Origin of the sequence: Pseudoponticoccus marisrubri, assembly GCF_001482405.1 — a bacterium.
In the GTDB taxonomy this organism is placed as follows: Bacteria; Pseudomonadota; Alphaproteobacteria; order Rhodobacterales; family Rhodobacteraceae; genus Pseudoponticoccus; species Pseudoponticoccus marisrubri.
The window spans coordinates 1-85,350 of the sequence record NZ_LPXO01000016.1 but is presented as its reverse complement, the minus strand read 5'-3'; the positions used below and the strand labels follow the sequence as shown (position 1 = coordinate 85,350).

Here is an 85,350-nt window from a genome sequence, read left to right as displayed (position 1 = left end):
TCCTCCAGGGCACCCAACGCGACGCCCTGCCCGGACCCGAAGCCGGCCTGCGCTCCATGACCGCCGTCCACGCCGCCGTAAAATCCGCAAAACAAAACGGAACATGGACAAACGCTATACCAGACGCGCTCAAGTGACCTAGCCAGTGATCGCGGGCGCCGGGCGCAGGGTGCCGCGATCCACCACCGTGCAGGAAAAGACCCGCGCCTCGGGCGAGCGGTCGTGGTTCTCCAGCGTGGCGACCATCAGGTCGATCGAGGAGGCCACGATCCGCTCGATCGGCTGGCGCAGCGTGGTCAGGTCGATGATGTTCCAGCGCGCCATCTCCATGTCGTTCAACCCGAGGATTCCGACCTGGCCCGGGCAGTCATGGCCGCTGTCGCGCAGGGCCGACAGCGCGCCGATCGACAGCACGTCGTCGCCGCAGAAATAGGCCTCGGCCGGGTCGCCCTCGGCCAGCAGGCGGGTCATCTCCTCGCGCCCGGCATCGAAGGAATAGGCGCCGGCGAAGGAATGGGTCACGCGGGCCTCGGGATGGGTCTTGAGCTCGCTCAGGAAGCCGGCCAGCCGGTCCTGCGTGGTGGTCGCGCCCTCGGGCCCGCCGAGGAAGGCGATGCGGCGATAGCCGCGCGACAGCAGCGTATGCGCCGCCAGCCGGCCACTGGCCACGTTGTCGATCCCCACCACGTGCACCTGCGCGGAACTGGCGGCGCGGCCGAAGGCGTGCACCACCGGCATGCCGGCATCGAGGAAGGCGCGCGAGAAGGTGGGCGGCAGGGTGGAGGAGGCCACGACGACCCCGTCGACCGAGTATTGCCGCAACATGCGCAGCGAGGCCTCGGGCCCCGGCTCGTCCGAGAGGTTGACCAGCAGCGGGCGCAGGCCGCGATCCTGCAGACCGCGGGTGAACAGGTCGAAGATCTCGAGGAAATAAGGGTTGCGGAAATTGTTCGAGACCAGCCCGATCAGCTTGGTCCGCCCCGTCGTCAGGCTCGAGGCCAGCGCGTTGGGGCTGTAGCCCAGTTCCTGCGCGGCGGTCTCGACCTTGCGTCGCGTCTTCTCCGAGACCGAGGCGCCCGGCGTGAAGGTTCGCGACACCGCCGAGCGCGATACGCCGGCCCGCTCTGCGACGTCCTTCAAGGTCACCGGCACCGTCTTGTCCTTCTTGTTGTCCTGCCGGAAGTCTCTCCCCAACGGGCGGGATTTGCAACCGGTTGCGCATCCGTTGCAGTGGCGGTCGCCCGCCGGGGGCGCGCGAAATGCGCAAAAAGCGGCGGATCCGAATTGCGAAGCGGGCCCGGCCGCCATAGCTCCTCACACATGACGTTCCAGATCACCTCCGTTATCGGTCCCGTGCTGGTCCTCGACGATGTCGCGGACGGGCAGATGCATCTTGCCGCGCTCTTCATCGCTCCGGGCACCGCGCCGCCGCCGCCGGTCGAGGTGGCGGGGCAGGCCCATCCCTGCACCGTGCTGGCCCATCACGACGCGGCCACGGTCTGGCGCGCGCGGTTCGCACTGCCGGCCGATCACAGCTCGGAATACGCATGGAACGGAGACTCCTACGGTGTGGCGGGCGGCCTGACCGGCGATCTGCGCATGGCCTACGTGTCCTGCAACGGCGAGGAGGTCGGCGACATGGAGCGCGAGACCTCGGAGCGCAACGCCATGTGGGAGCGGCTGCGCGCAGAGCATCGCCAGCGCCCGATCGCGTTGCTGTTGCACGGGGGCGACCAGATCTATGCCGACGAGGTCACGCAGGGCCATCCGCTGAGCGAGGACTGGCCCGACAGGATCCCGCGCGACCCGTCGCAGGGCGACCTGGCCGACCTGCGGCGCCACCTGCGGGCGCGCTTCCTCGAACGTTACGCCGCGCTCTATGCCGCGCCGCAATTCGCCTGGCTGGCCGCGCGGGTGCCTTCGCTGATGCAATGGGACGATCACGACATCTGCGACGGCTGGGGCTCGCTGCCACGTTCACGCACCTACTCGCCGGTGGGGCAGGCGCTGTTCGACGTGGCGCGCGACGCCTTCCTCGTGTTCCAGCATGCGGCGACGGATGACGACCTGCCGGCGCGCTTTGCCGATCCCTCGGGGCTGCATCTGGGCTGGGCGGTCGACGCGCCCGAGCTGCGCATCGTGGCGCCCGACCTGCGCGGCGAGCGCACGCGGCGGCAGGTCATGGGGGCGGGCGGCTGGCAGATGATGGAGGCCGAGGCGGCGCGCCGCGCGGCCGGGCACAGTTTCCTGATGTCCAGCGTGCCGCTGCTGGGGCCGCGCCTGTCGGTGCTCGAGGCGCTGATGGTCGCCATACCCAGCATGCAGAAATACGAGGACGACCTGCGCGACCAGTGGCAGAGCCGTGCCCATCGTGACGAATGGCGCCGAATGCTGACCCTCGTGCGCGACATGGCGCAGCGCGACGGGCATGACATCACCGTGCTGTCGGGCGAAATCCACCTGGCCACCCGTGCCACGATGGAGCTGGGCGGCGGGCTGCAGCTGAACCAGCTGGTGGCCTCGGGCATCGCGCATCGCGCGCCGCCCCGCGCCTGGGCGCGGACGCTGGGCGCGCTGGCCAGTTTCGGAGAGAACCCCCTGCCGGGCCACCCGATCCGGGTGGGGCGGCTGCCGGGGCAGGCGCGGCGCTACGTGGCCGAGCGCAACTACCTGATGCTGGAGCGCGCGGCCGGCAGCTGGGCCGCGCGCTGGGACCTGGAGGCCAGCGGCATGACGGAGCCGCTGGCGCTGTGAGCCGGGCCTAGGGCTTCGCGCCGCCCTGCAGGTAATCCGCCACGGCGGTGCCGGCCGGATCGGTCCCGTGGCCGGAGGCCAGCCCGGGCAGCAGCGCGGCGCTTTCGGTGGGCATGTCGGGCAGGGTATGCGCGATGCCCTTGTGGCAGTCGATGCAGGTCGCCTCGCCCGTGGCCAGCAGCCGTTCGTGGGAATCCGCGGCACGCGGGCTTTGCGCCGAGAAGTCCATCGCCACCTCGGAATGGCAGTTGCGGCATTCCAGGCTGTCATTGGCCTCGAACCGCGCCCACTCCCGCTGCGCCATTTCCAGCCTGTGCGCCTCGAACTTCTCGCGCGTGTTGATCGTGCCGAAGAGCCAGCCATAGACCTCTTTCGAGGCGGCGATCTTGCGGGCGATCTTGTTGGTCCATTCATGCGGCACGTGGCAGTCCGAGCACTTGGCCCGCACGCCCGAGGCATTGGTGTAATGCACCGTGGTCTGCAGGTCGGCATAGACGTTGTCGCGCATCTCGTGGCAGCCGGTGCAGAATTCCTGCGTGTTGGTGACCTCGAGCGCGGTGTTGAACCCGCCCCAGAACAGCACGCCGCAGATGAAGCCGCCCAGCGTCAGGAACCCCAGCGAGAAATGCATGCTCGGGCGCCGCATCGCCGCCCAGAGCCGTTTGATGAATGTCCACATGGCTTACTCCCGCGGCATCGTCAGAAGCGTGTCGATGTCGATGAAGGTGTTGGTCACCATCGGCTCGTCCGGGCGCTGCGGCACGTGGCACTGGTTGCAGAAATACCGCCGCGGCGAGACCGAGGCCAGCACCTGCCCGTGCCGGTCGATATAGTGGGTGACCGAGACCATGGGCGCCTGGCTGCGCCCGGTGGCCGCGCGGGCATGGCAGCTGAGGCACTTGTTGTAATTGCGGCTGACCTCGTAGCCCTCGACATCATGCGGGATCAGCGGCGGCTGTTCGGGATAGTTGCGGGCCTCGCGCAGGTCGGTGTCGACGAAGGGCCGCATCCGCGGCGGCATCTCGTCCTCGGGCGGGTCGGTGGCCCGCAGCGTCGAGATGTTGTTCATGCTCTGGGCCGCGGCGAGGCCGCCCACGAGGCAGGCCAGCACGGCGAGTTTCAGTCCTGTATAGCGCATCACACCGCCTCCACCTTGCAGGCGCATTTCTTGAAATCGGTCTGCTTCGAGATCGGGTCCGTCGCATCAAGCGTCAGCTTGTTGATCAGCTGGTTGGCATCGAACCACGGCACGAAGATCAGCCCGCGCGGCACCTTGTTGCGGCCGCGCGTCTCGACCCGGGTCAGCATGTCGCCCCGGCGCGAGGTCAGCTTGACCGCGCTGCCGCGATGCAGGCCCAGCTCGGCCGCATCCTGCGGGTGCATATAGACCATGGCGTTGGGATAGGCCTTGTGCAGCTCGGGCACCCGATCGGTCATCGAGCCGGAATGCCAATGCTCCAGCACGCGCCCCGTCACCAGCCAGAAGGGGAAGTCCTCATCCGGGCTCTCGGCCGGCGGCTCGTAGGGCAGGGCGAAGATGTTGGCCCGCCCGTCGGGCTTGCCGTAGAACTCGACGCCCGCGCCCTTGGTCACGTAAGGGTCATAGCCCTCGCGGTAGCGCCATTTGGTCTCGACCCCGTCGACCACGGGCCAGCGCAGGCCGCGCACCTGGTGATAGGTGTCGAAATCGGCCAGGTCATGGCCATGGTCGCGGCCGAAGCGGGCATATTCCTCGAACAGGCCCTTCTGCACGTAAAAGCCGAATTCCGTGCTTTCGTGGTTCGGATGGGCCTCGGTCTCGGACAGCTCGAACGCGTCCACGTTGCCATTGGCAAACAGCACCTCGAACAGGGTCTTGCCCCGATACTCCGGCGCGGCGGCGAGGATCTCCTCGGGCCAGACCTCGTCGGTGGTGAAGCGCTTGGAGAATTGCATCAGCTGCCAGAGATCGGATTTCGCCTCGCCCGGGGCGGGGACCAGCTCGTGCCAGAACTGGGTGCGGCGCTCGGCATTGCCATAGGCGCCCTCCTTCTCGACCCACATGGCCGTGGGTAGCACGAGATCCGCGGCCTGCGCGGTCACCGTGGGATAGGCGTCCGAGACCACGATGAAATTGTCCGGGTTGCGGTAGCCGGGATAGGTCTCCTCCATCAGGTTGGGCGCGGCCTGCAGGTTGTTGTTCACCTGGATCCAGTAGGCGTTGATCTTGCCGTCCTTCAGGTGCCGGTTCTGCAGCACGGCATGCGCGCCGACCCAGCCGGGCACCGTGCCCTCTGGCAGTTTCCAGATCTCCTCGGCCACCTTGCGGTGCTCGGGATTGGCCACCACCAGGTCGGCGGGCAGGCGATGCGCGAAGGTGCCGACCTCGCGCGCGGTGCCGCAGGCCGAGGGCTGGCCGGTCAGCGAGAAGGGCGAGTTGCCAGGCTCGGCGATCTTGCCGGTCAGCAGGTGCACGTTGTAGATCATGTTGTTCACCCAGACCCCGCGGGTGTGCTGGTTCACCCCCATGGTCCAGAGCGACATGACCCTGGTGTCGGGATCGGCATAGATCTCGGCCAGCCGCTCGATCCGGTCGGCCGGCACGCCCGACAGCTCGGCCGCGTAGTCGAAGGTGTAGGGCTCGAGGAACTCGGCGAATTCCTCGAATGTCATGTCGGCGGCGCCGCCCGCCTTGTCGGGATTGGCCGCGGCCTGTTCCAGCGGGTGCTCGGGGCGCAGCCCGTAGCCGATATCGGGGTTGCCGCGCTTGAAGTTGACATGCGCATCCACGAAGTCGCGGTTGACCCGGTCGGTCTTGATGATGTGCCGCGCGATGGCGTTGAGAAGCGCCAGGTCGGTCTGCGGCGTGAAGGTCATCTCGAGATCGGCCAGGTCATAGCTGCGATGCCGGTAGGTCGACAGCACGGCCACCTCGACATGCGGGGCCGAGAGGCGCCGGTCGGTCAGCCGCGTCCACAGGATCGGGTGCATCTCGGCCATGTTCGAACCCCAGAGCACGAAGGCATCGGCATGTTCGAAATCGTCGTAGCAGCCCATCGGCTCGTCGATGCCGAAGGTGCGGATGAAGCCCGCCACGGCCGAGGCCATGCAATGCCGCGCGTTGGGGTCGATGTTGTTCGACCGGAACCCGGCCTTGTAGAGCTTGGAGGCGGCGTAGCCTTCCCAGACGGTCCACTGGCCCGAGCCGAACATGCCCACGCCCTCGGGGCCCTTCTCGGCTAGCGTCTTCTTGAACTTCTCGGCCATGATGTCGAAGGCCTCGTCCCAGCTGACCTCCTCGAACTCGCCATCCTTGTGGTAGACGCCGTCGCGCTTGCGCAGCAGTGGTTTTGTCAGGCGGTCGGCGCCGTACATGATCTTGGACAGGAAGTAGCCCTTGACGCAGTTCAGCCCACGATTGACCTCGGCCTCGGCATCGCCATGGGTGGCCACCACGCGGTTGTTGCGCGTGGCCACCATGACCGAACAGCCGGTGCCGCAGAAGCGGCAGGGCGCCTTGGACCATGTCAGCTCGGTCAGGTCGCGCTCGGTCACGATGTTCTGGGCGGCGGCGGGGGTGGACAGGCCGGCCGCCGCGCTGGCGGCGGCGATGGCCTGCGATTTCAGGACATCTCGTCTGGTGAGGGTCATGCGCGCGTCTCCTGGGGTTGGACCTGGGATGGGCCGACGGCGCCCGGATCGGCATCGTCGACATGGTGGTAGACCAGCGTGGCGGCCAGCACGCCGGGCAGCAGCTGGATGCGGGTCAGCGTGTCGTTCAGCACGCTTTGGCTGGGCGCTTCCAGCGTCACGACCAGCTTGCCGTGCTCGCTGCGCACATGAACCTCGCAGCCCTCGGCCTCAAGCCGGCGGGCCACGTCGTCCAGCTGCGCCGGCTTGGCATGGATCACGAGGCTGGAAAGGTGGTGTTCAGACATGGGCGATCTCCACGGCATTGGCGGGGCAGACGGGCACGCAGGCGCCGCAGCCGGTGCAGGTGTCCAGCACCTCGATGCGGGCGGTGCCGCCCAGTTGCGGGCGCAGGCGCAGCGCGTCCTCGGGGCAGGAATCCTCGCAGGCGCGGCAGGCGATGCCCTGCGTCTCGAAGCAGCCCGCGCCGATCCGTGCCTGCGCGGCCATGGCGGGCAGGCGGGTCAGGTCAAAGACCTCGTCGGCGCAGGCCTCGGCGCAGGCGCCGCAGAAGGTGCATTCGGCACTGAAATCCAGGTAGGGGTGGCCGCCGCGCCCGGTGGCCACGATGCCCTGCGGGCAGGCGCGCGCGCAGGCGCCACAGCCGGTGCAGCGGTCGAACAGCCGTTCGGGGTCGGTCCAGGGCATCACGCCATCGGTGCCGCGCCCGCCGAACAGCGCCCGCCGCGGCAGGGTGTCGGGTTTCGTCCGGCTCATGCGCTCAGCTTCCCGGCGGGCCGACGATCAGGTGCTGCATCCAGACGACAAAGCCGAAGCCCCCCACGAAGAGGATGGCGAGGATCGGGAAGAGCACGAAGGCAAGGAACAGAAACGCCAGCGTTTCGTCACGCTTGCCCGGGTGATCCGGCGCGGGATCCGACTGGGTGGATGACACGGGGATGACCTCCGAACTTGATGAGTCGGCCCCAAGTCTTTCACAGCGCTCTCCCGATTTTTTGATTTGCATCATTTTTTGGCAACCCGGTCCGGGTATATGCTCGCCTTGCGCGAACAATACGACTCGAACTGGAGTCCCTCATGATCTCTCTGAGACAGGACCCGCCGCAGCTTTGCGGTGGATGTCCGCTGCGGCGTCTGGACATGGACACCGTGACCGATCTGCAGCCCGAGAACGGCGCGATCGGCGTGATGCATGTGGACCGTGGGCAGGTGCTGCCCAATGGCGGCCCGCTCGACCGGTTCCTGATGCTGCGCGCGGGCGCCCTGAAGGTCGAATATCTCAACCCCGAGGGCCGGCCCGAGGTGGCCGCCTTCCTGCTGCCGGGAGAGCCGGTGGTCACCGCCTTCGCGGACGAACCCGTGGCGATCACCGCGCTGCAGGAAAGCTGGATCTGCGATCTCGATCCCGAACGGGTGCATTGCGCGCCCGACCGGTCGGGCGAGGTGCTGCACGCGTTGACCCACGCGATCGGGGCGCAGGCCGCGCAGGACCAGCGCCGGCTGATCCTCGCCCGCTCGGGCGAAGTGGCCGAGCGGCTCATGTGGTTCCTGCGCGACCTGTCGGCGCGGCAGCAGAGCGCGACGGTGACGCTGGTCATGACCCGCAGCGACATCGCCCACTACCTCGAGACCACGGCCGAGAGCGTCAGCCGCGCCTTCACCGACCTCGTGGCGCAGGGCGCCATCGTGCGCGAACGCCCCCGCCGGATCCGCCTCGCAAGCGCATAGGGCCAAACGAAAACGCCCGGTCCGAAGCGGACCGGGCGTCAGTGTCGTGGTAAGGGAACGCGCTCAGCGCGGCGGCAGCGGCATCCAGTCGGCCATCGCCACGTCGGCATGCTGGAACTGGGGCATCTTGGCGCCCAGATCCTCCATGTTGCGGATGTTCTCGTCGTTCAGGAAGGTCTGCGTGATCAGTGTCGGCGGCACGATGACCGAGGCGCCCGGATCCTCGCCGGCCAGCATCAGCGCCAGCGCCCGGACCGAGACCTCGCCCACCACGGCGGGGTTGGTGGCCACGGTGGCCTTCCACGCGCTGCCCGGCTCGCGCATCAGCGCGATGTCGGCGGTCGAGATGTCGGCGGAATAGATGCTCATCTGCCCGCTCAGGCCCAACTCGTCCGCGGCGATCTTCACCCCCTTGGCGAACTCGTTATAGGGCGCGAAGAAGACCGAGATGCCGGGATTGGCCTGCAGCGCCGCGCGCGCCTGGTTGGCGTTGGCATTGGCGATGGGGTTGTCCAGCGTGCCGATCCGGGCGGCCTCCTCGATGCCCGGGTTGGCCTCCTTGATCTCTTCCCAGGCCACGTGGCGGCGGTCCAGCGGCGCGATGCCGGGGACGTAGACATAGCCGGCGGTGAAGCTGTCGCCATTGTCCTCGATCGCCTGTTCCAGCGCCAGCTTGCCCAGCAGGTAGTCCGACTGCTCGATCTGCGGGATCGCGTCGTTCTCGACATTCACGTCGAAGGCCACGACCTTGATCCCGGCCTCGACGGCGCGCTGCGCCGCGTCGCGCATGGATTCCGTCAGCCCGTGCTGGATGATGATCCCGTCCACTCCCAGCGCGATGGCCTGGTCGACCATGTCGGCCTGCAGTGCCGCGTCCTGCCGGCTGTCCAGCACGCGCAGGTTGACCCCCAGCGCCTCGGCCTGGGTCTCGACGCCCGACAGGTAGGCCTGGAAGAAGTCGCCGGTGGACAGGTAGCGCACCAGCGCGATGGTCACGTCCCCGGGATTGTCGAGCGGCGCCGGGGCCTGTTGTGCCGTGGCCGCGCCCGCGCCGAGCGCGAGGCTCGCGGCGCTCGCAAGGGCCATGAAGTGACGTCTCAGCATGTCGGTGTCCTCCCTATCGCTGATGGTCAATGTCCCGCGCCGCTGCGGCGCGAGGACAGGTAGAATGTGAAGACGAGCGCGGCGACCAGCACGGCGCCCTTGACGAAATCCTGGGTGTAATAGGGCGCGTTCATCATGGTCATGCCCTGCAGCAGGATGCCCACGAACAGCGCGCCGATCGCGGTGCCGAAGGCGTTGGGCCGCGCCGCGCCGAGGACGGCAAAGCCGATCAGCGCGGCCGCCACGCTGTCCAGCAGCAGGTTGTTGCCGCTGGCGATGTCGCCGCGTCCCAGCCGCGCGGCCAGCAGGATCCCCCCGATCGAGGCGGTCACGCCCGAGATCATGTAGGCGGCGATCTTGTAGCGGTTGACCGGCGTGCCCACCAGCGCCGCGGCCCGCGCGTTCGAGCCGATGGCATACATCAGCCGCCCGTGCCGGGTGAAGCCGAGGAACAGCCAGACCAGCACCGCGATGCTGACGAAGATCACCACCGGCATGGGCAGCAGCCGGTCGATGACCAGGTCGAACCGGTGCCGGCCCAGCCAGAGGAAGGCGGCCGAAAAGGTGCCCTCGGCCACGCGCCCATCCGACAGCATCATGCCGGTGGCGATGGAATTGCCCTGCGTGGGGATCCGCTGCAGCCCGATCAGCAGGAACATCATGCCCAGCGTGGCCAAGAGGTCCGGCACCCGGAACTTGACGATCAGCAGCCCGTTGACCAGCCCCACGAAGGCGCCCATCGCGAGGCAGAGCAGCACCGCCACCAGGGTCGGGTGCTCGAGGATGACCATGGAATAGGCCGACAGCATCAGCGCCGAGGTCGCCACCGCCCCGATCGACAGGTCGAACCCGCCCACCACCAGCGTGCAGGTCACCCCCAGCGCGAGGATGCCGGTGATCGCCACCGATTGCAGCACGAAAGCCGCTGAGAGCGGGCCGAAGAAGCCCGGCGCGGCGAGGCTGAAATAGACCACCATCCCGGCCAGCAGGATCAGGAAGCCGTAGCGGATGGCGAAGTCGAGGAGTCTGTCGTTCATGTGGGTCTGTCCGTCGTGCCCGATGCCGCGGCGCTGCCCGAGATGTCGGCGACCAGCGCGGCCAGGTCGATGTTTCGGTTGATGTGTTCGCCGGCCACCGCGCCCTCGCTCATCACCACGATGCGGTCGGCGATCTCCAGCGCCTCGTCGATCTCGGCCAGGAAGACCAGCGTGGCGCGGCCCGGGGCCGTGGCGCGGATGTGGCGGCCGATATCGCGGCGCGCGCCGATATCGACGCCCTGGAAGGGCTCGTCCAGCAGCAGCACGCGGCACGGCTCCAGCAGCCAGCGCGCGATCATCACCTTCTGCTGGTTGCCACCCGACAGGGTGCCAATCCCGTCATGGGGCGATTGGCAGACGATGCCCAGCCGGTCGATCATGCTTCGCGTCTCGGCCCGCTGCCGGCCCGCGTTCAGGAAGGACCCCGTGCTCAACCCCTTGAGGAAGGGCAGGGTCATGTTGTCGGCGATATCGAAGGCCGGGATCACCGCATTGGTGCCGCGATCCTTGGGCGACATGAAGACCCCCTTCGCCACCGCGTCGCCCACCGAGCGCGGCGCATAGGCCTGCCCGTGGATCGCCATGCTGCCCGCGGCAGGGCGGGCCATGCCGAACAGGATCTCGGCCAGGCGGCTCTTGCCGCTGCCCAGAAGTCCCACGATGGCCACCACCTCGCCGTCGCGCGCCTGCAACTCGATCGGCGCGGCCTCCGGGTGTAGGCGCAGGCCTGACAGGTCCAGCACCGGCGCGGCGCCGTGCTGCACGTCCACGTCGACCTCGGTCATGCGGTGGCCCAGCATGGCCGTCACCGCGGCCTCGTAATCCAGCGGCGCGGTGTCGAACACGCCCGAGACCGCGCCGTCGCGCATCACCACGATCGTGTCGGCCAGCCGCCGGATGTCGGACATGCGGTGCGAGATGTAGAGGATCGCCACGCCCTGTGCGCGCAGCCGGTCGATCAGCGCAAAGAGTCGGTCCGCCTCCGTCGCCGAGAGCGAGGAGGTCGGCTCGTCGAGGATCAGCACCTTGGGCGCCCGCGCCATGGCCCGCGCGATGGCGATCATCTGGCGGTCGGCCACCGACAGGTCCGAGACGCGGGCCCGCAGGTTGACCTCGATGCCCATGGCGGCGGCGATCTTGGCCGCCTCGGCGCGCATGGCGCGGCCCCGCACGAACAGCCCGCGACCCCGTTCCACCAGCCGGTCCAGCATCAGGTTGTTGGCCACGTCGAGATCCGGGATCACCCCGTCATCGATCGACTGGTGCACGGTGACGACGCCACGCGCGATGGCATCGGCGGCATCCTCGGGGGCGAAGGGCCGGCCCGCCAGCACCATCTGCCCGCCATCGGCGGCGTGATGGCCGCAGATCACCTTGACCAGCGTGGACTTGCCCGCGCCGTTCGCGCCCATCAGCACGGTCACCGAGCCCGGCGCAAGGCCAAGGTCGATGCCGCGCAGCACGTGGTTGCGGCCAAAGGATTTCTGCAGCCCTGTTATCGTCAGCGCGTCGCCAGCCACCCGTCTCCTCCCGGTTGCTGGGCCGACGGTAGGCGCGGCCCAATGCTTTTGTCAAACGGTTTGACAAAAGCATAAATCGCGCGCTAGGCAAGACGGGTGACGCAGCGGAGCAGGACAGCGGGGAGGGGATGCCGATGAGCGCGGACGCGGTGTACGAGGCCTTGGATGTCGACAGCCTGCCGGCCCGGCTGGCCGGGATCGACGCGATCGCGGCGCAGGTCGGGACCGACCCGGCGGCTTGGCAGGTGCGCGAGGTCGGCGACGGCAATCTCAACCTCGTCTTCATCGTCGAGGGGCCCGCGGGCACGGTCATCGTCAAGCAGGCGCTGCCCTATGTCCGGCTGGTGGGGGACAGCTGGCCGCTGCCGCTCTACCGCGCCTTCTACGAGTATCACGCGCTGACCCGACAGGCCGCGCGCGATCCCGGGTCTGTGCCGCAGGTCTTCCATTTCGACGCGGCGCAGGCGCTGATCGTGATGGAGTACCTCTCGCCCCACGTGATCCTGCGCCGCAAGCTCATCACGGGCGAACGGGTCGCCGGGCTGGCCGGTTTCCTGGGCCGGTTCTGCGCGCGCACCGCCTTTCGCGGCTCGGAGCTGTCGATGCGCTCGGCCGACAAGAAGGCCGATGTCGGCCTCTTCTCGGGCAATGTCGAGATTCCGGCCATCACCGAGGCGCTGGTCTTCACCGATCCCTATTTCGACGCCGAGATGAACAACCACACGCCCGGGCTCGACCCGGTTGTGGCACAGCTGCGCGCCGACCAGGGGCTCAAGGTGCGGGTGCAGCAGGCGCTGCAGCGCTTCGTCTCCAACACCGAGACCATGGTGCATGGCGACCTGCATTCCGGCTCGATCATGTCGACCGACAGCGAAAGCCGGGTGATCGACCCGGAATTCGTGCAATACGGGCCCATGGGCTTCGATATCGGGATGCTCTGCGCCAATTTCCTGATGGCCTATTTCAGCCAGCCCGGCCACCGCGGTGCCGGCCTGGGCGACTACCAGGAGTGGATCCTGGGCGTCATCGAGGAAACCTGTGCCGCCTTCGAGGCCGAGTTCCGCCATCTCTGGCAGACCGAGCGCACGGGCCTTCTGTTTTCCGCCGCGCTGTTCGAGGATCAGGGCCATGAAAGCGGCCCGGCCTGCGACGCGGTGCTGGCGGAGATCTGGCGCGATGCCTGGGCGGTCTGCGGAATCGAGATGCATCGCCGCTGCCTGTCGCTGGCTCATAATGCCGATTTCGAGGAGATCGCCGATCCGGCCTTGCGCGCCCCGCTCGAGGCGCGGAACCTTGCCATGGGGGCCGCCCTGATCCATGGCGCCGAGACGCTGATGAATGCCGGCGCGGTCTGCGCCATGGCCCGGGACTTCAACGGAAAGGACGTCCTATGAAAATCGACGGCACGCATTACCGCTCGCTCTGGTGGAACGCCGAGCGCGACGTTCTCGAGATCATCGACCAACGCTGGCTGCCGCACGACTTCCGCGTGATCCCGGTGGCCACGATGCAGGACTTTGCCGATGCCATCTACGAGATGCGCGTTCGTGGCGCCCCGCTGATCGGGGCGACCGCGGCCTATGGCATGGCGCTGGCCATGCGCGAGGATCCTTCGGACGCCAACATGGACGCGGCCTGGACCTTCCTGGAAAAGACCCGCCCGACCGCGATCAACCTGCGCTGGGCGCTGGACCGCTGCCGCGCCGCGCTGCGCCCGCTGCCCCAGGGCGAGCGTGCCACCGCCGCTCATGCGCTGGCCGCCGAGATCGCCGACGAGGATGTCGAGATCAACCGCCGCATCGGCGCGCACGGGCTGGAGATCATCCGCGAGATCGCCGCGAAGAAGCCGGCGGGCGAGCCGGTGCGGCTGCTGACCCATTGCAACGCCGGTTGGCTGGCCACCGTCGACTGGGGCACCGCCACCAGTCCGATGTACCAGGCGCATGAGGCGGGCATCCCGCTGCATGTCTGGGTCGACGAGACGCGCCCGCGCAATCAGGGCGCGCTGACCGCCTGGGAGCTGGGCAGCCACGGCGTGCCGCATACCTACATCACGGACAATGCCGGCGGGCACCTGATGCAGCACGGGCTGGTCGACATGGTCATCACCGGCACCGACCGCACCACGCGGCAGGGCGATGTCTGCAACAAGATCGGCACCTATCTCAAGGCGCTGGCCGCGCGGGACAACGGCGTGCCCTTCTACGTGGCGCTGCCCTCGCCCACCATCGACTGGACCGTGGGCGACGGCGTGGCCGAGATCCCGATCGAGGAGCGCAACGCCCGCGAGGTCACCCATATCCAGGGCGTGACCGACGAGGGCGGCATCGGCCATGTGCGCGTCACCCCCGAGGGGACCGAGGGCGGCAACCCCGCCTTCGACGTGACGCCGCACCGGCTGGTGACCGGGCTGATCACCGAGCGCGGGGTCTGCGACGCCTCCGAGGAAGGGCTGTCGGGCCTCTTCCCCGAGCACGCGCAGGCCGCCGAGTAGCGCGCGGCAATGCCGAACTCTGCGCCCGGCCGGCTCCGCGGCGGCGCGCCCGAGGCGGGCCGCCTGCCGCCGCGTGATGACGGCCCCTTCGTCGAGGCGGCGTGGCTCTACTACCATGACGGTCTGAACCAGACCGAGATCGCCGAGCGGATGCAGATCAGCCGGGCCTCGGTGGTCAACTACCTCGCCGAGGCGCGCAGCCGGGGCTGGGTGCGCGTGCACCTGGACAGCGACGTGTTCCGCGGCCACCGGCTGGCCGCCGAGCTCTGCGCGGCCTACGGGCTGGCCGAGGCGCAGGTCGTGCCCGACGATCCGGTCGATCCCGCGGGTACTGGCCGCGTCACCCGCGCCGCCGCCGACTGGTTGCCGCGCCTGCTGGCGCCCGGCGACCGGCTGGGCGTGTCCTGGGGGGCGACGGTCTACCAGATGGCGCAGCAGGTGCCGCAATTCCCGGTGCCCGACCTGACGGTGATCCAGCTTCTGGGCTCGCGCCCCGCGGCGCTGGGCTTTGCCCCCGAGGCCTGCACGGCGATGCTGGCGCAGCGGCTGGGCGGGCAATGCATCAACCTGCACGTGCCGCTGATCCTCTCCGACAAGGGGCTGCGCGACGCGCTCTGCGCCGAGCCGGTGGTGCAGGCCCAGCTCGAGGCGCTGGCCACCTGCAACAAGACCGTGCTGGCCTGCGGCACCTGCGATGCCGAGGCCCATGTGGTGCGCAGCGGCATCCTCGACCCCGAGGGCATCGCCGCCTATCGCGCGCAGGGCGCCGAGGGCGTGATCTGTGCGCGCCTGATCGACGCCGAGGGCCGCCCCGTGATCACCGAGGTCGAATCCCGCATGATCGGCGTCTCGCTCGACCAGATGCGCGACAAGGACATGGCGCTGCTGGTCGCCGCCGGTCCGGGCCGGGCGCGCCCGGCGCGTGCCGCGCTGCGCGGCGGCTTCGTCACCCACCTGACCACCAGCACCTCGATCGCCAAGGAGCTTCTGGAGATGACCCCATGACACGACCGCAGCCCGCCCCGCCGCTGCCCGACACCCATGCCACGCGGCAGGCGCTGATCGAGGCCTGCCTGTGGATGAACGCGCGCCACCTGAACCAGGGCACCTCGGGCAACATCTCGGCCCGGGTGGCCGACGGCATCCTGATCACCCCCTCGGGCGTGCCCTACGAGGCGCTGACCCCCGACGCGATGGTGACGATCCCGCTGGAGGGTCTGCCCGACGGCACCGGCGGCAAGCCGTCGAGCGAATGGCCCTTCCACCAGGGCCTGCACCGCGCGCGCCCCGACATGCCGGTGGTGCTGCACGCGCATCCGCCCTATTGCAGCGTGCTGGCGGTGCAGCGCCGGGCGATCCCGGCCTGCCATTACATGATCGCGGCCTTTGGCGGCGAGGACGTGCCGCTGGCCGATTACGCACTTTTCGGCAGTCCCGAGCTTTGCGCCAACATGGCCGAGATCATGGCCGACCGGCATGGCTGCCTGATGGCCAATCACGGCTCCACCGTGCTGGGCGAGACGATCGCCAAGGCCTGCTGGCGGCTGGAAGAGCTCGAGGTGCTGGCCCGCACCTACCTGTTCAGCAGCATCGGTGGCGCGCCCCACATCCTGAGCAGCGGCGAGATCGCCGAGGTGATGGAGGCCTTCCAGAGCTACGGGCCGCGCCCCGCCGCGCAAGAAGATCAGCGGTAGGTACGCTCGTCGATCGGCGTCGTCTCGATGGCGGCCAGCAGGTCCTCCAGCAGCAGGTTCTCGGCACGGTTGCGCACGGTCTGAGGGTTCCAGACCACGTGCACATCGATCGCCGGCAGATCGTCCAGCGGCGGCACCTGCCAAAGCACGCCGTCCTGCACGTCGCGGGCGGCCACGTGCACGGGCAGGGGGCCGATGCCCAGCCCGGTGACGATCATGCGGCGGACCTCTTCGAGATGGCTGGACACGCCGGTGATGCGCTCGCCCATCTGCGCCTGCGCGCGCAGCATGGTGATCGGGGTCAGCACGTCGTGCAGCTGGTCGGTCTCGAAACTGACCGAGCTGTGCCCGGCCAAGTCCTCGATGGTCAGGCCTGCGCGCCCGAACAGCGGATGCGGCGGGCCGCAGAACAGGCCGAAATACTCGCGGTAGAGGCGGCGATATTCCAGCTTGGGCTTGCGGTCGCGCACGAGGCAGATCGCGAACGAGGCCCGCTTGGCGGCCACCTCGGTCACCGCCTCGGCGCTGGGCAGCACCGCGATCGACACGCTCGCGCGCGGATGGTCCGCATGGAAGCGCGTCAACGCCCGGTCGAAGAGCGGGCAGACCACGTGGCTGGCCACCGCGATGCGCACATGGCCCTGCACGTCATCGGTCAGCTCGCGCAGCAGGGTGGAGAGCCGCAGCACCGAGCCGTGGATCTCGACCGCCTCGCGATGCAGGAGCTGCCCCGCCTCGGTCAGCGCGAAGCGCCCCGGCGAGCGGTCGATCAGCTTGCGCCCCACCGTGTCCTCGAGCTTCTTCAGCGCCGCCGAGACCGAGGGCTGGGTCAGGCGCAGCTTTCCGGCCGCATCGGTGACAGAGTAGCTGGAGGCCAGCACCACGAAGGTGCGCAGCAGGTTCCAGTCCAGATCGCGCGAGATGCGCTCGGGGGCGAAACGCGGATCCTGCTCCACCATAGGAATGACCTATTTCCAAGATAAACGGTATCTATTTGATCTATGTATCGGGGCGCCGCAAGCTTGGGTCAAGTCCGCTGACCCGAGGAAGCTGCATGTCCGTCGAAGCCCGCGAGGCCCGCCAGCCCTGGATCCTGCTGTCCCCCGCGCTGAGCGCCGTGGCGCTTCTGCTCTTCGTGCCGCTGCTCTTCATCGTGGTCTACAGCTTCTGGCTGCGCACCTCGACCGGTGCCGACCAGGTCGGCTTCTACCTCGACAACTGGCAGGAGGCGCTGACCGACGCCTTCTACCGCGACATCCTGCTCAACACGCTCAAGATCGCAGGCATCACCACGCTGGTCTGCGCGGTGATGGGCTATCCCTCGGCCTATTTCATCGCGCGCTCGCGCGGCAACAAGGCGATGCTGCTGTTGCTGCTGATGCTGCCCTTCTGGATCAGCTACATCATCCGCACGATGAGCTGGATCAACATCCTGGGTGTCTCGGGCGCGCTGAACAGCCTGCTTCTGTCCATCGGCCTGATCGGCGAGCCGATCCAGATGCTGTATAACGAGGTGACGGTGATCCTCGGCCTGGTGCATTTCCTGCTGCCCTTCATGGTGCTGAACATCTTCGTCAGCCTCGACGGCATCGACACCACGCTGGAGGATGCGGCCACCTCGCTGGGCGCCACGCGCTGGCAGGCCTTTTTGCAGGTGACGCTGCCGCTGTCGCTGCCCGGGCTGGCGGCGGGCGGGCTGCTGTGCTTCGTGCTGGGGGCGGGCACCTACATCACGCCGCTGGTGCTTGGCGGGCCGACCGACGCGATGTTCGCCAACCTCGTCTTCGAGGCGATCATCACCCAGCTGAACTGGCCGCTGGGCTCGGCGCTGAGCCTGATGCTGCTGGCCGTGCTGGCGGTGCTGGTGGGCATCTACAACCGCTATCTGGGCATGGCGCAACTGATGAAGGGGCTGGGCTGATGACCGGACTTGGCTGGCACCTGATCCGCGGCTACGCGATCCTCGTCTACCTGTTCATGTTCCTGCCCGTGGCGGTGGTGGTGCTGCTCAGCTTCAACGCCTCGCAATTCGGCAGCTTCCCGATGACCGGCTTTTCCTTCCGCTGGTTCGTCGAGCTGGCCAACAATGACGCGATCCTGCGTGCCTTCCGCACCTCGATCATCCTCGGCCTGCTGACGGCGCTGATCTCGACCACGCTGGGCGTGCTGGCCAGCCTCGCGCTGGTGCGCTACCGGGTGCCGGGGGCGAACCTCGTCTCGACCCTGCTGATCGCGCCAATCCTGGTGCCCGAGGTGGTGCTGGCGGTGGCGCTGCTGCTGTTCCTGAACTTCCTCGGCATCAACAAGAGCTTCACCCTGCTGCTCTTCGGTCACGTGATCTTCACGCTGCCCTTCGTGATCCTCGTGGTGCAGGCGCGGCTGGTGGCGATCCGCCGCGATGTCGAGGAGGCGGCGATGAGCCTTGGCGCCTCGCCCATCCAGACCTTCTTCCAGATCACCCTGCCGCTGATGCTGCCGGCAGTGCTGGCCGGCGCGCTCTTCGCCTTCACCATCAGTTTCGACGACATCACCGGCACGTTGTTCTGGAAGCCCGGCGGGGTGGAAACCGTGCCGACCCAGATCTTCGCCATGCTGCGCAACTCGATCTCGCCCGAGATCAACGCGCTGGGCACGGTGATGATCGTGATGACCGTGGGCCTGCCCCTGCTGGGCGCGGCCATCGCGCGAACCCTATCCAAGAAGAGCGGCCTGTAGAAGCCGCTCCGCCCCCAACCGACCCGACAAGGAGTGACCAGATGACAAAGATGGACAACACGACCCGGTACGAGCGCCTGCGCGCGCGCTACATGAACGGCGATCTCGACCGGCGCAGCTTTCTGGGCCTGCTGGGCGCGGCCGGCGCGGCCTATGGCCTGGTGACGCCGTATCGCGCTCTGGCCCAGAGCGTCAGCCAGGTGCGCTTCGACGGCTGGGGCGGGGTCGTGTCCGAGGCGCTGCGCGCCAATGCCTTCGACCCGTTCACCGCCAAGACCGGGATCGAGGTGGTCGACGGCACCTTCGGCGGCGGCGACGAGTTCCTCAGCCGGGTCAAGGCCAGCCAGGAGGGCGAGTACAACATCGCGCACCTGTCGGGCGTGTTCGACTATGCCCGCTATCACGGGCTGGGCCTGACCACGACGCTGAACGAGGACAACATCCCCAACCTGCAGAACGTGATCCCCAAGCTGGTCGACGTGTTCCGCGACGTGACCGACGGCTCGCTGTCCTGCGTGCCCTATGACTATGGCACCACCGGGCTGGCCTACAACCGCAAGCACATCTCGGACGAGGAAATGGCCGAGAAGGGCGCACGCATCCTGATCGACGAGGCCCACAAGGGCAAGATCGCCGGCTGGTCGGACTGGCGCACGCGCATGTGGTATGCCGCGCTGCAGACCGACCAGGACCCCAACAACATCACCGACGTGGACGCGGCCTGGGACGCGGTGCGCGCGCATCGCGACCTCGCGCTGAAATACTGGGGCTCGGGGGCCGAGCTGATGAGCCTTCTGGCCGAGGAGGAGATCCACGTGACCGAGGGCTGGTCGGGCCGGATCTACGCGCTGCAGGAGCAGGGCCACGACATCGGCTACATGGACCCGCCCAACGGCTTCGGCTGGCAGGAATGCATGTTCGTCATCAAGGGCTCGCCGCTGGAGGCCTGCGAGGAGCTGCTGAACTTCATGCTGGCGCCCGAGACCGCCATCGCCGTGGCCGAGGGCCAGAACTATCCGCCGGCGCTCGATCCGCAGAAGGTGGACCTGGGCGACAAGATCCCGACCCTGCCGGCCTTCGATCCCAGCGGCACGCTGGACGGGCTGACCTTTGCCGACCCGGCCTACTGGAACGGCAACGAGCAGGACTGGTCCAAGACCTTCGGCCGCGTGCAGAAGGGCTACTGAGCCCCGCTGCACCGGGCGGGCCCCGCGTCGCGGGGCCCCGACATCCCGGAGCGGGCGTGCCGCGGCGCGCCCCTCCACCCCCTTTGTCCATGCCAGCCGGGACCGTCCGATGAGCTCCGTCCATCTCAAGAACATCGTCAAGCGCTTCGGCAGTTTCACCGCCGTGCATCCCACGGATCTGGAGATCCCCGAGGGCCATTTCGTCACGCTGCTGGGCCCCTCGGGCTGCGGCAAGACCACCAACCTGCGCATGATCGCCGGGCTGCTGGACCCGACAGAGGGCGAGATTCTGATCGGCGGGCGGCGCGTGAACGAGGTGCCGATCCACAAACGCAACCTCGGCATCGTGTTCCAGAACTACGCGCTGTTCCCGCACAAGACCGTGGCGCAGAACGTGGCTTTCGGGCTGCATTACCGCGACGTGCCGAAATCCGAGATTCCCGGCAAGGTCGCCGCCGCGCTGGAGCTGGTGCAGCTGCCCGACGTGGGCGAGCGCTATCCCAAGGCGCTGTCGGGCGGGCAGCAGCAGCGCATCGCGCTGGCCCGGGCCATCGTGACCGAGCCCGACGTGCTGCTTCTGGACGAACCGCTCTCGGCGCTGGACGCCAACCTGCGCGAGGACATGCGGGTCGAGCTGAAGCGCATCCAGGACAAGATCGGCGTGACCACGGTCTTCGTCACCCATGACCAGTCCGAGGCGCTGGCCATGTCCGACAAGATCGTCGTCATGAGCGCCGGCCGGGTCGAGCAGATGGGCACGCCCGAAGAGGTCTACAACACGCCCGCCAGCGAGTTCGTGGCCAATTTCCTGGGCGCCTCCAACATCCTCGACGCCACCTGCCGCGATGTCTCGGGCGGGACCGCGCAGCTCGAGGCGCCGCTCTTCGGCGCCTTCGGCGTGCCGGCGGCCAAGGCCGGCGGCGTGTCGCCGGGCCCCGCCCGGATGGTGCTGCGCGCCGAGAAGCTGCTGATCCAGCCCCCCGGCACCACGGCCGAGGGCCAGGTCCAGGCCGAGGCGCGCATCGAGACGGTGGATTACCAAGGCCAGACCGTGCGCTACTTCCTGCGCGTGGGCGACACCCAGCTGCAGGCGATCAACATGATCGACGAACGCCCCTTCGAGGAAGGCGCGGCGGTCACGGCGGGCTTCCGTCCGCAGGATTGCGCGGCCCTGCCGGTGGAGGCACCGCGATGAGCAACCTCTTCTACCAGGGCCGCGGCCGCAAACCCGTGCTGGACCAGGCGCGCGGCGTATACATGTGGGACACAGACGGCAAGCGCTATCTCGACGGCTCCTCGGGCGCGATGGTGTGCAATATCGGCCATTCCCACCCGCTGGTGCTGGACGCGATGCGGCGCCAGATGGAGAAGTCGACCTTCGGCTACCGGCTGCATTTCGAGACCGAACCGGCCGAGCGGCTGGCCACGCGGCTGGCCGGGAAGATGCCCGCTGGGCTGGACCGCGTGTTCTTCGTCTCGGGCGGCTCCGAAGCGGTGGAAAGTGGCCTCAAGCTGGCCCGGCAATACGCGCTGGCCACCGGGCAGGGCACGCGGTGGAAGGTCATCACCCGCGCGCCGTCCTATCACGGCTGCACGCTGGGCGCGCTGGCCGTCACCTCCTATGCGCCGCTGACCGAGCCCTTCTCGCCCATGATGCGCGAGATGCCCAAGGTCGCCGCGCCGCGCGCCTATCTCGACGGGCTGGACCCCGAGGACCCCGCCACCGGGCAGCACTATGCCGACCTGCTCGAGACCCAGATCCTGGCGGAGGGGCCGGGCACGGTGCTGGCCTTCCTGCTGGAGCCGGTGGGCGGTGCCTCGACCGGGGCGCTGGTGCCGCCGGCAGGCTACATGGAGGCGGTGCGCGCCATCTGCGATCGCCACGGCGTGCTGCTCATCATGGACGAGGTGATGACCGGGGCGGGGCGCACCGGCGCCTTCCTGGGCAGCGATCACTGGGCCTGCCGCCCCGACATCGTGGTCATGTCCAAGGGGCTGGGCTCGGGCTATGCGCCGCTGGGCGCCATGGTGGCCGATTCCACGCTGGTCGAGCCCGTGCTGGACGCGGGCGGTTTCGCGCATGGTTTCACCTATGCCGGCAACCCGCTGGCCTGCGCCGCGGGGCTGGGCGTGCTCGAGGTGATCGAGCGCGAGGGCCTGTGCGACAATGCCGCCCGCATGGGCGCGGCCCTGATGAACCGGCTGCGCGCGCTGATGGCGCGCTTCGAGATCATCGGCGACGTGCGCGGCAAGGGCCTGCTGACCGCCTTCGAGCTGATGGCCGACCGCGAGACCAGGGCACCGCTGCCGCCCGCGTTCAACGCCCACCAGGCGATCGTCGACCGCGCCTATGAGGTGGGGTTGATCGTCTATTCGCGGCGCACCCGCGACGGCGTGGCGGGCGATCACGTGCTGGTCTGCCCGCCGCTGGTCGCGACCGAGGCGCATCTGGACGAGATCATGACCGGGCTGGAGAGCGCGCTGGCGGGTTTCATGGCGGACATGCCCGCGCTGGAAGGGGCGTGAGAAGATGTCGCCCATTGTCATCACCTGCGCGGTCACCGGCTCGATCCACACGCCCTCCATGTCGCCCTACCTGCCGGTCACGCCCGACCAGATCGCCGAGCAGGCGCTGGCGGCCGCCGAGGCCGGCGCGGCGATCCTGCACCTGCACGCGCGCGATCCCGCCGATGGCCGCCCCTCGGCCGCGCCCGAGCACTACATGGCCTACCTGCCGCGGCTGAAACAGGCCACCGGCGCGGTGCTGAACCTGACCACCGGCGGCAGCGCGGTCATGTCGCTTGAGGAGCGTCTGGCCGCGCCCAAGCGTGCCGAGCCCGAGATGTGCAGCCTGAACATGGGCACGATGAATTTCGCGCTCTACCCGGCCGCCGCGCGGATCACCGACTGGAAACACGACTGGGAAAGGCCCTTCCTCGAAGGCTCGGACGACCTCGTCTTCAAGAACACCCCGCGCGACATCGCCCGCGTGCTGACCGAGATGGGGCAGGACCGCGGCGCGCGCTTCGAGTTCGAGTGCTACGAGGTCGGCCATCTCTACATGCTGCGCCATTTCGTGGATCGCGGGCTGGTCGAGGGGCCGCTCTTCATCCAGTTCGTCCTTGGCGTGCTGGGCGGCATCGGGGCCGACCCTGAGAACCTGATGCACATGAAGCGCATGGCCGACCGGCTGTTCGGCGAGAATTACGCCTTCTCGGTGCTGGCCGCCGGGCGTCACCAGGTGCCGCTGACCACCATGGCGGCGACGCTGGGCGGGCATGTGCGCGTCGGGCTGGAGGACAGCCTGACCATCGCGCGCGGCACGCTGGCGCGCTCCAATGCCGAGCAGGTCGCCAAGATCCGCCGCATCGTCGAGGAGCTGGGCCGCACTGTCGCCACCCCCGACGAGGCGCGCGCGATGCTGGGCCTGAAAGGGGCAGACAGGACGGCGATCTGATGGACAGCACGATCCGTATCGCGCAAGAGGCGGACGCGGCGGCGTTGCAGGAGGGGCTGCGGCGGCTGGCGGTCGATCTGGGCGATGCCTACCGGGTGGACGCCGCGACGCTGGCCCGGGCCGGCTGGGGCTCGACCCCGGCCTTCCGCGCGCAGATCGCGGGCGAGGGGGCGCTGGCGGGGCTGGCGCTTTACTCGCCGGCCTTCTCGACGCTGCGGGGCGGCGCGGGGCTCTATGTCTCCGACCTCTGGGTCGCGCCCGAGGCGCGCGGCACGGGGCTGGGCCGGCGCCTGCTGGGCGCGGCCTTCGCCGATGCCGCCAAGGCCTGGGGCGCGGTCTACCTGCGGCTGCAGGTCTATGACCGCACGCCCGCGGCGCGCCGCTTCTACGACCGGCTGGGTTTTGCCGCGGCCCGCGGCGCCACCGACATGATCTTGGACGAGGCCGGATGCGCGGCCCTGAAAGGAACGACATGAAAGCCTTCTTCGACGCCCGCCAGTGGCGCCACGACCCGCAGCACTTCATGGCCAATGGCGCGGCGCAACCCAACCCCGAGCAGCCGCGCCGCATCGAGGTGCTGCAAGGCGCGGCCGAGGCGGCGGGCTGCCGCTTCGACGCGCCGGCCGATGCCGGGATGGGCCCGATCGCGGCGGTGCACACGCCCGAATACCTGGCCTTTTTGCAGACGATCTACACCCGCTGGCGCCGGATCGACGGGGCGGGGGCCGAGGTGATCCCCAACATCCACCCGGCGAACCGCGGCGACAGCTATCCGAAATCCGCCGTCGGGCAGGCGGGCTATCACCAGGCCGACACGGCCTGTCCCATCGCCGAGGGCACGTGGGAGGCCGCCTACTGGTCGGCGCAGAGCGCCGTGGCCGGGGCAGACCTGCTCGCGGGTGGGACGCGCGCGGCCTATGTGCTGTCGCGCCCGCCGGGCCACCACGCCTTTGCCGATCTGGCCGGCGGCTTCTGCTTTCTCAACAATTCCGGCATCGCCGCCGAACGGCTGCGCGCAAAGGGCCTGCGGCCCGCGATCCTCGACGTGGACGTGCATCACGGCAATGGCACGCAGGGCATGTTCTATGACCGCGACGACGTGCTGACCGTGTCGATCCATGCCGATCCGGCACGGTTCTACCCGTTCTTCTGGGGCCATGCGCAGGAGCGCGGGCAGGACCGTGGGCTGGGCTGCAACCTCAACCTGCCCCTGCCGCGCGGCACGGGCGACGACGCCTACATGGAGACGCTGGAGGTGGCGCTGCGCCGCATCGGCGCCTTCGGCACGGATGTGCTGGTAGTGGCGCTGGGGCTCGACGCCTCGATCGACGACCCGTTCCAGGGGCTGGCCGTCACGCAGCAGGGCTTTGCCCGGATCGGCGCCGCGATCGCCGCGCTGGGCCTGCCCACGCTCTTCGTGCAGGAGGGGGGCTATATCTCGGACACGCTGGGCGCCAACCTGACCCGCGTGCTGACCGGCTTTCAGGAGGCGGCATGACCCGGGCGGATGTCATCGTCATCGGCGGCGGCATTGCCGGGATCAGCGCCGCGGCCCACCTCGCCGCGCATATGGACGTGCTGGTGCTCGAGGCCGAGGACCGGCCCGGCACGCATTCCACCGCGCGCTCGGCCGCGATCTTCATCCGCAACTATGGCAACGCCACGCTGCGCGCGCTGAACGCTGCCGCGGCGCCCGTGCTGGAGGATCCGGGCGAGGGGTTCGATGGCGGGCTGCTCTCGCCCCGGGGCGAGATGCTGCTGGCTGCCGAGGAGGAACTGCCCGCGCTCGAGGCCTATGCCGAGGGGGCGACCGGGCTGGAACGGCTCAGCCCGGCGCAGGCGGCCGAGCTGGTCCCCATCCTGCGCCCCGAGCGGCTGGCCGCCGCGATCATCGAATGGGATGCGCAGGATATCGACGTGGACCGCATGCTGGGCGGCTACATGCGCCGGCTGCGCCGCCAAGGCGGCCGGGTCGAGACCGGCGCCCGGGTCGAGGCGATGGAACGCTCGACCGGTGTCTGGCGGATCACGGCCGGCGGGCGGGACTTCGAGGCGCCGCTGGTGGTCAATGCCGCCGGGGCCTGGGCGAGCCAGGTGGGCGTGCTGGCCGGGGCGCAGCCAATCCCGCTGACGCCGATGCGCCGCTCGGCCGCGCTGCTGCCTGCGCCCGGGGATCGCGCGCTGGCGCAGTGGCCGCTCTTCGGCTCGGTCTCGGAGACGTGGTATGCCAAGCCCGATGCGGGCAAGCTGATGGTCAGCCCCGCCGACGAGGACCCGGTCGAGCCGCACGACGCTTGGGCCGATGACATGGTGCTGGCCGAGGGGCTGGACCGCTACGAACAGGCCGTCACCGTGCCCGTCACCCGGGTCGAAACCAGCTGGGCGGGGCTGCGGACCTTCGCGCCCGACCGCACTCTGGTGGCCGGCTTCGACGCGCAGGCCGAGGGGTTCTGCTGGCTGGCCGGGCAGGGCGGTTATGGCGTGCAGACGGCGCCCGCCATGGCGGCGCTGACCGAGGCGCTGGTGACCGGCGCGACCCCGGCGCTGGCGCCGCAGGTGGTCGCCGCGCTCGACCCCGCGCGCTTTGCGGCGTGATGCGCGACCCAATCCCACACGACACGCAACAGGAGAGACCATGACACAGATCACCCGCCACCAGACCGGCGCCCGCATGAGCCAGATCGTCATCCATGGCGACACCGTCTACCTTGCCGGGCAGGTCGGCAGCCCCGGGGCCAGCGTCACGCAGCAGACCGAGGATTGCCTGGCCAAGCTGGATGCCCTGCTGGCCGAGGCCGGCAGCGACCGGACGAAGCTGTTGCAGGTGACGATCTGGCTGGCCGACATGGCCGATTTCGCCGAGATGAACGCGGTCTGGGACGCCTGGGTGCCCGAGGGCCACGCCCCCACCCGCGCCTGCGGCGAGGCGAAGCTGGCCACGCCCGAGTACCGCGTCGAGGTGATTGCCGTGGCGGCGCGCGGCTGAGCCTGCCTCTTGTCTTTGCCCCGCGACAGGTAGAAAACATCAGCAGGCGCAGCGCGATCGGCGCGCCTTCAGCACCGGGTCAGCAGGGGAGGGGACATGCGGTATCACACACCAAGCTCATTCGAGGACGCGGCCAGGCTGGCGGCGCAGGCGCAGGGCCTCACCCGCTTTTTGGCTGGCGGCACCGACGTGCTGGTCCAGATGCGGGCCGGCATGGTCCAGCCCGACGACCTGATCGACCTCAAGAAGATCCCCGGCGTGGGCGACATCACCCGCACCGATGAGGGCGGCTGGCGCATCGGCGTGGCCGTGCCCGGTGCGGCTCTGAGCGCGCATGACGCGCTGCGCGCCGAGTGGCCCGGCGTGGTCGAGGGGATGGACCTTGTCGGCTCGGTCCAGATCCAGGGCCGCGCGACGCTGACGGGCAACCTGTGCAACGGCTCTCCGGCCGCCGATTCCGTGCCCGGGCTCGTTGCCGCGGGCGCCACGGTCGAGATCACCGGCCCCGAGGGCACGCGCACGGCGCCCGTGGCCGAGATCCCGGCCGGGCCGGGCAAGACCTCGCTGCAGGCAGGCGAGGTGATCTCGGCCATCCTGCTGCCGCCGCGGGGCGCACATGGCGGCGACGCCTACCTGCGCTTCATCCCGCGCACCGAAATGGACATCGCCGTGGTCGGCTGCGCGGTGAACCTGCGCCTGTCGGGCGACACGGTGGCCGAGGCGCAGGTTGCGCTGGGCGCGGTGGCGCCGGTGATCCGGCTGGTGCCCGAGGCGGCCGAGGCGATCATCGGCACCACGCTGGACGAGGCGGCGCTGCAGGCGCTGGACGCGGCCGCCCGCGCCGCCTGTTCCCCCATCGACGACAAGCGCGGCACGGTCGCGTTCCGCACCGAGGTGGCCGGCGTTCTGGCCCGGCGCGCGGCGCTGATCGCCTACGGGCGCGCGAAAGGAGACACGGCATGAGCAAGATCCACGTAACCACCACGGTGAACGGCGACCCGGTCGAATTCCTCGCCGATCCGCGCGAGACGCTGCTGGACTGCCTGCGCGACCACCTGGGCCTGACCGGCTCGAAGGAGGGCTGCGGCACCGGCGATTGCGGCGCCTGCTCGGTCACGCTGGACGACCGGCTGGTCTGTTCCTGCCTCGTGCTGGGCGTCGAGGCCGAGGGCCGGCGCGTCGACACGATCGAGGGCATGGCCGATGCCGACGGGCTGCACCCGCTGCAGCGCAAGTTCATCGAACATGCCGCGCTGCAATGTGGCTTCTGCACCCCGGGCCTGCTGGTCGCGGCCAAGGCGCTGCTGGTGCAGAACCCCGACCCGACCGAGGAAGAGGTGCGCTATGGCCTGGCGGGCAACCTGTGCCGCTGCACCGGTTATGACAAGATCGTGCGCGCGGTGATGGATGCGGCGGCCGAGATGCGGCAGGAGGCGGCGTGATGGCAAAGGACGAGTTCAAGGAATTCCGGCTGGTCGGCACGCGGCCCGACCGTCCCGACGGGCTGGACAAGGTGACCGGCCGGGCGCGCTACGGCGCCGACATCTCGGCCCCCGGCATGCTCTGGGGCGCGGTGGTGCGCAGCCCCCATGCCCATGCGCGCATCGTCTCGATCGACACGTCGCGCGCCGAGGCGCTGGAGGGTGTCAAGGCCGTGGTCACGCGGGCCGATTTCCCCACCGGCCTGACCGGCGAGGACTGGGACCTGCAGGAAAACACCATGGCCGGCGAGCGCGCGCTTTATGACGGGCATGCGGTGGCCGCCGTGGCGGCGACCTCGAAACTGCGCGCCGAAGAGGCCGCGCGGCTGATCGACGTCACCTACGAGGTGCTGCCGCATGTGATCGACGTGGATGACGCGATCAAGCCCGACGCCCCGGTGATTCGTGAGGGCGCGGCCGATGCCACCGTGCCCGAGGGCATGCCGCCCAACGTCGTGCGCTACATGGAATTCGGCCATGGCAATGTCGAGGCGGGCTTTGCCGAGGCCGACCTCGTACGCGAGGGGCATTACAAGACCGAGGCCACCCACCAGGGCTATATCGAGCCGCATGCCTGCCTGGGCCAGCTGGGCGGCGACGGCAAGGGCGAGATGTGGGTCTGCACCCAGGGCCAGTGGTTCATCCGCAAGATGTGCGCCGGGGTGCTGGGGCTGGACGCGGCGCAGCTGCGCGTGACCCCCTCCGAGATCGGCGGCGGCTTTGGCGGCAAGACCACGATCTTCATGGAGCCGCTCAGCCTGGCGCTGTCGCGTAAAGCGGGGGGCAAGCCGGTCAAGATCGTGATGACCCGCTCCGAGGTGCTGCGCGCCACCGGGCCCACCGCCTCGGCCAGCATGGATGTCCGGATCGGCATGAAGAAGGACGGCACGCTGACCGCCGCCCGGGCCGAGTTCCGCATGCAGGGCGGCGCCTTCCCCGGCTCGCCCGTGGACATGGCGCTCTACTGTGCCTTCGCGCCCTACAAGCTCGATCACGTGGCGCATGTGGGCTATGACGTGCTGGCCAACCGTCCGAAATGCGCCGCCTACCGTGCGCCTGGCTCGCCCATGGGCGCCTTCGCGGTGGAAAGCCTGATCGACGAGATGTGCCGCGAGCTGGGGCTCGACCCGATGGAGGTGCGGCTGAAGAACGCCGTGCGCGAGGGCGACCGGGCGAGCTACGGGCCGAAATTCGCCTCGATCGGGCTGGTCGAGACGCTGGAGGCCACCCGCGCCCACCCGAACCTGGCCGAGCCGCTGGGCCCCAACCAGGGCCGCGGTGTGGCCTCGGGCTACTGGTTCAACCACAATGGCGAGACCTCGGTCAGCCTGGCCATCTCCGAGGACGGCACGGCGCAGGTCTCGATCGGCACGCCCGATATCGGCGGCTCGCGCGCCTCGATCGCGCTGATGACGGCCGAGACGCTGGGCATCCCCTACGAGGACGTGCGCGTCAACGTGGTCGAGACCGGCGCGCTCGGCGTGAACGAGCCCACCCATGGCAGCCGCGCCACCTTTGCCAGCGGCAAGGCGGCGGTGCTGGCGGCCGGGCAGGCCATCACCGAGATGTGCCGCCGGGCGGCGGCGGAATGGGGCATCGAGCCCGAAGCGGTGGAATGGGTCGACGGTGCGGCGCAGCCCGCCGGGCCGAACGCCGGCAAGTTCCCCCCGATGAGCATCGCCGAGATCGCCGGCAAGATGGGCGAGACGGGCGGGCCGATTTCGGGCCATCATGAAAGCGTGCCCGAGGGCGTGGGCGCCAGCTTCGGCTGCCACGTGGTCGATGTCGAGGTCGATCCCGAGACCGGGCGCGTCACCATCCTGCGCTATCTCGTGGTGCAGGATGCCGGCCGCGCCATCCACCCGGCCTATGTCGAGGGCCAGTACCAGGGTGGCGCCGCGCAGGGCATCGGCTGGGCGCTGAACGAGGCCTATATCTACGATGACAAGGGCCGGCTGCAGAACCCCGTCTTCCTCGACTACCGGGTGCCGGTGGCCTCGGACCTGCCGATGATCGACACGGTCATCGTCGAGGTGCCGAACCCGGGCCATCCCTACGGCGTGCGCGGCGTCGGCGAGACCGGGATCACCCCGCCGCTGCCGGCCATCGCCAACGCGATCCAGGACGCCACCGGCGCGCGGCTGCGCGCGCTGCCGATGAACCCGCCGGCGGTGCTGGCGGCGCTCAAGGCCGCGCGGGGCGCCTGATGGTGGCGGTCACGCTCTGGTCCAGCCTCACGCGCTTCACCGACGGGGCGCGCGAGGTCGAGGTGCAGGCCGACACGGTGGGCGGCGTGCTGGACGGGCTGGTCGCCGACTACCCGGGGCTGAAGCCGATCCTCGACAGCGGCGTCTCGGTCGTGGTGGATGGCGAGGTCGCGCCCAACCGCCACGCCCCGGTCCCCGAGGGGGCCGAGGTCTACCTGATGCAGCGGCTCAAGGGCGGCTGATCGGGTCCTGGGCGCCCGGGGGCGCGCCGCCCCGGGCCGTCTCAGTCCGATGCGATGGCGGCGGCGGCGCGGGCGATCACCAGTTCCTCGTTGGTGGGCAGCACCATGACCGGCACGGGCGCGCCTTCGGCGCTGATCACGGGCTCGCCCGCCTCATTGCGCAGCGGGTCCAGCGTGACACCCAGCCAGCCCAGCCCGGCGCAGACCTGTGCGCGCACGGGGGCTGCGTTCTCGCCGATGCCGCCGGTGAAGACCAGCGCGTCCAGCCCTTCCAGCGCGGCGGCCATGCCGCCCGTCTCGCGCCGGATGCGGGTGCAGAAATAGGCCACCGCCTCGCGCGCGGCCGGCGCGTCCGAGGCCAGCAGCGTGCGCATGTCGCTGCTGATCCCCGACAGGCCCAATAGCCCCGACTTGCGGTAGAGCAGGTCCGAGATGGCCGCCGCGTCCAGGCCTTCCTCTTCCATCAGGTAGAGCACCACGCCGGGGTCCAGCTGGCCCGAGCGTGTGCCCATGCACAGACCGTCCAGCGCCGAGAACCCCATGGTCGAGGCGACCGAGCGGCCCGCCTTCATCCCGCAGAGCGAGGCGCCGTTGCCCAGATGCGCCACCACCACGCGGCCGGCCTGCAGCTCCGGTGCGATGCGGGCCAGCTCGCCCGAGATGTAGTCATAGCTCAGTCCGTGGAATCCGTAGCGCCGCACGCCCTTGTCGTAATAGCTGCGCGGCAGGCCGAACGTGTCCTGCACGAACTCATGGCCGCGATGGAAAGCGGTGTCGAAACAGGCCACCTGCCGGGCCGAAGGAAAGGCGGTGAAGGCCGCGCGGATGCCGGCCAGGTTGTGCGGCTGGTGCAGTGGCGCGAAGGGGGCGAGCCGCTCCAGCCGGTCCAGCACCTGCGGGGCGATCTCGCACGGGGCGCCGAATTCCCAGCCGCCATGCACCACGCGGTGGCCCACGGCGCGGATCTCGACCCCGGCCCAGTGGCGTTCGAGCTGCTGCAGGATGAGCCCCACCGCGCCGTCATGATCGGCGGCCGCGCCCTCGGGCAGGGTGGTCTTCTCAAGCCGGTTGCCCTCCGCGTCATGCAGGTGCAGCACGGCCGGCCCACCGATCCGTTCGACCTGACCGCTGCCCTCGGGGCGCAGCGTGCCGGCGTCGAAGAGCCCGAACTTGATCGAGGACGAGCCCGCGTTCAGCACCAGCACATGCGCCATCAGACCGCCCCCGTGATGCGCGCGTGGTGCAGCGCGGCCACCGCGCAGGAGGCCAGCCGCGCCATGTCGTCATCGGCCCGGCTGTTGAGGATGATTGGCACGCGCGCGCCCAGCACCAGCCCCGCGCCCTCGGCGTGGCTGATATAGGTCAGCTGCTTGGCCAGCATGTTGCCGGCATCGAGATTGGGCACCACCAGCACCTCGGCCTGTCCCGCCACCGGCGACGTGATCCCCTTGACCCGGGCCGCGGCGATGTCGACCGCATTGTCCATCGCCAGCGGCCCGTCCACAAGCCCGCCGGTGATCTGGTGCCGTTCGGCCATCTTGGACAGCAGCGCTGCATCGACCGAGGAGGGGATGTCGGGATTGACCGTCTCGACCGCCGAGAGCACGCCGACCTTGGGCTCGTCGATGCCGATGCTGATCGCGAGGTCGATGGCGTTCTGCACGATATCCACCTTGGTCTTGAGATCCGGCGCGATGTTGATCGCGGCATCGGTGACCAGCAGCGGGTGCGACAGACCCGGCACGTCCATCACGAAGACATGGGTGAAGCGCCGCCCGGCGCGCAGCCCGGTGGCCTTGTCCAGCGCCGCACGCAGCAACTGGTCGGTGTGCAGGTGGCCCTTCATCAGCGCCCCGGCGCGCCCCTGTGACACCAGCGCGACGGCGTGGCGGGCGGCCTTGTCATGGTCGGGCTCGGCATGGATCTCGACGCTTGAGAGATCGGCGCCCATCTCCTCGGCCGTGCGGGCGATCCGGTCGGGGTCGCCCACGAGGATCGGGGTGATCAGCGTGTGCTCGGCCGCCAGCAGCGCGCCCCCCAGCGCATTGGGCTCTTCGGGGGCGACCACGGCGGTGACCAGTGGCGGCAGCGGGGCGGCCCGGGCCAGCAGCTTTTCGAAATGCCGATGGCGCTGCACCACGAGGCCGGGCAGGTCGTGGCTGGAATAGCTCAGCTTGACGCGCGGCGCCTCGACCTCGGCCACGCCCGACAGGATCAGCGCGCCATCGGCGGGCCGTGTCACCTCGGTCGCCAGCGTGATCGTGCGGCTTTGTTCGTTCTTGTCGGTCACGGTCACGCGGCTTTCCAGCTCTTCCCCGGCATGGGCGCGGTTGTGGAAGACGAAGCTCTGCGAGCGGTAGAGCGAGCCCGCCCCCGGCAGCACGTTGCCCAGCACGGCAGTGACAAGGGCGCCGACGAACATGCCCGGCGCGATCGCCTCGGGGATGCCGTCGCCATCGCCATCGGCATCATGCATGTGCATCGGGTTGTGATTGCCCGACACGTTGGCAAAGACGATCAGGTCGTCCTGGGTGCACAGCCGCCGCAGGCTGGCCGTGTCCCCCGGCTGCAATTCGTCAAACACCTTGTTCTCGATCTTCATGCCCGGCCTTTCCGGCGCTCCGCGCCTGTTTCCCTTCGACGGATCCCGTCCCGTTTCCTTGAGACAGGGTTTGCTTGACATATCCGTGACATGGTCTGCGGCGCGTTGTCTCAATCACCGGGGGCCGGGCGGGCGGGCCGTCGCCGCATTGCTGCCGGGGCGGGCAGGGCGCCCCGGAAAACGCCGCGCCGTTGACCGCCGGGCCCGCTGTCGCGGCGCGCTCTGGTCGGGCGTGGGATTTCATGGCCCGCGATGTGGGAATTCATGGCCCGCCCGTGGGCAGAGCATGGGACGGGCCCTGCGATTCCCCGCGAATCCTTGCCGACGGAATCGATTTTGACGATTTCGGGGTGATTCCCTGTGGATAAACCACTAGATCAGGCGGCAGATCCCGGGAAACCATGGGCCCGGCCCGGGGTAGGCGTAGTTTTCCGGGATTTCATGGGAAAAAAATTCGCTCTCATGCGTTCGCTAGATATTGTGTGAGATTTTAGAAGACTTGGCTCATCTTCCCGATTTTCGACGTTTCGGGTCGTTGCGAGCTCCTGAAACCCGGCTCTGGCCCATGCCGTCCCGGGAAAGCTGGGTAGAAAACAGTTGATCCCCATGAATTCCCATGGCATCCCTAGTTCACACGATGAGGGACGGGCAAGGGGAAGACAAAAACAAACCCCCGCACCGAACATCACAAAAACAAAAGAGCAGGTCTCATACAGGCATCCCGCTCTCTCATCGTGACAACAGAATCCGGCGCGCGGGCGAGCAGACATCCCCCCAGGTGGCGCGCGCAGTCGGAGACACCCGCACGGCGGGTCAGGCGGCGGGTTGATCAATGGCAGCTGATCAACCCGCCGCATTTCGTTTCAAAGGGGGGCAGAGGGGCCGAGGGCAGTGAGCCGCAGGCTGAGGTTCAGAGGCGAGCATCGACTGAAGGTCGATACCAAGGGGCGGATGTCCATTCCAGCCTCCTTTCGCCGTGTCCTCGAAGCCGGTGACCCCGATTGGGACCCCGCCTCCAAGGAAAAGGAATACGCCAACCCGGGGCTGGTCATGGTCTATGGCAACCCGCGGCTGGATCATTTCGAATGCTACACCATCGAGGAGATGGAGCGCATCGAGGACCGCATCGACCGCATGAAGTCGGGCCCCCGCAAGACCGCGCTGACCAAGATCTTCTCGGCCGGCTCCACCAACACCTCGATCGACGAGACCGGGCGCATCGTGATCCCGGCCAAGCTGCGCGAGCGCTTCGGGATCGAGGGCGAGGCCTGGGCCGTGGCCAGCCTCAACAAGTTCCAGATCTGGAGCGCCGAGCGCTACAAGCCCACCGACGTGGTCGAGATGGAGGACCTGCCCGAGGAGCTTCCGGATGACCCGATGGAGTGGCTGGACGAGGCCGAGGATCTGTAGATGGCGGGCGGTCAGGACCAAACCGGCGCTGCCCCCCATGTCCCGGTCCTGCTGCGCCCCCTGCTCGACGCCGTGGCGCCGGTGCGCGGGCTCTGGATCGACGGGACCTTCGGGGCGGGCGGCTATGCGCGCGGGCTGATCGAGGCCGGCGCCGAGCGCGTGATCGGCATCGACCGGGATCCGCAGGCCCACGAGATGGCGGCGCAATGGATCGGCGGCTGGCCGGGCCTGTCGCTGGTGCGCGCCAATTTCGCCGAGATGGACCAGGTGGCCGAGGCCGCCGATGGCGTGGTGCTGGATCTCGGCGTGTCCTCGATGCAGCTGGACGAGGCCGAACGCGGCTTTTCCTTCCTGCGCGACGGCCCGCTGGACATGCGGATGGGGCAGGAGGGGGCAAGCGCGGCGGATCTGGTCAACACCGCCTCCGAGGCGGAGCTGGCCGACATCCTCTATCTCTACGGCGAGGAGCGCGCCTCTCGCCGGATCGCGCGCAAGATCGTGGCCGAGCGCAAGACCGCGCCGTTCGAGCGCACCGTGCCGCTGGCCGAGCTGATCGCGACCTGCCTGCCGCGCCCCAAGCCCGGGCAGGCGCATCCCGCCACGCGCAGCTTCCAGGCGCTGCGCATCGCGGTGAATGACGAGTACGGCGCGCTGTGGCAGGGGCTGATGGCGGCGGAACGGGTGTTGCGACCGGGCGGGCTGCTGGCGGTGGTTACCTTCCATTCGATCGAGGACCGCATGGTCAAGCGCTTCTTCCAGCTGCATGGCGACCGCAAGACCCATGTAAACCGCTACGCCCGCGAGGCCGAGGCCGCACCGGCCACCACGCCTTTCGAGATCCTGACCCGCAAGGCAGTGGGGCCGGATGCGCGCGAGCTGGCCGAGAACCCGCGGTCGCGCTCGGCCAAGCTGCGCGTGGCGCGGCGGACGGACGTGCCCGCACAGGACATTTCCGGCAGCGAGATCGCCATGCCGGACCCGGAGAGGAGACGATAAGATGCGCACCTTGCTCTTCATTCTCAGCGCGCTCGCGGTGATCGGCTCGGGTTACTGGGCCTACCGCGAGAACTATCGCACGCAGGCCGAGCTGGACCGGGTCGAGGACCTCAACCGAGAGATCGGCGCGGCGCGCGAACGGCTGGCCGTGCTGCGCGCCGAATGGGCCTATCTGAACCGTCCCGACCGGCTGCGTGACCTGGCCGACCTCAATTTCGACCGGCTGGGCCTCTTGCCGCTGCGCCCCGAGCAGTTCGGCCGCATCGACCAGGTGTCCTATCCCGTCCCGCCCGAGCTGGACATCAGCCAGCCGGTGGACGTGACCAGCGAAGGAGCCGAGTGACATGATCCGCACGCCGCTGCGCCCGCTTGCCCGTGTGCTCGACGCCCGCCAGAAGGGCGAGAACCCCGACGCCATCGAACGCGAGAACCTGCGCATCCGTCACGAGCAGATGCGCGACCGGATGCGCCTGCGCGCCGAGGGGCGGCTCTTGGTGCTGGCCATCATGTTCTTCGGCGCCTTCTCGGTGATCGGGGCGCGCATGGGCATGCTTTCGGCCTCGGAGCCGACCGAGCCGCGCGCCGCCGCCACCGGTGCCTCGATCATCGCCTCGCGCGCCGACATCACCGACCGGCAGGGGCGGGTGCTGGCCACCAACATGTCGACCCACTCGCTCTATGCCCACCCGCAGCAGATCTACCGCAAGGAGCAGGCGGTGGCCGCGCTGACCGAGATCTTCCCCGATCTCGACGGCGAGGCGCTGCTGAAGCGGTTCAAGGATCCCAAGCGCAAGTTCATGTGGATCCGCAAGAAACTCAGCCCCGAGCAGATGCAGGCGGTGCATGACATCGGTGAGCCCGGGCTTCTGTTCGGCCCGCGCGAGATGCGGCTCTATCCCAACGGCGCGCTGGCCGCGCATGTGCTGGGCGGGGCCAGCTTCGGGCGCGAGGGCGTGCATTCGGCCGAGGTGATCGGCACCGCCGGGATCGAGAAATATTTCGACGAGGAACTGCGCGACCCCGCGCGCGAGGGCGCGCCGTTGCAGCTGTCGATCGATCTCAGCGTACAGGCCGCCTCGGAGCGGGTGCTCGATGCCGGCATGAAGCTGATGAATGCCAAGGGCGCCGCCTCGGTCCTGATGGACGTGCACACGGGCGAGGTGATCTCGATCGCCTCGCTGCCCGATTTCGACCCCAATGACCGGCCGCGCCCGCCGACGCAGGGCTCGCCCTCGGACAGCCCGCTGTTCAACCGGGCCGTGCAGGGCGTCTACGAGCTGGGCTCGACCTTCAAGATCTTCGCCGCCGCGCAGGCGATGGAGCTGGGCCTTGTCGGGCCGCAGACGGTGATCGACACCGCGCCGCCCTTCAAGGTCGGCGGGCACCGCATCGGCGAGTTCAACAATCACAATTACGGGCCGATCAGCGTCGAGAAGATCATCGTCAAAAGCTCGAACCGCGGCACCGGCAAGATGGCCCTGGCCATCGGCACGCAGCGGCAGCAGGACTTCCTGAAATCGCTGGGCTTTTTCGAGGCCACCCCGCTCGAGATCGTCGAGGCGCAGGGCGGTGCGCCGCTTCTGCCCAAGCGCTGGACCGATCTCAGCTCGGTCACGATCTCCTACGGGCACGGGCTCAGCACCTCGCCGCTGCACCTGGCCGCGGGCTATGCCGCGATCGCCAATGGCGGGCGCGTCGTGCGGCCCACGCTGCTGAAGCAGGACGGCCCGCAGCACGGGCCGCGCGTGCTCAGCGAAGCCTCGGCCGCGGCCTCGCGCACCATGCTGCGCAAGGTTGTGACCGAGGGCACCGCCAGTTTCGGCGAGGTCCCGGGCTATCACGTGGGCGGCAAGACCGGCACGGCCGACAAGCCGAAAGAGCGTGGCGGCGGCTATTACAGCGACAAGACCATCACCACCTTCGCCGCGATCTTTCCCGCGCATGATCCCAAATACGTGCTGATCGTCACGCTGGACGAGCCGGTCGAGACCTCGGGGACCAAGCCGCGCCGCACCGCCGGCTGGACGGCCGTGCCCGTGGCGGCCGAGATGATCGGCAGGATCGCGCCGCTTCTGGGCTTGCGTCCGCAGCATGATCGGGGGCAATTGGAGAGGATCATCGAAACCTCGCAGTAAGACGCCGTCCGGGTGCGGCGGGGCCGAGATGCCGAATTGCCAGCAGGATATCCGGGGGCGGATCTATGGAGCGGGACAGCAAGAGCCTGTCGGAGCTGGGCCTGACGGCCCGGTCGGGGCGCGAGGCGCAGATCACGGGACTGGCGGTGGACAGCCGCGATGTCGAGCGCGGCTTTCTATTCGCCGCGCTGCCGGGCACGCGCGTGCATGGCGGCGAGTTCATCCAGTACGCGCTGCGCATGGGCGCGGCGGCGATCCTGACCGATGCGACGGGTGCGCGGATCGCGGCAGATGAGCTGGCGGGATCGGACGCCGCGCTGATCGTGGCCGAGGACCCGCGCCAGGCGCTGGCCTTCACCTCGGCGCTGTGGTTCGGCGCGCAGCCCGAGACGGTGGTCGCGGTGACCGGCACCAACGGCAAGACCTCGGTCGCGACCTTCGCGCGCCAGATCTGGCAGGAGCTGGGCCTGCGCGCGATCAACCTGGGCACCACGGGGGTCGAGGGCGACTGGCAGGCACCGCTGCGCCACACAACGCCGGAACCCATCACCCTGCACCGGGCGCTGGCTGGCGCCGCGCAGGCCGGGGTGGGTCATGTGGCGATGGAGGCCTCGAGCCACGGCCTCGCCCAGCGACGGCTGGACGGGGTCACGCTGCGGGCCGCGGGCTTCACCAATTTCAGCCAGGATCACCTGGATTACCACGCGGATTTCGAAGAATATTTCGCCGCCAAGGCCGGGCTGTTCGCGCGTGTCCTGCCCGAGGACGGCACCGCGGTCATCAATATCGACGATGCGCGCGGCGTGGACATGCTGGCCATCGCGCGGGCCCGCGGGCAGGAGGTGCTGACCGTGGGGCGCACCGCCGCCGATCTCTGCCTCGAGGCGCAGCGCTTCGACGCGACGGGGCAGGAGATCCGGCTGCGTTTCGGCTCCATGGTCCGGCAGGAGCGGCTGGCCCTGATCGGCGGTTTCCAGGCCGAGAACGTGCTGGTCGCGGCGGGGCTGGTCATCGCCTGCGGGGCGGATCCCTCGGACGTGTTCGACATGCTGCCCATGCTGACCACCGTGCGCGGCCGGATGCAGCTGGCCGCTGCGCGTGACAACGGCGCCGCGGTCTTCGTCGACTATGCCCACACGCCCGACGCGGTGGCCACCGCGCTGCAGGCGCTGCGCCCCCATGTCATGGGCCGGCTGGTGGCCATCGTGGGCGCCGGTGGCGACCGGGACGCGGGCAAGCGGCCGCTGATGGGCCGCGCCGCGGCCGAGCATGCCGACAGCGTGATCGTCACCGATGACAACCCGCGCGGCGAGGACCCGGCCGTGATCCGTGCCGCGGTGATGTCCGGCGCGCCCGAGGCGATCGAGGTGCCCGACCGGGCCGAGGCGATCCTGCGCGGCGTCGACAGCCTGGGCCCCGGCGACGCGCTGCTGGTCTGCGGCAAGGGGCACGAGACGGGCCAGATCGTGGGCGACACGGTCTACCCGTTCGACGATGCCGAGCAGGCCAGCGTGGCCGTGTCGGCGCTGGACGGACGGGGGTTGTGAGCATGCTCTGGACCGCGCAGGAGGCCGCAGCGGCCACCGGGGGACGCATCGCTGGCGACTGGCAAGCCGATGGCGTCTCGATCGACACCCGCACGCTGGCGCCGGGCGACCTGTTCGTGGCGCTCAAGGCGGCGCGGGACGGGCATGATTTCGTGGCCCAGGCGCTGGAGAAGGGCGCCGCCGCCGCGCTGGTCAGCCACGTGCCCGAGGGCGTGCCCGAGGACCGGCTGCTGATCGTCGACGACGTTCAGGCGGGGCTGGAGGCGCTGGGCCGGGCAGGGCGGGCGCGCACGCAGGCCCGGGTCGTGGCGGTGACCGGCTCGGTCGGCAAGACCTCGACCAAGGAGATGCTGCGCACCGTGCTGGGCGCGCAGGGCCGGGTGCATGCCGCCGAGAAGAGCTACAACAACCATTGGGGCGTGCCGCTGACGCTGGCGCGGATGCCGCGCGAGGCCGAGTTCGCCGTGATCGAGATCGGCATGAACCATCCCGGCGAGATCGCGCCGCTGGCCCGCATGGCGCGGCCCGACGTGGCGCTGGTCACCATCGTGGCGCCGGCGCACCTCGCCGCCTTCGAGAATATCGAGGGCATCGCACATGAGAAGGCCTCGATCTTCGAGGGGCTGGGGCCGCAGGGCGTGGCGATCTACAATGCCGATCTCGAGGTCAGCCCGATCCTGCGCGACGTGGCCGAGGCAGGGGCGGACAGGCTCATCGCCTTCGGCACCGCGCCGCAGGCCGATCACCGCGTCACCGAGGTGCAGGTGCATGACGCCTGCACCGTGGTGCGCGGGCAGGCCGGCGGGCAGGCGTTGCTCTACAAGGTGATGGCGCCGGGGCGGCATTTCGCGCTCAACGCCATGGGCGTGCTGGCCGTGGTCTCGGCGCTGGGGCTGGACATGGCGCTAGGGGTCACCGCGCTGGGCCAGTGGAGCGCGGGCGAGGGGCGCGGGCAGCGCGAGGTCATCCCGCTCGACCCGGTGGATGCACGCCAGAGCGTGCAGCTGATCGACGACGCCTACAATTCCAACCCCGCCTCGCTGGGCGCCGCGCTGGAGGTGCTGGCCGCCGCCGAGGTGCAGCACGAGCTGGGCCGCGTGCGCAAGGGTCGGCGCATCGCCTACCTGGGCGACATGAAGGAGCTGGGCCCACAGGAGGTGGCGATGCATCGCGAGATCGCCGCGCTGCCCGCCATGGCGCAGATCGACATGGTGCATTGCGTGGGCCCGCTTATGCGGCAGCTCTGGGAGGCGCTGCCCGAGGAAAAGCGCGGCCGCTGCTGCGAGACCAGCGCCGAGATGGCCGAACGCGTGGCCCGCGACCTCGATGCCGGGGACGTGGTGCTGGCCAAGGGCTCGCTCTCCATGGGGCTGGCCCGCGTGGTTGACGCGATCCGCAAAATGCGCCAAGCCCCCGCGCACGCCGACGGGGAGCTGGAAGGGTAGTGGCATGCTGTACTGGTTGACCGAGCTGAGCGACGGTGGCGATTTCTACAACCTCTTCCGCTACATCACCTTCCGCGCAGGCGGCGCCTTCCTGACCGCGCTGGTCTTCGGCTTCCTCTTCGGGCGCCCGCTGATCAACGTGCTGCGCAAGCGGCAGGGCAAGGGCCAGCCGATCCGCAGCGACGGTCCCGAGGGGCATTACGTCAAGGCCGGCACCCCCACCATGGGCGGCTTGCTGATCATCGGCGCGCTGGTCACCGCGACGTTGTTCTGGGCGCGGCTGGACAATGCCTTTGTCTGGATCGTGCTCTTCGTCACGATCTGCTATGCCGCGATCGGCTTTGCCGACGATTATGCCAAGGTTTCCAAGCAGAACACTGCCGGGCTGTCGAGCCGCGCGCGCCTGCTTCTGGGTTTCGTGATCGCGCTGGTGGCCGCCGTCTGGGCGGCGCAGTACCACCCGGCCGAGCTGAGCTATCAGCTGGCCTTCCCGATCTTCAAGGACACGCTGCTGAATCTGGGCTGGTTCTTCGTGCCCTTCGCCATGATCGTGATCGTGGGCGCGGCAAACGCGGTGAACCTGACCGACGGGCTGGACGGGCTGGCGATCATGCCGGTGATCATCGCCACCACGACGCTGGGCGTGATCGCCTACGCGGTGGGGCGGGTCGACTTCACCGAGTATCTCGACGTGCATTACGTGCCCGGCACCGGCGAGATCCTGATCTTTGCCGCGGGCGTTGCCGGCGGTGGGCTGGGATTTTTATGGTACAACGCGCCGCCCGCCGCGGTCTTCATGGGCGATACCGGTTCGCTGGCGCTGGGTGGCGCGCTGGGGGCGATTGCCGTGGCCACCAAGCACGAGATCGTGCTGGCCGTGGTTGGCGGGCTTTTCGTGCTCGAGGCGCTCTCGGTCATCATCCAGGTTCTGTATTTCAAGCGCACCGGCAAGCGGGTCTTCCTCATGGCGCCGATCCACCACCATTACGAGAAGAAGGGCTGGGCCGAGCCCACCATCGTGATCCGCTTCTGGATCATCTCGCTGATCCTCGCCATCATCGGGCTTGCGACACTCAAGGTGCGCTGAGCGGGCCGTTCTCACGCGGAGCGCGCGGACGCGCGCGCAGACATCTCGGCCCCGGCCTGCGGCCGGACCCTCGGGCCGCCGGTGGCACCGTGAGGGCCCTGTCGGCGGCCGCGGCGCTTGCGGCGCGCGGGGCGCTGTGCCATCGCTGAACCGGTCGAGACAGGTGGGAAGGGACGGGCATGATTCCGGTACAAGGGGTTCGGGGCGAGACGCTGGCCGTGCTCGGGTTGGGCCGCTCGGGCCTGTCGGCCGCGCGGGCGCTGGCCGCCGGGGGTGCGCGGGTGCTGGTCTGGGATGACACGCCCGCCGCGCTGGAACGCGCCGCGGAAGAGGGGTTCGAGCCGCGCAACCTCGTGCAGGACAGGGCGCTGGATGACGTCGCCCGGTTGATCGTGTCGCCCGGCATCCCGCATCTCTACCCGCGTCCCAACCCTGCCGTGGCTGCTGCCCTGCGCGCCGGCGTGCCGGTGGACAACGATATCGGCCTGTTTTTCCAGAGCCTTGGTGGCGAAACCTGGGACGCCTATGACCGGCCGCCCCGGGTGATCGCCGTAACCGGATCGAACGGCAAATCGACCACCGCCGCGCTGATCCATCACCTGCTGACCGCCTCGGGCCGCGAGAGCCAGCTGGCCGGCAATATTGGCCGCGGCGTGCTGGACATCGACCGGCCCGGAGATGGCGGCGTCGTCGTGCTGGAGCTGTCCTCCTACCAGACCGAGCTTGCCCGCGCCTTGACCCCGGACATCGCCGTCTTCACGAACCTGTCGCCGGATCACCTGGACCGGCACGGGGGCTTGGGCGGCTATTTCGCGGCCAAGCGCCGGCTGTTCGCCGAGGGCGGGCCGGATCGCGCCGTGATCGGCGTGGATGAGACCGAGGGCGCCTTTCTCGCCGGGCAACTGGCCGAGGGACGCAGCGATGACCGCGTGATCCGCATCTCTGCCGCGCGGAAGCTGCAGGGCCCGGGCTGGCATGTCTTTGCCCGCAAGGGGTTCCTGTCGGAATGGCGCAAGGGCCGGCAGATCGCCTCGGTGGACCTGCGCGAGATCGCAGGCCTGCCGGGGGCGCATAACCACCAGAACGCCTGTGCGGCCTTTGCCGCGGTGCGCGCCCTTGGCATGGGCCCGCGCGAGATCGAGGCGGGCCTGCGCTCGTTCAAGGGGTTGCCGCATCGCAGCCAGCAGATCGCCGAGGTGAACAATGTCCGCTATGTCAATGATTCCAAGGCGACAAATGTCGACTCGGCGCTCAAGGCGCTGGAGGCCTTTCCGCGCATCCGCTGGGTCTGTGGCGGGTTGATGAAGGAGGGCGGTCTGGAGGCGCTGGCCCCGGCGCTCGATCGTGTCGCCAAGGCCTACGTGATCGGGCGCGAGGCCGAGAGCTTTGCCTTGCAACTGCCCGGCGTGACTGCGGAAACCTGTGGCGACATGGCCCTCGCGGTGGCGCTGGCCGTGGCCGAGGCCCAGCCCGGAGAGGTGGTCCTGCTGGCCCCCGCCGCCGCGAGCTTTGACCAATATGACAATTTCGAGAAACGCGGCGAGGATTTCACCGCCTGCGTGCTGAGGGAACTGGGGCTGGAACCGGGCGAAGCCTGAGGGTTTTCAACGGGTTACGGGCGTGGCGCCTAGCGGGCAATGTGGCCCGCCGCGGCCATGGCCGAGGACCAGGCCCATTGGAAATTGTACCCACCCAGCCAGCCGGTCACGTCGACCGCCTCTCCGATCATGTAAAGCCCCGGAACCTTTCGCGATTCCATGGACTTGGAAGACAACTCTGACGTTGATATGCCGCCCAGCGTGACCTCGGCCGTGCGGTAGCCCTCGCTTCCCGTGGGCTTGAGCGACCATGCCTTGAAGGCCTGCGCGATCGACGCGATCCGCACATCCGAAAGATCGGCGAGATTTCCCGTCAGATCAGAGACTTCTGCCAGAAAGCTGACAAGGCGTGCGGGCAGCAGCTGGCCCAGCTCCGTGGTCACCGCGCGGCGTCCGCTGGCGTGGCGGGCCCTGCGCAAATGCGTGGCAAGGTCCAAGCCGGGCAGCAGGTCGATCTCAATCGCCTCGCCCTCACGCCAATAGCTCGAGATCTGCAGGATCGCCGGCCCGGACAGGCCGCGATGCGTGAAGAGCAGCGCCTCTTCGAAACCCGTTTTGTCATTCCTGATCAGAGCCTTACTAGACACACCTGCCAGCGGGGCAAATCGTCCTTTGTCGAACGTCAGCGGCACGAGGGCAGGCCGCGTCTCGGTCACTTCGTGGCCGAAATCACGTGCAATGTCATAGGCCAGCCCGGTCGCACCCATCTTGGGGATTGATTTGCCGCCCGTGGCGAGGATCAGGAAATCCGACGTAATTTCAATATCCTGCCCGGCGTTTTCAACGCGGGTGACGAAGCGCCCGTCGCGATGCGCACACTCGCGCACGCTGGTATTCAGCCACAGCGTCGTGCCGGATTTATCCAGCTCTTTCATCAACATGTCGATGATCTGCGTGGCCTGGCCGTCGCAGAAAAGCTGGCCCAGCGTCTTCTCGTGCCATGCGATCCCGTGACGCGAGACGAGATCGATGAAATCCCACTGCGTGTAGCGGGCCAGGGCGGATTTGTGGAAATGCGGGTTCTGGCCAAGGAACTGGCTGGAATCACAGTATATATTGGTGAAGTTGCACCGCCCGCCGCCTGAGATGCGGATCTTCTCGCCCGGGGCTTTTGCGTGGTCGACGATCAGCGTGTCGGGCCCGCAATGCGCGCCGGCCATCAACCCGGCGGCGCCGGCGCCAAGGATCAGGGTGCGGAAATGGCGGCGTTGCATGGATTTGTCCGTTTCGTACGTTTTGCCCCGCGTTTTCGCCAAAACGGCAGGTTCCGCAACCCTTCGTTCATCCTTGCGTCCTATGCTGCAGGGAAAGGTTCATTTCTGGCGGGGCAGGCTCCCTTGCATGACCGATCTCTCCAAGGCCGCTTTCCGGGCCCCCGAAATCCCCGCCGGCCGCCTGCGGGACGAGCTGTCGCTTTACCTGCGCAAGCTCGAGATGCAGGGCCAGCGCTACCTGATCACCCGGCATGGCCGCGTTGTCGCGGGGCTCGTGCCCCCGTGGGAGTTGCACGCGCTGGAGGAGGTCGTTCACCGGTCGGCCGCCGAGCGGCGCCGACGGCTGGAGGCCTCGGACCGGCACATGACCTGGCTGGAACAGGCGCGCGAAAAGGCGCGGCGCGGGGAAGACGTGTCATGGGATCCCTCGCAGGATCTGTTCCGCGGGTAAGGAGGTGCGGGCGACGATATCTCTGGCTCGGGCGCCGGAATTCGGCTAGACTGATCGTCAGACCCGGGAAACGGGCGTGTAGAGGCAGTCGAGCGGTGCTCAGATGACAGAGATGGTTTACGGCACGGTGCCCGTGAAGGGTGGCGAGCCGATTCTTCCCAAATGGTGGCGGACGGTCGACAAGTGGAGCTTGTCCTGCATCCTGATGCTCTTCGGCACCGGGATCCTGCTGGGCTTTGCCGCCTCGGTCCCGCTGGCCGAGCGCAACGGCTTGGCCACCTTTCACTACGTGCAGCGGCAGGTGGTCTTTGGCGGGGCGGCGCTGGTCGCCATGGCGCTGGTCTCGATGCTCAGCCCGATCGTGGTGCGCCGGCTCGCGGTCCTGGGCTTCCTGGTCAGCTTCGTCGCGCTGGCCCTGCTGCCATTCTTCGGCACCGATTTCGGCAAGGGCGCGGTGCGGTGGTACTCGCTGGGCTTTGCCAGCCTGCAGCCCTCGGAATTCCTCAAGCCGATGTTCGTCATCGCCTCGGCCTGGCTGATGGCGGCGGGACAGCAGCTGGGCGGCCCGCCGGGGAGGCTCTACAGCTTCTTTCTGATGGTGGCGATCGTGCTGATGCTGGCAATGCAGCCCGATTTCGGGCAGGCCTCGCTGGTGCTGTTCGGCTGGGGCGTGATGTGGTTCGTGGGCGGCGCGCCCATGCTGCTGCTGCTGGGCCTGGCCGGGCTGGTCGTGCTGGCCGGCATGGTGGCCTACAACAACTCGCAGCATTTCGCGCGCCGGATCGACGGGTTCCTCAACCCCGAGGTCGATCCCACGACGCAGCTGGGCTATGCCACCAACGCCATCCAGGAGGGCGGTTTCTTCGGTGTCGGCGTGGGCGAGGGGCAGGTGAAGTGGAGCCTGCCGGACGCGCATACCGATTTCATCATCGCCGTTGCGGCCGAGGAATACGGGCTGATCCTCGTGCTGGCGATCATCGCGCTCTACACCACGATCGTGGTGCGCAGCTTCTTCCGCCTGATGCGGGAGCGCGACCCGTTCATCCGGCTGGCCGGCACCGGGCTGGCGGCGACCTTCGGCGTGCAGGCGATGATCAACATGGGCGTGGCGGTGCGGCTGCTGCCGGCCAAGGGCATGACGCTGCCCTTCGTGAGCTATGGCGGCTCGTCGCTGATCGCGGGCGGGCTGGCCGTGGGCATGTTGCTGGCCTTCACCCGGGTGCGTCCGCAGGGCGAGATCGGCGATATCTTGCGCGGCCGGCTGCGCTGAGGCGGCCGAGGGGCGTGCACGGCCCGCCCAAGACGCGGAAATCGCCCGTAAATCGCGCAAAGGCGCAGCCGCGGGCCGGGCGATGGACGGGACCGCCCGCTTGGGGTATGTGGCCGCAATTGCGGTGACGGAGAGACGAGATGGCTGAGCGCAAGCCCCTGTTGGTGATGGCCGCCGGCGGCACGGGCGGGCACATGTTCCCGGCCCAGGCCCTGGCCGAGCTGATGCTGCGCCGGGGCTGGCGGGTCAAGCTGTCGACCGATGCGCGCGGCGCGCGCTATACCGGCGGCTTCCCGCACTCGGTCGAGATCGAGCAGGTGACCTCGGGCACGCCGGCGCGGGGCGGCATGCTGGCGAAGGCGGGCGTGCCGTTCAAGGTGGCGCGCGGCGTGCTGTCCATGGCCGCGCGGATGCGCCGGGACCGGCCCGACGTGGTGGTGGGTTTTGGCGGTTACCCCTCGATCCCGGCCCTGGGCGCGGCGCGGCTGTTGAAACTGCCGCGCATGATCCATGAACAGAACGGCGTGCTGGGCCGGGTGAACCGGTTCTTCGCCCCCAAGGTCGACGTGGTCGCCTGCGGCATCTGGCCGACCGACCTGCCCGAGGGGGTGGAGGGCGTGCATGTGGGCAACCCAGTGCGGCTGGCGGTGCGCGAACGCGCGGGCGCGGGCTATATCGCGCCCGGGCCGTACCCGATGTCGGTGCTGGTGATCGGCGGCAGCCAGGGCGCGCGCATGCTGTCGGACGTGGTGCCGCCGGCGCTGGCCGGGCTGCCTCTGGAGATCGTGTGCAACCTGCGCGTCAGCCACCAGGCCCGCGACGAGGACGGCGCGCGCGTGGCGACCTATTACGCCGAGAACGGGCTGAACGCGGATGTGCAGCCCTTCTTCACCGATCTGCCCGCGCGGATGAGCGAGGCGCAGCTGGTGATCTCGCGCTCGGGCGCCTCCTCGGTGGCGGATATCGCGGTGATCGGGCGGCCCTCGATCCTGATCCCGTACCCGCATGCCACCGGCGATCACCAGAGCGCCAATGCCCGGGCGCTGGTCGAGGCGGGCGCGGCGATCAAGATCCCGGAGAGCCGGCTGGACATCGACAGCCTGAGCGAGTCGATCCGGGCGATCCTCGAGAACGAACAGGGTGCCATCCAGATGGCGCGCGCGGCGCTGGGCGTCGCACGACCGGAGGCGACCGAGGACCTGGCCGCGCTGGTGGAAGAGCTTGCCGCAGGCCGGGGCACATCGGCCGCGCAGGACTGAGACGGCGATCCGGGCGGCACGCATCGCCCGGGCGCGACAGGGGACAGGACAGAGAAACCGGGCGGCCTGGGCCGCTGTCCGGACCCGCCCCCTTGGTGCTTGAGACCCGATAACAAGCCTGACAGGAAAGGGGCGGGACATGAAGGATCTGGAACTCGAACGGAGCGCATGCATGACCGGCGCAACCAAACTGCCCGGGGACGTGGGCCCCATCCATTTCGTCGGCATCGGCGGCATCGGCATGTCGGGCATTGCCGAGGTGCTGCTGAACCATGGCTATGCGGTGCAGGGCTCGGACCTGAAACGCTCGAAGATCACCGAGCGGCTGGCCGGCATGGGCGCGCGCATCTTCGAGGGCCAAAGCGGCGAGAACCTCGAGGGCGCCGAGGTGGTGGTGATCTCCTCGGCGATCAAGCCGGGCAATCCCGAGCTGGACGCGGCGCGGGCGCGCGGCCTGCCGGTGGTGCGCCGGGCCGAGATGCTGGCCGAGCTGATGCGGCTGAAATCCAACATCGCCGTGGCCGGTACGCATGGCAAGACCACGACCACCACCATGGTAGCCACGCTGCTGGATGCCGGCCGGTTCGACCCGACCGTGGTCAATGGCGGCATCATCCATGCCTATGGCTCGAACGCGCGCATGGGGCAGGGCGAGTGGATGGTGGTCGAGGCCGACGAGAGCGACGGCACCTTCAACCGCCTGCCCGCGACCATCGCCATCGTGACCAATATCGACCCCGAGCACATGGAGCATTGGGGCTCGATCGAGAACCTGCGCCGCGGCTTCCAGGATTTCGTCTCGAACATCCCGTTCTACGGGCTGGCCGTGTGCTGCATCGACCATCCCGAGGTGCAGGCGCTGGTGGGCAAGATCACCGACCGGCGCGTGGTGACCTACGGCTTCAACGCGCAGGCCGATGTGCGCGCGGTGAACCTGCATTACGTCAAGGGCGTGGCGCGGTTCGACGTGGTCTTCCAGGCCTCGGGCGAGGTGATCGAGGGCTGTGCCCTGCCGATGCCGGGGGATCACAACGTCTCGAACGCGCTGTCGGCCGTGGCCGTGGCGCGGCACCTGGGGATGAGCGGTGACGAGATCCGCGCCGCGCTGGCCGCCTTCGGCGGCGTCAACCGCCGCTTCACCCGCGTGGGCGAAGTGGATGGCGTGGCGATCATCGACGATTACGGCCATCACCCGGTGGAGATCGCGGCGGTGCTCAAGGCCGCGCGGCAGGCCTGCGAGGGGCGCGTGATCGCGGTGCACCAGCCGCATCGCTACACCCGGCTGAGCCATCATTTCGAGGAATTCTGCACATGTTTCAACGAGGCCGACGTGGTGGCCATCGCCGAGGTCTTTGCCGCGGGCGAAGAGCCCATCGCCGGCGCCTCGCGCGATGACCTGGTGGCCGGGCTGGTGCGCCACGGCCATCGCCATGCCCGCGCGATCCGCGACGAGGACGACCTGGAACGGCTGGTGCGCGAGCAGGCGCAGCCGGGCGACATGGTGGTCTGCCTCGGCGCGGGCACGATCTCGGCCTGGGCCAATGCGCTGCCCGAGCGGCTGAAGGGCTGAGCCTGTCGGGGCGGTTGCGGCCGCCCCGCTGATCCGCCCGGCGGGTGCGCCCGTGGCGCGGGCGTCATGAGTATTTCTGGAAAGATGAAAGAGGCCGGTCTCGGAAGAGGTTGCCGTGGCCTGTCCGGCTTGGCAGAGTGGCGCTGCCAAACGGGGGGCGGAGACCGGACATGAGCATATCGCTGATCCTTGCATGCCTCTGGGCGATCCTGGCCAATGTGCTGGCCATGCTGCCCTCGAAGGACAATCACTGGCGCCGCGCCTACCTGCTGATCGCGCTGGGCGTACCGATCCTGGGCTATGTCACCTACGAGAACGGGCCGTGGCTGGGGCTCTTGGTGCTGGTCGCGGGGATGAGCGTGCTGCGCTGGCCCGTGCGCTACCTGCTGGCCTGGCTGCGGGGCCGGGTGTCGGGCGCCTGAGCGGCGGGGGTATTCCGGACTGTCGGAACCGCTGACCTGGCGTCAGGGTTGAGGGACCGAGAGGAAGGACCCGACCCATGCTGCTGATCGTCCCCTTTGCCGCCATTTTCCTGAGTGCCCTGACCGGCTTTGCCGCGCTGCGCGCCGGGCGTCCCGAGCGGGCGCTGGGCCTGGCTGGCCTGCTGGTCGCGCTGGCGGGCTGGGCCCTGTGGCAGGAGAGCGCGGCGGCAGGGCTGGAGGTACTGGTGCACACGCTGTTCCTGTGGGGCGCGGTGGTGCCGGGGCTGGTCGCGCTGGCGATCGGCGCGGCGCTGGGCTGGGCCGGGACGCGGTTGGCGGCCGCCTGAGACGCGGTGTGCCCTGCGCGGGCTTGCCCCCGGGCGCGTGGCGGTCTAGCAGGCGGGGATGAGCGATCTTCCACAGACACGCGGGCGCCTGACGCCGGGACGGAACCTGAGCGAGCTGACCTGGCTGCGCGTGGGCGGGCCGGCGGAGTGGTTCTTCCAGCCCGCCGACCTGGAGGACCTTGCGGCCTTCCTGGCGGCGCTGGCGCCCTCGGTGCCGGTCTTTGCCATGGGGGTCGGGTCGAACCTGATCGTGCGCGACGGTGGCCTGCGCGGCGTGGTGATCCGGTTGGGGCGCGGCTTTAACGGGATCCGCATCGAGGGCGACCGGGTGATCGCCGGGGCCGCGGCGCTGGATGCGCATGTGGCCAAGCGGGCGGCCGAGGCCGGGCTGGACCTGACCTTCCTGCGCACCATTCCCGGCAGCATCGGCGGCGCGGTGCGCATGAACGCGGGCTGCTACGGGTCCTACATGGCCGATCATTTCGTTCAGGCCCGGGCGGTGACCCGGGCGGGCGAGGTGGTGGTGCTGGGCCCGAAGGAAATGGGTTTTGCCTATCGTCACAGCGATCTGCCCGAGGGCATGGTGGTGGTCGAGGCGGAGCTTTCGGCGCGGCGGGGCGATCCCGAAGAGCTGGCCGCGCGCATGGCGGCGCAGCTGGCCAAGCGCGACGCGACGCAGCCCACCAAGGACCGCAGCGCCGGCTCGACCTTTCGCAACCCGGCGGGGTTCTCCTCGACCGGGCAGGCGGATGACACGCACGAATTGAAGGCCTGGAAGCTGATCGACGAGGCGGGCCTGCGCGGTGCGATGCGCGGGGCGGCGCAGATGAGCCCGAAACATTCGAATTTCCTGGTCAATACCGGGGGCGCCAGCGCCGCGGATCTTGAAGGTCTGGGCGAGGAGGTGCGAAAAAGGGTTTTCCAACACAGCGGAATATCGCTAGACTGGGAAATCATGCGGGTCGGCGAGGCCGGACCGGATGCGGCCGGGGACGGGGACAGCTGAGCGGGCAGGCTTTAACCCGCGGTTAACCTTAACCGGTCATCAATAATACATCCGAGGGCGGCAAACGCCCCGGCGGCAGACCTAGGGCAGGTCACCAGAAACAACGAACTGGGCGCGCGGGGCCGGAAGCGGCTGGCGCGGGCCCGTACACACGCGGGGCGCGTTACCGATCCCGCGAGAGAAATCGGGGGGGCGTGACCCCCGGGGCAGTCGAGGCGGTTTTGGGGATGTCGAGCAGGACACTCCCGAAAGTGGCGGTATTGAAGGGCGGACCCTCGGCCGAGCGCGAGGTGTCGCTTTCTTCCGGGCGGGAATGTGCCGCCGCTTTGAGGGACGAAGGGTATGAGGTGACGGAACTGGACGCGGGCGCCGACCTGGCGCAGCGGCTGGTCGCGCTGTCACCGGATGTCGTGTTCAACGCATTGCACGGGCGCTGGGGCGAGGATGGCTGCGTGCAGGGGCTGCTGGAATGGCTGCGCCTGCCCTATACCCATTCCGGCGTGCTGGCCTCTGCGCTGGCGATGGACAAGATCCGCACAAAGCAGGTCTACGAGACGGCCGGGCTGCCGGTGGCGGAGAGCCTGCTGGCCTCGCGCGCGGAGGTGGCGGCGGGCCATGTCATGGCGCCGCCCTACGTGGTGAAACCCTATAACGAGGGCTCGTCCGTCGGGATCATCCTGGTCGAGGCGGGCGGCGCACCGCCCGTGCTGGGCGCGGAGATGCCCGACCTTGTGATGGTCGAGGCCTTCGTGCCGGGGCGCGAGCTGACCGTGACGGTGATGGGCGACCGGGCGCTGGGCGTGACCGAGATCCTGACCGAGGGCTGGTACGATTACGATGCCAAGTACACGCCCGGCGGGTCGCGCCACATCTGCCCGGCCGAGCTGCCCGAAGCGATCGAGGCGGCCTGCCTGGATTTCGCGCTGCGCGCGCATCGGGCGCTGGGCTGCCGCGGGGTGAGCCGCACCGATTTCCGCTGGGACGCGGCGAAGGGTCCGGCCGGGCTGGTGCTTCTGGAGACCAACACGCAGCCGGGCATGACGCCGACCTCGCTGTCGCCGGAACATGCGGGGCTGATCGGGCTGAGCTTCGGGGCGTTCTGCGCGTGGATGGTGGAGGATGCCTCATGCGATCGGTGATGCCTTCCCCGTCGCGCCGCGCCGCGTGGCTGGCGGCGGCCGGAGTATTTGGAAAGAGAAGAAGCCGGGGCGTGGTCCCGGGGAGGGGCGCATGAGCCGGATGGAGCCGCCGCTGACCCGGCCCGATCCGCAGATGGCGCGGCTGGATCCGAGCGCCTCGCGGCTGAAATACCGCATCGAGCGTCTGATGCTGACGCCGGTCTTCCGCTTTGCTTTGCGCGTGGGCCTGCCCTTCGCGCTGTGTTTCGGTGGCGCCTCGGCCTGGGTGTCGGTCGAGGAGAACCGGCAGGCCTTCAACCTGATGGTGGCGGATCTGCGTGCCTCGGTCGAAAGCCGGCCGGAATTCCAGGTGAAGATGATGGCGATCGACGGCGCCTCGGCGGAGCTGTCCGAGGCGATCCGGGCGCTGCTGCCGATCGGTTTTCCGATCAGCTCGTTCGACCTGGACCTGCCGGCGATGCAGGCGCAGGTCGTGGCGCTGAACCCGGTGAAATCGGCCGAGCTGCGCATCCGGCAGGGCGGGGTGTTGCAGATCGACGTGGTCGAGCGCGTGCCGGCAGTGCTGTGGCGCCGGGCGGACGGGCTGTTCCGGCTGGACGAAAGCGGCGTGCTGGTCGGCGCGGCGGCGGCGCGGGCGGCGCATCCTGCGCTGCCGGTGATCGCCGGGGCCGGGGCCGAGCAGGCGGTGGACGAGGCGCTGGCGCTTTATGCCGTGACTGGCCCGATCCGGGGCCGGTTGCGCGGGTTCGAGCGCATGGGCGGCCGGCGCTGGGACGTGGTGCTGAACCGCGGCCAGCGGCTGATGCTGCCCGAGACGGGGGCGGTGCGCGCGCTGGAGCGCGCCATCGCCATGGACCAGGCGGTGGACATGCTGGCGCGCGACCTGCTGGTCGTGGACCTGCGCCTGCCGCGGCGTCCGACCATACGGATGAGTGAGAAAGCCACGCAGGAGATGTGGCGGATCAAGGCGATTGAGGCTGGTGGGGACTGAACGGACATGATCGAGCTCTACGAATCCCAGAGGGCAATGCGCAACATGCGCCGGGCGGCGATGCAGCGCGGGGTGATCGCGGTGCTGGACGTGGGATCGTCCAAGATCGCCTGTCTCGTGCTGCGCTTCGACGGCTCGGAGCCGCTCGAGGACGGCATCGGCTCGCTGGCGGGGCAGTCGGGCTTTCGCGTGATCGGCGCGGCGACCACGCGGTCGCGCGGGGTGCGCTTTGGCGAGATCCACTCCATGTCCGAGACCGAGCGGGCGATCCGCACCGCGGTGCAGGCGGCGCAGAAGATGGCCGGGATCCGGGTCGACCACGTGATCGCCTGTTTCTCGGGCGCGGGGCCGCGCAGCTACGGGCTGGACGGCACGGTGGACGTCATGGGCATGACGGTGGACGAGCAGGACGTGGCGCGCGTGCTGTCGGAATGCGAGGTGCCCGATTTCGGCCATGGCCGCGAGGTGCTACATGCCCAGCCGGTGAATTTCGCGCTGGATCACCGCTCGGGGCTGATCGATCCGCGCGGCCAGATCGGCAACGAGCTGTCCACGGACATGCACATGCTGACGGTGGATGCGCAGGCGATCCAGAACCTTGCCCATTGCGTCAAGCGCTGCGACCTGGAACTGGCGGGGCTGGCCTCGTCCGCCTATGTCTCGGGGATCTCGGCACTGGTCGAGGACGAGCAGGAGCTGGGCGCGGCCTGCATCGACATGGGCGGCGGGGCGACCGGCGTGTCGATCTTCATCAAGAAGCACATGATCTATGCCGATGCGGTGCGCATGGGCGGCGATCACGTGACCAGCGACATCTCGATGGGGTTGCAGGTGCCCATGGCCACGGCCGAGCGGATCAAGACCTTCTATGGCGGGGTGGTGGCCACCGGCATGGACGACCGCGAGATGATCGAGACCGGGGGCGAGACCGGCGACTGGGAACATGACCGCCGCACGGTCAGCCGCGCCGAGCTGATCGGCATCATGCGCCCGCGGGTCGAGGAGATCCTCGAGGAGGTGCGCGCGCGGCTGGACGCGGCCGGGTTCGACCACCTGCCCAGCCAGCAGATCGTGCTGACCGGCGGCGCCAGCCAGATCCCGGGGCTGGACGGGCTGGCCAGCAAGATCCTGGGACAGCAGGTCCGGCTGGGTCGGCCGTTGCGCGTGCACGGGCTGCCGCAGGCGGCGACCGGGCCGGGCTTTGCCTCCTGCGTGGGGCTGTGCCTGTTCGCCGCGCATCCGCAGGACGAGTGGTGGGATTTCGAGATCCCCTCGGACCGGCTGTCGGGGCGCGGCTTCAAGCGCGCGGTGCAGTGGTTCCGCGACAACTGGTAAGGCGCGCCGCGGCCCGATCGAACTGACCTGCTGCGGCGGGCCCGGCCCGGCCGGGTGCCGGGCAAGGTCGGGAAAACCTCCGTCAGGAATTCCGCCAATGACCTGCAACGTGAGGCTGTGACAGCCTGCCTGATGTCACGGTTTCTGGTGCACAAGGAGTTCCGACATGTTCGATTTTCTGCAGCCGACTTACACGTTCAACCCGCCGGTCATCACCCTGCCGGGGGATGTCTATGATTTCGGCACGCCTTTTGCCGATCGCTTCGAGGGCAGCGCGCTGCGCGAGTATTTCTCGGGCGGCTACGGCAATGACCGCGCCTATGGCGGCGACAACCACGACACGCTGCATGGCGGGGCGGGGCAGGACACGCTGGACGGCGAGACTGGCAACGACCTGCTGACCGGCGGCACGGCGGATGACGTGCTTTATGCCGGGGACGGCTCGGACACGGTGCGCGGCGGCGACGGGGCCGACTGGATCATCGGCGACTGGACCGGAGATGACGCGAGCTTCGGCTTCGACGATCTGCTCTTCGGCGATGCGGGCCGGGATTCGGTCTGGGCCGGGCAGGGCGAGGACACGGTGCATGGCGGCGAAGGCGATGACCTGCTGCACGGGCAGTGGGGCGCGGATGTGGTGAACGGCGATGTCGGCGATGACACCGCCTATGGCGGGCAGGGCGATGACACGGTCAATGGCGGGGCAGGGGATGACCTGCTCTTCGGCTCGGACGCGCTCTATCCCGGGGCCGAGAATGACGTGCTGAACGGGGGCACCGGGCGCGACACGCTGGATGGCGGGGCGGGCGACGACTCGCTGTCGGGCGGCGCGGACGGGGTCGAGGACCGCTTCGTCTTCGGCACCGGCTCGGGGCGCGACGTGATCTGGGATTACGAGGCCGATCTCGACGTGATCGAGCTGGGCGCCGGCATGGTGCTGGACAGCCTTGCGCATGGCCAGATGGTGGCACCGGGCGGCGAGGTCTTCAGCGGGCTGCGGATGGATTTCGGCGATGGCGACGTGCTGTACCTGGCCGGGGTGGACAGCCTGTTCGACCTGCTGATCAGCTAGGGTCACGGCCCTGGCGGGGCAGCCGTTCCGTCGCGCCAGGGCCGAAATTCCCGCGTGACGGGCGGGGATAAACCTGTTAACAAAACGCCAACAGGCCCGTCAGAGGCCGTGAGGGATGTCGGGCAGGCTCCCTGAAAATCGAAGCACCGATCCCTCGCGGGGCCCCTGTGCCGGCCCCGTGTCTGGTGTCGTCTTGCGCCCAGCCTACCGGATCTAGACGAGCCGGCGAAATCCCGCGGAAATGCGCCCGAAATGTGGCAGATTTGGTAGAAATCTGCCGATTTTCGCGTGACGCGCCGCCTGTCAAGCGATAAGGTGGGCGGGAACAGGCGGAGCACAGGCCTGGAAGTGGCCAAAGAACACAGGCGGACAGACACATGACATTGAACCTATCCATGCCCGGTCAGGACGAGTTGAAGCCGCGTATCACGGTATTCGGCGTGGGCGGGGCCGGCGGCAACGCCGTCAACAACATGATCGAGAAGCAGCTGGATGGCGTCGATTTCGTCGTCGCCAACACCGATGCGCAGGCGCTGCAGCAGAGCCGCTCGAACAGCCGCGTGCAGCTGGGCGTCAAGGTGACCGAGGGGCTGGGCGCCGGGGCGCGGGCCACCGTGGGCGCCGCCGCCGCAGAGGAGAGCATCGAGCAGATCGTCGATCACCTGGCCGGTGCGCATATGTGCTTCATCACCGCCGGCATGGGCGGCGGCACCGGGACCGGCGCCGCGCCGATCATCGCGCAGGCCGCGCGCGAGCTGGGCGTGCTGACCGTCGGTGTCGTGACCAAGCCCTTCCAGTTCGAGGGCGCCAAGCGGATGAAGCAGGCCGAGGACGGGGTCGAGCACCTGCAGAAGGTGGTCGACACGCTGATCATCATCCCCAACCAGAACCTGTTCCGCCTTGCCAACGAGAAGACCACCTTCACCGAGGCGTTCAGCCTGGCCGATGACGTGCTCTACCAGGGCGTGAAGGGCGTGACCGACCTGATGGTGCGGCCCGGCCTGATCAACCTCGACTTCGCGGACGTGCGCGCCGTGATGGACGAGATGGGCAAGGCGATGATGGGCACCGGCGAGGCCGAGGGCGAGGAACGCGCGATCCAGGCGGCCGAGAAGGCCATAGCGAACCCGCTGCTGGACGAGATCAGCCTGAAGGGCGCCAAGGGCGTGCTGATCAACATCACCGGCGGCCACGACCTGACCCTGTTCGAGCTCGACGAGGCGGCCAACCGCATCCGCGAAGAGGTGGATGCCGATGCCAACATCATCGTCGGCAGCACGCTGGATGACGGCATGGCCGGCATGATGCGGGTCTCGGTCGTCGCCACCGGCATCGATGCCAGCGACAATGTGGGCGAAGTGCCCGTGCCGCGTCGCAGCATGCGCCAGCCGCTGCAGCCGCAGACCGTGCCCGAGCCGACCCCGACGGCCGCGACACCGGCGCCGCAGCCCGAGCCGGCCCCGCAGCCCGTCGCCGCCGAAGCCCAGCCCCACGCGGTCGAGGAGCCCTCGCTCTTCGAGAGCATGGATGCCGAGCGCGCCGCGGCCGAGGACGAGATGGAGCACATCTTCGAAGAGCGGGTGAATGACGATGACGGCCTGCCGGCGCCGGTCTACCAGCCCGCCGCGAGCGAGTTCCGCCCCGCGCCCGACACGATCGAGGCCGACCCGGCCGACTTCGTGGTGCCCACCCGCGGCACGCCGGGCACCCCCAGCCAGGAAGCGATCGACCGGTTGAAGACTGCCGCGGCCCGCACCCGCGAGGCGCAGCAGCAGCAGCCGCAGGCCCAGCCGCAACAGCAGCCGCAGGCGCAGCGCTCCGAGAAGCTGTTCAGCATGAACACGCTGATCGGTCGCATGACCGGCCATGGCTCGGGCGGTGACGCCCAGCAGGCGCCGTCGCGCCGCACTGCCCCGCCGGTGCAGTCGCAGCAGCGCCCGGCCCCGGTCGAGGACAGCCAGAACGACCCCGATGCCGAGCGCATCGAGATCCCGGCCTTCCTGCGCCGCCAGGCGAACTGATCGGCCCATCCAGTGATCCCGACAAGGGGCGCGTCTTCGCAGGAAGGCGCGCCCTTTTGCTGTGAGGGCCTGTTGCAGCTCCGCTCACATCGATGACGAAAGATGACAGCGTGGCGCAGCTTTCGTGACAATCGGGCCGTGGCGCCGGGATTTCCGGGTACGTTTGCAGCGCGATTTTCCTCTTCTGGAACAGTGGGTTGCGGGGCATCTTCGGGGGGTGCGCGGGTTGCCGCCGAATCGCCGGGTGGCGTGTTTCAGGACGTTGCAAACTTTGATTTGAGCGATCGGGCCCGCATCCCTTACTGCACTCCCAAGACCACGCGCGGCAGGATGAGACGTGGCAGACAGAAGGGGCAACCCATGCAGACCACCATTCGCTCGGCGATCACCTTTCATGGCACCGGCCTTCACTCGGGCCGCCCGGTCCGGCTGACCATCCGCCCGGCCGGGGCCGAACACGGCGTCTGGTTCAAACGCGTGGACATCGCCCTGGGCGACCGCATGGTGCCGGCCCGCTGGGACGCGGTCGAGACCTCGCCGCTCTGCACGCTGATCCGCAACCGCGCGGGCGTCTCCGTCTCGACCATCGAACATGTCATGGCCGCGCTGGCCGGCTGCGGCGTGCACAACGCCCTGATCGAGGTGGACGGCCCGGAATGCCCGATCCTCGACGGCTCCAGCGCGCCCTTCGTGCGCGGCATCCTGTCCCGCGGCGTGCGCCAGCTCGAGGCGCCGGTGCGCGCGATCGAGGTGGTGACCCCCGTCTCGGTGCACACCTCCGGGGGCTGGGCCCGCCTGTCGCCCGCGTCGGGCACGCAGATGGCCTTTCACATCGATTTCGACGATGCCGCGATCGGCAGGCAGGACAAGGTTCTGGACCTTGCCAACGGTGCCTTCGTGCGTGAGCTCTGCGACAGCCGGACCTTCTGCCGCGCCCGCGATGTCGAGGCGATGCGCGCCGCCGGCAAGGCGCTTGGCGGCACCTACGAGAATGCCGTCGTGGTCGAGGGTGACCAGGTGCTGAGCCCGGGCGGGCTGCGCCATGCCGACGAGGCGGTGCGCCACAAGATGCTCGACGCGCTGGGGGACCTCGCGCTGGCCGGTGGCCCGATCCTCGGGCTCTACGAGGGGCACAAGGCGGGCCACGCCATGACCAACGCGCTGCTGCATGCGCTCTTTGCCACGCCCGACGCCTACCGTGTTGTTCTGTGTGACGAATCCCGCGCCGCCCGGCTGCCCGGCTGGGGCGTGGGCCGGCACGAGATCCCGGCGGTCGCCTGAGCCGGAAGGATGGGCGCAACCGCGCCGATAAAACCCGTGTTAAGACATTTTGCCCCGGAATTTTCTGTGCTAGACCCATGCCAACGCGGCGCAGGAGAGCAGAGGGTTTGAGCATGGCAGGGGGCGGATCTCGGGTTTTGACGATCGCGGCGGCCTTGGCTGCGCTGGGCCTTGCCGGCTGCGGCGAGCTGGAGCGCAAGGATGTGGGGCCGGGCGGCGCGCCGCTGGAGGCCTTCACCGCCAAGCAGATCTTCGAACGCGGCGAGTACGAGCTGGACGAGAACGACGCCGAGGATGCGGCGTTCTATTTCGGCGAGGTCGAGCGGCTCTATCCCTATTCGGACTGGGCCAAACGCGCGCTGATCATGCAGGCCTTCGCCTATCACCAGGACAAGGATTACGTGAACGCGCGCTCGGCGGCGCAGCGGTTCATCGATTTCTACCCCGCTGATGACGACGCGGCCTATGCGCAATACCTGCTGGCGCTCAGCTATTACGACCAGATCGAGCTGGTGGGGCGCGACCAGGGCCTGACCTTTCAGGCGCTGCAGGCGTTGCGCACCGTGATCGAGCGCTATCCCGACAGCGAATATGCCCGCTCGGCCATCCTGAAATTCGACCTCGCCTTCGATCACCTTGCCGGCAAGGAGATGGAGATCGGCCGTTACTACCTCAAGCGCGATCATTTCGCCGCGGCGATCAACCGCTTCCGCGTCGTGGTCGAGGATTTCCAGACCACCACCCACACGCCCGAGGCGCTGCATCGGCTGGTCGAATCCTACCTGTCGCTGGGCCTGACCGACGAGGCGCGGACCGCGGCGGCGATCCTCGGCTACAACTACCGCTCAACCGAGTGGTACGAGGACAGCTACCGGCTGCTGACAGGGCAGGGTCTAGAGCCCGGCGTCTTCGGCGACAACTGGCTGTCGGCCGTCTATCGCCAGATGATCAAGGGCGAATGGCTTTAGGCCGGGCGGGGCACCCCACCTGCCTGACGGAACACTCCCATGCTGCGCGCGCTTGAAATTCGGGACATGCTGATCATCGAACGTCTGGACCTGGCCTTCCAGCCGGGTCTGAACGTGCTGACCGGCGAGACTGGCGCCGGCAAGTCGATCCTGCTGGACAGCCTGGGCTTCGTTCTGGGCTGGCGCGGCCGGGCCGAGCTGGTGCGCAGCGGTGCCGCGCAGGGCGAGGTGACGGCCGTCTTCGAGCTGGCCGAGGGCCATGCCGCACATGCCGTCCTGGACGAGGCCGGCCTGCCCGGCGGCTCCGAGCTGATCCTGCGCCGGGTGAACACGCGCGACGGGCGCAAGACCGGCTGGGTCAATGACCGCCGCGTCTCGGGCGAGGTGCTGCGCCGGCTCTCCGAGACGCTGGTCGAGCTGCACGGGCAGCATGATGATCGGGGCCTGCTGGACCCGCGCGGCCACCGCGCCCTGCTCGACGCCTATGCCGGTGTCGAGGCGGAAAGCGCCGCGGTGCGCACGGCCTGGACCGGCATGGCGCGCGCCCGCAAGGCGCTGCGGACGGCCGAGGAGGCGCTGGAGGCGGTCCGCGCCGAGGAGGATTTCCTGCGCCACGCCGTGGCCGAGCTGGACAAGCTGGCGCCGCAGCCGGGCGAGGAGGCCGAGCTGGACGCGCGCCGCCGCGCCATGCAGGGGGCCGAGAAGATCCGCTCGGACATCGCGCAGGCCTCGGCCGCGCTGGGATACGAGGGCGCCGAGGGCGCCATGGCCGGCGCGCTGCGCTGGCTGGAGGGCGCGGCGGACAAGGCCGAGGGCCGGCTCGACGCGCCGCTGGCGGCGCTGTCCCGCGCCATGGCCGAGCTGGACGAAGCCGCGCAGGGCGTGGCCGATTGCCTCGACGCGCTGGACTTCGACCCGCTGGAGCTGGAAGAGACCGAGGAGCGGCTTTTTGCGCTGCGCGGGCTGGCCCGCAAGCATCAGGTGCTGGCCGACGACCTGCCCGGGCTGGCCGCCGAGCTGTCGGAGCGGCTGGAGGCGCTGGACGCGGGCGAGGCACGGCTGGACGCGCTGCAGGTCGAGCTGCGCGCGGCCGAGGCCGACTATGACGCGGCCGCCGAGGCGCTTGGCGCGGCCCGGCGCGCCGCGGCCGAACGGCTGGACGCGGCCGTGGCGGCCGAACTGGCGCCGCTCAAGATGGAGCGCGCGGTGTTCCGCACCGTCTTCGACGAAGCGCCCGCCGGGCCCGAGGGGCGCGACGCGGTCAGCTTCACCGTGGCCACCAATCCCGGCGCGCCGTCGGGGCCGCTCAACAAGATCGCCTCGGGCGGCGAGCTCAGCCGCTTCCTGCTGGCGCTCAAGGTCTGCCTCTCGCAGGAGCGCGATGCCGGCGTGACGATGATCTTCGACGAGATCGACCGCGGCGTGGGCGGTGCCACCGCCGATGCCGTGGGCCGCCGCCTGAAGGCGCTGGCCGAGGAGGGGCAGGTGCTGGTCGTCACGCATTCCCCGCAGGTCGCCGCCCTCGGCGCGCATCACTGGCGCGTGGCCAAGCGGGTCGAGGGCGAGCAGACGCGCTCCGACGTGGTGGCCCTGGCCGAGACCGAGCGCGAAGGCGAGATCGCCCGCATGCTGGCCGGCGATACCGTCACCGACGAGGCCCGCGCCGCCGCACGGGCCCTTCTGGCCGCGGTCTGAGGGTCAGGCGCGGGCCAGCGCGACCAGACCGTAACCGGACAGCATCAGCGCGACACCCGAGGCGAGCGTGCGAAGCGTGTTGAACCGTTGCCAGCGCGGCGAATAGTCCTGCCAGATCGCGCGGGCGGTGTCGATGTCGCTGGGCACTTCGCGGCTGGCCAGCGCCTCGTTCATCGGTACGTTCACGGCCATGGTCAGCCCCATGCCCCCCAGCAGGTAGACCAGTGCCGCCGCGGCAAAGGCCAGCGCGGCACGGGGCGCGCCGTCGCGCAGGGCCAGCCCTGCGGCCAGTCCGGCCACGACGGGCGTGGCAAAGAACGCCGGGGCGAAGACGGCGTTGCGCACGCTGTCATTCATCGCCTGCATCGCCGCCATGGCAATCCGCGGGTCCAGCGTGTCGAGCCCCCACATGGTCGAGCAGATCCAGGCGTAGAAGAAGCCGAAGATCGCGCCGCTCAGCAGCAGGGTCGCGAAGCCGGCGGTCAGGGTGCGCGCGCTCATGCCGGGACGCCGCGGGTTCGGGGCAGGGCGACCAGCTGAACCAGCAGGGTGGCGATCGCGGCCTGAGCGATCAGCACGGCGGGCCAGATCAGCGGAAACTGCGGGTCGAAATATTTCTGGGGGCCGAACGAGACCAGCGCCGCGACGATAGCCGCGCCGCCCAGCAGCAGGGCGGGACGGCGGCGGGACGCCAGCATCCAGGCGGCCGCGCAGATCGCCAGCGATGCGCCCAGGAACGGGCCGATGCCGAACGGCGCGACCTGAACGGGCGGATGCGGCGGCACGCCGGCGAACAGCGCGCCCAGCATGACGGTCTGCAGGATCGCCAGAATGGCGATGGCGGCGCGGAAGGTGGTGGGGTCTTGCATGGCGGTGCTCCAGTTGGCGTAATCGGGTGTACGGTTGCGCATACCCGTAACCACGTGTACGGTTTCAGTCAAGACGGAATTGGAGGCGGTCTTGACACCCGAAACCAAAGCGGCGCGCGAGGCGCAGATTGCCGAAGCGGCCTATGCCCTTCTGGCCGAGAAGGGGTTGGCGGGCATGTCGATGCTGGCGGTTGCGCGGCGGGCGAAGGCGTCGAACGAGACTCTGTATCGCTGGTATGGCGACAAGGCGGGCCTGTTCCGGGCGCTGATCGCGCGCAATGCGGCGCAGGTGTCGGAGCGGCTGGATGTCATGCTTGCGGCCCCGGCCGACAAGCAGGATCTGGAGGCGGTCGGTGCCGCGCTGCTGGACATGCTGCTGAGCGAGCGGGCCATCGCGCTGAACCGCGCCGCGGCGTCAGATGCCAGCGGTTCCCTGGGCCAAGTGCTGGCCGAGGCCGGACGTGGCGCAGTGTTTCCCCGGCTGGCAGCCCTGTTCGCGCGGGAAGTCGCGGCGGACCGGGTGACGGGCCCGGCCGGGGCGGCCGCGGCGCTGTGGGTCGATCTGCTGGTCGGCGACTGGCAAATCCGCTGCGCCACCGGGGCCATGGCACGGCCCGACGCGGCGACACGGGCTGACCGGGCGGCCCGTGCGGCACGGCTTGTCCGGCGGCTGCACGCCGCCCCGTGACGCCGGACCGATCGGTCAGTTGCCCGGCACCAGCTTGCCGGGGTTCATCAGGTTCTGCGGGTCGAGCGCGGTCTTGAGCTGGCCCATCACGTCCCAGCCCGCGCCATGCTCGGCCGCCATCAGCCCGGTCTTGCCCATGCCGATCCCGTGCTCGCCGGTGCAGGTGCCGCCCAGTCTCAGGGCGCGTTCGGCCATGCGCTGTGCCAGCCGTTTCGCCTCGTCCAGTTCGGCCGGCACTGCCTCGTCGATCATCAGCACGGCGTGGAAATTGCCGTCACCGACATGTCCGAGGATCGGGCCGGGCAGGGGGGAGGCGGCGATGTCGGCCTGCGTCTCTGCCATCGCCTGCGCCAGCCGCGAGATCGGCACGCAGATATCGGTGACCAGCGCGCGCGCCCCGGGGCGCGACGCGAGGATCGCGTAATAGCCGGCGTGGCGCAGCGCCCAGAGCGCGCGGCGCTCTTCCTCGCGGGTCGACCAGCGGAAGGGCGCGCCGCCATGATCGGCGACGATCTCGGCGAAGCGCTCGGCATTCTGCGCGACGCTGTCGGGCGCGCCGTGGAACTCGACCATCAGGTGCGGCGCCTCGGCCATCTCGACCCCGGCATAGGCGGTGAAGGCGCGGGCCGTCTCGGCGCAGGCGAACTCGATCCGGGCCATGGGGATGCCCATCTGGATGGTCTCGATCACCGCGTTCACCGCCGAGCCCATGTCGGGAAAGGCGCAGATCCCCGCGCTCGTCGCCTCGGGGATGCCGGACAGGCGCAGGGTCAGCTCGGTCACCAAGCCGAGCGTTCCCTCGGAGCCCACCATCAGCGCGGTCAGGTCGTAGCCCGCGGCGGATTTGCGCGCCCTCGTGCCGGTGCGGATCACGCGGCCATCGGCCAGCACCACCTCGAGCGCCAGCACATTGTCGCGCATGCTGCCATAGCGCACCGTCGTGGTGCCCGAGGCGCGGGTCATGGCCATGCCGCCCAGCGTGGCATTGGCGCCGGGATCGACCGGGAAGAAGAGCCCCGTGGCGCGCAGTTCCTCGTTCAGGGCCTCGCGCGTGACGCCGGGCTGCACGGTGACATCCATGTCGGCCTGCCGGATCTCGAGCACGCGGTTCATGTGTGCGAAATCCACCACCACGCCGCCCTGCACGGCCAGCCCGTGCCCTTCCAGCGAGGTTCCCGCCCCCCAGCCGATCACCGGACAGCCCTCGGTGGCGCAGATCCGCACGATCTGCCGGACCTCCGCCGTCGTTTCGGGCCAGACCACCGCATCGGGGGGCATCGGGGGGAAATGGGACTCCGATCGGCCGTGCAGGTCGCGTTCGGACTTGGAGATGCTGCACCGTTCGCCTAGGAGTGCGTGCAACGCGTCGAGCGCCTGTGCGATGGCCATGTCGGGATCTCCGGTGGGTGTCCCGTCCAGTCTAGCCGGGCCGTGGCCGGCGGAAAAGCCACCGGATCGGAGGAGGTCGGAAGGGTTGAGCTTTCTGCGTCAGCAATGGGTGTCCGCCCGCCTGCAGGTGGCGCGCGGCTGGGACATGGTGCGCCATCGCGGGCCCAGCCAGGTGCAGTTCTGGTTCATCGCGCTGGGGCTGGGCATCGCCTCGGGCCTGGCGGCCATCGCCTTCCGCGCCGCGGTCGAGGGGCTGCAGACGCTGGTCTACCGCACCGAGGACGTCAACACGCTGCACAGTTTCGCCGAGACGCTGCCCTGGTTCGTCGTGCTGCTGATCCCGGTGCTGGGCGGGGTGGCCGTGGGGGTGATCCTGCACCTGGCCACGCCCGACGGGCGGGTGCGCGCCGTGGCCGACGTGATCGAGGGGGCGGCGCTCAATGACGGGCGGGTCGAGAAGAAGGCCGGCATCGCCTCGGCGCTCTGTTCCTGGATCACCCTGTCGACCGGCGGCTCCACCGGGCGCGAGGGGCCGGTGGTGCATATCGCGGCCATGGTCTCGTCCTGGGTGGCCAACACGCTGCGCGCCGACGGGATCACCGGGCGCGACCTGCTGGGCTGCGCGGTCGCCGCCGCCGTCTCGGCCAGTTTCAACGCGCCCATTGCCGGCGCGCTCTTCGCGCTCGAGGTCATCCTGCGCCATTTCGCGCTGCACGCCTTTGCGCCCATCGTGGTGGCCAGCGCCGCGGGCACGGTGATCAACCGGCTGGTCTATGGCGACGTGACCGAGTTCGTGCTGCCCGGCACCACGGTGGTGGAGTTCTACCTGGAGTTGCCGGCCTTCTTCATCCTCGGCCTCGTCTGCGGCGCCGTGGCGGTGATCATGATGCGCGCGATCTTCTTTGCCGACGATCTCGAGACCGCGCTGCAGAACAGGCTGGGCCTGCCCCACTGGCTGCGCCCGGCCGTGGCGGGGCTGATCCTCGGCGCCATGGCGATCTATTTCCCCCATATCATCGGCGTCGGTTACGAGACCACCTCGCGTGCCCTGACCGGCAGCCTCGTGCTGCACGAGGCCTTCGTCTTTGCCGTGCTCAAGGTCTGCGCGGTCGCGGTGACCATGGCGGGGCGCATGGGGGGCGGGGTATTCTCGCCCTCGCTGATGGTGGGGGCGCTGACCGGGCTGGCCTTCGGCCATATCGCCACCGGGCTCTTCCCCGAGGTCTCCTCGGCCTTCACGCTTTATGCGCTTGCGGGCATGGGCGCGGTGGCGGCGGCGGTGCTAGGCGCGCCGATCTCGACCACGCTGATCGTGTTCGAGCTGACGGGCGACTGGCAGACCGGGCTGGCGGTGATGATCTCGGTGTCGATGTCGACCGCGCTGGCCTCGCGGCTGGTCGACCGGTCCTTCTTCCTGACCCAGCTGGAGCGGCGCCACGTGCACCTGGCCGAGGGGCCGCAGGCCTACCTGCTGACCATGTTCCGCGTTCAGGGCGTGATGCGCAAGCCCACCGATGAGGGTGCCGCCGATGAAGAGGCCTGCCTGCGCATGATCCAGCAGGGGCTCTTCGTGCAGGCCGGCGCCACGCTGGAGGTGGCGCTGCCCATGTTCGACCGCTCGGGCGTGGCTTTCCTGCCCGTGGTCACGCTGGAGGGCCGCACGCAAGAGCCGGTCCTGCAGGGCGCGCTCTTCCACGTCGACGCGCTCAAGGCCTATAACGAGGCGCTGAAGGCCTCGGCCGAGGAAGAGCACAGCTGAGGGGTCAGTCGGAGAGCGGGGCGGACGGCTGATCTGGAGCAAGGGACGTTCCCGTCCGCAACACGCGCGCGATCGGACCGGTCCGGGACGCCGAACCAATCGACTTGCGGACGCACCGCGACAGGTCCCGGTCGGTGCCTTAGTGGCTCGTCTTTCCGGTCTTGATGTCACCGATGGCCAGCACGGGGGAGGCGTCGATATCCTCGGCGTCCAGCATGGCGGCGACGCGTTCCAGCGCGGCGACCAGCATGGCCTGTTCCCAGTCCTCCAGCCGCTCGAACGCCTTGACATAGCGCTGCTGCAGCGCGTCGGGTGCCTCGTCCGTGGCGGCCTGCCCGTCGGGGGTGATGGTGACGTCGGTCTGGCGGCGGTCGGCCTGCGAGCGGGTGCGTGTCAGCAGCCCGCGCGATTGCAGCTTGTCGAGCAGCGCGGTCACGGTGGCCTGGCTGACGCCCATCTGGGTGGCCAGCGCCTTGGGCGTCGTGCGGCCGCCCTTGGCCACGACGATCTGCAGCACGCGCAGCTGCGCCGGCGTCAGCCCCGCGGCCTGTGCGAGATCGCGCGAATAGAGCTCGGTCGTGCGCAGGATGCGCCGCAAGGCGATGAGGCTTTCGTCAGTCCGGTCCATGGGCACCTCTGGAACGGAGGCCAATGTGACATGCTGTGTCAGAATGATCCACCCTTTACATGGTTGCGCCAAGTTGCTTCAGCTAATTAAGGGGTGCGGTCGAAAATTGTTAGTCCTTTTCGCCCATTTTTCCCGAAAAAACAGGGAAATCGCGCTATGAGCGGAAAAAACTGCTTTGGATGTTGAAACTTTTCACCGCCTAGACTACTTAGTTATCCGAACAGTTCAGGGAGCAGTGACCCATGCCGAAAGACATTTCCACACCCCGATCACGCACGCCTCGTCTGCGCAAGCCCGACGCGACGGACGGGGCTGCCATCTGGGACCTCGTGCGCGACTGCCACCCGCTGGACGAGAATTCCATGTACTGCAATATCGTTCAGGCGGAGCATTTCCGTGACACCTGCGTCGTGGCCGAGCTGGATGGCGAGGTCGTGGGCTGGATCTCGGGTCACATCATCCCGACCGACGGGGCGTTCTTCGTCTGGCAGGTCGCGGTGAGCGAAAAGGCGCGCGGTCTCGGCCTTGGCAAGAAGATGCTGCGCCACCTCGTCGAGCGCGAGAATTGTGGTGACTGCCACGCCCTCAAGACGACGATCACCGCCGACAATGACGCCTCGTGGGGGCTGTTTCGCAGCTTTGCCCGCGACATCGGCGGCGAGATGACCGACGCACCGCACTATACCCGTGACGACCATTTCGATGGTCAGCACGCGACCGAGCACATGGTGATCATCACCCTGCCCGAAGAGATCGAACTGGCACGCGCCGCCTGATGCGGCCGGCGCATCCCGCAGGGGGTGCGCCAGACATGCCTGTCGTGGCCCGTCGACCCGCCGCCTGACCGTGCCGGGTCCGCGCCACGCCCCTTGATATTCCCAACATGAGGACCGTTCCATGACGAACGAGACATCCACCCCGACCGACATCTTTTCGCGCCGCGAAAGCGAGGCGCGTTCCTACTGCCGGTCCTTCCCCACGCGTTTCGCCCGGGCCAAAGGCTCGGAACTGTGGGACGACCAGGGCCGCCGCTATATCGACTTCCTCGCCGGCTGTTCCTCGCTGAACTACGGCCATAACGACCCGGACATGCAGGCCGCGCTGGTCGAGCATATCCAGGCCGACGGCATCACCCATGGTCTGGACATGTTCACTGACACAAAGGCCAAGTTTCTTCAGGCGGTCGAGGACATCATCCTCAAGCCGCGCGACATGGACTACAAGGTCATGATGACCGGCCCGACCGGCACCAATGCCGTCGAGGCCGCGATGAAGCTGGCGCGCAAGATCACCGGGCGCCGCAACATCATCGCCTTCACCAACGGCTTTCACGGCATGACCATGGGCGCGCTCAGCTGCACCGGCAATTCCGGCAAGCGTGCCGGCGCCGGCACGCCGCTTTGCGGCACCACGCATATGCCCTTCGAGGGCGCCTTCGGCGACGATGTCGACAGCCTGAGCCTGATCGAGCAGATGCTCGACAACTCGTCCTCGGGTGTCGATGCGCCGGCCGCCTTCATTATCGAGCCCGTGCAGGGCGAGGGCGGTCTGAACGCCGCCTCGACCGAGTTCATGCAGGGCGTGGCGCGGCTGGCTCAGAAGCACGGCGCGCTGCTGATCGCCGATGACATCCAGGCGGGCTGTGGCCGGACCGGCACCTTCTTCTCCTTCGAGGAGATGGGCATCGAGCCGGACCTGATCCCGATGGCCAAGTCGTTCAGCGGCATGGGCCTGCCCTTCGCGGCGCTGCTGCTGAAGCCCGAGCTGGATATCTGGAAGCCTGCCGAGCATAACGGCACCTTCCGCGGCAACACGCATGCCTTCGTCACCGCGCGCGTCGCGCTCGAGAAGTTCTGGAAGGACGACACGTTCCAGAAAGAGCTGGCCGAGAAGGCCGTGCTGCTGACCAGCGGTCTGCAGTCTGTGGCCGAGGCCGTGCCGGGCGCCAAGCTGAAGGGCCGCGGCCTGATGCAGGGCGTCGATGTCGGCTCGGGCGAGCTGGCCGGTGACATTTGCGCGCGCTGCTTCGAGAAGGGCCTGATCATCGAGACGAGCGGCGCCGACGACGAGGTTGTCAAGGTGCTCGCCCCCCTGACCACCAGCTCCGAGCTGATGCAGGAAGGCCTGGGCATCCTGCTCGAGGCGACCATCGAAGCCACCCAATCCTCCAAGATGGCAGCGGAGTAACAGATATGATCGTACGTGATTTCAACGAGATCGTGAAAAACGAGCGGGACCGCGTCGTCTCGGATGCGAAATGGTCCTCGGTGCGGATGCTCCTGGCCGGTGACGGGATGGGCTTCTCGTTCCACATCACCTTCCTCGAGGAAGGCTCGGAGCACACCTTCGAGTACAAGAACCATTTCGAGAGCGTGTACTGCATGCAGGGCACCGGGTCGATCACCGACCTGGCGACCGGCGAGGTCCACGCCATCAAGCCGGGCGTCATGTACGCGCTGGACAAGCATGACCGTCACGTTCTGAAGGCGGATGAAGAGCTGGTCATGGCCTGCTGCTTCAACCCGCCCGTGACGGGCACCGAGGTGCACCGGGAAGACGGCTCTTATGCCGCGCCCGAAGAACTGGAGACGCAATGAGTCATACGGTTGAGAAAATCGGCGGGACATCCATGTCCCGCGTCAACGAATTGCTGGACACGCTCTTCATCCGGGGCGACGGGGCCGATCCTTACGGCCGGATCTTCGTCGTCTCGGCCTTCGGCGGCATCACCGATCGCCTGCTGGAGCACAAGAAGAGCGGCAAACCCGGCGTTTACGGCCAGTTCTCGAACGCCGAGAACGATCATGGCTGGCACGATGCCCTGCGTGAGGTCGGCGATGCGATGATCGAGGCGCATGACGCGGTGCTCGACCAGGCCGGCGACCAGGACCGGGCGCGCGAATTCGTGCGCGACCGGATCGAGGGCGCCCGTAACTGCCTGATCGACCTGCAGCGCCTCTGCGCCTACGGTCATTTCCGCCTGTCCGAGCACATGTTGCAGATCCGCGAGCTGCTGAGCGGGCTGGGCGAGGCGCATTCCGCCTTCGTCACCACGCTGCTGCTGCAGCGCGCCGGCATCAATGCCCGGCTGGTGGACCTGTCGGGCTGGCGCGACGAGGGCGACGTGACGCTGGAAGAGCGTATCACGCAGGCGATGGACGGGATCGACCCGGCAACCGAGATGCCCATCGTGACCGGCTATGCGCAATGTGCCGAAGGGCTCATGCGCGAGTTCGACCGCGGCTATTCCGAGGTGACCTTCTCGAAGCTGGCCGCCCTGACGGGCGCGCGCGAGGCGATCATCCACAAGGAATTCCACCTCTCCTCGGCCGATCCCAAGCTGGTGGGTCAGGAGAATGTGCGCAAGCTGGGCCGGACCAATTACGACGTGGCCGACCAGCTGTCGAACCTGGGGATGGAGGCGATCCACCCGAAGGCGGCCAAGACGCTGCGCCAGGCCGAGGTGCCGCTGCGCGTGACAAACGCCTTCGAGCCGCATGACCCGGGCACGCTGATCGACGATCAGCCCGCCGACGAGGCCGCGGTCGAGATCGTCACCGGGCTGAACGTCGTGGCGCTGGAAGTGTTCGAGCAGGACATGGTCGGCGTGAAGGGTTATGACGCCGCGATCCTCGACGTGCTGACCCGGCATGACGTGCGCATCGTGTCCAAGGTGTCGAACGCCAACACGATCACGCATTACGTGGATGCCTCGCTCAAGAAGATGCGCCGCGTCGAGAAGGACATCGCCAAGCTGTACCCCTCGGCCGAGATCAAGGCGCGCACGCTAGGCATGGCTTCGGTCGTGGGCCGCGATCTGCGCGGGCTGTCGGTGCTGACCCGCGGGCTTCAGGCCATCGCCGAGGCCGGCATGGAAAGCCTGGGCGCCAGCCAGGGGCCGCGCAACGTGGACGTGCAGTTCATCATGGAGCGTGACGACCTGGCCCCCACCATCAAGGCGCTGCACCAGGCGCTGGTGGAGAGCACGGGAAAAAAGGTGAAACTGGCCGCCTGAGCGACAGGACGGCCTGAGAGATCCGGGGACGGGCGGTGCCAAACGGCGCCGCCCGTCTCGCATTGCGGCTCAGCCCTGCGCGGGCGCCTCGTCGATCCAGACCTCGAACCCGGTCAGGCTGTGCTGACCAAAGCTGTGGGTCAGCGGCACATCGGCCGCGTCGCGCCCCTGCGCAATCAGCACGCGGCCATAGCGGATGTCGTTGTTGCGCGGATCGAAGACCCACCATTGCCCGCCAAGATAGACCTCCATCCAGGCGGCGAAATCCATCTCGGCATGGGGCGGCGGCTGGCCGATATCGCTGACATAGCCGGTGCAGTAGCGCGTGGGGATGTTCAGCGCGCGGCAGAGCGCCACCGCCAGATGCGTGAAGTCGCGACAGACGCCGCGGGCCTCGTTCAGCGCGTCGACCGCCGTGCGCGTGGGCCGCGAATACTGGTAGCCGAAGGTGACGTGGTTGTGCACGTGGTCGCAGACCGCCTGCACCCGCGCCCAGCCCGGCGGGGTCTGGCCGAAATGCTGCCAGGCGTAATCCGACAGCACGTCGCTTTCGCAATAGCGGCTGGGCAGCAGGAAGGGCAGCACCTCGGCGGGCAGCAGCTCGACCGGGACCTGCTCGGCCTCCAGCCCCACCGGGTCGGAGAACCCGGCGTCGCGCAGCGTGCCATCGGTCGAGACGGTCATCGTGCCGGCCGGCGCCACCAGACGGGTGCACCAATTGCCGAACCCGTCGCGATAGGCGGTGACCGGCACGGCCGGGTCGGTGACCAGCAGGTCGGGCCGTTCAAGGTCGCTGGCGCGCGAGTAATGCACGTTGAGCAGCAGGATCATCGGGGTGGGCGCGGGCAGCCCGAAAGTCAGCCGGCAGCCCAGGTTCAAACGCATGCTCATCGGATCCCTCGCTTTCGCCCCGTCGTGCCCGCGCGCCCGGGATGGCGCGCGTGGCCGGCAGGTCGTGCGATGGTGACAGGTGGGGCGGCCCCGGGCCAGTGCCGAACGGGCCCGCCCCCTGCGACACGGGGGCAGGGGGCGGATCAGCGGTGAGGAATTGGGCAGGCGGCGGACTGCGGCCTACCAGCCGCGGGGCTGCATCCGGCGCAGGTGCCACGCGATGCAGGGGCGGAAGGCCGCGCCGGGACGCTCCTGGCAGGTGGCGATGATCTGGCGCCATTTCTTCGTGGCCACATGGCCATGCAGCGCCGGGCCGTGCGGCGCGCGGGGCAGGGCCTGCCGCGTGCTGGACAGGTAGTCGCCATGCGCCCAGCCGACATGGCCGCTCTCGTGCCGGACCAGCAGCCATTTGCCCTGCTCGCCCAGCACCTCGACCCGGCTGGCCTGCGCCATCTGCAGGATCACCGCATGCTCGGTGCCCGGGCCCTGCCGCAGGTTCAGCGCGCCATGGCCCGGCGCATGGACGTAAAGCGTGGGCAGCTGCGTGATGCCGTCGTGATAGCCGGGCGCGCGGGTGGGATCGTCCTGCACCAGCCAGCCGCTATGCGCCCAACCGCTGGCGCCCGAGCGGTGCAGCACCTTGTACCACTTGCCCGGCGTCGACAGCACGGTGACCGTGTCGCCATGCGGCATCTGCCGGATGACGCGATAGGCGGTCGAGGGGCCGCTGCGCAGGTTGAGGAACCCGTCATCGGGCGCGTTCACGTAAAGCGATTGGGTGGCCGCGGCGGCGGTCCCGAGCAGGAGGGCAGAGAGGAAGAGGATCAGGCGGAACATGGCGGGGGCGTCCTTGTACAGAAATCCGGGATTGGCCCCAGCAAAGCGCCCCGCGCGCCTGATATGCAATAACGCCGCCCTGTCGGCGGCTGTCAGGGCCGGAACGGGCGTGTTCCGGCCCCGCAAGGGGCGCTCAGACCTGTTCGACGGTCACCCCGTCCTGCTGGTAGAAGGCGAGGTGGTCCTTGATGCGGGCCACGTCCTCGGAGGGGTCCTCGTAGGACCAGGCGGCATTCTCGTAGGTGGTCGATTTCGACATGATCGAGAAATAGCTGGCATCGCCCTTGTGCGGGCAATGCGTGCTGTGATCGGTCCGCTCGAGGAAGGCCATGCCGATATCGCTGCGCGGGAAATAGATCACCGGGGCCATGTCGCCCTCGACCAGCTCCAGCGCGTCGCTCGACTCGCCCAGCACGGCGCCGCCGGCACGGACGACCCAGGTTCCCTCGGCCTGCGTGATGGTGATGTGCTTGCTCATGAGTGCTGTCCCCTGTCCTGAACCCCGCTCTGTCAGACACGGGGCGTGTAACGTTATCATGTCAGATAGCCTGACAGGCCCGCGACAACCAGTCCCGGGCCGATCCTTCGACCAGCGGGCCGATCCGCGCCTCGACCTCGGCATGGTAGGCGTTCAGCCAGTCGCGCTCGGCCCCGGTCATCAGGGCGGGCACGACCAGCCGCGTGTCGATCGGTACCCATGTCAGGGTTTCGAACCGCAACATGCGTGCCACGGTCTGATCTTGCAAGGCCGGCGCGTCCTCGACCGCGATCAGGTTCTCGATCCGTATGCCGAAGGCGCCCTCGCGGTAGAAGCCCGGCTCGTTCGACAGGATCATGCCGGGTTCCAGCGCCACCGTGCCGCTGCGCGCGATGCGGGCGGGACCCTCGTGCACCGAGAGATAGGCGCCGACCCCGTGCCCGGTGCCGTGCCCGTAATCGAGCCCCGCCTCCCACAGCGCGGCGCGCGCGAAGGGGTCGATGTCGCGCCCGGTCAGCCCCTTCGGAAAACGCAGTCGCGACACCGCGATCATCCCTTTGAGCACCCGGGTGAAGGCCGCGGCCTCCTCGGGGCCGGGATCGCCGATGGCGACGGTGCGGGTGATGTCGGTGGTGCCGTCGACGTATTGCCCGCCGCTGTCGACCAGCAGCAGCTCGCCCTCGGCCACGCGGCGGTCGGTCTCTTCGGTGACGCGGTAATGCACGATGGCGCCGTTTGGTCCGGCCCCGGCGATGGTTTCGAAGCTGATGTCGCGCAGCGCGTTGGTGGCGCGGCGCTCGGCCTCGAGCCGGCGGACCACGTCGATCTCGGTCAGGCTGCCGGGGGGCTGGTCGTCGAGCCAGGCGAGGAAGCGCACCATGGCCGCCCCGTCGCGCAGATGCGCGGCGCGCGCGCCCTCCAGCTCGGCGGCAGTCTTGCGCGCCTTGGGCAGCAGGCAGGGATCGGGCCCCTCGACCGGGTCGGCCAGCGCCTCGGCCAGGGCCACGGGGCAGGAGGCCGGGTCGATGCGCACCTGTCCCTCCAGCGCGGCCAGCGTCTCCAGCAGCTGTTCGGGCGGCGCCACGGTGACGCGCCCGCCCAGGTGGTCACCCAGATCGGCAAGCTTTGCCTCGGCCACGAAGAGCGTCACCCGCGCATCGGCATGCAGCAGCGCAAAGGCATGCGGCACCGGGTTGCGGGGAATGTCGCTGCCGCGGATGTTGAGCAGCCAGGCGATGCTGTCGGGCAGGGTCAGCACGGCGGCCGCGGCGCCCTCCAGCGACGCCGCGAGCCGGTCGATCTTGGCGCCATGCGGCTCGCCGGCCAGCGCCTCGGGCTGGGCAAAGATCTTGCCCATGGGCGGGGCGGGCTGGTCTTCCCAGATCCGGTCGACCGGGTTCTCGACGGCGCGCAGGGTGATGGCGCCCAGCTTGCCCTCCAGCGCGCGCTTCTGCTCGACGGTCAGCAGCCAGGGGTCGAACCCGACCGTGCCGGCGGGCAGCGCCCCGGCGATCCAGTCGCCCAGCGAGGTTTCGGGCCAGTCCACCGGCTCGAAGACCTCGGCCACCTGCGCGCGGACCTGCACGCGGTAGCGGCTGTCGACGAAGACCGCCGCGCGGTCGCGCAGGGCGACGCACCAGCCGGCCGAGCCGGTGAACCCGGTCAGCCAGGCCAGCCGGTCATCGCGCGGGGCGACATATTCGCCCTGATGCGCATCGGCGCGGGGCACGATCACGCCGTCCAGCCCCTCGCGCTCCATGACGTCGCGCAGGGCGGCGAGGCGGGCCGGGCCCTGCCCGGGCGAGGCGGTGGTCTCAAAGCTCTGGAACATGGGGTCTCTCCTTTGCGGCGGAGACTACCAATCCTGCGGCCAAGCGCCAGTGGGGGCGGCATCGCCGGCATGGGCCGCGAGAAACCCGGTGATCTGGTCGAGATAGGGCCGGATCCCCTCTGACCCGGCCAGCGGCAGGTGATTGCCCGATTCCAGCACGTGCAGCTCGGCCCGCCGGATCCCGGCGGCCAGCTTCTGCCCCTCGGCCAGCGGGTGCACCATGTCGCCGCGCGCATGGATCACCAGCGTGGGGCAGGTGATGCGGTCGAGCAGATGCGCCACCGAGGCGCCGTTGGACAGGTCGCGCTGGTAGAGCATGTCGGCGCGATGCGTCGCCTCCTGCATCATCTGCGCCACTTCCGCTGCGGCCTCGAACGGGCCGTCGGGGCAATAGGCGGTCAGGTAGGCGCGGCTGATCGCGACCGAGCCCGGGCTCCAGCCCTCGTGGATCATGGCGCGCACGAAATCGCTGTCGGCCGTACCGCGCCGCAGCCGCCCGTCGGCATAGCCGCCCGAGAGCACCAGAGCCGTGACCCGTTCGGGCCAGGCGGCGGCAAAGGCGATGGCCTGCTGCGCGCCGCCGGATTCGGCCATGATCGCGAAACGTTCCAGCCCCGCGGCATCGGCCACGGCGCGGATCTCCCCGGCCTTGCTGTCGATGCTCACGCCCTCCATGCCGCGCGTCGACAGGCCGGCGCCGATCTCGTCATAGCAGACCAGCCGGTGCCGCGCGGCCAGCGCCTCGAGCAGCAGGCGCCGCGAGGGAACCTGCCATTCGCGCTCGACCGCGCGGGCAAAGAACGAGACGTTGAGCACCGGCGGCCCGTCCCCGGTGACCGTATAGGCGATCATCTGCCCGGCCGCGTTGCGCGCGTAGCGCACGCGCGGTGGCGTGACGGGGGCGGGGGCCTCCGGCGCGTCGCGATCGACGGGCACCGCCATCTGCAGCCCGCGCCGCGCCACGGTGCGGATCACCGCCTGCCGCTTGCCGTCATCGCCCACCGCCTTGCGCGCCGCGGCGATGCGCGCCGAGATGGCGCTGTCGCTGACGATCCGCCCGCCCCAGACCCGTGCGATGATCTCGTCCCGGGTCACCACGCGGCCGGGGCTTTCGGCCAGAAGCCGGACAAGGTCGAAGACCTGCGGCTCCACCGGCACGGGCGCGCCGTCCCGGGTCAGGGTCAGCGCGTCGCAATCCAGCCGGCACTCCGCGAAAGTCAGGATCATGTCCCGAGTAAAGCCGCGCGCGGCACGTTTGCGCAAGCTCCGGATCGAAACACAGGGGTTTCCAAGGATTATCCAAGGACGGCCCTCAAGCGCGCAGCGCGCCGGTTTGCGAGGATGGGGTCATCACATCAGAGGAGACCACCATGCTGACCCCGCTCGACACCCGCATCCTGACCGCCCGCCCTGATCACCTGCACCCGAAGGACGCGCAGGACCGCCACGCCGCGCAGATGCTGGCGGCGCGCAAGGCTGCCGGCGGCCGCGGCGTGGCGGCGTGGCTTGCCAGGGTCTTGCGCGCGCCGGCCCGGGGTCGCCCCATGCGCGCGGCACGGCTGCCTTGAGCGGCGCGCGCGGGGCTATGACGGCCCGTCGTCCGCGGCGTGGGCGAGGTCGGGGGGCGTGTCGAGCGCGCCGGCGAAATGGCAGCGGGCCCTGGTGGGGCCGATGGTCCGGACCGGGGGCGGGGTCTGGCGGCAGATCTCCTGCGCGTGGGCGCAGCGCGGGTGGAACGGGCAGCCCGAGGGCGGGAAGATCGGGTTGGGCACCTCGCCCTCGAGCACGATCACCTCGCGGTCGCGCCGGGACGGGTCGGGCAGGGGCACCGCCGAGAGCAGCGCAACCGTGTAGGGGTGGCGCGGCGTGGTGAAGACCTCTTCGACCGGACCTTCCTCGACCACTTCGCCCAGGTACATCACGATCACCCGGTCCGAGATGTGGCGCACCACCGACAGGTCATGCGCGATGAACAGGTAGGCGAGGCCCAGCTTGTCCTGCAATTCCTTGAGCAGGTTCACCACCTGCGCCTGCACCGAGACGTCCAGCGCCGAGACCGCTTCGTCACAGACGATCACCTCGGGCTCGAGCGCGAGCGCGCGTGCGATGCCGATCCGCTGGCGCTGCCCGCCCGAGAACTGGTGCGGGTAGCGATCCGCGTCCGAGGGGTTCAAGCCCACCAGCGTCAGCAATTCGGCCACGCGCGCCTCGCGTTGCTCGGGCGGCACGATGTCGGGAAAGATCTGCCAGGGCTCGCTGAGGATGCGGCGCACGGTGAAGCGCGGGTCGAGCGAGCTGTAGGGGTCCTGGAAGACCACCTGGATGTGGCGGCGCAGCTTCTGCATCTCGGGGCGCGACAGCGCGAGGATGTCCTGCCCATGATAGTGCACCTCGCCGCCGCTGGGCTCGTTCAGGCGCAGCACGGTGCGCGCGAGGCTGGACTTGCCGCAGCCGGATTCGCCCACAAGGCCCACGGTCTCGCCGCGGCGCAGGGCAAAGCTGACATCCTTGACGGCGGTGAGCGAGCGGACCTTGCCGCCGAAGAGGCCGGGCTTGCCGAGCGCGTATTCCTTGCGGATGTCGCGCACTTCGAAGACGGGGGCGTCAGTCATGCGTCATCTCCTCGACAAGGTGGCAGGCGGCCGTGTGGCGCGGGGCGACGGGGCGCAGCGCGGGGCGCTCGGCACGGCAGCGATCGATGCGATGCGTGCAGCGCGGGTGGAAGGCACAGCCGCGCGGCATGCGACCGGCGGCGGGCGGCGTGCCGCCGATCGCGTGCAGCGCCCCGGAGGCACCGTCGATGCGCGGCATCGAGCGGATCAGCCCGCGCGTGTAGGGGTGCGAGGGCGCATCGAACAGCGCCGAGACCGGCGCGCTTTCGACCACGCGGCCGGCATACATGACCATCGCCCGGTCGACCGTCTCGGCCACGAGGCCCAGATCATGGGTGATCAGCACCAGCGCCATGCCGTCCTCGCGCTGCAGATCGGCCAGAAGTGTCATGATCTGGCGCTGCACGGTCACGTCCAGCGCGGTGGTGGGCTCGTCGGCAATGAGGATCAGCGGGTTGAGCGCCAGCGCGGTGGCGATCATCACGCGCTGGCACATGCCGCCCGAGAACTCGTGCGGGTAGCAGCGCACCCGCGATTTCGCCGAGGGGATCTTGACCCGGTCCATCAGCTCGACCGCCTTGCGCTCGGCCTCGGTCTGGCTGCATCTGCGGCGCAGCCGGTAGACCTCGGCGATCTGCGTGCCCACGGTCAGCGCGGGGTTCAGCGCGCTCATCGCGTCCTGGAAGATCATCGCGATCTTCTCGCCGCGCAGCTGCCGGCGGCGGCTTTCCTTCATGGTCAGCACGTCCTCGCCTTCGAACAGGACCTGGCCCGCGACATGGCCCGGGGGCGACTTGATGAGGCCCATGATGGCCTCGAGCCCGACGCTCTTGCCCGAACCGCTTTCGCCGATGATGCCCAGCGTCTCGCCCGGCGACAGGGTCCAGCTGACGCCGCCCACCGCCTTGACCAGCCCGTGGGGCGTGTCGAAGCTGACGCGCAGGTCGCGCACCTCGAGCAGCGGGGCAGGGGTCGCGTCGGTGGTCTGGGATGGGTGCATTTCCCGCATGGTGTCCTCCGGCTTACGCGTCATGGTCGACAGGCTGGTTCTTGCGGCGCGGCGGGGTCAGCCAGCGCCAGCGCTGCACGGGGTCGGTGATCGCGCGCGCCCAGGCCGCCACGAGGTTCAGCGCCAGCGCGGTCAGGAAGATCGCCGCGCCCGGCATCACCACCAGCCACCAGGCCGAGCTGATATATTCCCGCCCGCGCGCGATCATCAGCCCCCAGGAGGATTGCGGCGCCTGCACGCCGAAGCCCAGGAAGGAGAGCGAGGCCTCGGACAGGATCAGCACGGCGATCTCGAGCGTGAACAGCACGATCAGCGGCGAGACCATGTTGGGCAGCAGGTGGGTCAGGATGATCCGCCGGTCGCTGCCGCCGATGGCGCGGGCGGCGGTGATGTAGGTGCTCTGCTGGTGGTTCAGCGTCAGCGACCGCGCCATGCGGGCAAAGACCATCCAGTGCAGCAGGGTGAAGATCAGGATCAGGTTGGCAAATCCCGGGCCGATCACGAACAGGATGAAGAGCGCGATCAAGAGCGAGGGCAGGGCCATCATGCCGTCCACCGCGCGCATCAACAGGTCTTCCAGCAGCCCGCGGTAGAAGCCCGCCAGCACGCCCAGGGTGATGCCCACGATCCCCGAGCACAGCGCGCCCAGAAGGCCGATCGACATCGAGACGCGCGCCCCGTGCATCAGGCGCGAGAACAGGTCCCGGCCCAGCTCGTCGGTGCCCAGCAGGTGGAACCCGCCATCCCGCGCCGTGCCCAGCGGCGGCACGAAACGCGCGCCGAGATTGGCGTGGTTGGGATCGTAGGGCGCCAGCAGGTGCGCGCCGGCGGCGGCGATCAACAGCAGCAACAGAAAGACGGCCGAGACGAAGGCGACCCGGTCGCGCAGCAGGGCCTTGGCATAGGCCCGCCAGGTGATCGCGACGGCGCGGTCATGCTCTTCCTCGGGCAGGGCGGCGGTGTTGGTATCGACGGCACTCATGCCCGGCCTCCCCGGTTGTCCATCTGGATGCGCGGGTTCAGCACCGTGTAGGCGAAGTCCACCGCGAGGTTCACGAGGATCACCAGCGCGGCCACCACGCAGATCCCCGCCTGCGCCATGGGCAGGTCGCGCCGGCCCAGGGAGTCGATCAGCAGCAGCCCCACGCCCGGCCAGGCAAAGACCGTCTCGACCAGCATGGCCCCGGTCAGCAGCTGCGACAGCTCGTCCCCGGTGATGGTCACGATCGGGATCGAGGCGTTCTTGAGCGCATGCACGAAGACCACGCGCCATTCCGGCACGCCCTTGGCGCGGGCGGCGGCGATATATGGGCGCGACAGCTCGTCAAGCATGGCGCTGCGTACCACCTGCGAGATCCGCCCCAGAGGCCGCGCGGCCAGCGTCAGCGCCGGCAGCACCAGGTGCTGCCAGGATCCGTAGCCGCCGGTGGGCAGCAGGCCCAGCTGCACGCTGAAGACGATGATCAGGATCAGCCCCAGCCAGAACTGCACCACCGAGACCGAGGCCAGCGAGATCACGTTGACCAGGTTGTCGATCCAGGAGCGCGGGTACATCGCCGCGAGACAGCCCAGCACCACCGCCAGCGCGAAGGCGAAGACCAGCGCGGTGCCGGCCAGCAGGAAGGTGGCGGGCAGCCGCTCCAGCACGATGGGCAGCACCGGCGTGCCTTCCGAGCGCAGCGCGTCCGAGGGCATCATCGAGAAGCCGTAACGGAAGCTGACGCCGAAATCGCCCTGCGCGAGATCGCCCAGGAATACCAGGTACTGGCGCCAGATCGGCTCGTTCAGGCCGAGATTCTCGCGCAGCTGGTCCAGCGCGGTCTCGGTGGCGCTGGTGCCCAGCATGATCAGCGCCGGATCACCGATGATGCGACCGACGACGAAGACGAAAGAGACCAGCACGAAGAGCAGCGTCAGGGACTGCAGGAAACGTCTGAGCAGGTAGGGCATCTGGCGGAACCTCGGATGACGACGGAACGGCGCGGACCGCGGGGGAGGGCGGTCCGCGCTTCGGGGCGGTCTCAGTCGGCGCGCGTCACGTTGACGGCGAGGAACCGGTGGTCGACCCCGAAAGTGAAGTCATAGCCGTCCCCGATCAGGTAGCCCTTGTCGAGCAGCGCCAGCGGCAGGATCGGGTATTGCCCGTGCAGGAAGCCCACGAGCTCCTGCAGCGCCGCGTCGCGTTCCTCGCCCGACAGGGTCAGCGCCTTGGCCAGCTTCTCGTCGAACTCGGGGTTGCAATGCACCGAGGAGCGCGAGGCGCCCGAGGGGTCGTCGATATCGGGGCAGGCATAGTTGCCCAGAAGGTTGGTGCCGAACTCGCCCGAGGCGTTCTGCTTGACATGCACCTGCATCATCGCGCGCGGCGCTTCCTCGGCATAGCCCTTGATCCGGACGCGCGGGTTGAACACGTCGGGCAGCTGCACGTTGATCTGGGTGTTGATGCCCACCTGTTCGAGGAAGAAGCCGATCACCTCGGTGACCGAGCCGACGCGCGGCGTGGTGTTGCGGCCGACCACCTCGACCACCAGACCGTCCACGTCGACCCCGTCGGCGCGCGCCTCGTCCAGCAATTGGCGCGACAGGTCGGGGTTGTATTCGTATTGCGATAGCGAGTCGTTGAAGCCCAGCATGTCGGGCGTGCCCAGCTGGCCCTGCGGCACCGAGGCCAGCCCGATCAGGTCGGCGATCCCCTCGTAGTCCAGCGCGTGGAAGATCGCCTTGCGCACCCGCATGTCCTGCAGCGCGGGATGGGCGTGCAGCGACTGGTCGAGCCGGCCGTAGAGATAGGCATCCGACGGGCCGGTGATGCAGGAATAGCCGTCATTGCCCTCGGCCGCGGCGCAATCCTCGGGCGAGGGGTTGGTGGCCAGGTCCGCCTCGCCGGTGCGCACCATGGCGTTGCGGGCCGACCCCTCGGGGCGGAAGACGAAGCGCAGCGTCTCGAACTGTTGCGTGGTCTCGCCATAGGCATCCTCGGCCGTCAGGCCCCACCAGTCGGGATTGGCGCTGGCGGTCCAGTACTGGCCGCGGGCCCATTCCTCGAACCGGTAGGGGCCGGTGCCGATGGGCGTGCCGAAATGCTCGGCCGGGTTCTCCTCGATCTGCCTGGCCGAGGCGATGCCGGTCAGGGTCAGGCGGAACTCCATCATCGGGTCGGGCTCGGTCGAGCTGACCTCGACCTGCAGCGGGCCGGTGGCCCTGGCCGTGATCACGCCGGGCCCGGCGTATTCCTGGATGGTGAAGGCGCTGTCGGGGCTCCAGATGAACGAGATATTGGTGGCGACCGCCTCGGCCGTCATCTCGGTGCCGTCATGGAAGGTGACGCCCTCGCGCAGGGTCAGCCGCACGGTCCTGTCATCCACGCGCTCCCACGCGGTGGCCAGAACAGGGATGTATTCGCCGGTCTCGGGATCGGTGGCGATCAGCGTCTCGAGCACGTTGCGCAGGCCGGGGGCGTTGATCTCCTTGTAGACGCCCTGCGCCGCGAGATCCTGCGGTTCCTGGTGGACGGCGACGGTGAACGTGCCCTCGGGCGCGGCCTGCGCAAGGCCGGCCTGCGCGGCGACAAGGGCCAGTACTGACAATGTGTGTCGCATGGTGTCTTTCCTCCCTGGATGTCCGGCCTGTGCCGGTTCGACTTGCCTTGACGCTACGGCCACTGACGCATTTTTGCAAGCCCTTGCAAAAATTATTTCTGCCGGTATGCTGATTTCATCTTTCAATAACAGCTTTCTCTGCGGGTCTCGCGGATCACTTTGAAAGCCCATGCAAGGAGAACAGGGGTATGAGCGACGGATTGATCGTTGCGGTCTGCGGAGATTCGGGGGCCGGGAAATCGACCACGACCGGCCTGCTGCGCGAAGAGGGATTCGCCCCCTATTCGCTATCGGCCTTCCTCAGGCAGGAGGCCGAGGCGGCCATCGACACGCCGACCCGCGAACAGGTGCAGAGCCATGGCAAGGCCCAGCAGGAGGCGCATGGCAACCACTACTATGCCGAGGTGCTGATCTCACAGACCGACCTGATGGCGCAGCGCCGCGCGGTGATCGACGGGCTGCGCAATCTCGACGAGCTTGAGCACCTGCGCGCCACCGCGGAACGCCACGGGCTGACCCTGGTGCTGCTGGCGCTGGTGCTGGACACCGAAAGCCGGTTCCAGCGCGTGCAGGGCCGGGCGCGGGCCGGCGATCCGGGCGAGCTTGAACGGTTCCGCACCGATGACCTGCGCGCCAATGGCGGCGACGGCAATTTCCAGAACAACGCCGCGCTGATCGATGCCGCGGACCTGCGGATCGAGAATACCGGCGATATCGAGACGCTGCGCGCCAAGCTGCGTGCCGCGCTGTTGCAGGTCGGGGTCGTGGCAGAAGGGCAGGGCAGCGCATGAGCATGAGTGAGCTGAGCGAGGTGGCCGACACGCTGGAGGCCCGCGCCCGCACCGCCTGCGCCATCGTGCGCGAGGCCGGGGCCGTGGCGCTGGCGGCGTTCCGCGACCATGGCAGCCTGTCGGTCGAGACCAAGGGCACGCAGGACTGGGTGACCAATGTCGATCTCGAGGTCGAGGCGCTGATCCGCGCGCGGCTGGGCGCGGCCTATCCCGGCGACGCGATCGTCGGCGAGGAGACGGCGCAGGATCCCGAAGGCGGAAACACGGCGTGGGTGATCGACCCGGTGGACGGCACCACCTGCTTCATGCTGGGCCTGCCGCAATGGTGCGTGGTGCTCAGCTACACGGTGGACGCGGTGCCGGTGGTCTCGGCGATCTATGCGCCGGTCACGGACGAGCTGTTCCACGCCACCGCGGGCGGCGGCGCCTTCCTGAACGGCCGGCCGATCCGGGTCAGCGATGCGGCCTCGATCGGCGACGGGCTGATCGCCGTGGGCGCCAACGCGCAGGGCGATCCGCACAAGTCGGCCGCCTTCATCGGCGACCTTGTCTCGGATGGCGGCATGTATATCCGCGTGGGCGCCTGCGCGCTGGCGCTGTGCTACGTCGCCTCGGGCCGGCTGCTGGCCGCCTACGAGCCGCGGGTCATGCCCTGGGACGACCTGGCCGGCATGCTGCTGGTGCGCGAGGCCGGCGGGCGCACCAACGCCTTCGCGCCCTCGCTGGTCTGCGAGGCCAAGCGCCCGGTGCTGGTCGCGGCCCCCGGCATCTGGGAGGCGGTCGCGCCGCTCTATTGAGGCCGAACCGTTTGCGCCGGGCGCCAACTCCCCCATATGGTTGCGAAGCATGAAGGAAAGTCCCAATCCCCCCGCCGAACGGAACGCCAGCCGCGTGACCGCGCAGGATGTCGCGCGCGAGGCCGGCGTGTCGCTCTCGGCCGTGTCGCGCGTCTTCACGCCGGGCGCCAGCGTCTCGGCCAAGATGCGCGTGCGCGTCATGGCGGCGGCCGACAAGCTGGGCTACCAGCCCAACGTGCTGGCCCGCAGCTTGATGACGCAGCGCACCAACCTGGTGGGCGTGATCCTCGCGAACTTCAAGAACCCGATCTACCTGACCGTGCTGGACCATTTCACCCGCACGCTGCAGGCGCGGGGGCTGCGCACGCTGCTGCTCAACGTCTCGGAGGGGCAGGATCTCGAGGAGATGGCGCGATTGGTGCTGCAATACAGCGTCGACGGGCTGGTCGTCTCGGCCGGGGCGATCTCGCCGCATATCACCGAACAATGTCAGAAGCGCCGCATCCCGCTGGTGGCCTTCGCCCGCCGGCCGCGGCGCGCCAACCTGCACGTGGTCTGCGCCGACAATGTGGCCGGCGGCCGGGTTGCGGGCGACCGGCTGCTGCAGTCGCGCCACCGCCGCTTCGGCTTCATGGGCGGGCCCTCGGGCGCCTCGACCACGATCGACCGGGGCAAGGGCTTTCACGCCGCCGTCGAAGAGGCCGGCCACGCGGTGATCGCCGCCACCCATGCCAGCGAATACACCTACAGCGCCGGCACCGAGAGCGCGCGCAAGCTTCTAGACCGGGCCGACCGGCCCGATGCGGTGTTCTGCGCCAATGACCTGCTGGCCATGGCGCTGATGGACGTGGCGCGGGGCGAGTTCGGCCTGACCCTGCCCGACGATCTGTCGATCATCGGCTTCGACGATGTCGACCTCGCTGCCGCGTCGACCTACCGGCTGACCACCCTGCGCCAGCCGCTCGAGGCCATGGTACACGAGACGGTCGACATTCTCAGTCAGCGTATCACCACATGGTCCGAGGGGTGGGAGACGCGGCAGCTGGCCTGCACCGCCGTGGACCGCGATTCCATCGCCTTCGACCGGGCGGACTGACCCGCCGCCCGTCGCTGACACCCCGAAACCGGACGCGCGGCCTCGCGCGCATGGGAGCCCGCCGCATGGAGATGCTCGCCCTGTTCCTGCTGGCCTCGCTGATCGTCGGCGCCTCGAAAGGGGGGCTGGCCTCGGCCGGGGCGCTGGCCGTGCCGCTGCTGTCGATCTGGATGGATCCGCTGGTTGCGGCCGGCGTGCTGCTGCCGATCTTCATCATCAGCGACGGGGTGGGGGTCTGGCTCTACCGGAGCGACTACTCGGCGAAGAACGTGCTGCTGCTGATTCCGGCGGGGCTGCTGGGCGTGGTGCTGGCCACCTTCCTCGCGCCGGTGGTCTCGACCCCGGTGGCCGAGCTGGCCACCGGCGGGGTGGGGCTGTTCTACTGCGCCCATGCCGCCGGCAAGCGCTTGCGCGGCCGGGACCGGACGGTGCTCTTCCGGCCGGGCCCGGGGCTGGTCTGGGGCACGCTGGCCGGGCTCACCAGCTTCGTGTCCCATACCGGCGCGCCGCCCTTCCAGAGCTTCGTGCTGCCGCAGAAACTGCCCAAGATGCAATATGCCGGCACCAACACGCTGGTCTTCGCCGCCATCAACCTGTTCAAGCTGCCCGCCTATGCCTCGGTCGGGATGATGTCGAACATCCACCTGCCCAGCCTGCTGGCCATGGCGGGGGTCGCCTCGGCCGGGGCGGTGCTGGGCAAGCGGCTGGCGCAATGGCTGCCCGAGGCGCTCTACATGCGGATGATCGAGACGCTGCTGCTGGTCGTCTCGACCTACCTCGTGCTCAAGGCGATGGGCCAGCTGCTCTGAGCCGGCCAGCCCCCTGGGTCACTTGAGCGCGTTTGGTATTGCGTTTGTCCATGTTCCGTTTTGTTTTGCGGATTTTACGGCGGCGTGGACGGCGGTCATGGAGCGGAGGCCCGCTTCGGGTCCGGGCAGGGCGTCGCGGGGGGTGCCGTGGAGGG

Annotated in this window: 82 protein-coding genes; 54 read left to right on the top strand and 28 right to left on the bottom strand. The window is 69.1% G+C overall.

Going from position 1 to position 85,350, the window contains the following annotated elements; genetic code table 11:
* Window positions 1-138: 138 nt before the first annotated feature.
* Complete coding sequence (locus AVJ23_RS19200; RefSeq protein ID WP_058863851.1) at window positions 139-1,152, bottom strand: LacI family DNA-binding transcriptional regulator; 1,014 nt, start codon at window positions 1,150-1,152, stop codon at window positions 139-141.
* Between the two features lie 168 nt (window positions 1,153-1,320).
* On the opposite strand from AVJ23_RS19200, the gene AVJ23_RS19195 reads away from it, so the two are divergent.
* A complete protein-coding gene (locus AVJ23_RS19195; protein WP_058863843.1) occupies window positions 1,321-2,754 on the top strand; it encodes an alkaline phosphatase D family protein in 1,434 nt (477 codons plus the stop codon).
* A 7-nt stretch (window positions 2,755-2,761) separates the two neighbouring features.
* On the opposite strand, the gene AVJ23_RS19190 is transcribed toward AVJ23_RS19195, so the two are convergent.
* Genes AVJ23_RS19190 through AVJ23_RS19165 form a run of 6 tightly spaced genes read right to left on the bottom strand, consistent with a single transcriptional unit; the run spans window position 2,762 to window position 7,318 of the window.
* Window positions 2,762-3,433 carry a NapC/NirT family cytochrome c gene (locus AVJ23_RS19190; protein WP_084794777.1) on the bottom strand — a complete coding sequence of 224 codons (672 nt, stop codon included), beginning with the start codon at window positions 3,431-3,433 and terminating at the stop codon, window positions 2,762-2,764.
* A 3-nt stretch (window positions 3,434-3,436) separates the two neighbouring features.
* Window positions 3,437-3,892 carry a nitrate reductase cytochrome c-type subunit gene (locus AVJ23_RS19185; RefSeq protein ID WP_099045539.1) on the bottom strand — a complete coding sequence of 152 codons (456 nt, stop codon included), beginning with the start codon at window positions 3,890-3,892 and terminating at the stop codon, window positions 3,437-3,439.
* Window positions 3,892-6,384, bottom strand: a complete 2,493-nt coding sequence (napA, locus tag AVJ23_RS19180) for a nitrate reductase catalytic subunit NapA (RefSeq protein ID WP_058863841.1) — start codon at window positions 6,382-6,384, stop codon at window positions 3,892-3,894. The genes AVJ23_RS19185 and napA overlap by 1 nt, the downstream gene beginning before the upstream one ends.
* The gene (locus AVJ23_RS19175; protein ID WP_058863840.1) at window positions 6,381-6,671 is read right to left on the bottom strand and encodes a chaperone NapD; all 291 of its coding nucleotides are present in this window, start codon (window positions 6,669-6,671) and stop codon (window positions 6,381-6,383) included. Before AVJ23_RS19175 ends, napA begins: the two co-directional genes overlap by 4 nt.
* On the bottom strand, window positions 6,664-7,140 hold the full coding sequence (locus AVJ23_RS19170; protein ID WP_084794773.1) for a ferredoxin-type protein NapF: 477 nt from the start codon (window positions 7,138-7,140) through the stop codon (window positions 6,664-6,666). Before AVJ23_RS19170 ends, AVJ23_RS19175 begins: the two co-directional genes overlap by 8 nt.
* A 4-nt stretch (window positions 7,141-7,144) precedes the next feature.
* Window positions 7,145-7,318, bottom strand: coding sequence for a periplasmic nitrate reductase, NapE protein (locus AVJ23_RS19165; RefSeq protein ID WP_240484730.1), 174 nt, complete (start codon window positions 7,316-7,318; stop codon window positions 7,145-7,147).
* 143 nt (window positions 7,319-7,461) lie between these two features.
* Between AVJ23_RS19165 and AVJ23_RS19160 the strand changes: the two genes are divergently transcribed.
* Complete coding sequence (locus tag AVJ23_RS19160) at window positions 7,462-8,112, top strand: Crp/Fnr family transcriptional regulator (protein ID WP_084794771.1); 651 nt, start codon at window positions 7,462-7,464, stop codon at window positions 8,110-8,112.
* Between the two features lie 63 nt (window positions 8,113-8,175).
* On the opposite strand, the gene AVJ23_RS19155 is transcribed toward AVJ23_RS19160, so the two are convergent.
* Genes AVJ23_RS19155 through AVJ23_RS19145 form a run of 3 tightly spaced genes read right to left on the bottom strand, consistent with a single transcriptional unit; the run spans window position 8,176 to window position 11,773 of the window.
* Window positions 8,176-9,216, bottom strand: a complete 1,041-nt coding sequence (locus AVJ23_RS19155) for a substrate-binding domain-containing protein (RefSeq protein WP_058863837.1) — start codon at window positions 9,214-9,216, stop codon at window positions 8,176-8,178.
* Window positions 9,217-9,242: 26 nt separating this feature from the next.
* Window positions 9,243-10,253: an ABC transporter permease gene (locus tag AVJ23_RS19150; protein ID WP_058863836.1), complete on the bottom strand. Its 1,011-nt coding sequence runs from the start codon at window positions 10,251-10,253 to the stop codon at window positions 9,243-9,245.
* The gene (locus AVJ23_RS19145; RefSeq protein WP_058863835.1) at window positions 10,250-11,773 is read right to left on the bottom strand and encodes a sugar ABC transporter ATP-binding protein; all 1,524 of its coding nucleotides are present in this window, start codon (window positions 11,771-11,773) and stop codon (window positions 10,250-10,252) included. Before AVJ23_RS19145 ends, AVJ23_RS19150 begins: the two co-directional genes overlap by 4 nt.
* A 134-nt stretch (window positions 11,774-11,907) precedes the next feature.
* Here AVJ23_RS19145 and mtnK point away from each other — a divergent pair, with 134 nt between their 5' ends.
* From mtnK to AVJ23_RS19125, 4 genes are read left to right on the top strand one after another with little or no spacing between them, the layout of a single operon-like run.
* Entirely contained in the window at window positions 11,908-13,167 is a 1,260-nt protein-coding gene (mtnK, locus tag AVJ23_RS19140; protein WP_058863849.1) for an S-methyl-5-thioribose kinase, read from the top strand.
* Window positions 13,164-14,267: an S-methyl-5-thioribose-1-phosphate isomerase gene (gene mtnA / locus AVJ23_RS19135; RefSeq protein ID WP_058863834.1), complete on the top strand. Its 1,104-nt coding sequence runs from the start codon at window positions 13,164-13,166 to the stop codon at window positions 14,265-14,267. The genes mtnK and mtnA overlap by 4 nt, the downstream gene beginning before the upstream one ends.
* A gap of 9 nt (window positions 14,268-14,276) precedes the next feature.
* Window positions 14,277-15,272 carry a sugar-binding transcriptional regulator gene (locus AVJ23_RS19130; protein WP_058863833.1) on the top strand — a complete coding sequence of 332 codons (996 nt, stop codon included), beginning with the start codon at window positions 14,277-14,279 and terminating at the stop codon, window positions 15,270-15,272.
* Window positions 15,269-15,961: a class II aldolase/adducin family protein gene (locus AVJ23_RS19125; protein ID WP_058863832.1), complete on the top strand. Its 693-nt coding sequence runs from the start codon at window positions 15,269-15,271 to the stop codon at window positions 15,959-15,961. Before AVJ23_RS19130 ends, AVJ23_RS19125 begins: the two co-directional genes overlap by 4 nt.
* Here the strand turns inward: AVJ23_RS19125 and AVJ23_RS19120 are convergent.
* Complete coding sequence (locus tag AVJ23_RS19120; RefSeq protein ID WP_058863831.1) at window positions 15,952-16,920, bottom strand: LysR family transcriptional regulator; 969 nt, start codon at window positions 16,918-16,920, stop codon at window positions 15,952-15,954. The two genes, AVJ23_RS19125 and AVJ23_RS19120, sit on opposite strands and share 10 nt — an antisense overlap.
* Window positions 16,921-17,015: 95 nt before the next feature.
* Here AVJ23_RS19120 and AVJ23_RS19115 point away from each other — a divergent pair, with 95 nt between their 5' ends.
* The 14 genes from AVJ23_RS19115 (at window position 17,016) to AVJ23_RS19050 (ending at window position 30,236) form a co-directional block, all read left to right on the top strand.
* Window positions 17,016-17,882: an ABC transporter permease gene (locus AVJ23_RS19115; RefSeq protein ID WP_058863830.1), complete on the top strand. Its 867-nt coding sequence runs from the start codon at window positions 17,016-17,018 to the stop codon at window positions 17,880-17,882.
* Window positions 17,882-18,676, top strand: a complete 795-nt coding sequence (locus tag AVJ23_RS19110; protein WP_058863829.1) for an ABC transporter permease — start codon at window positions 17,882-17,884, stop codon at window positions 18,674-18,676. The genes AVJ23_RS19115 and AVJ23_RS19110 overlap by 1 nt, the downstream gene beginning before the upstream one ends.
* A 50-nt stretch (window positions 18,677-18,726) precedes the next feature.
* Window positions 18,727-19,863 (top strand): extracellular solute-binding protein, encoded by a 1,137-nt coding sequence (locus AVJ23_RS19105; RefSeq protein WP_058863848.1) that lies wholly within the window; start codon window positions 18,727-18,729, stop codon window positions 19,861-19,863.
* Window positions 19,864-19,972: 109 nt separating this feature from the next.
* Window positions 19,973-21,058 (top strand): ABC transporter ATP-binding protein, encoded by a 1,086-nt coding sequence (locus tag AVJ23_RS19100; RefSeq protein WP_058863828.1) that lies wholly within the window; start codon window positions 19,973-19,975, stop codon window positions 21,056-21,058.
* On the top strand, window positions 21,055-22,389 hold the full coding sequence (locus AVJ23_RS19095) for an aminotransferase family protein (protein ID WP_058863827.1): 1,335 nt from the start codon (window positions 21,055-21,057) through the stop codon (window positions 22,387-22,389). Before AVJ23_RS19100 ends, AVJ23_RS19095 begins: the two co-directional genes overlap by 4 nt.
* 4 nt (window positions 22,390-22,393) lie before the next feature.
* Window positions 22,394-23,320: a 3,5-dioxohexanoate:acetyl-CoA acetone transferase gene (kce, locus tag AVJ23_RS19090; protein ID WP_058863826.1), complete on the top strand. Its 927-nt coding sequence runs from the start codon at window positions 22,394-22,396 to the stop codon at window positions 23,318-23,320.
* Window positions 23,320-23,796, top strand: a complete 477-nt coding sequence (locus tag AVJ23_RS19085) for a GNAT family N-acetyltransferase (protein ID WP_058863825.1) — start codon at window positions 23,320-23,322, stop codon at window positions 23,794-23,796. Before kce ends, AVJ23_RS19085 begins: the two co-directional genes overlap by 1 nt.
* Window positions 23,793-24,818: a histone deacetylase family protein gene (locus AVJ23_RS19080; protein WP_058863824.1), complete on the top strand. Its 1,026-nt coding sequence runs from the start codon at window positions 23,793-23,795 to the stop codon at window positions 24,816-24,818. The genes AVJ23_RS19085 and AVJ23_RS19080 overlap by 4 nt, the downstream gene beginning before the upstream one ends.
* Window positions 24,815-25,915 (top strand): NAD(P)/FAD-dependent oxidoreductase, encoded by a 1,101-nt coding sequence (locus AVJ23_RS19075; RefSeq protein WP_058863823.1) that lies wholly within the window; start codon window positions 24,815-24,817, stop codon window positions 25,913-25,915. Before AVJ23_RS19080 ends, AVJ23_RS19075 begins: the two co-directional genes overlap by 4 nt.
* 40 nt (window positions 25,916-25,955) lie before the next feature.
* Window positions 25,956-26,306, top strand: coding sequence for a RidA family protein (locus tag AVJ23_RS19070; protein ID WP_058863822.1), 351 nt, complete (start codon window positions 25,956-25,958; stop codon window positions 26,304-26,306).
* A gap of 96 nt (window positions 26,307-26,402) precedes the next feature.
* Window positions 26,403-27,269, top strand: coding sequence for an FAD binding domain-containing protein (locus AVJ23_RS19065; RefSeq protein WP_058863821.1), 867 nt, complete (start codon window positions 26,403-26,405; stop codon window positions 27,267-27,269).
* The gene (locus AVJ23_RS19060) at window positions 27,266-27,748 is read left to right on the top strand and encodes a (2Fe-2S)-binding protein (protein WP_058863820.1); all 483 of its coding nucleotides are present in this window, start codon (window positions 27,266-27,268) and stop codon (window positions 27,746-27,748) included. Before AVJ23_RS19065 ends, AVJ23_RS19060 begins: the two co-directional genes overlap by 4 nt.
* On the top strand, window positions 27,748-29,994 hold the full coding sequence (locus AVJ23_RS19055; protein ID WP_058863819.1) for a xanthine dehydrogenase family protein molybdopterin-binding subunit: 2,247 nt from the start codon (window positions 27,748-27,750) through the stop codon (window positions 29,992-29,994). The genes AVJ23_RS19060 and AVJ23_RS19055 overlap by 1 nt, the downstream gene beginning before the upstream one ends.
* Window positions 29,994-30,236 (top strand): MoaD/ThiS family protein, encoded by a 243-nt coding sequence (locus AVJ23_RS19050; protein ID WP_058863818.1) that lies wholly within the window; start codon window positions 29,994-29,996, stop codon window positions 30,234-30,236. The genes AVJ23_RS19055 and AVJ23_RS19050 overlap by 1 nt, the downstream gene beginning before the upstream one ends.
* A gap of 41 nt (window positions 30,237-30,277) precedes the next feature.
* On the opposite strand, the gene AVJ23_RS19045 is transcribed toward AVJ23_RS19050, so the two are convergent.
* On the bottom strand, window positions 30,278-31,450 hold the full coding sequence (locus tag AVJ23_RS19045; RefSeq protein WP_058863817.1) for an acetate/propionate family kinase: 1,173 nt from the start codon (window positions 31,448-31,450) through the stop codon (window positions 30,278-30,280).
* The gene (locus AVJ23_RS19040; RefSeq protein ID WP_058863816.1) at window positions 31,450-32,838 is read right to left on the bottom strand and encodes a bifunctional enoyl-CoA hydratase/phosphate acetyltransferase; all 1,389 of its coding nucleotides are present in this window, start codon (window positions 32,836-32,838) and stop codon (window positions 31,450-31,452) included. Before AVJ23_RS19040 ends, AVJ23_RS19045 begins: the two co-directional genes overlap by 1 nt.
* Before the next feature lie 951 nt (window positions 32,839-33,789).
* Between AVJ23_RS19040 and AVJ23_RS19035 the strand changes: the two genes are divergently transcribed.
* The 8 genes from AVJ23_RS19035 (at window position 33,790) to murD (ending at window position 43,056) form a co-directional block, all read left to right on the top strand.
* Window positions 33,790-34,248, top strand: coding sequence for a division/cell wall cluster transcriptional repressor MraZ (locus AVJ23_RS19035; protein WP_099045538.1), 459 nt, complete (start codon window positions 33,790-33,792; stop codon window positions 34,246-34,248).
* Window positions 34,249-35,244, top strand: a complete 996-nt coding sequence (gene rsmH, locus AVJ23_RS19030; protein ID WP_058863814.1) for a 16S rRNA (cytosine(1402)-N(4))-methyltransferase RsmH — start codon at window positions 34,249-34,251, stop codon at window positions 35,242-35,244.
* A 1-nt stretch (window position 35,245) separates the two neighbouring features.
* Window positions 35,246-35,587, top strand: coding sequence for a cell division protein FtsL (ftsL, locus tag AVJ23_RS19025; protein ID WP_058863813.1), 342 nt, complete (start codon window positions 35,246-35,248; stop codon window positions 35,585-35,587).
* Window position 35,588: 1 nt separating this feature from the next.
* On the top strand, window positions 35,589-37,379 hold the full coding sequence (locus AVJ23_RS19020; RefSeq protein ID WP_058863812.1) for a peptidoglycan D,D-transpeptidase FtsI family protein: 1,791 nt from the start codon (window positions 35,589-35,591) through the stop codon (window positions 37,377-37,379).
* Window positions 37,380-37,444: 65 nt separating this feature from the next.
* The gene (locus AVJ23_RS19015; protein WP_058863811.1) at window positions 37,445-38,926 is read left to right on the top strand and encodes a UDP-N-acetylmuramoyl-L-alanyl-D-glutamate--2,6-diaminopimelate ligase; all 1,482 of its coding nucleotides are present in this window, start codon (window positions 37,445-37,447) and stop codon (window positions 38,924-38,926) included.
* 2 nt (window positions 38,927-38,928) lie between these two features.
* Complete coding sequence (locus tag AVJ23_RS19010) at window positions 38,929-40,371, top strand: UDP-N-acetylmuramoyl-tripeptide--D-alanyl-D-alanine ligase (RefSeq protein ID WP_058863810.1); 1,443 nt, start codon at window positions 38,929-38,931, stop codon at window positions 40,369-40,371.
* Window positions 40,372-40,375: 4 nt separating this feature from the next.
* Window positions 40,376-41,458: a phospho-N-acetylmuramoyl-pentapeptide-transferase gene (mraY, locus tag AVJ23_RS19005; RefSeq protein WP_058863809.1), complete on the top strand. Its 1,083-nt coding sequence runs from the start codon at window positions 40,376-40,378 to the stop codon at window positions 41,456-41,458.
* Between the two features lie 179 nt (window positions 41,459-41,637).
* The gene (gene murD / locus AVJ23_RS19000; RefSeq protein WP_058863808.1) at window positions 41,638-43,056 is read left to right on the top strand and encodes a UDP-N-acetylmuramoyl-L-alanine--D-glutamate ligase; all 1,419 of its coding nucleotides are present in this window, start codon (window positions 41,638-41,640) and stop codon (window positions 43,054-43,056) included.
* A 29-nt stretch (window positions 43,057-43,085) separates the two neighbouring features.
* Here murD and AVJ23_RS18995 read toward each other — a convergent pair whose 3' ends face one another.
* Window positions 43,086-44,270 (bottom strand): BaiN/RdsA family NAD(P)/FAD-dependent oxidoreductase, encoded by a 1,185-nt coding sequence (locus tag AVJ23_RS18995; RefSeq protein WP_058863807.1) that lies wholly within the window; start codon window positions 44,268-44,270, stop codon window positions 43,086-43,088.
* Between the two features lie 127 nt (window positions 44,271-44,397).
* On the opposite strand from AVJ23_RS18995, the gene AVJ23_RS18990 reads away from it, so the two are divergent.
* The 15 genes from AVJ23_RS18990 (at window position 44,398) to recN (ending at window position 61,097) form a co-directional block, all read left to right on the top strand.
* Window positions 44,398-44,721 carry a hypothetical protein gene (locus AVJ23_RS18990; RefSeq protein ID WP_058863806.1) on the top strand — a complete coding sequence of 108 codons (324 nt, stop codon included), beginning with the start codon at window positions 44,398-44,400 and terminating at the stop codon, window positions 44,719-44,721.
* 103 nt (window positions 44,722-44,824) lie between these two features.
* A complete protein-coding gene (locus AVJ23_RS18985) occupies window positions 44,825-45,991 on the top strand; it encodes a peptidoglycan glycosyltransferase FtsW (RefSeq protein WP_058863805.1) in 1,167 nt (388 codons plus the stop codon).
* Window positions 45,992-46,131: 140 nt separating this feature from the next.
* Window positions 46,132-47,250 carry a UDP-N-acetylglucosamine--N-acetylmuramyl-(pentapeptide) pyrophosphoryl-undecaprenol N-acetylglucosamine transferase gene (locus tag AVJ23_RS18980; protein WP_058863804.1) on the top strand — a complete coding sequence of 373 codons (1,119 nt, stop codon included), beginning with the start codon at window positions 46,132-46,134 and terminating at the stop codon, window positions 47,248-47,250.
* Window positions 47,251-47,422: 172 nt separating this feature from the next.
* Window positions 47,423-48,820: a UDP-N-acetylmuramate--L-alanine ligase gene (murC, locus tag AVJ23_RS18975; RefSeq protein ID WP_058863847.1), complete on the top strand. Its 1,398-nt coding sequence runs from the start codon at window positions 47,423-47,425 to the stop codon at window positions 48,818-48,820.
* A gap of 170 nt (window positions 48,821-48,990) precedes the next feature.
* Window positions 48,991-49,242: a DUF2484 family protein gene (locus AVJ23_RS18970; protein ID WP_058863803.1), complete on the top strand. Its 252-nt coding sequence runs from the start codon at window positions 48,991-48,993 to the stop codon at window positions 49,240-49,242.
* Between the two features lie 77 nt (window positions 49,243-49,319).
* Entirely contained in the window at window positions 49,320-49,589 is a 270-nt protein-coding gene (locus AVJ23_RS18965; protein WP_058863802.1) for a hypothetical protein, read from the top strand.
* Window positions 49,590-49,647: 58 nt separating this feature from the next.
* On the top strand, window positions 49,648-50,595 hold the full coding sequence (murB, locus tag AVJ23_RS18960; RefSeq protein WP_058863801.1) for a UDP-N-acetylmuramate dehydrogenase: 948 nt from the start codon (window positions 49,648-49,650) through the stop codon (window positions 50,593-50,595).
* Window positions 50,596-50,816: 221 nt separating this feature from the next.
* Window positions 50,817-51,734: a D-alanine--D-alanine ligase gene (locus AVJ23_RS18955; RefSeq protein WP_099045537.1), complete on the top strand. Its 918-nt coding sequence runs from the start codon at window positions 50,817-50,819 to the stop codon at window positions 51,732-51,734.
* 91 nt (window positions 51,735-51,825) lie between these two features.
* Window positions 51,826-52,725 (top strand): cell division protein FtsQ/DivIB, encoded by a 900-nt coding sequence (locus AVJ23_RS18950; protein WP_099045536.1) that lies wholly within the window; start codon window positions 51,826-51,828, stop codon window positions 52,723-52,725.
* Between the two features lie 6 nt (window positions 52,726-52,731).
* Window positions 52,732-54,060 (top strand): cell division protein FtsA, encoded by a 1,329-nt coding sequence (ftsA, locus tag AVJ23_RS18945; RefSeq protein ID WP_058863798.1) that lies wholly within the window; start codon window positions 52,732-52,734, stop codon window positions 54,058-54,060.
* Window positions 54,061-54,226: 166 nt separating this feature from the next.
* Entirely contained in the window at window positions 54,227-55,132 is a 906-nt protein-coding gene (locus AVJ23_RS18940; RefSeq protein ID WP_058863797.1) for a calcium-binding protein, read from the top strand.
* A gap of 377 nt (window positions 55,133-55,509) precedes the next feature.
* Window positions 55,510-57,153 (top strand): cell division protein FtsZ, encoded by a 1,644-nt coding sequence (ftsZ, locus tag AVJ23_RS18935; RefSeq protein WP_058863796.1) that lies wholly within the window; start codon window positions 55,510-55,512, stop codon window positions 57,151-57,153.
* 360 nt (window positions 57,154-57,513) lie between these two features.
* Window positions 57,514-58,434, top strand: coding sequence for a UDP-3-O-acyl-N-acetylglucosamine deacetylase (lpxC, locus tag AVJ23_RS18930; protein WP_058863795.1), 921 nt, complete (start codon window positions 57,514-57,516; stop codon window positions 58,432-58,434).
* 113 nt (window positions 58,435-58,547) lie between these two features.
* Window positions 58,548-59,402 carry an outer membrane protein assembly factor BamD gene (locus tag AVJ23_RS18925; protein ID WP_058863794.1) on the top strand — a complete coding sequence of 285 codons (855 nt, stop codon included), beginning with the start codon at window positions 58,548-58,550 and terminating at the stop codon, window positions 59,400-59,402.
* 39 nt (window positions 59,403-59,441) lie between these two features.
* Window positions 59,442-61,097: a DNA repair protein RecN gene (gene recN / locus AVJ23_RS18920; protein WP_058863793.1), complete on the top strand. Its 1,656-nt coding sequence runs from the start codon at window positions 59,442-59,444 to the stop codon at window positions 61,095-61,097.
* A 3-nt stretch (window positions 61,098-61,100) separates the two neighbouring features.
* On the opposite strand, the gene AVJ23_RS18915 is transcribed toward recN, so the two are convergent.
* Both AVJ23_RS18915 and AVJ23_RS18910 read right to left on the bottom strand, forming a co-directional pair.
* A complete protein-coding gene (locus AVJ23_RS18915) occupies window positions 61,101-61,598 on the bottom strand; it encodes an anthrone oxygenase family protein (RefSeq protein WP_058863792.1) in 498 nt (165 codons plus the stop codon).
* The gene (locus AVJ23_RS18910) at window positions 61,595-62,008 is read right to left on the bottom strand and encodes a hypothetical protein (protein WP_240484725.1); all 414 of its coding nucleotides are present in this window, start codon (window positions 62,006-62,008) and stop codon (window positions 61,595-61,597) included. Before AVJ23_RS18910 ends, AVJ23_RS18915 begins: the two co-directional genes overlap by 4 nt.
* Window positions 62,009-62,057: 49 nt before the next feature.
* Here AVJ23_RS18910 and AVJ23_RS18905 point away from each other — a divergent pair, with 49 nt between their 5' ends.
* Window positions 62,058-62,654 carry a TetR/AcrR family transcriptional regulator gene (locus AVJ23_RS18905; protein WP_058863845.1) on the top strand — a complete coding sequence of 199 codons (597 nt, stop codon included), beginning with the start codon at window positions 62,058-62,060 and terminating at the stop codon, window positions 62,652-62,654.
* 15 nt (window positions 62,655-62,669) lie between these two features.
* On the opposite strand, the gene AVJ23_RS18900 is transcribed toward AVJ23_RS18905, so the two are convergent.
* Window positions 62,670-64,043 carry an FAD-binding oxidoreductase gene (locus AVJ23_RS18900; RefSeq protein WP_058863791.1) on the bottom strand — a complete coding sequence of 458 codons (1,374 nt, stop codon included), beginning with the start codon at window positions 64,041-64,043 and terminating at the stop codon, window positions 62,670-62,672.
* A gap of 145 nt (window positions 64,044-64,188) precedes the next feature.
* Here AVJ23_RS18900 and AVJ23_RS18895 point away from each other — a divergent pair, with 145 nt between their 5' ends.
* Complete coding sequence (locus AVJ23_RS18895) at window positions 64,189-65,802, top strand: chloride channel protein (RefSeq protein ID WP_099045540.1); 1,614 nt, start codon at window positions 64,189-64,191, stop codon at window positions 65,800-65,802.
* A 139-nt stretch (window positions 65,803-65,941) separates the two neighbouring features.
* Here AVJ23_RS18895 and AVJ23_RS18890 read toward each other — a convergent pair whose 3' ends face one another.
* Window positions 65,942-66,430 carry a MarR family winged helix-turn-helix transcriptional regulator gene (locus AVJ23_RS18890; protein ID WP_058863789.1) on the bottom strand — a complete coding sequence of 163 codons (489 nt, stop codon included), beginning with the start codon at window positions 66,428-66,430 and terminating at the stop codon, window positions 65,942-65,944.
* Window positions 66,431-66,672: 242 nt separating this feature from the next.
* On the opposite strand from AVJ23_RS18890, the gene ectA reads away from it, so the two are divergent.
* The 4 genes from ectA to AVJ23_RS18870 all read left to right on the top strand — a co-directional run bounded on the left by ectA (window position 66,673) and on the right by AVJ23_RS18870 (window position 70,445).
* Window positions 66,673-67,206, top strand: a complete 534-nt coding sequence (ectA, locus tag AVJ23_RS18885) for a diaminobutyrate acetyltransferase (protein ID WP_058863788.1) — start codon at window positions 66,673-66,675, stop codon at window positions 67,204-67,206.
* Window positions 67,207-67,327: 121 nt separating this feature from the next.
* Window positions 67,328-68,617, top strand: a complete 1,290-nt coding sequence (gene ectB / locus AVJ23_RS18880; RefSeq protein ID WP_058863787.1) for a diaminobutyrate--2-oxoglutarate transaminase — start codon at window positions 67,328-67,330, stop codon at window positions 68,615-68,617.
* A gap of 5 nt (window positions 68,618-68,622) precedes the next feature.
* On the top strand, window positions 68,623-69,027 hold the full coding sequence (locus AVJ23_RS18875) for an ectoine synthase (protein ID WP_058863786.1): 405 nt from the start codon (window positions 68,623-68,625) through the stop codon (window positions 69,025-69,027).
* On the top strand, window positions 69,024-70,445 hold the full coding sequence (locus AVJ23_RS18870) for an aspartate kinase (RefSeq protein WP_058863785.1): 1,422 nt from the start codon (window positions 69,024-69,026) through the stop codon (window positions 70,443-70,445). Before AVJ23_RS18875 ends, AVJ23_RS18870 begins: the two co-directional genes overlap by 4 nt.
* 69 nt (window positions 70,446-70,514) lie before the next feature.
* On the opposite strand, the gene AVJ23_RS18865 is transcribed toward AVJ23_RS18870, so the two are convergent.
* The 5 genes from AVJ23_RS18865 to AVJ23_RS18845 all read right to left on the bottom strand — a co-directional run bounded on the left by AVJ23_RS18865 (window position 70,515) and on the right by AVJ23_RS18845 (window position 75,709).
* Complete coding sequence (locus AVJ23_RS18865) at window positions 70,515-71,330, bottom strand: transglutaminase-like domain-containing protein (protein ID WP_058863844.1); 816 nt, start codon at window positions 71,328-71,330, stop codon at window positions 70,515-70,517.
* Between the two features lie 186 nt (window positions 71,331-71,516).
* On the bottom strand, window positions 71,517-72,173 hold the full coding sequence (locus AVJ23_RS18860) for an SH3 domain-containing protein (protein ID WP_058863784.1): 657 nt from the start codon (window positions 72,171-72,173) through the stop codon (window positions 71,517-71,519).
* Window positions 72,174-72,306: 133 nt separating this feature from the next.
* The gene (locus AVJ23_RS18855; RefSeq protein ID WP_058863783.1) at window positions 72,307-72,651 is read right to left on the bottom strand and encodes a DUF427 domain-containing protein; all 345 of its coding nucleotides are present in this window, start codon (window positions 72,649-72,651) and stop codon (window positions 72,307-72,309) included.
* Between the two features lie 61 nt (window positions 72,652-72,712).
* On the bottom strand, window positions 72,713-74,482 hold the full coding sequence (locus AVJ23_RS18850) for an aminopeptidase P family protein (protein ID WP_058863782.1): 1,770 nt from the start codon (window positions 74,480-74,482) through the stop codon (window positions 72,713-72,715).
* Between the two features lie 24 nt (window positions 74,483-74,506).
* Window positions 74,507-75,709, bottom strand: coding sequence for an alpha/beta hydrolase (locus AVJ23_RS18845; protein ID WP_058863781.1), 1,203 nt, complete (start codon window positions 75,707-75,709; stop codon window positions 74,507-74,509).
* 143 nt (window positions 75,710-75,852) lie between these two features.
* On the opposite strand from AVJ23_RS18845, the gene AVJ23_RS18840 reads away from it, so the two are divergent.
* Window positions 75,853-76,050 (top strand): hypothetical protein, encoded by a 198-nt coding sequence (locus tag AVJ23_RS18840; protein ID WP_058863780.1) that lies wholly within the window; start codon window positions 75,853-75,855, stop codon window positions 76,048-76,050.
* Between the two features lie 15 nt (window positions 76,051-76,065).
* On the opposite strand, the gene AVJ23_RS18835 is transcribed toward AVJ23_RS18840, so the two are convergent.
* The 5 genes from AVJ23_RS18835 to AVJ23_RS18815 all read right to left on the bottom strand — a co-directional run bounded on the left by AVJ23_RS18835 (window position 76,066) and on the right by AVJ23_RS18815 (window position 81,702).
* On the bottom strand, window positions 76,066-77,094 hold the full coding sequence (locus AVJ23_RS18835; protein ID WP_058863779.1) for an ABC transporter ATP-binding protein: 1,029 nt from the start codon (window positions 77,092-77,094) through the stop codon (window positions 76,066-76,068).
* Window positions 77,087-78,103 (bottom strand): ABC transporter ATP-binding protein, encoded by a 1,017-nt coding sequence (locus AVJ23_RS18830; protein WP_058863778.1) that lies wholly within the window; start codon window positions 78,101-78,103, stop codon window positions 77,087-77,089. The genes AVJ23_RS18835 and AVJ23_RS18830 overlap by 8 nt, the downstream gene beginning before the upstream one ends.
* A gap of 13 nt (window positions 78,104-78,116) precedes the next feature.
* A complete protein-coding gene (locus AVJ23_RS18825) occupies window positions 78,117-79,085 on the bottom strand; it encodes an ABC transporter permease (RefSeq protein WP_058863777.1) in 969 nt (322 codons plus the stop codon).
* Window positions 79,082-80,053 carry an ABC transporter permease gene (locus AVJ23_RS18820; protein WP_058863776.1) on the bottom strand — a complete coding sequence of 324 codons (972 nt, stop codon included), beginning with the start codon at window positions 80,051-80,053 and terminating at the stop codon, window positions 79,082-79,084. The genes AVJ23_RS18825 and AVJ23_RS18820 overlap by 4 nt, the downstream gene beginning before the upstream one ends.
* 71 nt (window positions 80,054-80,124) lie before the next feature.
* Complete coding sequence (locus tag AVJ23_RS18815) at window positions 80,125-81,702, bottom strand: ABC transporter substrate-binding protein (protein WP_157772711.1); 1,578 nt, start codon at window positions 81,700-81,702, stop codon at window positions 80,125-80,127.
* 188 nt (window positions 81,703-81,890) lie between these two features.
* Between AVJ23_RS18815 and AVJ23_RS18810 the strand changes: the two genes are divergently transcribed.
* From AVJ23_RS18810 to AVJ23_RS18795, 4 genes are all read left to right on the top strand, one after another.
* Entirely contained in the window at window positions 81,891-82,493 is a 603-nt protein-coding gene (locus tag AVJ23_RS18810) for a nucleoside/nucleotide kinase family protein (protein ID WP_058863774.1), read from the top strand.
* Window positions 82,490-83,290: an inositol monophosphatase family protein gene (locus AVJ23_RS18805; protein WP_084794762.1), complete on the top strand. Its 801-nt coding sequence runs from the start codon at window positions 82,490-82,492 to the stop codon at window positions 83,288-83,290. The genes AVJ23_RS18810 and AVJ23_RS18805 overlap by 4 nt, the downstream gene beginning before the upstream one ends.
* A gap of 49 nt (window positions 83,291-83,339) precedes the next feature.
* Complete coding sequence (locus tag AVJ23_RS18800; protein WP_058863772.1) at window positions 83,340-84,386, top strand: LacI family DNA-binding transcriptional regulator; 1,047 nt, start codon at window positions 83,340-83,342, stop codon at window positions 84,384-84,386.
* Window positions 84,387-84,451: 65 nt separating this feature from the next.
* Window positions 84,452-85,195, top strand: coding sequence for a sulfite exporter TauE/SafE family protein (locus AVJ23_RS18795; RefSeq protein ID WP_058863771.1), 744 nt, complete (start codon window positions 84,452-84,454; stop codon window positions 85,193-85,195).
* Window positions 85,196-85,350: the final 155 nt, after the last annotated feature.

Excerpts from the sequence above, each read along its gene's own strand:
- AVJ23_RS19195 (WP_058863843.1), top strand. The coding sequence starts at position 1,321 with ATGACGTTCCAGATCACCTCCGTTATCGGTCCCGTGCTGGTCCTCGAC.
- AVJ23_RS19190 (WP_084794777.1), bottom strand. The coding sequence starts at position 3,433 with ATGTGGACATTCATCAAACGGCTCTGGGCGGCGATGCGGCGCCCGAGC.
- AVJ23_RS19185 (WP_099045539.1), bottom strand. The coding sequence starts at position 3,892 with ATGCGCTATACAGGACTGAAACTCGCCGTGCTGGCCTGCCTCGTGGGC.
- napA (WP_058863841.1), bottom strand. The coding sequence starts at position 6,384 with ATGACCCTCACCAGACGAGATGTCCTGAAATCGCAGGCCATCGCCGCC.
- AVJ23_RS19175 (WP_058863840.1), bottom strand. The coding sequence starts at position 6,671 with ATGTCTGAACACCACCTTTCCAGCCTCGTGATCCATGCCAAGCCGGCG.
- AVJ23_RS19170 (WP_084794773.1), bottom strand. The coding sequence starts at position 7,140 with ATGAGCCGGACGAAACCCGACACCCTGCCGCGGCGGGCGCTGTTCGGC.
- AVJ23_RS19160 (WP_084794771.1), top strand. The coding sequence starts at position 7,462 with ATGATCTCTCTGAGACAGGACCCGCCGCAGCTTTGCGGTGGATGTCCG.
- AVJ23_RS19155 (WP_058863837.1), bottom strand. The coding sequence starts at position 9,216 with ATGCTGAGACGTCACTTCATGGCCCTTGCGAGCGCCGCGAGCCTCGCG.
- AVJ23_RS19150 (WP_058863836.1), bottom strand. The coding sequence starts at position 10,253 with ATGAACGACAGACTCCTCGACTTCGCCATCCGCTACGGCTTCCTGATC.
- mtnK (WP_058863849.1), top strand. The coding sequence starts at position 11,908 with ATGAGCGCGGACGCGGTGTACGAGGCCTTGGATGTCGACAGCCTGCCG.
- mtnA (WP_058863834.1), top strand. The coding sequence starts at position 13,164 with ATGAAAATCGACGGCACGCATTACCGCTCGCTCTGGTGGAACGCCGAG.
- AVJ23_RS19130 (WP_058863833.1), top strand. The coding sequence starts at position 14,277 with ATGCCGAACTCTGCGCCCGGCCGGCTCCGCGGCGGCGCGCCCGAGGCG.
- AVJ23_RS19125 (WP_058863832.1), top strand. The coding sequence starts at position 15,269 with ATGACACGACCGCAGCCCGCCCCGCCGCTGCCCGACACCCATGCCACG.
- AVJ23_RS19120 (WP_058863831.1), bottom strand. The coding sequence starts at position 16,920 with ATGGTGGAGCAGGATCCGCGTTTCGCCCCCGAGCGCATCTCGCGCGAT.
- AVJ23_RS19115 (WP_058863830.1), top strand. The coding sequence starts at position 17,016 with ATGTCCGTCGAAGCCCGCGAGGCCCGCCAGCCCTGGATCCTGCTGTCC.
- AVJ23_RS19110 (WP_058863829.1), top strand. The coding sequence starts at position 17,882 with ATGACCGGACTTGGCTGGCACCTGATCCGCGGCTACGCGATCCTCGTC.
- AVJ23_RS19105 (WP_058863848.1), top strand. The coding sequence starts at position 18,727 with ATGGACAACACGACCCGGTACGAGCGCCTGCGCGCGCGCTACATGAAC.
- AVJ23_RS19100 (WP_058863828.1), top strand. The coding sequence starts at position 19,973 with ATGAGCTCCGTCCATCTCAAGAACATCGTCAAGCGCTTCGGCAGTTTC.
- AVJ23_RS19095 (WP_058863827.1), top strand. The coding sequence starts at position 21,055 with ATGAGCAACCTCTTCTACCAGGGCCGCGGCCGCAAACCCGTGCTGGAC.
- kce (WP_058863826.1), top strand. The coding sequence starts at position 22,394 with ATGTCGCCCATTGTCATCACCTGCGCGGTCACCGGCTCGATCCACACG.
- AVJ23_RS19085 (WP_058863825.1), top strand. The coding sequence starts at position 23,320 with ATGGACAGCACGATCCGTATCGCGCAAGAGGCGGACGCGGCGGCGTTG.
- AVJ23_RS19080 (WP_058863824.1), top strand. The coding sequence starts at position 23,793 with ATGAAAGCCTTCTTCGACGCCCGCCAGTGGCGCCACGACCCGCAGCAC.
- AVJ23_RS19075 (WP_058863823.1), top strand. The coding sequence starts at position 24,815 with ATGACCCGGGCGGATGTCATCGTCATCGGCGGCGGCATTGCCGGGATC.
- AVJ23_RS19070 (WP_058863822.1), top strand. The coding sequence starts at position 25,956 with ATGACACAGATCACCCGCCACCAGACCGGCGCCCGCATGAGCCAGATC.
- AVJ23_RS19065 (WP_058863821.1), top strand. The coding sequence starts at position 26,403 with ATGCGGTATCACACACCAAGCTCATTCGAGGACGCGGCCAGGCTGGCG.
- AVJ23_RS19060 (WP_058863820.1), top strand. The coding sequence starts at position 27,266 with ATGAGCAAGATCCACGTAACCACCACGGTGAACGGCGACCCGGTCGAA.
- AVJ23_RS19055 (WP_058863819.1), top strand. The coding sequence starts at position 27,748 with ATGGCAAAGGACGAGTTCAAGGAATTCCGGCTGGTCGGCACGCGGCCC.
- AVJ23_RS19050 (WP_058863818.1), top strand. The coding sequence starts at position 29,994 with ATGGTGGCGGTCACGCTCTGGTCCAGCCTCACGCGCTTCACCGACGGG.
- AVJ23_RS19045 (WP_058863817.1), bottom strand. The coding sequence starts at position 31,450 with ATGGCGCATGTGCTGGTGCTGAACGCGGGCTCGTCCTCGATCAAGTTC.
- AVJ23_RS19040 (WP_058863816.1), bottom strand. The coding sequence starts at position 32,838 with ATGAAGATCGAGAACAAGGTGTTTGACGAATTGCAGCCGGGGGACACG.
- AVJ23_RS19035 (WP_099045538.1), top strand. The coding sequence starts at position 33,790 with ATGTCCATTCCAGCCTCCTTTCGCCGTGTCCTCGAAGCCGGTGACCCC.
- rsmH (WP_058863814.1), top strand. The coding sequence starts at position 34,249 with ATGGCGGGCGGTCAGGACCAAACCGGCGCTGCCCCCCATGTCCCGGTC.
- ftsL (WP_058863813.1), top strand. The coding sequence starts at position 35,246 with ATGCGCACCTTGCTCTTCATTCTCAGCGCGCTCGCGGTGATCGGCTCG.
- AVJ23_RS19020 (WP_058863812.1), top strand. The coding sequence starts at position 35,589 with ATGATCCGCACGCCGCTGCGCCCGCTTGCCCGTGTGCTCGACGCCCGC.
- AVJ23_RS19015 (WP_058863811.1), top strand. The coding sequence starts at position 37,445 with ATGGAGCGGGACAGCAAGAGCCTGTCGGAGCTGGGCCTGACGGCCCGG.
- AVJ23_RS19010 (WP_058863810.1), top strand. The coding sequence starts at position 38,929 with ATGCTCTGGACCGCGCAGGAGGCCGCAGCGGCCACCGGGGGACGCATC.
- mraY (WP_058863809.1), top strand. The coding sequence starts at position 40,376 with ATGCTGTACTGGTTGACCGAGCTGAGCGACGGTGGCGATTTCTACAAC.
- murD (WP_058863808.1), top strand. The coding sequence starts at position 41,638 with ATGATTCCGGTACAAGGGGTTCGGGGCGAGACGCTGGCCGTGCTCGGG.
- AVJ23_RS18995 (WP_058863807.1), bottom strand. The coding sequence starts at position 44,270 with ATGCAACGCCGCCATTTCCGCACCCTGATCCTTGGCGCCGGCGCCGCC.
- AVJ23_RS18990 (WP_058863806.1), top strand. The coding sequence starts at position 44,398 with ATGACCGATCTCTCCAAGGCCGCTTTCCGGGCCCCCGAAATCCCCGCC.
- AVJ23_RS18985 (WP_058863805.1), top strand. The coding sequence starts at position 44,825 with ATGACAGAGATGGTTTACGGCACGGTGCCCGTGAAGGGTGGCGAGCCG.
- AVJ23_RS18980 (WP_058863804.1), top strand. The coding sequence starts at position 46,132 with ATGGCTGAGCGCAAGCCCCTGTTGGTGATGGCCGCCGGCGGCACGGGC.
- murC (WP_058863847.1), top strand. The coding sequence starts at position 47,423 with ATGACCGGCGCAACCAAACTGCCCGGGGACGTGGGCCCCATCCATTTC.
- AVJ23_RS18970 (WP_058863803.1), top strand. The coding sequence starts at position 48,991 with ATGAGCATATCGCTGATCCTTGCATGCCTCTGGGCGATCCTGGCCAAT.
- AVJ23_RS18965 (WP_058863802.1), top strand. The coding sequence starts at position 49,320 with ATGCTGCTGATCGTCCCCTTTGCCGCCATTTTCCTGAGTGCCCTGACC.
- murB (WP_058863801.1), top strand. The coding sequence starts at position 49,648 with ATGAGCGATCTTCCACAGACACGCGGGCGCCTGACGCCGGGACGGAAC.
- AVJ23_RS18950 (WP_099045536.1), top strand. The coding sequence starts at position 51,826 with ATGAGCCGGATGGAGCCGCCGCTGACCCGGCCCGATCCGCAGATGGCG.
- ftsA (WP_058863798.1), top strand. The coding sequence starts at position 52,732 with ATGATCGAGCTCTACGAATCCCAGAGGGCAATGCGCAACATGCGCCGG.
- AVJ23_RS18940 (WP_058863797.1), top strand. The coding sequence starts at position 54,227 with ATGTTCGATTTTCTGCAGCCGACTTACACGTTCAACCCGCCGGTCATC.
- ftsZ (WP_058863796.1), top strand. The coding sequence starts at position 55,510 with ATGACATTGAACCTATCCATGCCCGGTCAGGACGAGTTGAAGCCGCGT.
- lpxC (WP_058863795.1), top strand. The coding sequence starts at position 57,514 with ATGCAGACCACCATTCGCTCGGCGATCACCTTTCATGGCACCGGCCTT.
- AVJ23_RS18925 (WP_058863794.1), top strand. The coding sequence starts at position 58,548 with ATGGCAGGGGGCGGATCTCGGGTTTTGACGATCGCGGCGGCCTTGGCT.
- recN (WP_058863793.1), top strand. The coding sequence starts at position 59,442 with ATGCTGCGCGCGCTTGAAATTCGGGACATGCTGATCATCGAACGTCTG.
- AVJ23_RS18915 (WP_058863792.1), bottom strand. The coding sequence starts at position 61,598 with ATGAGCGCGCGCACCCTGACCGCCGGCTTCGCGACCCTGCTGCTGAGC.
- AVJ23_RS18910 (WP_240484725.1), bottom strand. The coding sequence starts at position 62,008 with ATGCGCAACCGTACACCCGATTACGCCAACTGGAGCACCGCCATGCAA.
- AVJ23_RS18900 (WP_058863791.1), bottom strand. The coding sequence starts at position 64,043 with ATGGCCATCGCACAGGCGCTCGACGCGTTGCACGCACTCCTAGGCGAA.
- AVJ23_RS18895 (WP_099045540.1), top strand. The coding sequence starts at position 64,189 with ATGGTGCGCCATCGCGGGCCCAGCCAGGTGCAGTTCTGGTTCATCGCG.
- AVJ23_RS18890 (WP_058863789.1), bottom strand. The coding sequence starts at position 66,430 with ATGGACCGGACTGACGAAAGCCTCATCGCCTTGCGGCGCATCCTGCGC.
- ectA (WP_058863788.1), top strand. The coding sequence starts at position 66,673 with ATGCCGAAAGACATTTCCACACCCCGATCACGCACGCCTCGTCTGCGC.
- ectB (WP_058863787.1), top strand. The coding sequence starts at position 67,328 with ATGACGAACGAGACATCCACCCCGACCGACATCTTTTCGCGCCGCGAA.
- AVJ23_RS18875 (WP_058863786.1), top strand. The coding sequence starts at position 68,623 with ATGATCGTACGTGATTTCAACGAGATCGTGAAAAACGAGCGGGACCGC.
- AVJ23_RS18870 (WP_058863785.1), top strand. The coding sequence starts at position 69,024 with ATGAGTCATACGGTTGAGAAAATCGGCGGGACATCCATGTCCCGCGTC.
- AVJ23_RS18865 (WP_058863844.1), bottom strand. The coding sequence starts at position 71,330 with ATGCGTTTGAACCTGGGCTGCCGGCTGACTTTCGGGCTGCCCGCGCCC.
- AVJ23_RS18860 (WP_058863784.1), bottom strand. The coding sequence starts at position 72,173 with ATGTTCCGCCTGATCCTCTTCCTCTCTGCCCTCCTGCTCGGGACCGCC.
- AVJ23_RS18855 (WP_058863783.1), bottom strand. The coding sequence starts at position 72,651 with ATGAGCAAGCACATCACCATCACGCAGGCCGAGGGAACCTGGGTCGTC.
- AVJ23_RS18850 (WP_058863782.1), bottom strand. The coding sequence starts at position 74,482 with ATGTTCCAGAGCTTTGAGACCACCGCCTCGCCCGGGCAGGGCCCGGCC.
- AVJ23_RS18845 (WP_058863781.1), bottom strand. The coding sequence starts at position 75,709 with ATGATCCTGACTTTCGCGGAGTGCCGGCTGGATTGCGACGCGCTGACC.
- AVJ23_RS18840 (WP_058863780.1), top strand. The coding sequence starts at position 75,853 with ATGCTGACCCCGCTCGACACCCGCATCCTGACCGCCCGCCCTGATCAC.
- AVJ23_RS18835 (WP_058863779.1), bottom strand. The coding sequence starts at position 77,094 with ATGACTGACGCCCCCGTCTTCGAAGTGCGCGACATCCGCAAGGAATAC.
- AVJ23_RS18830 (WP_058863778.1), bottom strand. The coding sequence starts at position 78,103 with ATGCGGGAAATGCACCCATCCCAGACCACCGACGCGACCCCTGCCCCG.
- AVJ23_RS18825 (WP_058863777.1), bottom strand. The coding sequence starts at position 79,085 with ATGAGTGCCGTCGATACCAACACCGCCGCCCTGCCCGAGGAAGAGCAT.
- AVJ23_RS18820 (WP_058863776.1), bottom strand. The coding sequence starts at position 80,053 with ATGCCCTACCTGCTCAGACGTTTCCTGCAGTCCCTGACGCTGCTCTTC.
- AVJ23_RS18815 (WP_157772711.1), bottom strand. The coding sequence starts at position 81,702 with ATGCGACACACATTGTCAGTACTGGCCCTTGTCGCCGCGCAGGCCGGC.
- AVJ23_RS18810 (WP_058863774.1), top strand. The coding sequence starts at position 81,891 with ATGAGCGACGGATTGATCGTTGCGGTCTGCGGAGATTCGGGGGCCGGG.
- AVJ23_RS18805 (WP_084794762.1), top strand. The coding sequence starts at position 82,490 with ATGAGCATGAGTGAGCTGAGCGAGGTGGCCGACACGCTGGAGGCCCGC.
- AVJ23_RS18800 (WP_058863772.1), top strand. The coding sequence starts at position 83,340 with ATGAAGGAAAGTCCCAATCCCCCCGCCGAACGGAACGCCAGCCGCGTG.
- AVJ23_RS18795 (WP_058863771.1), top strand. The coding sequence starts at position 84,452 with ATGGAGATGCTCGCCCTGTTCCTGCTGGCCTCGCTGATCGTCGGCGCC.